The following is a 115,343-nucleotide window of genomic DNA, read 5'->3' as shown; positions in this document are numbered from 1 at the left end:
AGGGGCCGGCCACACAGGACCGGCTACAAGAAAAGAACGCGGGACTGTCGCTTCTCTACTGGGCGTCCGCGTCTCTACTTGGCGTCCGCGGGGTAGAGCAACTGGCAACGCAGGTTGCCACTTACCATCCAGCATTCACTGCCTTCCGGGCACTCTGCACCCGGGTCAATGACCTCCGCCCCCTCCGGGCAATGACTGGCTGATGCAGTGGCCGCCGTGCACCATTCGCCACCAATCAACTGGTAGCAGCCACCGCTTTCCAGCGCGCACTGGTCCGGTGCGGTGACCGGTACATCGCCAGTGAGGCACTCCCGTGGAAACGCCGGCACCAGGGCCAGCGGCAGGGTACTATCCGGAAAACCGGGGTAGACGGGGTGCCCACTCAGGTCGCCCCAATAGCCGTTAAAGCTGGTGCCGGCACAGCCGCAGAGAATTGCGCTGGCAGCCGACAATGCCAGTAGTTTATTTCGCATAGACAATGCACCGCTTGCCGCCGGCCACCTCGAAGCACTGGGCTGAGGACGGACAGATGGATCCCGGGGCCAATTCCTCGGCCTCTCCCGGACAGCCGTCGTAGTTGGTTTTCTGCTCCGCGTGCACGGGAGCCCGGGGCACCGGTGATGTATAGGGGTAAACGACCTCATCGCGGGGGTCCTGCATACCACAGGCGGACAACAGGCTCACCGCCATCAGGGCCGAACAAAAACCGAACGTCTTACGCATAGGAGTTGCCTTCTTGGTTGGACTGGTTTGGCCAGAGCGACCAGCTGACGAGATTCAATAAACTCGCATCACCGGAAAGAACCAGCAGGCAGAGCCCATCCCACCCATGTCCGCATCCACATCACAGTGACGACTGGCCGCGGGGGGAAGCTGGGAATTGGGCTGGAAGTTGCCGACTTCGACAAAGTCCGCCGAGGTAGCGTGCTCATCAGGGTCGAAAAAGAAGGGGTCGTATCCCTCTGGTGCTTCGGCGGGCAGAAAAATGCAGCCCTGTAATGCCAAAGCAGCGAATACCGGCACTGCGAACATCCCTATGCGCTTCATTTCCGAATACCTCTCACTTTCGAAGTGGCGCCACTGGTTCGTACTCCCTGAGTTTAGCTGGCGTGGGATTCGGCTCGCGCCATCGGGATCAGATCAGCGCGTAATTCAACGAGTAGGTGAAAAATGACGAAAACGTGCGGCCGGTGATGAGGTCGGCTGGAGTGAAAGGTAAGAGCTATGGGTAAGAGCTATGGGGAAAGAACTGAGGGATGAGAGGTAAGGGCTTAAGACGAGGGCGTCGGGTATTTCCCGGAACTGAGTCCGGGAAATACCGTGACGTGCGGGCAAGGCCCGCACCGATGGATCGCTACAGCAGCAGCTTGCGCACGTCACCCAGAACGCTGACCAGGTAGGTCAGGAAGCGGCCGGCATCACCACCATTGACGGCCCGGTGATCGTAGGACAGCGCCAGCGGCAGCATCTGCCTCGGCACGAACTCCTTGCCGTTCCATACCGGCTGCACGCTCAGCTTGGAAACACCGAGGATCCCCACTTCCGGCGCATTGACGATCGGCGTAAAGCCCCTCCCACCAATGGCCCCGAGGCTGGAGATAGTGAAACAGGCACCCTGCATATCGCGCGGCTTCAGCTTGCCATCGCGGGCTGCAACGGCCATCGCCGTCGCCTCTTCCGCCAGCTCGTACAGGCCCTTCTTGTCCACATCGCGGATCACCGGAACCATCAGGCCCTTGGGCGTATCCACGGCCATGCCGATATGCACATAGTCCTTACGCACGATGTGCTCGCCATCGTTGTGCAGTGAGACATTGAAGCTCGGCTCAGCGCGCAGCGCCGCCGCGGCGGCTTTCAGCAGGAAGGGCACCGGCGTGAGCTTCACACCGCGCTTTTCCGCCTCGGCCTTCATGGACTTTCGGAACTCTTCCAGCTCAGTGATATCCGCATCGTCGAACTGGGTCACATGCGGGACGTTGAGCCAGTTGCGCGCCATATTGGCAGCGGTGAGCTTGTGGATCTTGCTCATCGGCTCGGTGGTAACCGGGCCAAACTGGCTGAAGTCGATCTCCGGCATCTTGGCGATGCCCGTGGTGCCGACACCGACGGCGCCGCTCTCGGCCTTCTTCACCTGCTCCTTGACGTAAGCGTGCAGGTCGTCCTTGGTCACGCGGTTGCGCGGGCCGCTGGGCTTGACCTTGGTCAGGGTCACACCCAGTTCGCGCGCCAGCTTGCGCACTGCGGGGCCGGCGTAGACTTCCGCCGAAACCGTGAGATCGCGCTCCAGGGCGTGATCTTTCTGCGGTGCCGCCGGCGGCTCCTCAGAGGCGCTCGATACCGCTTCGGTGGATTCCGCTTTCTTGGCGGGCTGCTCGGCGGGCTTTTTCTCTGACTTCTTCTCCGGCTTCGACTCGGCCTTTTTGGCGCCGCCGGAAGTGGTTTTCAGCACGCCCAGCTTGTCGCCGGTGGAGACCTTGTCGCCTTCCTTCACATCGATGGACACGACGGTGCCAGCAAACGGCGCCGGTACATCCATGGAGGCCTTGTCGCCCTCGACCACGATCAGGGAGTCGCCTTCGGCCACTTCGTCGCCGGGCTGCACACTGACTTCGATCACGTCCACGGAGTCCGCACCGCCGAGGTCCGGTACCTTGACCGTCTCTTCCTTTTCTTCACCCTCAGCGGATTCCTCAGAGGCCGCCTCTTCTTTGGTAGCCTCCTCCTCTGCCGGGGAATCTTCTTTCTCCTCGGGCTCGGATGACCCCTCCTCTGCCGATGCATCGTCATCGCCGGCTTCGGTCTCGATCTCGGCGATCACGTCGCCCTCGGAGACCTGGTCACCTTCGGAAACGGAGATGCTCAGAATCTTGCCAGCCATGGGGGCCGGCACATCCATGGAGGCCTTGTCACCCTCCACCACAATCAGAGAATCCTCCGCGGCAACGGTATCGCCTACTGCCACGGTAATCTCGATGACATCTACCTGATCGGCCCCGCCGAGATCAGGCACTTTAATGACTTGTTTTGCCATGCTACTTGCCTTCTTCCTGTTCAGCGGGCCTTAGACCAGGCGCGGGTTCACTTTTTCCGGATCGATATTCAGCTGCTTGATGGCGTCCGCCACTTCAGTTGCCTCGATCACTCCCTGCTTGGCCAGGCCGGTCAGTGCAGCGATGACGACGTAGTTGCGGTTCACTTCGAAGAAGCGGCGCAGCTGCTCGCGGCTGTCACTGCGGCCAAAGCCGTCGGTACCCAGTGCAATGAGGTCGCCACTGATAAACTCGCGCAGCGGTTCCACGTAGGAGCGGATGTAGTCGGTGGAGATCACCACCGGCGTCTCGTTACCTTCGAACTGCTCACTGATCCAGGCTTTGCGCGGCTCCTCGGTGGGGTGGAGCATATTCCAGCGCGCCACGTCCTGGCCCTCGCGGGCCGCCTCGGTGGCGGAGGTCAGGTTCCACACATCGGAGGTCACACCAAACTGGTCGGCGAGGATATCCGCTGCTGCCAGCACTTCGCGCAGGATGGAACCAGCACCCACCAGCTGTACATGCTTCTTCGCCGCCTTGCCCTTGCCGGGCTTGCGGGAATTGGCGTCCAGCTTGTAGATACCGCGGATGATGCCTTCCTCGACGCCCTGCGGCATTTCCGGCTGCAGGTAGTTCTCGTTTTCGATGGTGACGTAGTAGAAGAGGTTCTTCTGCTCTTCGTACATCTCCTTCAAGCCCTCGCGCAGGATCACGGCCAGATCGTAACCGTAGGCCGGGTCGTAGCTCTTGCAGTTGGGGATGGTGGCAGACAGCACGTGGCTGTGGCCATCCTGGTGCTGCAGGCCCTCGCCGTTCAGCGTGGTGCGGCCGGCGGTGGCGCCGATCAGGAAGCCGCGCGCCTGCATATCGCCCGCTGCCCAGGCCAGGTCACCGATGCGCTGGAAGCCGAACATGGAGTAGTAGATGTAGAACGGCACCATGGCGACGCCGTGGTTGCTGTAGGCAGTGGCAAGGGCCATCCATGCGGACATGGCGCCGGCCTCGTTGATGCCCTCTTCCAGCACCTGCCCCTTTTTGTCTTCCTTGTAATACATGATCTGGCCGTGATCGACCGGAGTGTATTTCTGCCCCTGGGAGGAGTAGATCCCCAGCTGGCGGAACAGGCCTTCCATGCCGAAGGTGCGGGCCTCGTCGGGCACGATGGGGGCCACGTTCTTGCCCATCTTCTTGTCTTTCACCAGCACCGACAGCGCACGTACGAACGCCATGGTGGTGGAGATTTCGCGGTCGCCGGAACCTTTGGTCAGCGCGCTGAAGGCGTCCAACTCCGGGATTTCCAGCTTCGCCACCTCGGTGAGACGGGACGGTACCGGGCCGCCCAGGGCCTTGCGGCGCTCGGCCATGTACTTCATTTCCGGGCTGTCCGGAGACGGGCGGTAGTAGGGGACTTCCTCGATTTCCTTGTCGGTAATCGGGATGGCAAAGCGGTCGCGGAAGCGCTTCAGCGCCTCGGTGTCCATCTTCTTGACGTTGTGGGTGTCCATCGCCGCTTCGCCGGCAGCGCCCAGGCCGTAACCCTTGACGGTCTGCGCCAGGATGACGGTGGGCTTGCCCTTGCTCGCCATGGCCTCGGCGTAGGCCGCGTAGACCTTGTAGGGATCGTGGCCGCCGCGGTTCAGCTTCATGATCTCGTCGTCGGACATGTCCTTGACCATCTCGAGCAGCTCCGGGTACTTGCCGAAGAAGTGCTCGCGGGTATAGGCACCGCCGTTGGCCTTGAAGTTCTGCATCTCGCCATCGACCACTTCGTCCATGACTTTCTGCAGCAGGCCCTTGTCGTCCTTTTCCAGCAACGGATCCCACAGGCGGCCCCACAGGACCTTGATCACGTTCCAGCCGGCACCGCGGAACACGCCTTCCAGCTCCTGCACGATCTTGCCGTTGCCACGCACCGGGCCGTCCAGGCGCTGCAGGTTACAGTTGACCACGAAGACCAGGTTTTCGAGGTTCTCGCGGCCCGCCATGGAGATAGCGCCCAGGGTTTCCGGCTCGTCACACTCACCGTCACCCAGGAAAGCCCATACCTTGCGATCACCGCGCGGAGACAGGCCGCGGGCGGACAGGTAGCGCATGATGTGCGCCTGGTAGATCGCCTGGATCGGACCCAAGCCCATGGAAACGGTGGGGAACTGCCAGTAATCCGGCATCAGCCAGGGGTGCGGGTAAGAGGACAGGCCATTGCCATTTACTTCACGGCGGAAGTTGTCCAGCTGCTCTTCATCGAAGCGGCCTTCCAGATAGGAGCGGGCGTAGATGCCCGGCGCGCTGTGGCCCTGGAAGAAGATCAGGTCGCCCCGCTCCTCACCCTCGTTGCCACGGAAGAAATAGTTGAAGCCGACGTCGTACAGGGTGGCCGCGGAGGAAAAGCTCGCGATATGGCCGCCGAGGCTGTCGCTGTTGGAGTTTGCACGCACCACCATGGCCAGGGCATTCCAGCGGATCAGTGAGCGGATACGACGCTCCATGAACAGGTCGCCAGGCATACGTTTCTCGGCCTGCGGCGGAATCGTATTGCGGTAGGGCGTGGTGATGGCCGCAGGCAGCTCGACGCCGATGTTGGTGGCGCGATCAGTCAGCTGCTTGAGCAGGAACGCCGCACGCTCCTTGCCGCTGAAGCGAATCACCGCCTGCAGCGCGTCGAGCCATTCCTGCGTTTCCTGGTTGTCAGTTTCTTCGTGCATTAAATGCTCCTCGGCGATTTAGCGACGTCGAGTCGTTGATTTCAATTCTGTTTTTGGCTGTCAGGCAAAGTACAGCACGCGCAGCAGCTTGCTCCCATTTTTGGTATTTCCCGCCAATTTACCGCCTGGCCTGGCGTAAATGCGGCGGTTGCAGTGGCACACTGCCGCGGAGGCGATCGGGGGAGGAATTTGGCTATCTGCCGCCGGTAATTCTGCTGTTACTGCAAGTCCGGGCGAGGCGACGATCCACGCGGATCAGAGTGGACGCCCAGTCGCTCGGGGACCAAAGCGGGGGCGATTGTAGTATTACTACACGCCTTTTTCCAGATAGGACATTTAGTAACAATTAAAACCATTTTCGCCAACAAATATAGGCCAATCGCTACAAAAAACGGAGGATATTGCGGGAAAAGAGCGGAATCGAATTACATAATTGAGTCTGAAACTGGACTTTCAGTCACAGACTGACCACCGCCTCCGCCGGGAGAGATTGTCTCCGATTCCAGTTTGATCGGGCGGTTTGCGACTCGGCGGCACTCCGCAGAGGGCAGATCACCGACAGCACCGGGCCAACCTGAGCCGGCGCCATCCTGTCGCCCCACCCCGACGCAGACTGCAGGTGGTTTACCGGCTCCAGCCGCCATGCGCCCTCACGCCCACCGTCCACGCCCCCCGCAACACCAGCCAACGACCCGGCGCGAGCACCCATTGCCACGACCAGCACTGCCAGCGCCGCACCCAGCAGCCACCACCAGTTGCCCCGCTGGTGACTGCGGTAACGGCGCCGGTAGTACTCCTCGGTGGGCAGCAAGACGTACTCGCTTGGGATGCGCTGTCCGGAAAATAGGCCCCTGCTCATGATTGCCTCCAGTTTCGGTTTTTATTGGGGGCATTAAACCGGAGCAATCGGGCAGGACCCTGGTGCAATAAAGGCAGAGGCGCGTATGAATGTGGCGAAATATGGCAGGCCCTGCCAATCCCCAACGGTCACGCAACTAGACTGTATTGACACAGTTTTCAGCGAGGAGCTTCCATCGTGGATATCGAGCGCATCCTCTCGGGCAGAGTGGTCGTCAGCATGCTTGTCGCACTGCTCTTCGGGCTCGGTAGTCTCCACCTGCCTGCTCGGACCTGGCCCACCCCCGATCAGGCACGGGAGATTGGCAGGGACGCCTATATTTACGGTCTGCCGATCGTGATGAATTATGCGATCATGTACGAGTACGCCGTCGATCGCAATTCCGGCCAGTTCAAGGCTCCATTCAACACGCTGAAGAATGAATCGGATGTATACACCTACAAAGACACGACGGTAGTCACTCCGAATAGTGACACGCCTTACTCATTCATATCGATGGATCTGCGCGCCGAACCCATCGTGATTTCGGTACCTGCCATCGAGAAAAAACGCTATTACTCGATCCAGCTGGTGGATGGCAATACGTATAATTACGGCTACATCGGCAGTCGCACCACCGGCAACGGTGCCGGCAACTACCTGATTGCGGGGCCGGGCTGGAAGGGCGAGATGCCTGAGGGCATCGACAAGGTGTTCCGCTCATCCACCGACTTTTCTACCGCCATCTTCCGCACACAGCTGTTCGATCAGGGCGATATCGACAATGTGAAAAAAGTGCAGGCGGGCTACCGCGCCCAGCCGCTCTCATCCTTTCTCGGCAAACCTGCGCCGCCACCGGCAACAAAGATCGACTTCCCGGAGATCAATAAAAAGTTGATGGAGGAGAACTTCTTCGAATACCTCGACTTTGCCCTCCAGTTTGCACCGGCGGGACAGTATGAGAGCGAAATCCGTTCCAGGCTCGCACGCATCGGTATCGGCCCCGAAAAGAAATTCGACTTCAGTGACATGCCCCCGGCCCAGCGCAAGGCGGTAATGGAGGGCGTTAAGGCCGGCCAGGCCAGCATCGAGAGCGCGGTTGCCGATATCGGCAACTCCGTCAATGGCTGGTCCATCGGGGCCGCATTCGGTGACCAGGACTTTTACCGCGGCAATTGGCTGCTACGGGCGGCAGCGGCATCCGCAGGGATCTATGGCAATGACGCGGTTGAAGCCACTTACCCGATGACTCGAAGTGATGAGGGCGGCAAACCACTGGATGGCAGCAAACACAATTACACCCTCACCTTTCCCAAAGGCGCTCTTCCGCCAGTCAACGCCTTCTGGTCCGTAACCATGTATGACGGCGATACGCAGCTGCTGATCAAGAACCCGATCAATCGCTACCTGATCAATTCCGCCATGCTGCCGGATATGAAGAAAAATCCGGATGGCTCCCTGACCCTCTATATCCAGAAAGAATCCCCCGGAACCGAGCTGGAGTCCAATTGGCTGCCGGCACCAGACGGCCCCATCTACCTGGTTATGCGACTGTACTGGCCAAAGAAAGATCCACCCTCGGTACTGCCACCGGGTCAGGGCAGCTGGGAGCCGCCAGCAATAAAGGTGGCGAAATAACCCGGAGCGCCCCCCCTGAAAGCAGAAAGCCGGCGCTAGCGCCGGTCTTTTATCGAAGCCCTCAAACGATCAGGTCGTATTCCTGACCAAGCACATCGATTAACTCAGCCTTGGGGTTATCTGAGATCGCCAGCTTGTGGCCGAGGATCTTCTCGGCGATGGCGATATAGGTTTCGGACAGGTCCATCAGCATGGAAGCCGGCAGTTCGTTGTCGCGCGCCAGTGCGGCGCGCTCGTCCATGCGATCCTTGTTGAGGAGGATATCCGGGTCCGGGAAATGATTGAGCAGCGCCTGACGGAAACCTTCCTTGGATTTTTCCACCACTTCACCCCTGCGGTAGGCCTCACCATCCCAGATGCGGGATGAATCCGGGGTGCCCACCTCGTCCATATAGATGAGCTTTTCTTCACCGCTGGCGTCGGTGACGTAACCGAACTCGAACTTGGTGTCGACGAAGATCTGGTCCAGCCCGGCCAGCTCGCCGGAGATCAGATCAAAGCCCTCTTTCAGCAATTTTTCATAGAGGTCGATATCCTCCCGGCTGCGGAAATTGAAGGCCTCGAAGTGATTCTCGAGATCGGCGCGGGTGACATTGACATCATCCGCCTCCGGCACGCCGGGGATGCCCCTGAGAATGCCCTTGGTGGAGGGAGTGATCAGCAGTTCCGGCAGTTTCTGGTCCTTGCCCAGGCCGTCCGGCAACTGGATACCACAGAACTGCCGCTCACCCTTGCTGTAGGCCCGCCACATGGAGCCGGTGATGTACTGCCGGGCAATGGCCTCGACCATGACCGGACGCGCCTTCTGCACGATCCACACCAGCGGGTGGGGAATATCGAGTATGTGGCTGTCTGCCAGTCCACTCTCCCGAAACAGCCGAAACCAGTGGTTGGCAATCGCGTTCAGGGCGGCCCCCTTGCCCGGCACGCCCTGCAGGCCGCCCTCGCCCCGCCAGATGCAGTCGAAGGCGGAAATGCGGTCAGAAATCACCATCACGGCCAGGGGCGCATCCTCAGCAACCGGATAGCCTTTTTCCCGAATCAGGCGGCGGCTGTCCGCCTCGGTCAGCCAGTAAACAGAACGGACCTTGCCGCTGTGGATTGGCTTGTCAGTGCGGATCGGCAGATCGTTGTTAACGGCCAGTACTGTATCAGCAAGGCTCATGATGTATTCCTGTGCTATTCGGGGGTCATGCCACGCGGCCAGCGGGTCTGGACCGGGCATTGATAGGCGTGGCCGGTCATGGGAAGCGCGGGATTCTAGCAGAGCCCCGCGGGGCCAGACAGGGGCCTTTTCGGTAAGGATAGCCCCGGAGTTTCAGCGCCCCTGCTCCGCGTCGAGGGGCGATGCCTTGCCCTGCTCGATCGCCTCGCGGGCCTGCCACTCGGCCTGGTGCTCACTGGTGGGCCAGGCGTTCATGATCGCCTTGAGCAGGGTCGCCAGGGGAATGGCAAAGAACACGCCCCAGAAGCCCCAGATCCCGCCAAACACCAGCACCGCCATGATGATGGCGACCGGGTGCAGGTTCACGGCCTCGGAGAACAGCAGCGGCACCAGTACGTTGCCATCCAACAGCTGGATAAAGCCATAGGCAAGCATGAGGTAAAGAAACTCGCTGCTCCAGCCCCACTGGAACAGGCCAATCGCGGCCACGGGAATGGTGACCACAGCAGCGCCGATATAAGGGATCAGGACACTGAGGCCCACCGCCACGGCCAGCAGCAGGGCGTAATTGACGCCAAGGATCAGGAATACGGCGTAACTCACCGCTGCCACGATCCCGATCTCGATTACCTTGCCGCGCACATAGTTGGCAACCTGGTCGTTCATCTCGTGCCAGATCTGCCGCATCATGGGGCGGTGGTGGGGCAGGAAAGAGGTGCACCAGTTGATCAGTTTGTCGGTGTCCTTGAGGAAGAAGAACACCAGTATCGGCACCACCACCACATAAATCAGGAACGCCGCCAGAATGGGCAAGTTGGTCAGGGAGAAAGTCAGCAGGGTCTGGCCGACAGTGCCCAGCTCGTTGCCGATGGTGTTGAAGATCTCATCGATCTGGGCCGCCGAGATCAGTCGCGGGAATCGCTCAGGCAGCAACATCAGCAGCTGCTGGCCCTGCTCCACCATGTTGGGCAGCTCGGCGAACAACCGCACCAGCTGCCGCCAGATCAGCGGCAGCACCACCAACAGCAGTGCCACCGTGGTACCCACCAACACCAGGCAGGCGATGGACACCGCCAGCCAGTGAGGCAATTTCCAGGACACCAGCCGCTGCACCATCCCCTGCAGCAGAAAGGCGATGATCAGTGCTGCCAGCACCGGCGCCAGCACCTGGCCGAGCGTGGCCAGTACCACCAGCGCCACCAGCAACAGAATGGTCAGCAGCACCACCTCTTCCTGGCTGAAATATCGGTTGACCCAGTGTTTGACGATGTCGAGCATAACTTCCGCGTTTTCGTCTCTTATTTAATGGCCGGCTATCAGCCAGTAGCAATAATGGTCTTCGCGCTCTTCGGCCCGTAACAACCGCGTGCCGCTCAGGCGGGCAAAACTGTGGAAATCGTGCCAGGAGCCCGGGTCTGTGGCCAGCACCTCCACCAGGGTGCCCGCCGGCTGCTCCCGCAGGGCCCGACGCATCAGCAACAGCGGCTGCGGGCAGGGTAACTGACGCGCATCCACCGTAATCTCGACACGACTGGCGTCGGCTGTGGGCCTGGCGGGAACTGGCTCTGAATAACTGGTCATAAACGCTCCGGTGCGGCGGATTATAGCGCGAGAGCCCGGTGAAAATCGCTGTCGCCGTCGCAATCTCTCGCCCGCAGACGACCGGATCCGGGCCCCAGCGCGAAGCTCTCGAGAACCTTTGCCTGTCACACTGGTCAAAACCTCGACAGTCCCACGCGGTTGCGTATAGTGTTGTGGGATCAGCCCCAGAACCAATGACCGAGCAGTACACTTAATGCGCCACACCCACGAATCCCACCGCCGGCCAACCTTCCTGCATTCGCTTCGCAGAATGGTGCAATCGACCCTGGTTTCCGTGGGTCTTGGCCTGCTGGTCGGAACTGCACCACTCGTGGCCGTGGCCGACGACAACCAGATTCGCCTGCCCGAACTCGGTGATTCCAGCAGCGGCCTGGTATCCCGCGCCCGCGAGAAGGAACTGGGCCAGATGTGGCTGCGCATGTTCCGCAGCCAGGTGCGCACATCCAACGATGCCCTGCTGCAGCAATATGTCGAGAACACCCTCAAGGGGCTGGCAGAGCACGCGCCGCTGGAAGACAAGTCCCTCGATGTGGTGGTGGTCAAAAATGACACCATGAATGCCTTCGCGGTACCGGGGGGTGTGGTCGGCGTCCACACCGGCCTGTTCCTGTTTGCGGAGAATGAGGATCAGTTCGCCTCGGTGCTGGCGCACGAACTGGCGCACCTGAGCCAACGCCACTACGCCCGTACCCTTGAGGCCCAGCGCAACAGTGCCCTGCCCACCCTCGCGGGAATGCTCGGCGCCCTGGTCCTGGCCGCTACCGCCGGCGGTGATGCGGGCCTTGCCGCCATGACCGCCACCCAGGCCGCGGCGCTCGACAACCAGCTGCGCTTCTCCCGCCAGAATGAGCAGGAAGCAGACCGCGTCGGTATCGAAACCCTGGCCAAGGCGGGCAAAGACCCGGAGGCCGCCGGTGAGATGTTCGAGCAGATGCTGAAGGCCACCCGTTACTACCGGCGCCCGCCCGAGTTCCTGCTGACCCATCCGGTGACCGAAAAGCGAATCGCAGACGCAAAACTCCGGGCCAACCGCATGCCCGACGTGCAGCCTTCAGAGAGCCGCGAGTATCACCTGATGCGGGCCCGCATCCGCGTGGCCGCCGAACCCACTCCGCAGCAGGCCGTAAAGCGCTTTCAGGCGGAGCTTCGCGGAATCAATGACAACGAGGACGCCGCCCGCTACGGCCTGGCCCTCGCCCAGGTGGCAGCCGGCAAACCGGATTCCGCCCTCGACACCCTGCAACCTCTGCTCGACCGGGAACCCGACAAGGCAGCCTTTGTGCTGGCCCGCGCGGACATAGACCTGGCGCGGGAGGACTACAGCACCGCCACCCGCCGACTGGACGCAGCACTCAAGCGCAATCCCGGTGATCATGCGCTGACCATGGGCCTCGCCAACGCCCACTTCAAGGCCGGCAACTACCTGGCCGCGGAGCGCATTCTCGAGAAGCACAGCCGCGTGCGTCGCAAGGATCCGGCGGTCTGGTACCTGCTGGCGGAAACCCACGGCCTCGCCGGTGACATCGTCGGCGTGCATGAGGCCCGGGCCGAGTACTACATCCTCAACGGGGTCTTCGACAAAGCAGCCCAGCACCTGAGGCACGGTGTGCGCCTGGCCGCCAACGACTACCAGACACACGCCATCCTGCAGCAGCGCCTGCGCGACGTGCTCAAGATGCAGCAGGACGCCAAGGATCTGTAAACGGTGCCTCCACCCCTGAACGACAATGGCCGGCATTAATGCCGGCCATTGTCGCTATAAGCGGTCAGTTTGCTGCCGCTGTCAGTCCAGCGGCTTGCGGAAGTCGAGCATCCGCTGCAGGGGCTTCATCGCCCGCTTGCCCAGCTCCGGATCCACCAGGATCTCGTTGTCCCCGCGCTCCAGCACCCCGCACAGGTTCTCCAGCGAGTTCATCGCCATCCACGGGCAGTTGGCACAGCTGCGGCAGGTGGCTCCCGCACCAGCGGTGGGAGCGATGATCAGCTCCTTGTCGGGGCACTGCTGCTGCATCTTGTAGAAAATGCCCTGGTCCGTGGCGACAATAAACCGCTTCTCCGGGCGGGTCTTGGCGGCATTGATGATCTGGGAGGTGGAGCCCACCACATCGGCCAGCTCCACCACTGCCGCCGGAGACTCGGGATGCACCAGCACCACGGCATCCGGATAGAGAGCCTTCAAGTCTGCGACCCCCTTGGCCTTGAATTCCTCGTGCACGATACAGGAGCCGTTCCACAGCAGCACATCGGCGCCGGTTTCCCGCTGCACGTAGCTGCCAAGATGCTTGTCCGGCGCCCACAGAATCTTCTCGCCCCTCGCATCCAGGTAATCGACCACATCCAGCGCGATGCTGGAGGTCACTACCCAGTCGGCGCGGGCCTTTACGGCGGCGGAAGTATTGGCGTAAACGACGACCGTGCGCTCCGGGTGGGCATCGCAGAAAGCGGAAAATTCCTCCGGCGGACAGCCCAGGTCCAGGGAACAGGTGGCCTCGAGGGTCGGCATCAGCACCCGCTTGTTGGGGGTCAGGATCTTGGCGGTTTCCCCCATGAACTTGACCCCGGCAACGATCAGCGTGTCGGCGGGATGTTCAGCGCCAAAGCGGGCCATTTCCAGGGAGTCGGACACGCAGCCCCCCGTTTCCTCGGCCAGCGCCTGGATCAGCGGGTCCGTGTAGTAATGAGCCACCAGAACCGCGTTCTGCTCCACCAGCAGCTGTTTGATGCGATCGCGCCAGTGCTGTAGCTCCTCTTCGCTGTACTGGTGAGCACCGGGCTCCGCCAGGTGTGACTGCACCAGCGAGCGTGGATCGGGGGATTCAGCGGAGATCAGCTTCTGACTCATAGCTACCTGTGAACAGCAGAAAAACGCGCATTATAGCGCGGAAGCGACCGGGGACTTTCCAGCCGCCATTCACCATTCTAGTGTGGCGGCACCCCGTCCAGGGAGCGAGTCCCGGGACGGAATCTGGGGCCAAATACCAGCCAAAAAAAAGGGCCGCTTTCGGCGGCCCTCTCGGAAGATGGTGGGTCGTGCTGGATTCGAACCAGCGACCAATTGGTTAAAAGCCAACTGCTCTACCAACTGAGCTAACGACCCGAAAGCGGTGCGTATGTTACTGATCTGTCACAGAAACACAATTGCTTGTGCCCGACAGCCCGTCCGGTTTCACCGGTAGGAGCAACAAAAAGGGCCACCTGATGGCGGCCCCTCGAGAATATGGTGGGTCGTGCTGGATTCGAACCAGCGACCAATTGGTTAAAAGCCAACTGCTCTACCAACTGAGCTAACGACCCTTAAATCTCTCAGCGGGCGGTGCCTCGCCGTGAGGAGCTGCGTATCTTACGGATCTATTTCCGAAAAACAATACCTGCGCGCAAAAAATCCTTGAGATTTGAAGGGCTTACACAAAGCCCTCACCCATTAGCATAGACCGTCGGGTCCGCCAGTCCCGCCTCGGCGAAGCCAGCGGCCCGCAGCCGGCAGCTGTCGCAACGACCGCAAGCTGCACCAGCGTCGTCGGCCTGGTAGCAGGACACAGTTAAACTGTAGTCCACTCCCAGCTCGGTTCCCCGGCGAACTATGTCAGCCTTGCTCATCTGCATCAGTGGTGCGCGAACATGCAACCGCTGCCCCTCTACCCCGGCCCGGGTGGCGAGGTTTGCCATGCGCTCGAAGGCCTCGATGTACTCCGGACGACAATCCGGGTAACCGGAATAGTCGACCGCATTGACGCCGACAAAGATGTCCTGCGCCCCGAGCACCTCCGCCCAGCCCAGCGCAATGGAGAGAAACACAGTATTGCGGGCGGGGACGTAGGTGACTGGAATACCGCCGGGCGCGTCCTCGGGCACTGCGATACTGTCATCGGTCAGGGCAGAACCACCGATGGCACGCAGATCCAGGCAGACCACCTTGTGCTCCACGGCACCTCCCGCGGTCGCCACCCGCTGTGCGGCCGCCAGCTCGGAGCGGTGCCGCTGGCCGTAGTCGAAGCCCAGCGCATAACACTCGTAACCCTGGTCTCGGGCCATGGCCAGGACAGTGGCAGAGTCCAGGCCCCCGGAGAGCAGTACCACGGCCTTCTTCGCTGTCATGAGATATCCCCTGTCTTCAGTGCACTGAGGCTGTTGTCACACGCCCGGAACGTCGCCCCACAAAAGCTTGTGCATCTGCAGCTGCATCCGCACCGGCAGCCCGTCTTCAAGAATCCATTCCGCCAGCTGGCGCCCCTCCAGCTGCTCATAGCTGGGGGAGAAAAGTACTTCACCGACGCGTTCGGTGAGATTGTACTGATCGACGGTGAAGCGGGCCCACTCGTAATCAGCCCGGTCGCAGATGACAAACTTCACCTGATCGCGATCGGTCAGCAGGGCGATATTCTCCAGGCGGTTGCGGTGCTGCTCGCCGGAGGCCGGGGTCTTCAGATCCACCACCCGGGAGACCCGGGGATCCACGGCCTCTACCGGCATTGCGCCACTGGTTTCCAGCGACACCCGGTAACCCGCGTCGCAGAGCGCCGTGAGCAGCGGCAGGCAGTTGGGCTGGGCCAGGGGCTCCCCGCCGGTGACACAGACATAGCGGGCCGGGTAACTGCGGACCTTGTCGAGGATGGCCGCCAGGGTCATGCGCTCGCCGCCATAGAAAGCGTATTCGGAATCGCAGTAAGTACAGCGCAGCGGGCAGCCCGTCAGGCGCACGAATACGGTAGGCAGGCCGGAGTCGCGGGCCTCCCCCTGCAGGGAGTAGAAAATCTCGCTGATGCGGAGGGACTCCGCGGTCAAATCAGTCATGCTCACCACAAATAAAAACGCCCGGGCGGCCAAACCGTCCGGGCGCGGGATCATAGAGCTTTCGTGCTCAAAAAACCAGCGGTGACGCCGGGCTAGAAGTTCTCCGCGAGATACTTCTTGGCCAGGCCCGCAGCACGGGCATCACTGGCGGCAACCTGCTGCAGCAGCTCGCGGGCGCGGTCGTCTTCGCCCAGCTGGTGATACACGGTGCCGAGCTTGTAGCGGCCGTCCCATACTTTGGTGGAGTTGGGGTAACCATCCAGCAAGGCGGCAAACCACTGGCGGGCCTCCTCGAGGTTGCCCTGCACCAGTGCGATTTCACCCAGCCAGTAATTGGCGTTGGGGGCGTACTGGCCGTTGGGGAAATCATTCAGCAGGCGCTTGAACTCCCTGCTGGCCCCATCGTAGTCACCACCCTTGGCGAGCTCGAAACTGGCATCGTAGCGCTCGCGCTCATCGGCGCTGGCCGCTGGAGCCGAGGGTGCCGGGGTAGGTGCAGCGGAGCCGGCATCAGCGCCCCCGGTGTTCCCGCCCTCTGGCGGTACTTCGCGAGGCTGCTCACCACTGAGGCGGGCGATGCGACGGTCCAGATCCATGTAATCGTCGGTGCGCTGCTGCTTGAGGCGTTTCACCTCGTGGCGCAATTCCTCGACGGCTCCACGCAGCTCCAGTACCTCCTGCTGCAATACCTGCATCTGGTAGTAGGCATCGGCCTGGGCGTTGCCCTGCTGGCGAGACGGCTGCGAGCCGGCACGGGCGAGCTGGTTCTCAGCCAGGGAGGACTCCGAGTAGGGAGGCTGCGGATAGGCGGGCGCCGACTGTGCACTGGTCTGGCCGGTATTGCCACCGGACAGGTCCACGATCGGCGCCTGCGAGAATACGGGCGATGCCGCAGCCATCATGGCTGCGGCGATCGCGACTTTTCCTGGGGATAAAGCCATTGGCAAAGTGCGATTACTTAACGATGACTACGCGACGGTTCTGAGCGCGGGCGCTCTCGTTGGAGCCAGGCACAGCCGGACGCTCCTCACCGTAGCTGATCACTTCCAGGGTAGCAGCGTCTACGCCCTGCAGTACCAGGAAGTCGCGAACGGCGTTGGCACGACGCTCACCCAGGGCCAGGTTGTACTCGCGAGTACCCAGCTCGTCAGCGTGGCCTTCCAGACGAACGCTGGTGCCGGTGCCGCGCAGACGGTCAGCGTGCTGGATCAGCAGCTCACGGGTGTCACCGCGCAGCAGGGACTTGTCAAAGTCGAAGTAAACGACGTTGTCCAGGGGAACAGCAGTTTCCTGAGCCGGGGCTTCAACTACCGGCTGCTGGGTCTGCTCGACCATCTGCTGCTGGGCAGTGTCGTCGGTGTCGGTGCTGGAACAACCAGCCAGAACTACCATCGCGCAAGCCAGGCCGAGGCCGGTTTTTACTGATTTAAACATAAGCAACTCCGCTTTTAGTGTTATCGAGAATCCTGAAAGGTTCTTTTGTATGGCTCTTAGACTACATTACCCGCTATCCACCACAGGGCAGTGGGACGGGCACCCAAATCAATCAAAATAGGGTGACCAGGCCGGTTCACGGACATCGCCCACCTGGGATGGAAGGTTGTACTTCACCCCGGCATCCAGCGACACCGCTGCCAGTATGCCCTGGTCCCCCCGCTTGGTGGCGTACATCAGCATCGCACCGTTAGGTGCAATACTGGGGGATTCGTCCAGAGACGTCTCCGTAAGGAGGCGCATCTGACCGGTCCTGATATCCATCGTAGCAATGGTGAATACCCCCCGGCTACGGTGCACCATGACCAGCGTCTTCCCGTCGGGCGACACACGCGACCTCGCGTTGTAGTCGCCGTCGAAGGTTAAGCGGTCTACTTGACCGGTGGCAAGGGTCAATTGGTAAATTTGTGGCTTGCCTCCCCTATCGGAAGTGAAAACCAGTGATTTACCGTCCGGCATCCAGTTCGGTTCCGTGTCGATCGCGAAATGCCGGGTCATCCTTGTGAAGCGACCCGTACTGAGATCCAGCACGTAGATCTCCGGGTTGCCGTCCTTCGAGAGCACCATCGCCATTTTGGTTCCATCCGGGGACCAGGTTGGCGAACTGTTGATGCCCTTGAAGTTGGTCAACTGCTGGCGGGCACCGGTGCGCAGGTTCTCGCGGAAGATGGCCGGGCGGCCGGTCTCGAAGGAGACGTAAGCCACTTCCTGCCCATCCGGCGACCAGTTCGGGGACATCACCGGCTGGTCGAAGCGCCGGATGGCCCGCGACCGGGCACCGTCGATATCCGCCCGCATCAACTCGTAGACCGGCCGACCGCCCCGGTTGACCTCGCGTACGTAGACCATCTCGGTATCGAAGGCACCGCGAATACCGGTGATCGCCTCGAAGATCTCGTCCGCCGCCCGGTGGGCAATGTCCCGCAACTGCTGCGCACCACCGCTCACCTGCTTGGTGAACATTTTGCTCTGGCCAAAGATATTGGTCAGGTCAAAGGTCAGCAGGTAGCCGTTGGCCTGCGGCTCGATGCGCCCGGTGACCACATACTCGGTACCGAGGATGCGCCAGTCCCTGAACACCACCTCGTCCGGGGCCTTGGGGAAAGACAGCATGTCTTCCTTGGGCACCGGCGCGAACAGGCCGCTGCGGCGCAGGTCTGCAGAGATGATGTCAGAGACATCCTCCTGCAGGATACCGCTGCCAGACCAGCTGAACGGCGATACCGCGATAGGGGTCGGGTCCGGGTTGCCCCGGGTGATCTCCACCACCATCTGCGCCTGGGCCGACAGGGCCAGCAAGCAGTTGACGGCTATCAGAGACAACAGGATCTTCAGTTTGTTCATCATTGGCGCAGGCCTTCAACTCTGAATATCAATTGTGTATTGCGTACTTCGCGCTCGAACACCACCGGCTCTTCGCGGGCCAGCTCCGCTACCTCGGGAAACACCTCCACCTTGCGCACGGCGTTCAGCACCGAACGGTCCAGTGCGGCGTTGCCGCTGCTCTTGGTAATGTTTGCGGCCACCACCCGACCAGTCGGCACGAAGCTGATCCGGACCTCGGTGACCATGCCGTTGCGGGCACTGGGAGGCTGGCTCCAGGCCTGCTCGATGCGCTGCTGGATGGCCTGGGCCACCGACATCACCGCCTGGGTACTCTCCCGGGCATCGAGCAGTTCTTCCTCGTCCTCAAGCGCCTCCTCAAAGGCGCTCTGGCGCTCTTTCTCCAGCTGCTGTTCCTTGCGCTCCCGTTCTTTGCGTTCTTTTTCCTGGCGGGCCTTTTCCTCGGCCGCCTTGCGCTTGCGCTCGGCCTCAGCCTGCTTGCGTTTCTCGGCTTCCTGCTTTTTCTTACGCTCCAGCGCCGCGCGGCGCTCCTGCTCAGCCTTGGCCTCGCGCTGGCGCTGCAGCTCCTGCTGCTGGCGCTGCTTGATCAGGTCGACCTTGGGCGGAGCCTTCTTTTTCTTGACCGTCGCATCCATGGTCACCAGCTTCGCCTGCACGAAATTGGGCAACATCTTGCGCGGCGGCTCCTGGGTGGCCTCCCAGCCGAATGCCAGCACACCGATCAGCAGCGCATGCAATACGACGCTGATGATGACCGGCAATGCATAGGAACTGGCGTTATTCATAGTGGGTTGGTGCCATCCCTACTGCTGCGGCGGCTCGGTGACGAGGCCGACACTCGGTGCGCCGGCCTGCTGCAACTGGGTCATGGCACCCACGATCAGGCCGTATTTGGCGTCGGTGTCACCCCACACCAGTACCGGTGTCTTGGGCTTCTGGCGCAGAACCTTGGCCACCGTCTCGCGGATCTCTGCCATCGGCTTGGCCACCTGCTCATCTTCACCCAGGTTCAGGTAATAGGTGCCGTCGGCGCGGACCGACACGATCAGCGGCTCGTCGTCCGTATCCTCCATCGGCGAGGAAGGGGCATCCGGCAGGTCGACTTTGACCCCCTGCATCAGCAGTGGTGCCGTCACCATGAACACGATCAGCAGCACCAGCATCACGTCGATGTAAGGGACAACATTGATCTCGGAGACCAGTTTGCGCTTGCCGCCCTTGCGAAAAACACTCATGACAATCGTCCGGTGGTGTTAGCTGGAGTGCACTTTGCGGTGCAGGATGGAGGAGAACTCCTCGGCGAATGTCTCGTAGCTGGACAGCAGCGTCTCCGCCTTGGCCGAATAGCGGTTGTAGGCCATCACCGCCGGAATCGCCGCAAACAGGCCCATGGCGGTAGCCACCAGGGCCTCACTGATACCCGGTGCTACTGTCGCGATGGTGGCCTGGTGCATGGTGGCCAGGCTGCGGAAGGAGTTCATGATGCCCCACACGGTGCCGAACAGGCCGATATAGGGGCTCACGGAGCCGACACTGGCCAGGAACGGCAGGTTCATCTCTACCTTCTCCTGTTCCCTGGACATCGCCACACGCATGGCGCGCTCAGTGCCCTCCATGACGGCCTCGGGGCTGCTGCGGCCCTGCTGGCGCAGGCGGGTGAACTCGGTGAAGCCGGCACGGAACAGGGACTCGACCCCGTCCACCTTGCCCTTCTCGGCGCGGGCATTGCCCTCGCGGAACAGCTGATTGAGGTCGGCACCGGACCAGAAACGCCGCTCGAAGCTGTTGAGGGCACGCTTGGCCCTGGACAGGTAGAGGCCACGCTGAATGATCATGACCCAGGAGATGACCGAGGCCAGGAGCAGGATCAGCATCACCAGCTGCACCAGCAGACTGGCGTTCTGGATCAGCCCCCACAGGGAAAGTTGTTCACCGGCGTTCATTGTTGGATTGCTGCCTTTAATGCTGAATAGATTGAGTCTGGTAGCGCACAGGGTTTGCGGCTGTCATCCGCCACGCAGGCGACTTTGACCACACCCTGACAGATAATTTCACTGCCACGGAAAATTTTTTGTTCGAAGGTCACCGCGGCACGGCCAAGTTTGCCAATCGCTGCCGTGGCTCTCAAGCTGTCGTCCAGCAGCGCCGAGCGCCGGTACTGGATTTCCGCGGAGTGCACCACCAGCAGCAGGCCCTGCTGCGGCATGGCGGGCTTATCATAGCCGAGCGAGCGGACCAATTCTGTGCGCGCGCGCTCCATATACTTCAAATAATTGACGTAGTAGACGATTCCCCCGGCGTCCGTGTCCTCGATATAGACCCGGATGGGGATGCTGAAAGGCTCTGTCACCCCGGTTCCTTATTGTTGTCAGGCTGGCTTGTTGTCTGCTGAGGCGCCCGCCGGGCGCCAACTCACTTGTCCGGCTGCGGCATACCGAAGTGCTCGTAGGCCAGTGCCGTGACCACCCGGCCCCGCGGCGTGCGGGCCAGGTAGCCCTGCTGGATCAGGTAGGGCTCGAGCACATCCTCGATGGTATCCCGCTCCTCACTGATCGCCGCCGCCAGGCTGTCGATGCCTACCGGCCCGCCGCCAAACTTCTCGATCATCGCCAGCAGCATGCGCCGGTCCAGCTGGTCGAAGCCACGGCCGTCCACGTTGAGCATATTGAGGGCCGCATCGGCGGTGGCGGCATCCACGCTGCCGTTGCCCTTCACTTCAGCAAAATCCCGCACCCGGCGCAGCAGGCGGTTGGCGATCCGCGGTGTACCGCGGGCGCGGCGCGCCACCTCGCGGGCACCACCCTCGTCCATCTCCACCCCCATCAGGCCGGCGGAGCGACGCACGATACTGGTCAGGTCCTCGACACTGTAGAACTCCAGCCGCTGCACGATACCGAATCGATCCCGCAGGGGTGAGGTGAGCAGGCCGGCGCGGGTCGTCGCCCCCACCAGGGTGAAGGGCGGCAGGTCCAGCTTGATCGAGCGCGCAGCGGGACCCTCGCCGATCATGATATCCAGCTGATAATCCTCCATCGCCGGGTACAGCACTTCCTCCACGTGGGGACTGAGCCGGTGGATCTCATCGATGAACAACACGTCGCCGGGCTCAAGGTTCGTCATCAGCGCCGCGAGGTCACCGGCCTTCTCCAGCACCGGGCCAGAGGTGGTCTTGATGGCCACCCCCATTTCCGCGGCGATGATGTTGGCCAGAGTGGTCTTGCCCAGGCCGGGCGGGCCGAACACCAGCGTATGGTCCAGGGCCTCGTCCCGCAGCCTGGCAGCCTGGATGAAGATCTCCATCTGCTCCCGCACCACCGGCTGCCCAACGTAATCGGCCAGGGTCTTGGGGCGCACGGCGCGGTCGTATTGCTCTTCCTGCCCGCTGGGGCCGATGGGCTCCGGGGCAATCAGGCGGTCGGCTTCTATCACTGCTGGGCTCTCCCGCGGGGCTTACTGGTAAAGGCATCAAGCCGGTTCATGCGGGCACCATGCCCTTCAGCGCCAGGCGAATCAGGGTCGCGCTGTCGGCATCCGGCTGCTCCTTGCTGGCGCGGGCCACCATCTTGCTGGCCTCGGTAGGTTTGTAGCCCAGGGCGGCGAGCGCGCTCTCCGCCTCACCCACATGGTCCACCTTCGGCGCACCAGCTGCCATCAGCGGGATATCGTTGGCATCCCCCAGGTCCGGGGCCAGCTTGTCGCGCAGCTCGATGATGAGCCGCTCGGCAGTCTTTTTGCCCACCCCGGGCACCTTGACCAGCGCCCCCACATTGTCTTCCGCCACACAGCGGGAAAGCGCCTTGCCATCGAGGCCTGAAAGGATGGCCAGCGCCATCTTGGGGCCGACACCGTTGACCTTGATCAGCGTGCGGAACAGCTGGCGATCGGACTCGCGCAGAAAACCGAACAGCTGTTGCGCCGTCTCTGATACTGAGAGGTGGGTATACAGCTGTACCTCCTGGCCCAGCGGCGGCAGCTCGAACACCGTGGTCATGGGCGCGAGCACTTCGTAGCCCACCCCGTGGACATCCACCAGCAGCTGCGGCGGCTGGATTGCGGCGAGGCTGCCGCGGAGTCTTCCGATCATTGGATTCTGTTCCCCCCTCAGGAAATCGTCAGGCGCCCGCGGCGAAAGCGGCTGCGCCCGCTGCCGGCGGTCTGTATCAGGGTCTGCATGGTATGCATGTGACAAAGGGCCACGGCGAGGGCATCGGCGGCGTCCTCCTGCGGTGCCGCCGGCAGACGCAGCAGCGTCTTGACCATATGCTGCACCTGCAGCTTGTCCGCGGCACCATTGCCCACCACCGCCTGTTTGACCTTGCGTGCCTCATATTCCGCCACCGGCAGACCGGCGTGGGTGCCGGCCACGATTGCCGCCCCCCGCGCCTGCCCCAGCTTGAGCGCCGAGCCGGCACTCTTGGACATGAATACGTTCTCTACCGCCATATGCTCCGGCCGGTACTGGCTGGCAATCTGGCTGACGGCATCAAAGATCAGCTTGAGACGCTCGGGAAGGGGATCATCCGGGATCCGCACCACGCCGCTGGCCACATAAACCGCCCCGCCCCGCTGAATATCGATCAATCCATAACCGGTTTTTCTCGAGCCGGGGTCGATACCCAGTATCCGGGTCAAGGGCTGCTCCCTGTATGTTTATATAGTGGCGGAAAGTGTCCCAAGGCGGGCGGGAGGCGTCAAGGGACGGCGCGTGCCGCCCCGGCGGGCATTACTGCTCTTTCTTGGTGACGTACAGCACCAGGCTGTGGCCGGTGAGCTCGTAGCCGTGCTCCTCGGCGATCTGGTGCTGCAGCTTTTCGATCTGCTCGTTGTGGAACTCGATGACCTCACCGGTCTCGGTGCAGACCATGTGATCGTGGTGCTCGCCGCGATCGAGCTCGAACACGGAATGGCCTCCATCGAAGTTGTGACGGATCACCAGACCGGCACTCTCGAACTGGGTCAGTACGCGGTAGACAGTGGCGAGGCCGACATCCTCCCCGGCTTCCAGCAGCATTTTATAGACATCTTCTGCACTCAGGTGCTGCTCGCTGGCGTTCTCCAGCAATTGCAGAATCTTTACTCGCGGCAGGGTTACCTTGAGGCCCGCCTTGCGCAGCTCCTGGTTTTCATTTGGCATGGATAGGATTCCCAACTGAATTCTCGTTGCTCTTTTCGTGACTTTGCCGCACCGGTGACGACCTTCCGGCAACCCGGGGAAGCCTCCGCCATCTCTGTCAGCGCGCCTGCTCTTCGGTTATTATCCACGCCCAGTGGACACAGCGGAACCCCGGCCGGCCGCCGACGGGATCCGGAACCGGAACTTTCGCCCCCCGGCCCGCTCTCAGAAACCGGCACCCCGGACCGGCGCAAGACAGCCGCTGCAAGACAAAAGATAACGGAGCACTGAATGCCCTCTTTCGCAAAATTTCTCGCCATCGCCGCTCTCGGCGCCCTGCTCAGCGCCTGCAGCCTGTTTGAGTTCCCCGGCGTGCACCGTATCGAGGTGCAACAGGGCAACATCGTCACCCAGGAGATGGTGGACCAGCTGAAGCCGGGCATGACCCGCCGCCAGGTGCGTTTCGTGCTGGGTACGCCCCTGGTCGAGGACACCTTCAAGCCCAATCGCTGGGATTACGTCAACCGCGTGCGCGATCCGGACGGCGAGGTCACCCAGAAGCGCTTCAGCGTCTACTTCAACGGCGACATCCTGATCGCCACCAGCGGCGACTGGCAGCCGGCCGGCTGGCCCTGATTCGCGCCGCTCAGCTCTCGCCCTGCTGCGCCTGCCGGCGCGCCTTCTCCGCCCGCTGCTTGCGCGCCTCCTTCGGGTCGGCAATCAGCGGCCGGTAGACTTCCACCCGGTCACCCGGCTGCAGGATATACTGGTCGGCGGGCGCCAGCCCCTTGGTGCCCAGTGACTGGCCGAAGATCCCCAACCTGGCAGTCTCCGGATTCACTTCTTCGTACTCTTCGGGAATCCCGGAGCGGATCAACGCCTCTTTTGCCGTAGTACCCGGCTTCACCAGCAACCTGATCAGCCTCTGCTCATGGGGCAGCGCGTAGACCACCTCTACCGCGATTGTCTTGATATCCGTCATGCCGGTTTCCCGTAGATTGCATCCGCCCGTGCACTCATGGCCCCCACCATCTGGTTGGCCAGCTCACTGAACAACTTTCCTGCGGCCGCCGCCATCAGCGGGTTGCGGATGGAAAAAGAGAGTGAGAACTGGACCTTGCAGGCCTCCTCACCAAGGGGTTTGAATTCCCAGCGTCCGGAAAAGTCTGAGAAAGGGCCATCGACCAGCTCCAGCTCCATGGAAGACGGCCGCTGCAGCCGGTTGCGGGTGACAAAACTCTGGCGGATACCCGCGCGGGAGAGGTCCAGCCGCGCCTCCAGCGTCTGTTCATCGCTATAAAGTACTTCTGCACCGCGACAGCCCGGCAGGAACTGCGGGTATTGCGCCACGTCGTTCACCAGGTCAAACATCCTTTCTGCGCTGTGCATCACCAGCGCGCTGCGCTCAATCTGCGTCATGTTTTCTACTTATCCCAACCTCAGCCCCAGATCCGGACCGGCAACTGCGGCCCGCGGGCAATTTTGCCAGCCGCCGCTACTCAAGCAAGGCAATTCCTGCAACAATCGCTGCTTTGATACTGCTCGGTCGCGCCCAACCAGAGGTATGCGCGGCGCCCGGACCAGGCACACACAAGAATAACAGGCAAGCGAGAGTACTATGTCCGCAGCGAGAGAACACTTTGGATCGCGGCTCGGTTTTATCCTGGCCGCGGCTGGATCGGCCGTGGGAATCGGCAACCTGGTAGCCTTCCCCGTCGCCGCCACCAAAAGCGGCGGCGGCGCCTTCCTGCTGATCTACGCCCTGTTCGTCATCTTTATCTGCCTGCCGGTGATGATGGCGGAACTCGCCCTGGGCCGCCGCACCGACAAGGATCCGGTGGGCGCCTACCGCGAGCTCTCCGGTGGCTCGAAGCTATGGCAGATCCCCGGCTGGCTCGCCCTGATCACCCCGTTCATGATCGCCGTCTTCTATCTGGTGGTGACGGTATGGGTGCTTGGCTACCTGGTTTCGACCCTTACGGGTAATCTGGACGCACTGGCCACCGAGGCCTATTTCGGCCAGTTCATCAACTCCCCCACCGTGTTCGCCTACCTGGTGGTACTGATGCTGATCATCAACGGCATCCTGGCGCTGGGGGTCAAGGACGGTATCGAGCGCGCGGCCAAAACCCTGATGCCGATGCTGTTCGTGATGCTGATCGCGCTGGTGATCTTTGTCCTGACCCAGGAAAACGCCATGCTGGGTGTGCAGTACTACCTGATCCCGGACTTCAGCAAGCTGACCCCGGAAGTACTGAGCAAGGCCATGGCCCAGGCTTTCTTCTCCCTGTCGCTGGGCATGGGCATCCTGATCACCTACGGCTCCTATATGAAAGCCCACCAGTCGGTGCCCAGCTCCGCCAAGGTGGTGGCACTGACCGATACCCTGGTTGCCTTCACCGCGGGCCTGCTGATCCTGCCGACCATCTTCCACTTCAACCCGCAAATCGATCCGACTGAACTGAGCGACAGCTCCGCGGGCATGATTTTCCTGTTCCTGCCGAAGATCTTCCTCGCCATGCAGGACAACATCGGCTACTTCGGTGCCAGTGCCTTCGCGGCGGTGTTCTTCTTCCTGGTCCTGGTCGCAGCCATCACCTCACTGGTCTCGATCATCGAGGTACCGGTGGCGACCCTGCGCGACGAGCGCGGCATGGACCGGCGCAAGGCGATCTACACCATTGGCGCCATCCAGATCGTGCTGGCCATCTTCTGCGCGGTGTCTTTCGGCATGGTGCAGTGGTTCACAGAGTTCGTCACCCTGGCCGGGGCCAACAAGTCGTTCTTCGACCTGGTGGAGATCATCTTCTATGACACCATCCTGCCGCTGAACGGCCTGCTGGTGTGCCTGTTCGTGATCTACCGCTGGAAGAAATCCAACTTCGACAAGGAGCTGCAGGATGGCGATGCCAGCTTTGCAGGCTCCTTCTCCCAGCGCTACGTCAACTTTTCCCTGGGGACCTTCATCCCGGTCATCCTTGCGCTGATCTTCATCAACACAGTGGCCCTCAAGTTCTTCGGAATCAGCTTCTTCTGAATCCGCCCGCGGCCGGACGGCCCCTCGCTGTAACGGCCGGGGGGCCTCTGTTATGATCCCGCAGCTCGATCCACCGTAAAGATGTACCTATGGCCAAGAAGAAAAAGGCACCGTCTTCCAACACCATCGCCCTGAACAAGAAGGCCCGGCACGACTACTTCATCGAGGAGAAGTTCGAGGCCGGGCTTGAGCTGTTGGGATGGGAAGTGAAGAGCTGCCGCGAGGGCAAGGCGCAGCTCACGGACAGCTATGTCCTGATGAAAGACGGCCAGGCCTGGCTGCTGGGTGCCCGCATCGAGCCACTCCCCAGTGCCTCGACCCACTTCGTCACCGAGCCCGACCGCACCCGGCGCCTGTTGCTGCACAAGAAAGAGCTGGCCAGGCTCAAGGCCTCGGTGGACCAGAAGGGCTACGCACTGGTCGCCACCGCCCTCTACTGGAAAAAACACCTGATCAAGTGCGAGATTGCCCTGGCCAAGGGCAAGGCCAAGCACGACAAGCGCGAGACCGAGAAACAACGCGACTGGAACCGTGAGAAGCAGCGCCTGATGCGCACCGACCACCGCTGATCCGGCCCCGCCCGCCACAGAAGAATAATTACAGGATTGACCATGAGTGCACCAAGAGGACAGTTCAGTTCCAATATCGGCTTTCTGATGGCTGCGGCGGGCTCCGCCGTCGGCCTGGGCAATATCTGGGGATTCCCCACCAAGGCGGCCCAGAACGGGGGTGCCGCCTTTGTAGTGGTCTACCTCATCCTCGCCTTCCTGCTGGCCTACCCGGCACTGATGGCGGAACTCACCATCGGCCGCCACGCCCGCCGCAACATGGTTCAGGCACTGCGGGGCATCTCTGTCGGACCACTAAGCCGCCTCTTCGGCAACCTGACCGGCTTCGGCGGCATCGTGGTGGCCTCCCTGATCCTGAGCTTCTACTCCATCGTCGCCGGCTGGATGGTGGCGCACCTGGCAGAACCTTTTGCCCGCCTGTTTGGCGCCGATGATGTGGCAAGCTGGCTGACCACAGGCAGTATCGGCCGCAACCTGCTCTTTGCCGCCATCTTCAGCAGCATGACCATGGTGATCATCGCCAGCGGGGTCGAGAAAGGCATTGAGCGCTGGTCCACCCTGCTGATGCCGGCCCTGATCATCCTGTTACTGCTGCTGATCATCTACGTCCTGACCCAGCCGGGCGCCATGGCAGGCCTGGAGGCCTACCTGATCCCGGATTTCAGCCACTTTTCATGGGAGCTGGTCATTTCCGCCATGGGCCAGGCCTTCTTCTCCCTGTCCCTGGGCGTGGGCACCATGCTCATTTACGGCTCCTACCTCAGCAAACAGGAGAGCCTGCCACGCCTGGGTGCTCTGGTGACCCTGATCGACGTGGGCATCGCCTTCACCGCCGGCCTGCTGATCCTGCCGGCAATGTATGTAGCGCAGGAAGCAGGCACCCAGATCTTTGCGGCCAGCGGCGAGCTGATCGCCGGTCCCGACCTGATCCTGCAGGTACTGCCGGCACTGTTCGACACCATGGGCACTGCGGGCCTCTTTGTGGCCACTGCCTTCTTTGCCCTGATGACCATTGCGTCAGTGACTTCCTCCATCTCCATGCTGGAAGTGCCGGTCGCCTTTTCGATCGAGAACCTAAAACTCGGGCGCAAGCGGGCGACCCTGCTGGTAGGGCTGGTCATCTTTGCGATCAGCAGCCTGATCATCTTCAACTTCGACGCCCTCTTCGTGCTTGTCATCACCATCAGCACCGAGTACGGCCAGCCCCTGCTCGGAGTAGCCCTATGTATCTTCGCTGGCTGGATCTGGCGCAGGGATGAGGTACTGATGGAGCTGAAAAAGGGTCACGAAAACATCGGCAGCACCCTGTTCTGGAAGGTCTGGCCGTGGTACGTGCGCATTGTCTGCCCGGTATTGATCCTGGCTGCCTTTGCCCAGTCTGTTGGCCTGTTCAGCCGCATACTGGACATCTTTGCCTGATCCATGCCCCGGGCCCCGTCCTGCGGGGCCTTGCGGGGATATGGTTGCGGAACTAATTCGGGTATACTCGCCTCTAAACCTTGTAAGGTTTCCTATCGGGGATGACTTGGATTCGACGCCGGTAACGAAACCATGGGTGCATGCCGTGATGGTAGCGAATCACGTAAATCCAAAGCTGCATTTTATTAGTTGCCAACGACGACAACTACGGTGCCCAACTGGCTGCGTAAGCGGCCCGTGAAGCACTACTAAGGGTTCGCCCTTAGCAGCCTTCAGCAAGGTTCCAGTACCGCGCTGCTGGCTGTCATACAGAACTGGATCGCCGTGAACCGCGCCTGTCGGGGATCGGTTAAAACTTTCACAGGCTCGCCAATTACGTCCTGCCCATCGGGCTGTATGCGGCTAAATCAATTGATGGAACTAAGCATGTAGAGCCTCTGGCAGAGTGCTGACGGACGCGGGTTCGACTCCCGCCATCTCCACCAATTTTGACATAAGTGGTTGATTTTAAAGAGATTTTTAATCTCTAACTCGACTGATTCCGACAAGTGGTACACGCGCTGGTACACAAAGTTCCAGAAACCGCTTGACAGGAATCCGCCGAGTGTATAAGGTCAGCCGCTATATTTTTAAGCGACAGCCCAGCGGTACGCTGTACTTTCGCTATCGAGTACCTAAGCCCCTTAGGGACCTGACCGGAAGGTCGGAGATCAAGGTCAGCTTGGGAATGCCCCACGGCCAAAATATAAAGACCATAAAACGTGTGGGCATAGTAGCGGCTCTGCTGCTACAAAGGCATATACACCATACAATCCAAATGACCTCCAATGGTGTCACTCTTTCTTATGGAGACTTTTCTCTAGCTGTAAACTCGCTTGAAGAAAATCCAGAGTCTCAGTTTCATATCAACAACATTATCGATGCATTCCACCGACTGATCGCCCCCTTACGCGCCCAGTCAGAAGCTGCGTCAGAGCCCATATCACCGGCAGCGCCCACAAGCGCAAGCCTCGACCAGCCGTTTTCACTTGCGCCCGACACTACTCGCCACAAGATCAGTGATCTCGTGGACAAATATGTCGAACGCAAGAAGGAAAGCTGGTCAGACAGCACTCGCCTCAACTATCAAGGCGACTTCAAGACTTTTCTCGAAGTGCTCGCCCTGCACTCTGGCAGCATCCGCTACCTTGACCAGCTGAATGATGACATAGCTGAGTTTGTACTCGTCAAGCTACAGGAATGCCCGAAAAACAGGAATAAGAGCAGCAAGTTTCGCGATCTCAATCTAGGCCAGGCGATCGAGGCGGCGCTGGAAAAGGAGAGGATGTCTCCCTCCAACGTCAACAAGATCCTGGGGCGCATCACCCAAATGTTTGACTATGCCATCAAGGCCAACTGGTTCGGCATTACCAACAACTACTTTAGTGTCCACCGCATCGACGCAAAGAGCGTGGAAAAAGCCAAAAAGAAGAGAAGCAACCTAGCCACTGATGATCTAAAGGCGCTATTCAGCTCCGAGCAGTATCAGAATGCATCCTTTAAGCACAGCTATCAGTACTGGGTTCCCCTACTGCTGCTCTACACAGGAGCACGTGTTCAGGAGATCTGCCAACTTCACTGCCACGACGTGAAGCAAGTTAATGGCATCTGGGTCCTGGACATTAATGAAGACTCAGCAACGAAGAAAACAAAGACTCTTACATCTGTTCGACAGATCCCCATTCACCAGGAACTTTTGGACTTAGGCTTTTTGGAGTTCGTCGACTCTGTTCGTCACAAGCGACGCGGCGGCAAACAGTTGTTTGTCGATCTCACCTATACAGCCCAGCATGGCTTTGCCCGCAAATACCAGCGATGGTCGTTGGGAGAAGGTAGCAGGCCTGGGTTCTTCCAACAGGCTGGCATGAAAAGAGACACCCTCGACCGCAAGGATAACCATGCCTTTCGTCATACACTGACGAGCGCGCTACAGGAAGTGGGCATACCGACGGAACTACGCTCCGCAATTACTGGCCACAAGATGGCAAGTGGCAGTGAGAACACAACCTATTCACACAGCCAAATGCTTCAGCTCAAGCAAGAGGCGCTGCATAAAATCTCATTCAGGGATATCACTGGCAATGTAAAACCATTTAAACACTAAGCACTACGCCCAGACTCGCCCGCAGCTACCAGAGCTTGACCAAAAGGTCAAACTTTGGTAGCATTTTTGGATCGCCGATTTAACTGGCAACTTGCGGGCGATTCAAAAATTCAGCTAAAGCGCTAATGGAAGCCGCAGCTTTCAGGCGTGATGTTGCCTTGATTTTCCTCAGATCAAGGAGCCATCTATGTATCTCGCGAATCAATCACTCTTCTTGCCTCAGCACACCCACGTCCGCAACAAAGCCCCCAGCTTGGCTGCCCGCGAACCGGAAAAACCTCGATTCAACAGCGCGCACTCTCTTTTTGCCCCCTAAGTAATCCACCGAGCAGCCCTAGAGTCTGCCGATATCACTTTGTAGCCGCGATCCTCAAGCGCTCGCGCCACATGGCAAACATCGAAGAGCAATGATGCCATTGCTTCCTTCGGATTTTCATACTTAGTGTCCGACTATTGAGCCTGACAATGGGAAAAAGCCTATGGATCTACCAATTTCTTTTTCAAAACCAATCACTGACTTCGACGTAAAGAAACTGCATCAACTCAACTGGGAGTGGATTTGTTGGCTTAGAACTCTCCGCCAAAAACTTGAAAACGGGGAATCACTAAACGACGGCATACTGATGGAGTCAGCCATCGAGTATTTTTCTAAATTCCAAAGAAAAGATGGCTTCATCAACCTCTCGGATAGCTATGCAATGCCTAGCGACGCCCGCGTCGACTTCATCTACATTCCGACAGTTGTAGCTTGCTCTATCGTTAATCTTCTCGGATCCACTAACCGTCAACCTCAGGCTGAGAGATTTCTTAAGAAGACTTTGCCCGCTACGGCAGGCCGTAACTTTCGTGGCTCCGGGTATGATGGTAGTAAATATATGGCTTTTTTTATCGAACTTTTCGCGTGGGGAAATCTGCTACCTACTCTCATCAATAGTGAACTGACGAACCTCAGTTTTCATAAGACGTTATTCAATTGCTATAGAGATTTTACTCAAGAGGTCCTGAACCCCAAGGAAAAGCGCTCCTGGGGCGACATCAACACTACCTGGGCATCCCATTGCCTCCAACTGATGAACAGTGAATGTAATAACTGGCCCCTGCTCCAATCATCACCAATATGGCCAGAATTTGCGCGATTGTTTGAATATCGTGATCTGGTTACCACAATGAATTCAGGGCAAGAAAATGAGTGATCACTTTGTCGCGGTTTATGGCTCCCTGAAGAAAGGGTTCTATAACCACCCTATTCTGGCAGGCAGTGACTATATAGGGACCTACAAGACGGAAAACCGATACACCATGGTTGATCTAACCTACTTCCCTGGCGTTGTTGAGAGGGGAGCTACATGCATCCACGTGGAAGTATATAGCGCCGCGAAGACAACCATGACGGAGCTGGACATTCTTGAGGGACACCCGACATTTTTTTGTCGAAAGCTTCGCTGGATTGAGGGCTTTGGAAATGCTTGGCTCTATCTGCTCCCAGAAAAACAACTGGTTGACGCCAACAACCTTACCAAAGTAATCGCTTCTGGGTATTGGGAGGCACCTCTTTAGCTCTCTGGTTCTTTAAACGATCGCACACGTATTACTTCCAAGGCAGGAACTCAATGAAGATTAAGACTGAAGAAGAATATATTCGAGCTACCGGATCCCTCTTGTCCCTGTGCAAACAAGAGAGAACAACGGAAGAGGAGACTCAATATATCGAACTTTGGCACTCAATTTCAGAATACGAAGACAACACATTTAATATGTCAGCACTGACTGACATCATCAAAGAAAGACATCTATATGGTCCCCTTCCCGGGGACGAAGACTATCCAGATCCCCCAAGCCTTAAAGAATGGGAATGGAATCTATGTCGACTAGAAGACCGGGCTCACTATATAGCATCACTCAATAGTGATGTTGACTAACAACACAACCGCCGAAGTGCCGATTTTCGTTGATCTTTTTCAGCCTCTTTATGCTAAGTGAAGCTACCTAAATATGATTATTCATATCCCTCACTCATCGACGTTTATTCCGCCTAGGGAAAGAGATTCATTACTGCTTGATCAAGCCGACCTGGAGCATGAACTTTTACGCTTAACAGACTGGTATACAGATGAGCTTTTCGACATTCCTGGGGCTTACTCTGTGTGCTATCCAGTGAGCCGTATCATTACAGACCCTGAGCGATTTGAGGACGATAGCGACGAAACTGCAGCGCAATATGGATTTGGCGCCATCTACACCAAAACGACTGGTGGGGCTAACTTACGTGACCACGCAGACGAAAGCCGGCACGATTTATTAGAAAGATACTATCGGCCGCACCATCGCAAGCTCAGCGAGGCTGTCACCAGAGAACTAAAAAAGGCTGGTGTGGCACTGATAATCGATGCTCACAGCTATCCCCAGGATCCGTTACCCTTCGAACCGCCACGGTACCACAACAACCGAGTTGATGTGTGCATCGGGACCGATAGCTTCCATACGCCAAGGAAGCTCTCTGAAGCTCTTTTGGAATCCTTCAGAGCAAAAGGCTATAGAGCCAGTATCAACGTGCCATTTTCAGGCTCTATTGTTCCCGAGCAATACTACAACAAGAACCCTAAGGTTAAGTCTGTAATGATTGAAATCAATCGGGATCTATATCTCTTAAAAGATTCCTCTGAAAAAAACAGCCATTTTAATCAATTGAAAGAAGACGTTTCCGAAATCTTGAGGGCAATCGTTTAAGGAAAATGGAATGGACAAGATCAATGTAAGAGAGTTCTACATATAGAATTCACAATACAATTTCCGATAATTTAACTATTTATTTATCAATTATTGTTTACGCTCTCTCGATCACCAAAGTTGGTGAGTTCAGATAAGATTTTCCCAAGGTCCTCCGCTGCCTCGTCTGAACACTTCTTAAAGTTGAACTCCTCCTCAGTCCCATAGAGCAAATTTTGATCTATGGTAAGCTCCTTCTGTTCATCGCAATAGTCTGCCACTTCAAGTGCAACAATTGCTGAAGCCATTGCGGCTGTCCCTGCCAACGGAACAACGCTCAGTGCTCCGGCGCCCAACCGCTTAGGTGCCCGTTTCAGCATTTTTTTTGTCGTGCGAGCCTTTTTATCATTATGTCGCTTTTTCATCTTATCAAGTAGCAGCTGCGAGGCTTGAAGCTTTTGAAGCTGTGACGCAGATACGACTGCCAAGTTAAATAGGCCCAATATTGAATTGATAGTCAGAGACACGACAAGTGAAACAATAGATAAAAAGGCCAAGAGTGATAAAATTACTTTTTTTATTGAAATCAAGGAACCTGCTCCCACCGTTTAATCTAAACCCATTGTATGTATCACAGATAATAGAGACATAACCGATCAGAGCTCTCCGGCGTACAATAAATGTCCTAGCTAAATTCGTTCAGTTGGATTGACTTCATATCGTGAAATTTCATTGATCCAAGTCGATCTTATGGGAGAGTTCCTCCGCCAAAACGCGAGCTTCATCAAGTTCCTCACCAGATAAGCGTCCCAATATAATTTTTTTTCCCTCATTGGCATCCTCATAACCAGCTTCCGCGCTCAAAGTAAGCCAGGCGTAAGCAATGACATTGCTCTTATCTACACCCTTACCGGTAGCATAATTTAAGCCCAGCGCATATTGAGCTTCCATTACACCTCCCTCGGCCGCACGCTTATACCAGACCATTGCTTGCGTTATGTCCCTCTTTATACCCTCGCCATGCTCGAGGGATACCGCCAAGTTATATTGTGCATCGAAATGCCCTTGATCAGCAGCAAGCTGATACCAGCTTACAGCTTTCTCAGCATCCCTTTTTACACCTTTGCCTAAATCATAGTTAACACCCAAATTGTACTGCGCACCCGGGTGCCCCTGATGGCCTGCAAGCAAGTACCATTTCAGCGCTTCGGCATAATTTTTATCAACACCTTCTCCCTCATCGTAAATGAAACCGAGAGCATACTGTGCATTAGCATCTCCGCTTTGAGCAGCCTTTCGATACCATTTACTAGCTTCGGCACGATCCTGAGCTATGCCTTTCCCAGTGAAATAGCATTCCGCTAAATTATATTGCGCTTCAGGATGGCCTTGTTTCGCTGCTAAAAGAAACCAATTCGCCGCCTTTTCAGCATTCTTCGGAACGCCAAGTCCGTCATAGTATAGTGCGCCAAGATTATTTTGGGCGTTGGCATAACCCTGACCCGCAGATAGCTGGTACCAACTAAAGGCTTCCTCTTCATCTTTCTCTACTCCCTGGCCGTAGTCATAACTTAATGCCAAGTTATATTGTGCTAAAGCATCGCCTTGGTTTGCTGCAAGTCGATACCATTTCACAGCCTCGCTATGATTTTTCGGCACCCCTTCACCAACATCATAACTAATGCCTAGATTGTATTGGGCACTAACATGGCCTTGATCTGCAGCTAAAAGGTACCACTTTACTGCCTCCGCGGGATCTCTTTCGACTCCCTCGCCATTGGCATAGATGATTCCCAAACTGAATTGAGCTTCACGACTACCATTTTCCGCTGCTAATCGGTACCACGCCAAGGATTCATCTATATCTTTGTATGTACCAAGCCCTTCGCCGTACATAACTCCAAGGGCATATTGAGATTCTACCTCTCCTTTTAACGCGGCACGCCTATGCCAGTAAAAAGCAGCGCCATAATCTTTCTCAACACCTAATCCCTGAGAATAAATGACACCGAGATTAAAATAAGCATCTACATCTCCCTTCAGAGCTAATTCTCTCCACTCAGAGAGAGAGATCTCTGAGGCGGCGGCCACTTCAGTATTGCCACTCGCTATCTCCGCCGAAGCTACGCCCTGTGATAATAGAGCTGGCAATATTATCACGGACAAAAAACTGTTAATTTTATTTATAAAATTCATCCCCACATTTCGTCCCTTTTTTTTATTTTTCATTAAAGTCACCTTTTATGGAACTTATTACAATAATGAGAACACTTTCCGCTCAGCCTGAATGGCTACCTGACCTTTGAGGCGCTCCATCTGCGGATTCTGGGTAATGATTTCGGGGTAGGATGCGTTGATGGGGGCACTGGCACTCGCCATGCCACTAATGCCCCACGATCCCACATTGCCGACTCTCGGCACATACTCTGTGACGATCTCGAAGGGTATTTCCACCCTGCTCACACAGTCTTCCAAGGAGGACCGCCAGAAGGTGAAAGGGAAACGCGTCTTGCCCAGGAGAATCCAGACCGTCTGTATGGCGGGGGTCCCCGGGCTTAACAGGATATGCCGCTCAGTGGCTAATTTTTGAGCCAGTCTCGAAAGAACCGCCTCGGCGGCTTGGTGGATCTCCCCGAAGTTCACGGGTGAGGAGAGGCTACAGTTGGTGGCCGTTGCGGCAGCAAGGCTTCTCACTACCAGCCATTCCAGGTAGGGGACCACATCGAGCTGCGGATAGTTATGTAGTAGCTCCACACGGTCAAAGCACTGGCTCGCCAGTGTCTGCGCTACAGGCTCAAGCTGCTGCCAACCTTGCTGCACTGCCGCCAGGTCTTTACCCCCAAACCAGCTGACTAAAACTTGTTCAACTGCCAACTCGCTCCCCCATCCCAGGCGATTCCGATCCTCAGATCGTGGTGCCTTTTTTATTTTTTATCAGCCAAATAACTTTGTGATCTTAATCACATTAGGCTCTGGATTGAACCGGTTTGTGCCCTATTGTAATTGGATATAACTAGTCCGGCCCTAGTAATACACCAAATTCGAGTTTTCCGGCGCCTCCCCAGGAAACTGCCCAATTGGACTGACAGACAAAAGGGGATACCCCCTGGGGAAAATTCTGGGGAAAAATTTTTAGAGAATGGGTTTCTGGGAAGCGAAAAACTGCCGCAGGCTTAACTGCCGTAAATCGCATAGGGGTCGATCCCCCTATATGCCACCCTACCCCCCTTTAGGGGTACCGAAGATATGTAGTTTCGGTACCTGTCCCGGGGTGGTCTGAAACCCGCATGGAATGGTCGGATAAGTAAGTGAATTCTGGTGGTATTTCGGTACCCCTGTGATTTCCATACCAGAAACCCTGCCAACAGGTGACGGGACGAAGCTGCGGCGCTAACAGGCGAAGTTCTGGGTTAAATCCGAGGCAGGGTTACCCTTCGTTTCACTCTGGGGGTAACTGGCGTTTTGGGTAGATAATGACCAAAATTTGACTAAAGGGTTTATTGATCAAATCAGTATGAAACTACTGGTGCAATCCTGACGCCCGCCCCTCTTCTAGCCTCCTGAAAAGCTCTTCACGGCTGTTTATGCCCTAGAGGGGCGGGTGATGTGTCACTATACAAAGCGTTTGAGAGAGCTCCTGCGGGCCGTGTAGCAATAGTTTAGATATTACCTACTCGATGGATTGCAGTATCTGGACCCTTTCGATCAAAAACGATCAAAAATAGCCAGGATTTGCATAGAATATTTGGCTTGGAATCAGGCTATCTTTCGCTGACATCGTGTTGTATTAAGTGAACTAAACTACCTTTTCGGAACTGCATATCCTCAGCCTAATTGAGGCTAGATGAAATAACTCAGGACACAAAGATCAGAGCCTGCCGATGGAACCTCCAAAGGCGATGTCACCCTCTCCAATGATACCTATTGAGTTTTGTGCAGCATCAAAGCTTATTGACCAATTTTCAAATAACTTCGTTATGTACTTAGCAAGCGCACAATCGCCTTTATCGTAATACTCCTGGACAGAAAATCCTTTATGGATATCCGTAACTGTCTTTGAGCTGAACTGGCTTACAGGATATTTTGACAGACGAAAGCGCACGAGATCTTCAAATTGCTGTCTGCTTTGTACTAGTCCGTGCGGGTCTGCAATAATTGCGTGAAAGTGCACTGTCCCATTGGACTGCAGCTCCTTGGAAACGATACCCGTCAAAAACTGCTTTTTCTTGTAGAATCTGCGTTTTAGGCGACCCATCACCTCCCATAACAGTCGCTTTAGCGTTACTTCTGCTTGACGCTCAGTGGTTCCTTCCCGGAAGGTCAGTGTAAGATGAATCTTGTTTGGCTGCATCTTGATGAAATCAATGATTCCTTGTCGATATTCTTGTTTCATGAATTCCCATAGTGATTCTTTTAGATATAACTTCCCCAACAAGACTTAACTTGATTCCGCCTGAAATATCCTCGATTGCATGCTGATTCCGGAAAATCACGTTCACAGTCGTTGCGGGCTATTACATCTATTTATACGGGAGATAGCCCTCGTCTAGGAAAAACCCTCCAAACTGGGACACTTCGCAATAAATCGGTACTAGAGTTCTGAATTTCGCAATTAAAATGGCATATTGGGCACAAAACTGGGTATCTATGCTGCTCCGATCACTTTTACCCTTGTTCATTTACACGATGGCGGGAGGCGAACTGTTTTTATAACCGTATAGTTTTTAAGAATAATTCAGAATTGAAGTCACTGAGTCTGCCCCCCAAAGATTGTCAATGCGGGCAAAACCCCTCCGAGGGGTTGAGGTCTTGTGACTCCCTACTGATGAGCTGGAAAGGTGTCCAGGATGATGGGCACTGGTAGGATGAATCGCGGGGAACTGGTGCTGGTAGCGGCCACGCCAGTCATTTTCCAATCATCGCCTACTTGCCGAGCAGAGCGTAGTTCTTTTTCCGATACATGTCCTGCTTCATCATTTTCTTTTGCTCCCAATCAGAGCCGAACTTCTCGTATACATCGTTTACTCTATTTGCGCAGATCTGCCCCAGTATGAAATCTACAGAGGGACCACTGGTCAGGTTCCAAATAACGGCCACTTTGGGCTTGAAATCATTCACGTATCCATCGTGGTAGGCGTTGACGTAACCAATGAACTCTCGCCCAGCTCCAAAACCTAACATGAATAGGCGCCCCGCTTCCCCATCATCAGGCGCGAGCAAGGCGCATTCAAAGGCGCTCAAAGTCAGATAGCAATTTCGTATCTGTTTTTCTCGGATTCAGCGAAGGCGTGTTCGCTTAGGTAAAGAGAAAGCACGATGAAAAGCTTCGTTGCAAAGCTCCTAGAGGCTCGGTCTCTCATCTAGTAGTTGATGCGATCAGGTCTCCCTTTTGCCCTAAGTTTGCGCCTTTTCCCGGTTTTAGAAAACTATTACTAACCGATATTTAAACAGCGCCCCTCGCGGTACGAGCTGACCGCGAATAAAACACGTGCACTGCTTGTCAGAAAACCTCGGTGCTATTTGGTTAGGTTAGCTATTTTGGGGAATTCTCACTCAAACTCATCTCTCTCGGTGACTATGGTTGCAATGGCAGCAGACAAGGTGGCAATGCTTCCTATCGTCATTTGAATCGAATGCCCTACAGAACGATCTTGATTTAGCCACTCAAAAAGCAGACCAATTACTATAAGTACCCCGAGAGCAGTAACCATTACAGAGGCGGTAATAAGTTTTCCTCTAGGGGCAAGATGTAGTGTTATGAGTGCATACAGCCATCCGAACGCAGCCGATGAAATCACAGGGAGTATATATAAATAATACCAACCATCTTCTTGAAAGCCGCCCTGCATCTTTAATCCAAACCATTGCATCAATGTAAGAAGGAATGCACCAATGGTAGCGCCGATAAATGCAGCAAACGGCAGCAATGGCCATATCCACCAACGGGATGAACTAGGCTGAACCTTATGGTAGTAATCCATGAGCGAGTCCTCCATTTTCCTCTGAGTGCACAACTTTCCTCACATAGTGACTGCTCATAAGCTTTCGCATGTAAACAACCGGGCGTCGGAGCCCCTCGGCCTGGTAGACGTTTGCGCGAACCATCACTATTGCCATCCCTTCCTAGGTATTATCGACTCTCGCAGAAAAAAGTCCATTAACCCAATTCCAAAAGAATATATATGGAAGGAAAATAAAACTCCATAGCTTCTTCGCGAACCCAGCTATGATCGCGATAAGACCAGCGCTAGCAGACTTTACGCCTTTAGAGCTGCTCCCCGCTTTCTAGCCCGCCCAGCTTCTGGCAATGATCATCAACAATGAGGGAGATTGACATCAAGAATCGATTCACCCAAGAGCGGATCACCTGGATCCTGCAGGAGGCAAAGGCCAGCAGCCCGCTCAAAGAGCTCTGCCGCAAGTACAGCACGTCGGATGCCCCCATCTATACTGGTGCAAGAAGTATGGCGGTATATAGGTTGCGGAACCGTGCCGCCTCAAGGCACTTGAAGAAGAAAATGCCCGTCTGAAGAAGATGTTGAACGAGTCCATGCTTGATCATGAGGCTCCAAGGCTGCCCTCAACTGAAAGAACTAGCCGTCGGGGACAAGCCTGAGGCCGTGCATACCATGCAGTCGGAGACGACCATCTCGGAGCGCAAAGCCTGTTCACTGGTCTTGTTATCCCGCGCAGCGATACGATATCAGTGTCAGAATGTCCCTTAAGCAGAGCTGGCCGCGCCCATCAAGGCAATCACTCTGGAGTGAATCCGCTTCGGCTACCGCGGGGTGCATCAGATGCTTCGGTAAGAGAGGCTAAAGGTTAACCACATGAAGGTCTACCGGCTGTACGTCGAGGCCGGGCTCGCAGCGCGCGATAGCTCAAACGTAAGAGCGTTATGGTCGAACCTCAGACCCTTGAGCTTCCAGAAGCTCCTGATAAAGTCTGGTCAATCAACTTCGTAATGGATGCCGAAGCCAACGGCGGACGTATCAAATGCCTAAATATTGTCGAAGACTTCGCCAATTAGTGCGACGACATCCCCGGGGCAGCGCATCTCTGGGCATCAGGTGGCGCGCACGCTGGAAGCTATAGCTGCATTCCGGGGCTACCCAAAGCCGATCAGGACCGACTAGGGGGGCGGAGTTCACCGTATTGGCCTGGATTAGCAGGACTATGAGAATGGAGTAAAACTGAAAATAATTCAGCTTTGACCGCGGAATCAGAACGGCTGCATCGAGAGCTACAACGACAAATTCCGCGATGAACGCCTAAATGAGCACTGGATCAGCGTCTTGTTGCATGCGCGGGAGATCATCAGCGCATGGAGGCAGGATTACAACGAGCTGCGGCCACACTCATCACTTGGTTACAAGACTCCGGCTGAGTTTGCTGCCGCGCTGAGGCAGGATAAAAAAGAATCAACCACCACGGACATTACTAAGTCGCGGTTGGATTGAAGATTGGGGGCAGGTCAGTGCAACCTTGTGCTCAACAAAGCTAAACGGAAGAATCTTTTGGGTTTTAGATTTAGCAAAAGTATAAAAATCGGCCAAGGCATTCGAATTAATATTGGAAAGCGAGGAAGTAGCATTTCATTTGGGCGACCAGGTGCGACAATAAATGTCACAAAAAAAGGAACGCGAACAACTGTAGGAATACCTGGAGCAGGGGTTTCTCAAAGTAAATACAGTAAGCACCGATCTAGCGAAGAACATCAGCAATCAAGCGGGGGGAGGGGAGCTTTACTAATATCGCTGATAGCAATAGGACTTATATTAATATTTGTTTTCTGATATCAAACCAGTAAGCATGATAAACTTTTATTATTTGAACTATTTATGATTTAAGAAGCAACTAGTCTCAAAAATTAAATAAAATACGAATAAAACCCCACACATATTTTTTACTCCTATAATTACTTGAAGGGCGACAGAGAGATAACTGAATAAGATCCCATTATGTCTACTGCGCCCCAAGCAAAAATTAAATATAACTGCGAACAAACGTTGAAAGAGTTTCCTTTAATCCTCGATCCGGTGTCGACTCACCGATTGAGTGGAACTTCCATTCACTTCCCTTTTTATATAATTTACCCATTACCATAGAAACCTTACCTGCGAACGTCGAGTCATTAGCTAAGTCGAATGTCGCGAAAACACTTTCTACGGAAGTCGGCGTACCCTCATAAATACGAATACTCGCGAACGGAATATCCTTAAAATCATGCCCCCGGAAACTGTTTAGCACAAATGCTATACAGGAAGCGGCTGGGTTTATCTTTGTTAAATCAACAGTAATAATTTCATTATCGAGTCCATCATCACCGTCCATATCTCCGGTCAAATCATCACCGCTATGCTGAACAGCGCGACATTTAGACTTTAGCTGCCCAAAGTAGATCGCATCAAGAAGGTTGCCACTGCCATCAAAAATACCGACAGAAGCATCTAGATCTACCGCCTCTTTCTTGACTCCACCGAAAAAACCTTTTTTAGTAATGGCACCCCAATTCACACCAACGCATACGTGTGTCAAAGCAGTTCCATTCTTTTCCAGCGAAATTCGCTGTCCTTTTTGCAGAGAAATAGCCATTGTGAAGCTCCTTTTTTGTTGTTACTCAACCAATCTTTCGCGAGAGCGATCGAAACACATAAAAATATTCAGTCAACAGTTAAAATTAGAAGACACCCAAGCACTTAAACATGACTCACTAATGCCAATGTGCGCCTCGCCCAAGTACGATGACACGTTCTCTCCATCATTTGGCCATTCATTAAGAACACGGCGCTAGCATCATTTGCAGAAATTGCCCTAGCTTGCTCCATGTGAATCTTTGCATACTGCGTATATAACTCTTCGATAACCTGTAACTGACACGGATGAATTGCTGTTTTAGCAAACATTCCGTAGCTAATATCACGTGCGACTTCATCTGCCAGGGTGGCACGATCATCGATAAAGTCAAACACTGGCGCAGAAATTTCATATCCCACTGGCCTAAATGTTAACAACAGCTGATCAATAATAGAACGTAAAGGCGTATCGTATGCACTTATTCCAGGCAAACGTTTAAGTCCCATTAGGTTAAGCAGATCATTCCCACCAATTCGTAAACAAATTATCCTAGATTTAATTTGATTTAAAATGTCACGAATTTTAGGTAAAACGAGAGGATCAAGAATCTGCTCTGTTTCAAGAGTGGGCATTAGTGAAAATCGCTTTTTGGCCTTGTGCAAAACACTCAAATAATTTGGTAACGAGTGTAGGTCACACTTGGGAAGAACAAAACCGTTAACCTTTTCTATCCCGGGCATTAACAGAATTTTTTCCAGAACTACGGAATTTCTTGGCCTGATAAAACGAAGGAATTCTTTATTTGGTTTAAATAAATACAAGGCATTGGCAAGATTCTCAAGAGCTATACCCAACTCTTGCGGATTTACAGAGTCTTCGGTGCAGTACACCATGCTACGCGCTCCCAACCCACGCTGGAAAATACGCTCAAGGTTTGGGTGTGTGCATGGTGTATATAAAGTCGCCCCCAATGAAAAATAATCAGCCGTCATTTTCCAGCCGCCTCCACCACAACATCTTTGATGAGTGCACAGGCTCCAAAAGGCATCTCAGGCATCTCAAGGTAAGGTATTTTCTTTTCATCACACAGTCGTATGAGATGCTTTATATCTCCGGAAAGCCTATTTTTTACAAGCAACAGATCAGGTATACGACGAAGTAATACACGTGTCGCTTCTGCGATACCTGGCTTTATCCGATTTTCATCGGAAACTTGATAGCGTGATTTGAGAGCATTGAGAAATGACTGTGTCATCCTCCGGCGCTCTCTGTTTGAAACAAAAGATTGAGCATTATATTTGATAGGTCTAAAGCAATCGCTGATCTCATCAACAAACCAAAGCGATAGATCCGCCTTCCTGAGGTGGTCATACCTTACACAACCATGAAAGTCATCATCTCTTATTTGCTCATTTAAAATTGATCTTGACACCAATCCCGAAATGGTTGAGTTCATCAACGCACTAGGTATCGTGTAATCAGTACTGCCTGCAGAAAAATCAGCACAGCCTCCGATATCAGATATTACAAAAAGCTCACTTGGCACACAGGTGCCGCGACTTTCATTGTAGTTTTTTATGCTCTTACGCAACTCCGATGCGATAACACCTTTTGCCGTCCACCCATCAATGAATACGATAGAATTAGTTTTATGTCCCTGTTTCAGTATGAAATCTAAAGCATTTTCATCAATGCCACGATCGCGCACAATACTAATACTGTAATGCGTGCTTTTCTTTTTATAATGATGCATTAATGCTCTTTTTAACAACACTCCAATGGGAGTGCCTGCTCGAGCAAGTGAAACTAAGCAGACGGCATCACTGACACGTTGATCTATGATTGAGGCAAGTAGTGTAACCTCATCTGCAAGCCGCTGCTTATACTGTTGAGTCAACTCAAAAAATAGACTGGTATATTCTGAGCTAGGTATATTTTCCTTATGTATTATCTCTGAATAATGTAATTTTCCGCGTTGAATCAAAGTCTCTTTATCTTCTACAGTATGATATTCTGTTTTTATAGGCTTCAGTAAGAAAAGGCAGTCTTCCGCGGGGTAGCTACCGAGAATAGGTTTCTTATTTGACGTACTCAAAGGAATCCCCTATCAATTTGGCTTCCGATTGGGAACATTCCGAAATGAGTTTCTCGTAAAAAAGGGAAATCAGTAATGCTATCACCCAATCCAATAACGAGATCATTAGCACTAAGCTTCAATTCATTAATTACAAATCGTACTGCACACTCTTTAGATGCATAAGGAGCTAACAATGCTAAATTGTTGCCATTAGAATGCACCCGAAATCCACTTGGTAAAGCCGTTGCTATTTCATTTTTTAAAATCATCAGCAAACTTTCAGCATGGTCATAATTGTCAGCTTTGATGCTTACGTATGCGACAATTCCATGCTCAGAGATCACGCGAGAACGCAAACGCAACGATAAACTTGTAATGAGTGATTGAACTTTAGTAAGTGCGCTTTTTAATTTTCGACCCCAATCCTCCAAATCGTAGTTATCAAGGAGATAATCACGCCAAGGTTCATAAAGCCGACCACCACAATCAGAGACGATCGCTCCATGAGATAAAATACGCAACCCTGAAAACAAATCCGGATTCAGGACATGGCGATCAAATGCAGCCTGATTTCTTCCTGTTACTGGAATTATCGAAGCCCCTTGACTAGAAAACAAACTTATTAGAGCTGATTGTTGTGATGTTAAAAATGATTGGGGAACCCCTTTCTTGTCTAGCGCAGCCGGTGCCGTGCGAAGTCCAGGGGGTAGTTTTTTTTGTGTTTGGAACAGCGTATCGTCAAGATCAGTAAACACGTAAATTTTGCTTGTGCCTACCATTCAAACAACTCTCAATGACGCTGGATATTGCCTAGCCAACTGATGCATAGGTCGCATTCGCTCATCCTCTAGCAAAACGACAACCTCCCTTGCGGGATCATCGGCTAAATTGTATATGAAATGTTTTACCGGCCGCTCATCAATCGAAAAGCTTAATTTAGACTTAATCGCCTGACCTTCACGAATGGGTGATCGTGTGGTCGATTGGAAAAGAACATCCAAACCTTTGGCCTCTGCACGCTCTGCTGCAAGAAACGGCAAATAAAGGTGCTCTCCATCTCCGACCACAGTAAGTGAATTTCGTACATTTAGGTCTGGCACAGATCCTTGGTATGGCATTAGAAGCCCAAAGCGACCAACGTTGGTCAGAGCTTGAGTTTCGGCAAGAGCACGATCAACGATCGGAGGTAGCTCCGCCGAAAACTCTGGATTCGGTATAAATGAAAAATCCCCTTCAACCAATGATATGAACCTAGTCGAAACAGGAAAATTTTTTAAAACCCTAGTAGCATCTTCGGATAGCCAGCTAACTAGAGATACAATAACGATCTCTCTAACATACGGCAGATTGGATAGCAATTTCTTTGCGAGCTGCTTAATTGTTCGCCCTGTAGATATCTCATCATCTACAAGTATCAGCCTTTTAGCTTGCCTTATACCCTCTAAATGCTCAGGTGACGGCTCATATAACAGTTGATCCACAGCATGGCTATGAATCTCATCTAACTCCAACCAGAGTGGCTTATTCAGCTTATTGCGGGTAGTATGCTGATAATAAACAGGTGGCTTCTGCCGCCTACTTAGGCTATCTGCAATTCCCGCACCTAACCCTGTAGCAGTCTCAGCCATCCCGACTACATATGTATCGTCTCCAGGCTCTATATACTCAGCGAACTCGTCATATATAGCTCTCATCTTGCTGGGTCTGACGGGAATATGCTTACCAAGTATTTTCGAAACAAAAAGAAACCCACGCTTAGGGTTTTCTCGGCAAGCAAAATCAAGTATTTCTGATATTGGATGCTTGGCTCTGCGCACGTTTAAAATCAACTGTCCAGCATCAATACTGATACACTCTGAATGCATATTTTTATTTTTCTAGATTATCTAGTGTATAAGTGAAAAACTAATTTTTTAAAAGAGCTCGCAAGATCCACCTGCAAGCTCTTTGGCTGTAAGCTTTAGCCTATGTTGACGCCATACTCCTGGGCCATCGGAGCCAAACCTCCAGCAAACCCCTGGCCAACCGCCTTAAACTTCCACTCTCCACTATGGCGATAGAGTTCACCAAAAATCATCGCCGTCTCAATACTATAGTCTTCGGTCAAATCGTAGCGGGCAACCTCTACATTTGTTTCATCGTTGACAATGCGAATGAATGCGTTTGCAACCTGTCCAAAATTTTGACGATTTGCCTCCGCGTTATGAATTGTAACAGTGACGGCAATTTTCTGAATAGCAGCAGGCACGGCAGACAGGTCAATCTTGATTGCTTCATCATCACCATCTCCATCCCCGGTTCTGTTATCACCCTGGTGAACAACTGAACCGCATTGCGATGTTAGCTGGTTATAGAAAATGAAATCATGGTCACCGCGAACCTTACCGTTATCAGCTAGCAGAAAAACAGAGGCGTCAAGGTCAAAATCCGTACCGTCTGTTACACGCTCATCCCAGCCCAAACCAACAAGAATTTTTTTGATTCCAGGATTAGTCTTTTCCAGACTAACATTCCCACCTTTTGACAAAGAAACGGCCATAACATTTTCTCCATTTTTCTCATCAATAAGCGAAACAATTCGCCAAAATTGCACAGGCAATTAAGTTAATACATTATCTACTGATAAAGTATGACATTTTCTCAGCTTACGTACTTTACCTTCAGTGACAATAAATGCCTTTTCTGCCATTAGTAACATCGGAAGATCTGGTGGCAAATTTCCGTATGCAAGCTCAAGGTCGACTAAACCATTCTGCTTGCGAACAGCTTTATTAATATTAATGACTTTCTCCTCATGGGAGCACTCTAAGCCTAAGTCGCCGTTATACAGCCCATCCACTTCTGGTAAATTCGTCCCGATCAGACAGTGATATGGCCAACCCAAACTATCAATGATACCTCGTACAAACGGGGCTGGTGATGCAGTGACAATCCATACTTCACCATTTCCAGCAGCATGCTTTTGCAATGCGTCCACGACTTCCGAAATTGGTGTGTAACTGTGAGCCTGCTTCTGACCAAGCTCATACAATTGACACTCACTAATCCCTATGAGATACCGCTTGTAAAGATGCTCTTTGATCGCCTGTCTCACACCAGCGCTCCAGCATTTCTTAGTAAAAAATGCTGGGACCGCGTGTGGCCATATGAGACGATGCCCTGATACAGACTTAAACAAAGAGCCAAGAGAGTTTTCCCGGATCAGAGTTTGATCAAAATCAAACAATGCCACTCTCACAGTCATGCAGCCCCTTCAGCCTCAACGCTATCTTTGCTCTTTTCAGGCCATATGATCGACGCAATCACACCAGCAAAAATAAGCCCCAGCACAACCCAAAGGCTATGCATGTGATGGATGTGGAAGGTCTCAATTCCAAAGTTCTTCTCAATTGCGCTTGCGCCAAGTTTTCCTGCAATAAATACCAACACTAGAGCAACAGCTTTTTCCAGATGACACAGATACTTGGCTGCGACAGCGAGCATAAAGTACAAATTTCTAAGACCCAGGATTGCAAAAATCACAGCAGAGTAGACCAAAAGAGGCTCTTGAGTTACTGCGATAATAGCTGGCACGCTATCGAAGCTGAAAACAATGTCACTGATCTCGATACAAATCAGACACAAAAACGCAGGTGTGGCATAGATAGCACCCCTACGAGCAATGCTTAGAGACTTATCTTCATTCGCAAGGCGCTCGACTTCCCGATGGCTAACAAAGAACTTGTTACCGCTTAATCGTGGCAACACAGGAAATATTTTTTTGGTAAAACGCACACTCCAGTGATTACTGTAATCTTCTTGCTCGTCGTCATCATCTGATCCTTTGAGCATTGCATAAGCAGTCCAAAGCACGATCACTGCAAAAATCAGCTCAACCCACGGGGCTATACCAAATAGGGAAGTTCCGGCTCCAACAAAAATTGCACGGAAGAGAAGCGCACCTATGATTCCGTAGTAAAGAATTCTGTGCTGCAAGATCCCCTTAATTCCAAAACTAGCAAAAATTGCTACAAACACCATCATGTTATCGATGCTGAGAGCTTTCTCCAAGGCATAACCTGCCAGGAAAAGGCTCGCGTATTCTGCACCAAAGCTAACTTTCAAATAGAAATAAAATCCAACAGCAAGCAAGATCCAAAAAGCTGACCAACCAGCAGCATCAGCAAAGGTTACTTCGGTCTTATTTCTGTGCATGAACAAGTCAAGAGCTACAGAAATAGTTACCACCGCCAGGAGTATGGCGATAGTTTCAAGCGGAAAGCCAAATGACCCCATTAAAATCACCCCTCAAGTTACAAAAACGCCTGAAATAGCGCTCTCTCGTTTTTATTTTTTCAGAAAGTTGAGGTCTATTGTCAGAAAACTATTTCTGGCCTCATCACCAGTAGCAGAATTTAGTAGGAGGTTAGATTGCGCGACCGCATGCAAATGCTGACAAACCTGACAAACCTGCTAATAGCGACTCTCTGGTACTTTATAACTTCTCTTGCTCCACTACGGGAGTGACTTGATTCAACAATTAGTAGCGACACGAGTCAAGAATTTTGCTTACCCCTCACAGCGGCACAGCACATACAAATACAAATAGCCCTGTAAAAACGTGCCAGTTTAAAAATCGATCGCTTTACAGTCAGATCCAATCGAACCTGGTCATTAAATGACAACCGATGCCTTATCTGTGCGTTAGCTCTAGTAGTTGTGCAGTCCCGATGTTCGTCCTACACTCCCGAGTTATCAATTGGTTTGCGAACAAGATCAAATTTCATCCTACTTATAAAAATTACAAGGACTACGTCATGAGACGCCTACCTGTATATCTTCTGCTGGACACATCCGGATCAATGGCCGGTGAGCCTCTCACTTCAATGGTTAACGGTGTCCAAACTTTACTCTCCAGCTTACGTCAGGACCCACACGCGCTCGAGACGGCAGCACTCTCTGTCATTGAGTTCGGCAGCGAAGCAACTCAAAGCGTACCTCTCACTGAACTAATCACGTTTCAATTACCAGAAATGCAGGCGAGGGGCACAACCGCAATGGGTGCCGCACTAGCTCTGCTCAATGATCGTGTTAATTCTGAAGTTATTAAGACAACGCCTGAACGAAGGGGTGATTGGCGGCCACTAGTCTTCTTGTTAACGGATGGTATCCCGACCGATGATTTGCAAGCGGGCATCAACGCTCTCGATAAATCTAAACTCGGGATTTTCGTTGCTTGCGCTGCCGGGCCTCATGCGGATACCACCCAGTTAAAGAAGATTACTGAGTCCGTTGTACAACTGGACACGCTGGATAGCAGTGGGATAGCAGCATTTTTCAAGTGGGTCTCTGACTCAGTGAGTACCAGCTCGGCGAAAATTGACCTATCCAAAAAAGACGTTACAGATCTAGGGGAGCTTCCACCACCTCCCGAGGAAGTCCAGATTGCTTTTTAGTAGCTGACTCTAAAAATCCGCACACATAACTGCAATCATTTTTAACGGAGCTCGCTATGGCTCGACGCTTACCAGTCTATTTACTCATTGATTCTAGTGGCTCCATGGCAGGTGAGCCAATTCACGCGGTAAATGTTGGCTTAAGTTCTCTTGTTGCTGGATTACGGCAAGACCCTTACGCTCTAGAGTCAGTTCATATTTCGATAATTACATTTTCTAATACTATCGAGGAATTGTTTCCGCTGACGCCTTTAGAGAGCGTTCAAATACCTGAACTTGAGCTACCACGAAGTGGGGCTACTCACCTCGGAGAAGCACTAGAGACCCTCTGCATGAAGGTGGAGGAGAATGTGCAGAAGTCAACTCCAACGACGAAAGGTGACTTCCGCCCGATGGCATTCATTTTGACTGATGGCAAACCGTCTGATTTGCAACTGTTTGATGAAATGGCTGCAAGAGTTAAGCAAATGAGTTTTGCATCAATAATAGGGTGTGCCGCAGGTCCAAAAGCAAAATCTGAGTACCTTCGCCAACTTACGAGTACCGTTGTCACGCTAGACACTATGGATTCATCAGGTTTTAGCGCTTTCTTTAAGTGGGTGTCGGATAGCATCACTGCAGGTAGCCAATCTGCAGGCGTAGAATTAAGTGCAGATAACGGCACTTTGCCGCCTCCACCCGCAGAAATTCAGCTTGCCATTTAAAACGAGGTTATTATGCGCCGACTCCCAGTTTATTTTGTGCTAGACGTTTCAGAATCCATGGTTGGCAGTCCGCTACGCCAACTTGAGAGCGGGATGGAACAAATCGTTCGCTCTTTACGTACCGATCCTCATGCTCTCGAAACCGTTTATCTATCGGTTATTGCATTTGCTGGAAAGGCTGATCTTATAGCGCCGTTAATAGACGTGGTTAGCTTTTATCCGCCGCGCTTGCCACTAGGCAGTGGCACGGCTCTTGGACACGCGCTTGATTGCTTGATGGATTGCATTGACCGAGATGTTATTAAAACCACCAATGAAAAACGGGGTGACTGGAAGCCTGTCGTATTTCTGCTTACAGACGGCAAACCGACGGATGACACAGCATCAGCTATTTCTCGCTGGCAAAATAGCTTTTCTGAAAAAGCACAGTTAGTAGCAATTACACTTGGTGATCAGTCTGATACTTCATTGCTCGGAAAATTAACCGAGCATGTATTGCAGTTTGATGGCTCTGACAACAAGCAATTCAAAGAGTTTATCGATTGGGTCAGCAACTCTGTCACGGCCACAAGTCACGCGGTAGAAGCTAATACAGGCAGCGTATCACTAGCCAAAAAACCGGCGGGTTTAACTCTAGTGAAAAATGTCCCACAACACTCTTCTAGTGTTATCGATGAGTCAGTTGTCGTTCTAACCGGTCGCTGTCAAAAGAGTGAGCGACCCTACTTGATAAAATACAACCGAAGCAAGGATAACCACTTCGCTAACAGACAGTTTGAACTGGAAGGAGCATTTGGAGTAGAAGAAAATTACTTCGTTTGGTCAGCGGAAGGGACTACCGATCAACAAATTGGAACAGAGAACTTGGAAGGTTTCCCTCCATGTCCTCACTGTGGAAACCACACAGCGTTCGCGATGTGTGGGTGTGGTAAGCTACTATGCACGAATGGACCTGGCTTATTTCAATGCCCATGGTGCAGAAAGAATGGAGAGTTCAGCGTTGAAGGTGGCTCCAGTGACTTTGACGTGACACGAGGGCGAGGTTAATGTCTGAAAATGTTTTAACTGCAGAAGAATTGAGCCAACTACTTGAGATAAGTGGAGTAGATATATCCAAGACACGAATTTCTCATATAGCGAACGACACTAAAATTCGCGAACAGTATCGCATGTTGCTCCAACGCATACGAGAGCTCTGTAAGAACGCTGATGCAAGAGAAATAGAAGATATTAGCGAGAAAAATGTCAACCCCGATCATGTAGCTGAATCAACCTCAGCAAAAACTAATGACGCTCTCAGTACATCTTCTATAAAAGATAATGACAAGCTGCCATCTGTCAATGAAGGATCCTCGTCTTTGTCTGCTGAATCGGCAGCTATTTCTCAAACTAAATCCATAAATTCAGTCGATGAGAATGATGAGCTTTCTGCTAGGACCCAAAGTAAGTCAGAATGCCTAGAATCAACAAATGAAGCTATTCAAGAAGAAAATAATGATGATAGCGATAGTGGTAAAAATTCACTTCCACCATATGATAAATGTGGTCAAGGCAGTTTCGGGAATAACCCAGATTCTGAACTGAAACCCTTTGAGCCGTTTAATTCAACTGATTTAGATAGGCAAGAAGTAGCAAAGACGGATCCGATTAATCGTCCTGACCCTACAGCATCAATAACGCAAAACATTGTTACATTTACAAAACAAACTAATTTAAAAGAGACAAAGTCAAGCCTGAGGCAAAAGCGCACCGAGAGAATCCAGCTACCAAATGGGATGGTTGGTCGTGAGTACCAACACTCCATTTCTCTGCCGGGGGTAAGTATTCAGGAATGCCATATCCCTAAAGATTTGTCGCTAAAAATCAATGAAAGTGGTGACGAGGTTTTTGGCACACCTACTACTGCGGGCGAATTCGAATTGCGATTCCAGGGAATAGCCACTAATGATGAACAGGAAAACTCAAAAGCGACGGTTTTTTTGATCGCCCGTTTCACGGTAGTCCCTGACCCTCGAACACTATGGCAAAATATTCCCTCTGATCCAACTGCACTATTCCATAAGCCTGACGACAGCTCCGATTGTATCGACCATGATGGCATTCGGCTTCTAACTGCCTCAAAAAGAGGGCGCAGCCATGCACATAAAGGCACTCACCGAGACGACGAAGCGCGAATCAAGTGGTTAGAAGAAAGCGGCTGGCATATTTTAGCTGTCGCAGACGGTGCCGGTAGCTGTCAATACTCTCGGCGAGGATCTGAGATAGCACTAAATATAGCTATAGAACATCTAAGTGAAGCACTGAATGGCGAAGCAGGTACAGCTCTTGTCGATGCTTGCTTGGCTCAAGACAATTACACCAGTGCATTCACTTTCAATGGTGCCACGCTACAAGCGGTGCACGAAACACTGATTAAGGCTGGTTGGAAGGCAGTGTTAGCCATCGATAGTGAGGCGGAAACTCATAAACTGTCAGCGAAGGACTTTTCAACCACTTTTCTGGTTTTAATCCATAAGGAGACAGAGAGGGGGCACCTTGTCATCGGGTTTTCAATCGGTGATGGTGCTCTTGTCGCTTACGATGTTAATAACGGTGTTAAATTGCTTTGCACTCCGGATAGCGGTGAGTTTGCAGGGCAAACCCGGTTTCTGGAAGCTTCTCTATTTCAAAGTAATGACATTTATAAAAGAATAAAAATTGATCTAATATCAGATTTCACTTGCTTAATGGCTCTAACAGACGGCATTACAGATGCAAAATTTTCTACCGAATCTGAGCTCAGTCAAAAGGCTCCTTGGGATGCATTATGGTCAGAAATTTCTCCACAATTAATAGGACCTAAAGAGCAAGCCAAAGAAAAAATGACTGATTGGCTGAACTTTTTTATAGCTGGAAATCACGACGATCGCTCTGTGGCGCTTCTGACCGGAGTTATTAACAATGACTAACGTCATTCGAGTTCAAACTTTAGATGGAAAAACTATAGAGTTTGTAGACGAAATTGTTGGCTCTGGGGCAATGAAAGATGTCTATTTCACACCCTGTAAAACTAAAGTGGTCGCCTTCTACAGAGAACCTCAGGATGCTGCGTCACGGGATAGGCTAGAGATGATAACGGGGGCATATAAGGATCGTATTTTTGATGCCCCAGGTGGTAACTATTGGCGAGAACAGTTTTGCTGGCCGGAGCATATGATCGAGCACGAAGGGAAATTAGGCATGGTTATGCCTATATACCCTGAGCATTTTTTCTTTGAATACGGCAGTATCAATAATGACATGCTGGGTATTAAAGGAAAAGAAAAGCAAGGTAAGTGGTTCGCATCATCGAATAACAGAGAGCGTTTTTTGGATGCAAGGGAGAAAGGTAACTGGCTTAATTACCTACAGATATGTCTAAAGATTGCACGATCTGTACGACGTATGCACGCCGCGGGGCTTGCTCACTCGGATCTCAGTTACAAAAATGTCTTGGTTGCTCCGACCAAGGCACAGACCTGCATCATAGATATTGATGGGCTTGTAGTACCAGGAAAATACCCTCCTGATGTTGTTGGTACTCCCGACTTCATTGCACCTGAATGCGTGGCAACGGGCCACCTTGATAAGCATGACCCGAATAGGAAACTGCCCAGCATCTATACAGACCGCCATGCATTGTCGGTACTCATATACCATTACTTATTATTACGGCACCCTCTACGTGGAGATAAAGTACACGCGTTGGATCCCAATGAAGATGAGACGCTTGCTATGGGTGAAAATGCGCTGTTCATAGAACACCCTTCCGATACGAGCAACCGTATCAAGTTAGATAACGTACGAGAAAGCGAGTTACCGTGGAAGGATACCGATAAGCTACCTTACACGATAACTGGTCCATACTTAAGTCCGTTATTTGAGCGCGCATTTATCAACGGACTGCACAAACCCAACGATCGTCCCACTGCAGATGAATGGGAAACAGCTTTAGTTAAAACATTAGATTTGGTCCAGCCATGCGTCAATTCTGCATGCACACAAGCATGGTATATATTTGACAATACAAAAAGTCCCTCATGTCCTTTTTGCACCCAAAAATATGAAGGTGCATTGCCAGTGCTTAACCTCTACTCAAGTCGTGACGGAGCGAACTTCAAACCAGACAATCATCGATTAATGGTCTACCGAGACCAGTCCCTATTTCCATTCCACATAAATCGACAGTTAGTACCCAATGAGCGACTCGATGACAAGTTTCGGAAAAGAGTGGGTTATTTCATAAAGCATCATGGGCGTTGGATTCTAGTTAATGAAAACATGCCAGATCTCTCTGACGTTAAGAGCAAAACTCCCATTCCACCAGGCGCACATATAGAGCTAATAGATGGTTTACAATTGCTCTGTAGCAAAGACGTTGGGGGACGACTATTTGTTGTTCAAATGGTCAACAATTAGCCGCTTAGCTTACTCGACGGTTCTGATTATTAGGGCAATTTAAATCTTGCCCAAATTGGCAGACATCTCTCTGGCTCCAAAAGTGGGCTTAAGAGAGGGTCTCTATTGGACCGCATCATTATCCCTTAATAATTGAGCAAGATGCCAAATTTGTGCGCCGCTGGTCAACATTCAGCCACAATGGGCAAAGTTCGCTCAAATACTATCTGAGCTAGCGTTGTGGGGGGCTGTTCTGACTGGTCAAACGTCAACTGCTCCTAAAGCTTTTTTCGACTAGCTCTCCCCTTCAAATCAAGAGGCGCTGATTAAGTGTACTATCGAATTGCTTAATATCCTGCAGCGGAATTGAACCCGCACCCATGGCAACGACCGAACTGGTATAGACAGGGGAACCTGGCTCACAAGCTGATTAGTCGATTCCAAAAGACTAAAGATGCTCTGGTTGGTACACTTCTGGTACATTTTTGGTACACGCCGTATACCACCTGTAGGCATCAGTCGATAGAAATCGAACCATAACTTATTGTTTTTAAAGGGGTTTTGACGGGAATATTCGTTGGTAGCGACTCCCGCCATCTCCACCAAATCAAAAAGGCCCGTTGCCGCAAGGTAACGGGCCTTTTTAATTTGATGAAGCTGTCGGAAGGGGAACGCAACAGCGTAGGGTTCGATCAGCGCGCAAAGCGCGCTAAGACAGCCGCAGGCTGCCCCGAAGGGGTGAGGAGCGCAACGACGAATCACTCCCGCCATCACAACGTCCATTCCAACGTCAAAATTTTACTCTGACCCCAATATTCATGTTTCTGACTCAAAAGTAAATCTCGAGTTAGCGCAAGCCCTGCCGAAACCCGTAAAGCGTATCCGCCAGCAATCCCATTGGTGTCTCTATCGCCTCGACAATTTTCTCAGGACTTCCATAGAGGCGAACAGCCTGGTCTTGTGGCGCAATCTCCAGCAAGAAGGCACCCCCTTCTGAGTGGCCTGCGATATTCAATGTCATATTGTCCTGAAAGCGGACTTTATCAGCATATCCCGGGCGTATGCGAAAACCGACATCGTTCAGGGCCTGCAAGATCTTGTCTTGATGAATAATCTGGTCCGCTAAGATACGCGTAGCGTCACTGGTGGCCCTTTCGTCCAGAATCAGTTGAATGCCGCCGACATAGCTATACTCCTCCTCATCTTCTGCGGCACTTGCATTGGCTTTATTTTTGCCGCTATCCCCTGCGGGCACTTTATCCGCATCATAGTGAATAGAGACGATAGTAACCCCATGCTTTACTGCCGCCTCCAATACCCGGTCATACTGTTTGTAGGCCGCATCAAAGGTGTCTTTGTCCTGTATGTCTTTGCCCGCGATCATATCTTCGACATTCAGGATGTACGTATTGAGGCCACGGCCCAACAGCTTGCTATTCAGGCTGTCCAGGGTTGGGTCAATGAACAGGCGCTCTTCACCATTGGCTCCGCCGGTTGATAGATTGAGGTGACCCGGCAAGGTGTGATCAGACACCAATAGCACATCGATCCGCTCCATCAACTTCACAACCGGGCGAATATCAGCGGTGGCAACCCGGGAATTGCCCGTGCAGGCCTGCAGCAGCGATAGGGCCAATATTGCGAATATTGATGGCTTTAGACCAATTAACTGCATAGTGATACCTGCACCAGCCCTATTTTCGATAAAAAAGAGAGACCAAGTTACGGAATATCCATTCAAACAATAGTGACCTTCTATCGCCCGGACCGATGTATCGCTCCTACCCCAGGCCCTGAACCTCGCATGGGTCGATGGCGGCCCGGCAGACATCGACTCATGCATCCCTCTTTCCAGACCGGGGGAAAGCAGCCCAGCAACTTTTCTCGCTATATATCCCGGTCGGAGACTTGTCTCACCGTCTCTACCCTGAGCACTTCGCGGCATTGAAGGAAAGGTGTGGACGTATATTCCCCTGGCTTAGACATTCCTGAATAATATCCATGTCACAACTCAACCAAGTGAATCATGACAACAACGAACAAATCTTCACCCGTAAAGCGCCTGCTCCTCTGGATTTACCCCGCAACCATTGCCGTAATGGCGCTGGCACTATGGCAATATCCGAGGTGGTTCGACGCGGAGTTGCCAGACTATGGAAGGGCTGAGCGGGAAACGGTGGCAAGGGAATTCCGCGCTGCCTGGGTAGCTACGGTTGCCAATATCGACTGGCCCAGCAAGCCCGGGCTCCCCGTAGAGCAACAGCAGCAGGAGGCCATCGCCTTGCTGGATAAGGTTGCGGCGGCAAACATGAATGCGGTGATTTTCCAGGTCCGCCCACAGGCAGATGCCCTGTATAGAAGCGAGCTGGAGCCATGGTCGTACTATCTTTCCGGCGAGCAGGGCAAGGCGCCAGAGCCCTTTTATGACCCTCTCGCTTTCTGGATAGAGCAGGCCCACCAGCGAGGTCTGGAACTGCACGCCTGGGTAAATCCATACCGCGCACACCACACTCAGGGTGGCCCGGTATCCAAGCACTCCATCGTCAAGAAAAAGCCGGGGTTGGTTGCAAAGTTGGCCAACGGCATGTACTGGATGGAGCCAACCCAAGAAGACACAATCACCCATTCATTGGCGGTAATAACGGATATTGTTCAGCGCTACGATATCGATGGCATTCACTATGATGACTATTTCTATCCTTATCCCTCATACAATCAGGGCGCACCTTTTCCGGACAGTGGAAGTTATCAGGAGTATCAACAGCAGGGGGGGCAGCTCAGCCTGTCCGACTGGCGGCGGGAGGCTGTTAACCGATTTGTCAAAGAGATCTACAGCGAAGTAAAGCGGATCAAGCCCCACGTAAAGGTTGGCATCAGCCCCATTGGCATATGGCGCCCCAAACACCCGGAGACGATCGCCGGGTTTGACCAGCATGAGGAGCTCTATGCCGATGCCCGGCTCTGGCTGAATGAAGGCTGGCTCGATTACTTTACGCCGCAGCTTTACTGGAATATCAACCGAATTGAACAGAGTTTTCCTATGCTGCTGGCCTGGTGGCAGGGTGAAAATCACCAGCAGCGTCACCTCTGGCCAGGTTTAAGCAGCAATCAGGTAGCAACGCGCCAGGGCACCGACGAAATCATAAACCAGATTCTGTTTACCCGTGCACTGTTACAGGAGCAAACCGGGCAGGTTTTCTGGAACGTCAAAACCGTGAGTGAAAACCCCGAGTTTGCGCAATTATTGAAAGATACCGTGTTTTACCATCAGGCACTCGTGCCTGCATCTCCCTGGCTGGACAGTACGCGCCCGCTGGCACCCAGTGTGCGCTATCAGTCAACCGTCGACGGGCTGACAATTCACTGGCAGCCCAGCGGTGATGAAGCTGCATCCCGATGGTTGCTTCACTATCTGGAGAACGGGAAATGGCGCTATAAAATCTTGACCGGGGACGTCCTCAGCCATAAGTTCAAACAGCAGGAAGAAATTACTACCGTTGCCGTGGTAGCGGTGGACCGAAATGGATTGGAGAGTGAGCGTATCGATCATCCGGTCACACGGCCCTAGGTGAATCAGGGTCGTATTGGGATAGTTTAAGTTTGCGGAGGCGGTGGTTACACCATTCACGCGAGGATTACTGACTAGCAGAACGAAGGGTTGACCTCGATTAGCGGGGTGATTGGGGCGGATGACCCGTTAAGGCTTTGGTGAAACCGCCCCGGTTACCGCCCTTCAGGCCGCGGATAAGCAGTGCACAGCCTGATATAGATTTTGGCGCCTTCTCCTAGCGGAAACTGCACTTTATATGTAATACCGGATGTAACTCCATCCACGATATCACACCTTTAGCGCCCGCCACCAAAATGGACACATAATGCTCATCGACGAGGTTTGTAACGCGCTGGCAAGAAAGGCAAAGGAGCCTTGATATCTATCAATGAGCAGGGAAAGCCTTTTACTCCGGTCATCCAATAATAAAAAGGCGCGCTACCTCAGGTAACAGACCTTTTCAATTTGTCGAGCTGACGCAAGTGGAATGCAATGCGAGGGCTCGATCAGCGAGCCACGCGAACTGAGACAGCCGCCGACTGCCCCGAGGGGTTAGGAGCGCACCGGATATTCACTTCCGCCATCCGCTATATCGAGATTGCAATTACTGAAGAAACAGACATTAGCGCAAAGAACAGCACGACAACACCCCCGAAAACTCTCTTGTAGTTGCAGGAATAATTGCGCAGTTAAGGAGCCTCTGAAGATAGAAACCCAGCGCTGAAGTGGACTCCAGATACTCATTTGTCGCTGGTAAAGAACAACCGATCAATAGTGAGGTAAAGGAGATGGCGCCTCGGTAACGCGTCTATAATTTGCGCATCGAAGACTGCCTGAATACTGAAATGTTCTTTATCTCGCCAACAGGGATCAACAGGCCATGCGCATCCTTTACCCCACGCTGTTAATCTTCACACTACTGACCGCTTGTGGAGCCGATCAAAACAGCAAAACCGAACATGATGCCAATGATACTTCGGACTCGGTGGCAACAGATGATACCGATGCCACTAATCAGCCCCCTGCCTCTGACGCCTCTAACGCAATAAAGGATAGTGCGACCTCCGAGCCTCCCGTAAAGACCAACCCCAACCGCGACGTATATTTCGGCAACCTGCATGTGCATACCCGCTGGTCTTTTGATGCCTATATCAATGAGGCCTGGGTGGATCCCGACGCAGCCTACCGCTGGGCGAAAGGTGAAGAAATCCCGGGAGGTGACATCGGCAGACCCATGAAGATAGGCACGCCCCTAGACTGGTATATTGTGTCAGATCACGCGGAGTACCTCGGCGTACTCCCGCTGATGGAGGACCCGACCAGTCCGATCAGCAAGCATCCTCTGGCTAGCGATATTACCGGCGACGACCCGAAAAAATCTTTCGACGCCTACGGCAAAATCAGTGATGGCATGTATGCCAACCCTCCGCAAGTAGACCCGATTCTGGGTGACAAAAAGCTCGCCAGAACACTCTGGTCTGAGGTGGTGAAGATTGCCGACAACCATTACGAGCCGGGCAAGTTCACCACCATGGCGGGTTATGAATGGACCTCGGCACCTGACTGGAGAAACATTCACCGGGTCGTTATCTTCCGGGATAGTGCCAAGGTGCCAGATGCACCATTCTCTGCGCTCGACTCCAGCACGCCGGAGGACCTTTGGCGCTGGATGGATCAGCAGCGGGATGCTGGTAACGATCTGTTGGCGGTCCCCCACAACGGTAACGCCAGTGACGGCATCATGTTCCCGGTAGACCAATCCTTTGGCGGCAGCAACCTGGATAAGGAGTACGCAGCAGCCCGTATGCGTAACGAGCCTGTTTATGAGCTCACACAGATAAAGGGCACGTCGGAAACACACCCGGCTCTCTTTCCCAATGATGAATTTGGTGGATTCGAGCTCTGGGACTACACACTGGCACCCACGGCGACCCCTCCCGAACACAAGAAAGGCGGCTACGCACGGGAAGCCCTGATTCGCGGACTCAAGCTGCAAAGCCAGGGCAATGGCAACCCGTTCAAGTTCGGCTTTATCGGCGATTCCGACACTCACAACGGCGCATCAGCGATCGAGGAAGACAACTACACCGGCAAGTTCGGCTTTGAAATCGACCCCAAACACCGCCTGGAAGGTCCCCCGGGAGTCGACGCAGCCGGCGCGAAGCAGGTAAGGAGTTTCAGTTCCGGGGGGGTGGCCGCGGTATGGGCGGAAGCGAATACGCGTGATGGCATCTTCGAGGCAATCAAGCGCAAAGAGACGTATGCCACTTCCGGCCCGCGCCTGAAAGTGCGCTTCTTCGGTGGCTATGACCTGGACGGCATTTCTCTTGGCTCGCAGGACGGACTTACCCAGGCCTACAAAAATGCGGTACCCATGGGGGGCGACCTGCGTCCTACAACGGGCAAAGCGCCGACCTTTGTGGTGCATGCAATGAAGGAAACCGACGGCGCCAACCTCGACCGCATCCAGATCATCAAAGGCTGGGTGGACGGCAATGGCGAGCAGCAATCCAGGATATATAACGTCGCCCTATCCGGAGACCGCAAGGCTGGCGCAGATGGCACAATCCCGCCGGTAGGCAATACTGTCAATGAAAAGGATGCGACCTACACCAACAGTATTGGTGAGAGCCAACTCATGGTCACCTGGACTGATCCCGACTTCGACGCCTCCCAGCCAGCGGTATATTACGCCCGGGTATTGCAAATCCCCACGCCACGCTGGTCTACCTACGATGCGGCAAGAACGGGCCTGAAGCGGCCGGAAGACCTGCCGGTAAGTATTCAGGAGCGCGCCTGGACATCGCCGATCTGGTATACGCCCTAAAGCTGAAGGACTCATTCCAGGACTGCAAGCAAATTCCGTCGTCTTGGAAGGAGGGTAATTGGCAGGTTTCACCAGAAGGGCGTCGAGCTAATAGCCATACGGGCCGTAGCGGAGTTTTCGATCGCGCCATCCCAACAAATAAAGCGCACGGTTCGGATGGCACACCCGAGGGCCGCGTACAGAACCTGATCTAAAAGCGCCATCCCTCCCCCGCCATCGCAACCCCTCAATACAGCGTTCCATATAGAGCCAGTGTTCCTGTCCGGCTGGCCCCCGATACAGGCATCGCAGAAATACATTGACTTGCCTGACGCAGCCCCCTACAGTGCACCTAGCTAGAAAGCCTCTTGTTTGAATCCTCAGTTTCGTCGCACCAGTCCCTCTTCGTCCTGTAGCTTCTAAATCCAGTCTTTTTTGCTACTCACGCCTCAACAAGGCTGATCTCTATTTGCATACAGGAAATTACCATGTCCAACACGACTACCGGCACTGTGAAGTGGTTTGACGAATCCAAAGGCTTTGGCTTTATCGAACAGAAATCCGGCCCTGATGTGTTCGCACATTTCAGCGCCATTGTAAGCTCAGGGTTCAAAACCCTGACCGAAGGCCAGACCGTTGAGTTCTCAGTAACCCAGGGCCCTAAAGGCCCGCAGGCTGAAAACATCGTTTGCGCCTGATCGAGCACCTTTGCAACAGCAGCGGACCAGACACCGGTCCGCTTCGGAGTGGCCTTTAAGGCCACTCCGGTTGACCCAGCCCCTCGAGGGCACTCAACCAGAACCACGGGCAGTTAGACTGGCCACAGATTGAATGCCCACCTGATATACCCAAGACGCCGTTGAGCGTTTTCCGCCTGCATACCTTGCCGAGTAACACCTGATCTGTCCTGACACATCATCCCAGTTCTTACCCAGTGCAATCTTATTGGCGGTTTCTCCAAGAGAAATTTATGAGCAAAACCCCAATTGCTGCATTTGACCCCCAAGACGCAAAAAAATACAGCAACCCCATTCCCGCACGGGAATTCATCATGAGCCTGCTCGATAAGGGCGAAAGAAACCTGAACCGGGAGCGACTGGCCAAGGTCCTGAAACTCTCCAGCGATGAACAGAAAGAAGCCCTGCGTCGCCGCTTGCGTGCCATGGAGCGCGATGGCCAGATCCAGTTTGATCGCCGCCGGGGATACTGCCTGGTCAAGCCCGAAGACCTCGTCTGTGGCCGTGTGATCGGCCACCCTGAGGGGTTTGGCTTTCTCACCAGTGATGAATCAAACGAAGACCTCTTTCTTTCCGACAATGAAATGCTGACTGTCTTTGACGGTGACCAGGTTCAGGCCCGCGTCAGCGGCGTCGACCGCCGGGGCCGGAAGACCGGGTTAATCGTCAATGTTCTGCAGCGCAACACGACCCATCTCGTCGGCCGCCTGCAGTCTGAAGATGGTGATTACTTTCTCCTGCCCGAAAACAGTCGCATCCCCCACGAGATCGACTTGGATCCCGACCACCTGATGGGCGCGAAACCCGGGCAGTATATTGTTGTTGAAGTGATCGAATACCCCGACCGTCAGTACAATGCATTCGGGCGCGTGACCGAGCTGCTGGGGGATGCCATGGGCCCCGGTATGGAGATCGATGTCGCCATTCGAAGCCACGGTATTCCCCATAGCTGGCCTGAGGCTGCAACCCGGTCAGCAAACCTTCTGGGCAGTGAGGTGCCGGAAGCAGACAAACAGCATCGTGCTGACTTGAGAGGCCTGCCATTTGTCACCATCGACGGTGAAGATGCCAGGGACTTCGATGATGCCGTCTACTGCGAGAAAACAGCATCAGGCCAGTGGCGTCTGTTCGTGGCAATCGCGGACGTCTCCCATTACGTCGCGCCGCAAACTGCACTCGACAGGGAAGCCCAAAACCGTGCCACGTCCGTTTACTTTCCCGGGCGCGTCGTTCCTATGCTGCCGGAGTCACTCTCTAATGGCCTTTGCTCGCTGAATCCTCGCGTTGACCGGTTGGTGATGGCATGCGAAATGACCATCAACAAGGCTGGCCACATGACGGAATACAGCTTTTCAGAAGGTGTTATCCATTCTCACGCCAGGCTTACTTATAACCAGGTAAACGCCTTCATAACGTCACCAGATTCAACGCTTGGACGCCAGACTGCCAGCCAACTCAATGAAGTTGCCCCGCACATCCACGCGCTGCACCAGTTGTATTCGGTATTAAAAAAGGCCCGGACCAAACGCGGGGCTATGGATTTTGAAAAGCCGGAAGTGCAATTCGAGTTTACCGAGGATCGGAAGATTGACCGAATAATCCCGGTCATTCGAAACGATGCACACAAAATGATCGAGGAATTCATGCTGAGCGCCAACGTGGCGACTGCAGACTTTCTACAAAAACAGAAAATGCCGGCACTTTACCGGGTACATGAGGGCCCACGGGATAAAAAACTGACTTCCCTTCGTGCGTTCCTCGGCGAGAAAGGCCTCAAACTGTCCGGCGGAGATAAGCCTTCGCCTGCGGATTATGATCGACTACTGAATAGCATCAAAGGCCGCACCGATGCCCAGACCATCCGCACCATGATGCTGCGCTCACTCAGCCAGGCAGAATACAGCGCAAATAATCAGGGCCATTTTGGTCTGGCCTACTCCGCGTACGCACACTTTACGTCGCCGATTCGACGGTATCCGGATTTGTTGGTACATCGGGCTATTCGGTCCGTGATTCGCCAGAAACAATCCCATAACCCGATCCACCGGGCACTTAAGTTCATACTGGGTACCGGCAAGGCACCAGTGCGTCGCTTTTCAGATTCTGCTGCACTCCCCCTGAACAAAGTCTACCCATACGAAAAGGTGGAAATGCAGGCCCTCGCGGATCACTGCTCAAATGCCTCACGCCGCGCCGACAAGGCAAGCTGGGATGTGGAGGCCTGGCTTAAGTGCGAGTATATGCAGGACTTTGTCGGTGAGACCTTCCACGGACTGGTAAGCAGTGTCACGGGATTCGGCCTGTTCATCGAACTCAATGACCTTCAGGTTGAAGGCCTCGTGCATATATCTGCGCTGAAAAAGGACTATTACCACTTTGATGCCTCCACGCAACGTCTCATCGGAGAGCGTGACAACAGCAGTTTTGCCATCGGCGACAGCATCAAAGTACGTATCTCGCGCGTTGATATGGAACGTAGAAAAATTGAGCTGACCCTGGCCGATTAGGTTGTGCATTCCCCAATCTAACGACAAAACACTTGGTACGGGCAGCCTTCAATGTTGATGTTGAGCGGCGCAACTGCTGTTCACGCTGGTGCTACTCGCCCTGAGCGCCGTGCAGCACAGACTCCGGGAGTGGCACGATTTCAGGGGGAACCCAGGCAGGACAACACAGCCAAGCCCACACTTATTCGTCCAACCCACCTGCTCGCAGATATGCCTGCCAGTGCTCATCCATCACCAGTCGACGAACCCTAGCACTGGTCAATCGCTGGATGGGTTTGCCATCGGTACTGGACCGGCCTGTGACGCGGATTTCCCGCTCCGGGTATACAGACAGTTCTACTGGAAACTCAAAGTCCAGGTGGATATGCTCGTACTCCAGCAGCTTGCTCCCAACTCGGATACACACCGTATCCCGCTGGTAAGACCAGCCGAGAGTCTGCAGGTGATGCTCCAGGACTTCGATGTTATCGGTAAACACATGCAGATCGATATCGCTTCCCTCCCGTATCCGGCCAGTACTCACTGAGCCAATGAGACGTGGAGAGAACGGCTCCAGCTGCTGCATCACCTCAAGGGCGCACATCCGCATTCGAAACAACTGTTCTTGATGAGTGCGTGGGTCCTGCAGTTGGCCCAGGGCATGCACTGCTTCTGAAATCTCCCCGTTCGAAGGGAGGTACTTGGGATTGTACTTATACTGCTTGCCAATAATGCGGCGCGCAGCGATGCGCTTGGCATCAAAGTACTGTTTAACCCCCTCGTTTACCATCAATCGGGCTGCCTCCTGAGTAATCAGGTGGCGAAAACGTTCCTCCTTTTTCATAGAATTGGGCGGCTTCAGGCCGCGATCAGAGAGTGGTAAGGCTTCAGAAGGTGCAGGGCCTGCTCGGCTGACATCGTCAGCGCATTGGGATCCCGCCCCAGTACGTCAAACCGCCTGAGCTGCCGAAGCAACGGCAGACGCGGATCGTGTGCGAACCTGTGGCGGGTGCGGCGAGGCGCGGTCATCAAGTCCAGGTGGTGTTGCACTAGCCAGACAACATCATCACTCAACACCCCCTTCAACATCTCGGCGCCAATATACTCATGGCCACGACTTTCAACAGCCTTACCGACGTCGTGAACTAAAGCGGATACCCAGAGAATGGGGTCGGGAGAGTGGATTCTGGCGATTTCAAACGCCTGCAGGGAGTGGAAAAGGGCATCCCCCTCGGGATGATACTTTGGGTTCTGCTGTACACCATCCAGGTCGTGGAGCAGGGAAAGAAGATAGTCGTACAAGGTGAAACCAGTCAACGCTGGCTGTCTGTTCCCGAACGTTACTTTGAACCGCCAGAGCGATCCAACGCTGAAAAGTCTAGCCCCCATCACCCCCGCTTACAAGCTGTCCCTCGTCCGCACCTTTGGCACCCGGAGCATGAAATACGCGCAGGGCAAATAGACATGACTTCAGCCAATCAAACGGATTAAAAAGGGCATACAGGCCTGATCATTGCACTGAAAGGAGCCCTCTCCGTACGAAAGTGAATGTTTCCTGATGATGTCACCGCGGCTCTCTAGCCCGGCTGACTTTACCCGGTGTCTATGCTTACAGCATTACGGCGGTGTCAGTTCTGGACCGGGCTATGTGAAGCCTCCCAGAACCAGGGTTAAAGGAAATTTTCATATGTCTTCGCGGGTAATGCTGATCACCGGCGCTTCCAGTGGTATCGGCCGTGCCACCGCGCTCCGGGCAGCGGAGTATGGCTTCCGGCTGGTACTGACTGCCCGGCGCCAGGAAGCCCTTGATCGCCTCGCAGGAGAGATCGGCGGCGATTCTGCCATTGCAGTCCCTGCTGATGTCACCGATTTTGCCCAGCAGCAAACGGTGGTCGAGGCTGCGCTGGAGCATTTCGGCGGGCTGGATGTGGTATTCGCCAATGCCGGGACCGGCCTCGATCAACCTGGTACGGAAAACGGGGATCCGGATGAATGGCGGCAGATGCTCGACGTCAATGTGATGGGACTGCTGTATACCGCCAAACTGACACTGCCCCACCTGCGTAGCTCCAAAGGGCACTTCATCATGACCGGCTCCCAGGCGGGGCGAGTCGCGCTGAAGGGGTCCATTTACGGTGCATCCAAATGGTTCGTGCGTGGCTTCGCCACCAACCTCGCCGAGGAAATGTCGGAGTGGGATGGCCGCTGCACCGTCATCTCTCCGGGGATGGTCAACACAGAGTTTTTCGACGAACCCAAACCGGACAAGCTGGATCCCGTTGACGTCGCCGATGCGGTATTATTCGCGGCCAATGCGGCACCTCGAAGCAACGTCCGGGAAATATTCCTGACACCCACTTACTGATCCTCCCAACGGCCAGGGTCACCGGACTGGGAGCGGGCACTTGGCCGCCATTGGCACAATGCTCGCCCGAGCGCGACATCAACCTGCGGTTTCCTCCACGTGCGCCAGTATTGCCCTCCTCTCGAGCCCTACCTGACCGTGATCCACAGCGACGAATCCCTGCTGGTACTCGACAAGCCCAGCGGCTTGCTCTCGGTACCGGGCCGGGCACCGGAGCATCATGACAGTCTGGCCATCCGCGCCCAGGAACAGTACCCCGGGGCCATGACCGTCCATCGGCTGGATATGGATACCTCCGGGCTGGTGATCATGGCCCGCAATCCCATCGCCCACCGGCAACTCAGCCGGCTGTTCCAGGAGCGCCAGGTTGAGAAGGTCTATTACGCAAAAGTGTGGGGTGAACTGATGGAACCAGCAGGTGAGATCGACCTGCCGCTGATTTGCGACTGGCCCAACCGACCACGCCAGAAAGTCGATTTCGAGGTGGGCAAACCGTCGCTTACCCACTGGGAGCGTATTTCTGTGGCTGATGGATACAGCCTGATTCGGTTGATGCCGGTCACTGGCCGCTCACACCAGCTGCGGGTCCACCTGCAGGCCATCGGTCACCCGATCCTGGGTGACCCTTTCTATGCCCATCCGCAGGCCCTGAGGGCGGCACCGCGGCTGCTGTTGCATGCAGCGGAACTGCGCTTGCCTCATCCGGGGACCGGAGAAGCACTGCAGTTTGCCAGCGCCCCCGATAAAAACCTGTTCGCGGTAGACCGCACAGAATAGCCAGCCCAGCCTCAGTCACTCTGCAACGCATCGATCGGATTCAATTTCGATGCCTTGATAGCGGGGTAGACACCGAATACCAGCCCGATCAGAGCGCAAACGGAGAATGACAGCAGGATGGCCTGTAGCGACCAGGACACCGCCCAGCCTGCGTAGAGGGCGATGGCCTCGGACAGCATTACGCCGAACAGGATCCCCAGAAAGCCGCCCAGGATAGCGATAGTGAAGCTCTCGACCAGATACTGGGTGCGGATATCCCGCTGGGTGGCGCCGATGGCGCGCAACAGGCCGATCTCGCGGGTGCGTTCCAGTACCGTGGCCAGCATGATGTTCATGATGCCGATGCCGCCGACCAGCAGCGAGATACCAGCGACACAGGACATAACGATATTGAAGATGGTCTGCGTCTCCATCTTCTGCGCCATCAGTGCCGCCGGCACCACCATGGTGAAATCCTTCACGTTGTTATGACGTCGGTTGAGCAGGTGGGTGATCGCGCGGGCGGCTTCGTTGGCATCAGTGCCGTCGACCAGCTGGAACTTGAGCTCACTCACCTCCGCTGCGAGCAGCTCGTGCGGGAAGCGTTGCATGGCGGTAGCAAAGGGAATGAAAATCTGGTCCTGCTCTGCGCCAAGGCGCACGCCTTCGAATTCCGCTCCTTCCACAAAGGGTGAGTCGAGCACACCTACGACCGTGAACCACAGGTGGTTGATCTTGATCCTCCCACCGATCGCCGGCTGCGCCGGGAACAGCTGGCTCGCCACGGACTCCCCCAGAACCGCCACCTGGGCCAGAAGCAACTCGTCCTCATCGAGAATCAGGCGGCCGGCTGCAAGCTGGAAGGGCGACATACGGAAGTAGGCCGGACTGACACCGGTAGCCGCTGCCTCACTCTTGCCATAGCGGCTGAACACGCCGTAGGTCTCCAGCGATTTCTGCGCGGCAAACGCATCGACGAAGTCCAGCGTCGCCAGCGTGGCCTCGCCATCCCGCAGGCTCAGACCGGCCGATTGCTTGCGCTGCTCGAATAGCTCATCCCGCTCCAACCGTGGACTCTGCACGATCAGGTTGTTGAGTCCCATGGTCTCGATCATGCGCAGGGCTTCCTGCTCGGCCCCCTTGCCGATATTCAGCATAGCGATCACCGCACCGACGCCGAAAATCATACCGAGCAGGGTGAGCAGTGTGCGGAGCTTGTGTTGTGACAGCTCGGCCAATGCCTCGCGGAAACTGTGCAGCAGGGCCGGGGCCCGACCCGCTGCGGAATCCACCAGGGCCTGTTCATCAAGTGGTGCGTTCTCTGCCGTCGCCGCAACCAAATCACTCATTGCTCACCTCGGCACTCTGTCTTTGGCTGGAGGAAACCTCGTACACGGCAACCCGTTCACCCGGCTCCAGTCCGCCGGTGATTTCTATATGGGTAGGAGTCGCAGCGCCGATGGTTACCGCTCGGCGGTGAAACGCGCCATTCCGGTAGACATGGACAAAGGCGCCAGCGCTATCCTGGAACACACTCTGTGCTGGTACTTCTATGCGTCGCTCTGCGGCGGCAACCCGGATCGCCGCGCGGACACCACGACCGAGCTTGAAGCGCTCCGGGTGCTGTGAGTCCAGCGACGCGACCACTTCATAATACTTCTGCGGATTGCCCCGCTCGATCGAGGCGGGCGCCGCACTGATGGAAGTCACTTTACCGTCAAACCGATAGTCCGGCTCGGTCTCGAACCACAGTGTCACAGGCTGCCCCTCCGCCAGGCCCACCGCCTCACGATCCAGAACATGCAGCCGCGCCTGCATCACGCTCACGTCGGGCAGGTCTCCCACCTTACGGCCTGGCCAGATGCGTTTTCCCACCTGGGCTTTTTCCCCGCGCCAGTCCGCGTCATAGGTGATCAGGCCATCGTGGGGGGCAATGATCTCCAACTCGGAAAGCCCCTCTTCAAGACGCTCGATCTTGGCACTGTGTTTTTCCCGCTGTACCGACAGCACTTCCGTCTCGCTTCCGGCACTGCTTGCGAAACGGTCATTTTTCCAGTCGAGGAATTCCAATTTGGACTCCAGGAACTGGGTGTCCAATTGGTCGTCAAGGATTTCCAGCCGGGACTTGATGCGATCGTCGTCAACGTTAAAGCGCTCGGCGAAGGCTTTTTCCGTACCCACCTGGTCCATATCCAGCAGGATACCAATCTGTTCGGTGCTCAGTGCGCCTTTCTTCTGCCGCAGATCCTCCTCCGTCAGCGCCAGGTCACCGGCAGCCCACTGCCGTTGCTCGCGCATCAACTGGGCATCGAAACGTACGATGACATCGCCTTTTTTGACCTCCGAATATTCCGGAGCCATCCATGCAATCACCTTTGTGGGGCCTGTCGCCGGCGCCTGAATCGCCGTCGCCTCCCTAGCTTCCAGTTCTCCCTCCGCTGGTACCAGCGCCCGCCGTTCGCTGTAACTGACCTGGTGCAGCAGCGGCTCCGACACCTCATCGGCACAGCCGGCCAACAGCAGGGTGACCAGAAAGCCGGGTAGCCAAGAGTTGTTCACTGGCCACCTCCCGCGCTCACTGCCACCGGTTCTGCCCTCACTGCCATCACGTCGATGGAGGCCGTCACGCCCGGTTTGAGCCCCGCCTCTACCCCGGCCTCCAGACCGATCAACAGGTCGATCACCCGCCGTCGGTCACCCCGGGCACGATCACGCACCACACTGCCGAGCTCGATGATGGTCCCGCGCATGGTTCGGGCCTCGGCGCTGTCGATGGTGACATCGACTTCCGCCCCGACAAAAAGGTGCGGCTTGTCCACCTCATCGGCCTGGGCACGCACCTGCATCTGTGAAAGGTCGGAAATCTGCAGCACCGGCTGGCCAAAGCGCACCGTCTCTCCTTCCGAGGGCTTTTCCCCCTGCCAGTTGGGCAGGTACTGTACGAGCCCGGCAATGGGGGCCCGCACCTGCAACTTGTCCACTTCCACCTGCAGAGCTGCGGTTTCCGCTTCCAGCTGTTCCACTTTGCGTTCGGCAAGGGAGATATTGAGTTTGCGGGTGCGCTGGTGCAGCTCCTCCAGTTCCCGTGCCAGCTGCAGATCGTTGCTGGCAATTTCAAAATCGATCGCTGCTTTCTGGCGCTCGTTTCTCGACATGGAGTGATCGAGGATTTCCGCCCGGCGCCGGGCTTTTTCGTATTCGGCTCGTTTCTCCTCCACGGCGAGACGATCATCGGCAGCGACCTGCTCTTCCTTGAGCATGGTGTTGGCCAATTCGCTGCGGGCCTGCTCCAGCTCGGCTTTCTTTTCGATCAGACGCTCCCGCACCGGCTTGTCCTCGAAGGCGACGACCACATCGCCCTCTTCGACATGGGTATTTTCGGCCACCAGTTGCTGGATGCTGTACCGCCACATGCGGGAAATGGCTGGCGGTGCCACCATCACCGAACGGGCAGACTCCAGTTCACCGGTAATCGGCGGCAGGGCAGTATCCCCTGCCGGGGCTTTGCGATGCTCTGGCGCGTCAGAACAGGCCGCCAGTAGCTGGCATAACAGCGCTCCAACAAGGGCCTTGATCGGTTTCATGAATCCGCCTCCGGAAACTCGATGCGCGCTCCCATACCGGGCAGGATCTTGAATTCCGGCGCTTCCGCCAGAGAAAACACCAGGCGGTAATAGAGACCATTACCCCATTCCTTGCGCTTTTGTGGTTGAGACGAGACGTCGGTGAGTGTTGCCGGGAAGGTGCTGTGCAGCCGGGAGTCGAAAGTCAGCATCGCCGACTGCCCTGCGCGGACGCGGTCGATATCGATCTCATGCAGCCACGCCTCGACATAGAGATCACTCATGGAGGGGATTTCGGCGATCTCCCATGAGGGCTGCGCGGTCATGCCCACGAATACCCGCTCGCCGGTCCACGGGTGCTTGCCATACAGTACCGGCCCCGCCCGCTCGGCACGCAGGGTCATCGCGGCAAGGCTGTCCCGCTTCAGCTCAAGCTTGTTCAGGGAGCGGTCGATATTGATCTGTTGCTTGCGGATGGCGACATCGCGGGCGAGTTTCGCCTGGGCCAGTTCCTTGCGCGCCTTCTCGACGTTGGCCCGCGCTTCGCTCTCGGCGACCTGGAACGACTCGTACTCAAAATCACTGAGGAACTGACGTGGGACGGCGGCATCGATACCGGCCTTTTTCAGCAGCAGCTGCTCGCGCTTCAGTGCAAATTCCTTCTCCAGCACGGTCTGCGCATGCTGGTTCTTCTCCTGCTGCAGTTTCTCCCGGGCCGTATTCAGGGCCACGGTTTCCGAGTCGATATCCCCCTGGATGGAAGCGCCATCAAATACCACCACGATCTCACCGGGCTGTGCCACCTGCCCTTCCGGCATCAGCCACTGCACCTCTACTTGCCAGTCGTCGGTCATCGGGGCATAGAAGACCTGGCTCTCCCTGGCCCGCAACTCGCCACTCAGTAACAGTGGGCTGCTGGCTTCATCTGCCAAAGCGCACACGGCCAACAGTAAAAGAACCAGCGGAATCAGGCGTGACATACCGAGTCCTCCACCACCCTGCCATCGCTCATGCGGATAATCCGCTGGGCATGGGCGGCGATTTCCGGCTCGTGGGTGACCATCACGATGGTCTGGCCCTCGCCGTGCAGCTGCTTGAGCAATGCCAGGATTTCCTCCGATGTCTTGCTGTCGAGATTGCCGGTGGGTTCATCGGCAAAGATGACCTTGGGCCGGTTGATCAGGGCCCGGGCAATGGCGACTCGCTGACGCTGGCCACCGGACATTTCATAGGGGCGGTGGGTGAGGCGGTGGCCGAGGCCGACTCTTTCCAGCATTGCCGCGGCCCGTTCGCGGGCGCTGCTTTCGTCCACAGCCGAATAGCGCAGCGGCAGCATGACATTCTGCTGTGCGGTCAGGCGCGGCAACAGGTGGAAGGTCTGGAAGATAAAGCCGATGTGGCGGTTGCGGATGGCGGACAGGGTATCGTCATCGAAGCTGCCCACCTCGCGACCATCGAGCCAGTACTGCCCGGCGGTCTGCTGGTCCAGGCAGCCGAGAATGTTCATCAGGGTCGACTTGCCGGAACCGGACGAGCCCATGATGGCGACAAATTCGTTCTTTGAGATTTGCAGGGAAACGTCAGCGAGCGCCACGACCCTGGCATCGCCATGGCCATATTCCCTGCACAGTTTTTTTATGGTGATCACGTCCTGTCCCGGTGCACTTCCCCGCCCACCGGACTCCCTTTCCAAAAAGTGGTTATCGGCAGGTTAATCATCCCTGTCCGGTCTGGCAAGTTGCGCTGTTCCATCAACCTCAGGGACAGACATGGAGCAGCGGCTGCCTGTGCCGGGCATTTGGACTATTTTCCACTGAGGGGGCGGACGGTCACGCCACCGTGGCAAACCTCTACGCCGGCCTACAAACATTCCTGTCGGCGCCGGGTTGGTCCGGTTGCTGTGTAATCGACGTATAGAATCCGGATGCACGGCACCGCGCCCCGGGGCCGGAATCAGCAACTCGGCATTTCCGGGCAATGGGGCAGAAATCATGGTAGCTCACGACAACAGGCAAGCCGATGCGGCACACAGGTCCATGCTGGCCCTGATTGTGCCCGTGGTGCCTGCCGTTATCGCCGCCCTGCTCCTCTGGCAGCTGCCGCGAGTGATGGCCGGTGAGGTGCTGGCCTTCGGCTGGCACTGGGTACCCAGTCTCGGCATCTCCGCGCGCTTCTTCCTCGATGGCCTGAACATGCTGTTTGCCCTGCTGATCAGTGGCGTCGGCGCGTTCGTGGCGATTTATGCAGGAGCCTACCTGTCCGGCCACCCCCACCTGCGTCGTTTCTACTTTTACCTGTTGCTGTTCATGGTCGGCATGCTCGGGCTGGTGCTGGCGGCAGACCTGATTACCCTGTTCGTTTTCTGGGAGCTGACCACCATCGCCAGCTACCTGCTGATCGGCTTCGATCACAGCAATGCCAAGGCGCGCCGCTCGGCGTTGCAGGCACTGCTGATCACGGCAATCGGCGGGCTCTGTCTGCTAGCAGGGCTGATCCTGCTCGGCATTACAGCGGGCAGTTTTGATTTGCTGGAGATCCTCGAACTCGGCGACGAATTGCGCGCCAGTGCGCTGTACCTGCCAATCCTCGTGCTGGTGCTGCTGGGCGCTTTTACCAAGTCGGCACAATTACCATTTCATTTCTGGCTGCCCAATGCCATGGCAGCCCCGACTCCGGTCAGCGCCTACCTGCACTCCGCCACCATGGTGAAAGCGGGTATCTACCTGCTGGCCCGCCTGCACCCGGTGCTCGCCTACACGCCGGCCTGGCAATGGACACTGACGCTGGTGGGGGCCGCCACGCTGGTGGTGGCCGCCGTACTGGCCCTGCGCCAGACCGACCTGAAACTGACCCTGGCCTACACCACCCTGGTCGCCCTCGGCACGCTGACCATGTTCCTCGGCGACGATGATTCGGTGCCCATCGCCGCGGCAGTGACCTTCATCCTGGTGCACTCGTTTTACAAAGCGTCGCTGTTCATGGTGGTAGGCATCATCGACCACCAAACCGGCACCCGCGAACTGGGCAGTCTCGGCGGGTTGCGGCGGGCAATGCCTGTTACCTTTGTGGCTGCAGCCGCCGCGGCGCTGTCCATGGCCGGGTTTCCGCCATTTCTCGGCTTTATCGGCAAGGAACTCAAATACGAGGGTGCACTGGCGATTGCCTCGGAACCATTGCTGGTGGCGGGGGCGGCCGTGTTTGCCAATGCGTTGATGGTCGCGGTGGCCGCAATCCTGGTGTTCAAACCGTTCTTTGGCCCTCGGCAGCCAGCCGGTACCAATATCAGTGAAGCTCCCCTGGCCCTGTGGCTCGGGCCACTGGTACTGGCGGCACTGGGGCTGGTATGCGGTATTGCCACCCCGCTCGTTGCGGAAAGCCTGATACAACCGGCGGTAACGGCGATCCTGGGCCGGCCCGAAGTCGTGAAGATGAAGCTCTGGCACGGGCTCAACCTTCCCCTGCTGCTGAGCGTCGTTACCTTCACACTTGGAGTCGTGGTCTACCTGCTGCAGCGGCCCATTCGAGCGGCGCTACAGGAGTTGCTCCAGTGGCTGCCCCTGAGTGGCGATCGCCTGTGGGATCACTTCATCGACGGCATCAAACACCTGGCGGCCTGGCAGACACGCCTCCTGCAGCACGGGGTGATGCGGCGCTACCTCTCGATCATCTTTGCCACCGTTGCGGCGGCCCTCGGCTACGTGCTGCTGCGCAATGGCGATATCGCGGTCGACCTTGAATGGCCCCAGCTCACGGTCAAGGAGTGGGCGGCGCTGGCACTTACCTTGGCCGGCGCCATGATGGCCGGTGCAGCCCGCGCCCCCCTGGCGGCCATCTGTGCCCTCGGCGCGCTGGGTGTGGGTCTCGCGCTGATCTACCTGTTTTTCGGTGCCCCGGATGTGGCCATCACCCAGCTGCTGGTGGAAACCCTGTTCCTGGTCCTGATCGCCACCACCCTGCATCGGCTGCCGGTATTTTCCGGCGTGCATACGCCGCGTTTCCGTCCGCTGGATGCCTTGCTCGCCATCACCGTGGGTGCCGGCGTCACCCTGTCGATTCTCGCCGTCATGCAGACACCATTTGACGCCACCACGAGCACTTTCTTCGAGACCGCCGCGGTTCCCGAGGCGTACGGCCGCAATATCGTCAATGTGATTCTGGTGGACTTCCGTGCACTGGATACGTTTGGCGAGATTCTGGTGGTATTCACCGCCGCCATTGCCGCGGCGACCCTGATCGGCCACCGGTTGCAGAGGAAGAAACATTGAACTCGGTCATTCTGCAGACTGCCACCCGGGCGCTGGTGGCCCTGATTCTCTTGTTCTCTGTCTACATGCTGTTGCGGGGCCATAACTATCCCGGCGGCGGATTCATTGGCGGCCTGATCGCGGCTGCCGGTTTCACCCTCTTCGCCATGGCCTGGGGTACCGCAGCCGCGCGCCGTGCCCTGCGCATCGAGCCCGGCCGGCTCGCCGCCCTGGGGGTTCTACTGGCCGGCCTCGCCGGGGCAGTGGCCGCACTGCTGGGCGAGGCGCCATTCACCGGGCAGTGGCTTTTTCTCGGCGGTGCGGAGGGCGACAAGGGCCTGCCGGTGAGCACCATCCTGATATTCGATATCGGCGTTTACCTGTCGGTGGTGGGCGCCGTACTGGCCCTGGTATTTGCCCTGGAGGAGGACGCCTGACATGGAAACCGCGCTTGCACTGCTGGTGGGAATTCTCACCGCCACCGGGGTCTACCTGATGCTGGCACGCAATCTGTTGCGCTACCTGTTCGGTCTGATCCTGCTGAGCAACGCCGCCAACCTGGCCATCTTCACGGCGGGGCGGCTCACACGTGCCTCCCCGCCACTGGTGCCAGCGGGGCTGGAGGCACCGGCAGTTGCAGTCGCCAACCCGCTGCCACAGGCGCTGATTCTGACTGCCATCGTGATCGGCTTCGGCCTGCTGGCCTTCACCCTGGCATTGATCGTGCGGGCCTATCGCCGACTGGGCACCCTCGACGCCGACGACATGCGCGTCGCCGAGCCGAGGAAAAAGCCTGAACAGGAGAACAGACACCCTTGAGCTGGCTGCTGGCACTGCCGTTCCTGTTGCCCATCCTGGCGGCCCTGCTGACTTTTCTCGGCCGGGGCAGGCCGCGGCTGGCCCGGGGACTGTCGCTGGGCAGCTGCGGGCTCCTGCTGCTGGTAAGCCTGGCCATTCTCGCGCTGGTGCAGGCAAACGGCGTGGTGGCCGCACAGATGGGAGGCTGGCCGGCGCCGTTTGGAATCACCCTGGTGGCAGACCGGCTGAGTGCGGTGATGCTGGTGGTGGCAGCGGTGGTCGGCCTGACGGTGGCACTGTTCGCCCTGTCCGATATCGATACCCACCACGAACAGCTGGGCTTTTACAGTTATTACCAGCTGCTGCTGGCCGGCGTGTGTGGCAGCTTTGTCACCGGTGACCTGTTCAACCTCTACGTCTGGTTCGAGGTGATGCTGATTGCCTCGTTCGCCCTGCTGGTCCTGGGCGGCGAGCGCATCCAGCTGGATGGCGGCATCAAGTATGTGGCCATGAACCTAGTCTCCACCCTGCTGATGCTGACCGCCATCGCCCTGCTCTACGGCCTGACCGGCACGCTCAACCTGGCACAGCTGCACCTGGCCGTGACGGAAGTCGACAACCCGCTGGCAGAAAACCTGCTGGCAGTGCTGTTCATCTGTGCTTTCGGCATCAAGGCAGCAATTTTTCCGCTGTTTTTCTGGCTGCCGGCGTCCTACCACGCGCCGCCGGTGGCGGTGACGGCGGTCTTTGCCGGGCTGCTCACCAAGGTGGGCGTCTACGCCCTGATCCGCACATTCACGCTGATATTCCCGGCCGGCGACAACCTCGCCCACGAAATCCTGCTGGCCACGGCCCTGCTGACCATGCTCACCGGTGTGCTGGGCGCGGCGGCCCATTATGAGTTCCGCAAGATCCTGGCCTTCCATATCGTCAGCCAGATCGGTTTCCTGGTACTGGGGCTCGCCCTCTACAGCCCGCTGGCGCTGACCGGGGCGGTGTTCTACATGGTGCACAACATCGTCGCCAAGACGAACCTGTTCCTCATCAGCGGCACGGCACAGCGGCTCACCGGCAGCTTTGAACTGGCGCAGATCGGCGGCCTCTACCGGGTCAGCCCGCTGCTGGCGGCGCTGTTCTTCATCGCCGCGTTCAGCCTGGCCGGCTTCCCGCCGCTGTCCGGCTTCTGGGCCAAGTTCCTGCTGGTCAAGGCGAGCCTGGACCAGGCGGCCTACTGGGTGGCGGCGGTGGCACTGGTCACCGGGGCGCTGACCCTGTTCTCCATGAGCAAGATCTGGGCGGAGGCGTTCTGGAAAGATCACCCCCGCGACGACTGTGCCAGCCTGGCGACCCTGACGGCGGGGGATCGCCTGCAGCGACTGCTGCCGGTCATTGCCCTGGCCCTGATTACACTGGTTCTCGGCCTGGCGCCGGAACCATTCATCGAGTTTTCCCTGGCGGCGGCGGGCCAGCTGCTGGATCCGGGGGACTATCTCCGCGCGGTGCTGGCACCGCCGGCAGACTGACCCGAGACAAGGAGGCCGACGGTGCGCCTGTTTCTGCTCAATATCCTGCTGGCCATCAGCTGGTCGGCCCTGACGGGCATTGCCACGCTGCTGAATTTTCTCGCCGGCTTCGTGATCGGCTATCTGGCGCTAGCTGTCTCCCACCCGCTGCTGGGGGATCGGGAATATTTTCGGCGGGTACCGCGGGTGCTGCGGCTGCTGCTGTTTTTTCTCAAGGAATTGGTGCTGTCGAGCCTGCAGGCGGTCTATGAGGTGCTGTCGCCAACCCTGCACAGCCGGCCGCGTATCGTGCGGGTGCCACTGGAGATACGTGATGACAACCAGATCCTGGTGCTGGCCAACCTGATTTCCCTGACCCCGGGCACGCTGGTTTTGGAGGTGTCGCCGGACCGGGACGCCCTCTACGTACACACCATGTTCGTGGACGACCCCGACGTCTTCCGCCGGGAGATCCGCGAGGGCTTTGAACGGCAGGTGATGGAGGCTATGTCCTGATGCTGATCAACCTCAATGACAGCACGACGCCATTGATGGCCTTCGCCATCGAGGGCGCCTCCTGGCTCTTGTTACTGGCACTGGCGCTGTGTTTCCTGCGTATCGCCCGCGGACCGACGCTGGCGGACCGGGTAGTGGCGCTGGACGTGCTGAATATTCTCGCCGTGGCCTACTGTGCCCTGCTGGCCGTCGCGTCCGGTCGCGCCGTCTACCTGGACGCCGCCATTGCCCTGGCGCTGGTGGCTTTTCTTGTCACCGTGGCGTTTGCCCGCTTTATCGAACGCAGCCACGCGCCGGGGACCGCCCGCAGGGAGGGACAGTCCGATGCCAATCAGTGAAATCGTGATTGCCGTGCTGCTGCTGGGTGGCAGCTTCTTCGGCTTCACCGCCGCGCTGGGGCTGATCCGCATGCCGGATACCTACACCCGCATGAGCACCTCGGGCAAGGCGGCCACGCTGTGTTGCGGGCTGCTGCTGGCGGCGGTGGCGCTGCTGTTTCGCGATGCACAGGTCACCGCCCGCGCCGTGGCCGCCATCCTGTTCCTGCTGCTGACCGTACCGGTGGGAGCACATATGATCGCCCGCGCCGCCTACCGGGTGAAAAACCCCATGTGGGAAGGCACCGAGATCGACCGTGACCTGAACAACGGTGTAAACGGAAAAAGCGCGGATACCGAGCGCAACGGGTGAGCGTGCACCAGACAAAGGGCGCCGGCGGGAAATTCCTCAGGGATTGCAGATCTGGCAGCGCCCGGGATCGGCAAACTGCTCCTCGACCGGATAGCACTCCTCCGCCCCGCAGTGCGCGCAGACCGCCCGCCTCTGCCTGAGGCAGCCGGTGGCGAAGCCGCAGCCACCGCAGGGCAGGCCGAAGTCCAGTTGATCCGGCCAGAAGTCCGGCGCCGCACAGCCGGGGCACCGGCTCAGCAGGCGCTCACGCAGGTTCTCGGCCGCCTTGCGGATGGCAACCTGCCGCTCCGGGCACACCATGGCGCGCAGATCCGGCTGGATGCGCAGTGGCCACGGGAAAGGATCGCCCTCGCCGGGCGCGCAGCCGGTTTTCTGCTCGAACAACCGCGAAGCGGACTGCAGCAGAGCCTCCGCTCCCAGCAGGCCCTTGTCCAGGTACCCGTCGGTTTGTAGCAGCCAGCCCTGGCGGGGATCCCGGGCCTGCAAACCGGCGCGCAGGCTGTCGGCGTCTGTCGCCTCCCACTCCCGGGTTTCAAACGGGCCCTCGGCGCTGGCCACGATTTCCAGGCCACTCTCCAGATCCACCAGCACCAGCAGCTCCTGGTCCCAGCCCACCAGCCCCGGCAGGGGACCCCCACCAAAACTGCCTTCGCTGCCGAGGCCGATGCTGGCGCCGGTCAGCTCACAGGCCAGGCGCGCCTTGTGCCGGGCGCAGTCGACGGGGCTGAGCGTGCGCTCAATTTCACCGGAAAAGGTGCCGAGGGTATCGGTATCGAAGGCGTCGGTGTGACGCAGGGTGAGGAGGCCATCCCCGGCGAGGACGGGGCCGATCACGGACTCTTTGCCGTGTTGCGTGAGCAGCACCGCGAAGTCCGCGGACAGCCGCTTGGGTTTGTGGTGTGACATTGGTTCTGCCCGCCTGACCGGATCAGCTCAGCATAGCGCCCGCGGAGAAAGCAGCCCTCGCGGCCAGGGGATTCAATCGCAGCGCCTCACGTGGGATTAACAATCACAGAGACGCTGCGGCCGCTATCAGGCAGGGCGCCGGGTTTCGCCGTAGAGCTCCGCCAGCATGGCATCGATACGTTTGGCCAGGGCCTCCTGGCTGTCGTCCAGCAGGATCACGTGGCCCATCTTGCGCCCGGGGCGCAGGCTCTTGCCGTACAGCCACACGCCCTCGTTGGGCAGGCTCGGCTCCCGGTCCACGCCCAGCATATTGATCATGACTGCAGCGCGCTCGGCAGTGGTATCGCCCAGCGGCATGCCGAGGATCGCACGGATATGGTTTTCGAACTGGCTGGTTTCCGCACCGGCCAGGGTCCAGTGACCGCTGTTGTGCACCCGTGGCGCCAGTTCGTTGATCAGCAGGCCGTCCTCGCTGACGAAACACTCCATCGCCAGCACGCCGACGTAGTCCCACGCGTTCAGTAGCGTCGACAGGTATTCCTCTGCGGTGCGCTGCAGCTGTTCGTCCACGTGGGGTGCCGGTGCGGTGGAGACCAGCAGCGTGCCGCGGTAGTGGTCGTTCTCTGCCAGCGGGTAGGTCACCACTTTGCCATCGGCGGTACGGGCACCGATCAGGGACACCTCGCGGGAGAAGTTCACGCCCTGCTCGACCACGTACTCCTGTTCGTCCTCCTGCGCGACGACTTCGTCGCGGATCGCCGCCAGCGACTCGTCGCTGTCCACCCGCCACTGGTTCTTGCCGTCATAGCCGTTTTCGCAGCTCTTGATGAAAGCGGGGTAACCCAGCTTTTTCACCGCGACACAGATCTCGTCGTAGTCGTTGGCCGGCAGGAACGGGGAAACCGGCAGGCCGGCCGCGGTGATGGCGGTTTTCTCGCGCAGGCGGTGCTGTGTCTTCTCGAAGGCGTCCGGGCGTGGGTAGACCGGACAGAACTGTTCCAGCGCCCGCAGCAGTTCCACGGAGACCTGCTCGCGCTCGGCAGTGATCACTTCCGGGCTGCCCATGGCACGGTAGAGCGCCTCGGCATCGGCGCCATCGCGGGCGTGCACGATGGTGCCCAGGCCCTCGACACAGCCGGTATTCTCGTCGCCCTCGGCGAGGAAGCTGAATTCGACCCCCAGCGTGCGTCCCTCCTGGGCCATCATCTGTGCCAGCTGGCCGCAACCAACGATTCCAACGCGCCTGTCTGTCATCTCTGCATTACCTCAACTGTTACCCGACTTCTCCGCACTTTGGCCGATGTCACTCGACCTCGAACGGAACCTGTGCACTCTGGCGCTCGCGCCAGGCGATCAGGCGCTGCTGAAGCTCCTCGTCGGACAGCGACAGCATCTGTGCCGCCATCAGGCCGGCGTTGAAGGCGCCGGAGGCACCCACGGCCTGGGTGGCAACTGCCACGCCCTTGGGCATCTGTACGATGGACAGCAGGCTGTCCATACCGGTCATGAACTTGCTCTCCACCGGCACACCGATGACCGGCAGGGGAGTCATGGCGGCAATCATGCCCGGCAGGTGGGCGGAACCACCGGCACCGGCGATGATCACCTTGGTGCCGTTCTCGTGGGCCTTGGTGGCAAACTCCACCAGCCGCTGCGGAGTGCGGTGGGCAGAGACTACTGCGGTGGCAAACGGCACTTCCAGCTCGCTGAGCGGCTGGGTCGCCTTCTGCATGGTCGGCCAGTCAGATTGCGATCCCATCACGATAGTGACTTTTTCGAAGGGAATCTGTTTCACTTAGGGTTAACTCCAGTGTTGCGCGGGCGCCAGCGAAGCGGTCATCGCCACCAGCTTAATAAGAGGGGAAAGCCACCGCCGGAATCACGGCGATACGGGCCTTTGCGGTCCGCTCTGGCGCCTTCACCAAAGCGGCTCTGGCGGCCACCCCGAATTAAAGGCGGTGAAGGATACCAAAACTCAGCGAGAAAGCACGCGGTACGGGGCTTTCCGGGCAATCCACCCCCTTTCGGAGGCCGCTTTCCGTCCCCACTGGCCACCCTACTCAGGGTAAGGCCGGCAAAGCGCGACCACCACGGCGCCTGTGGTCGACTTTCACTCCTGCCCGGCCCGCCCTCCGCACGCGCGATTGTCCGACACCCGGCGCCCACGCTGCTACTGTTGTCCCCTGACCTCTGATGTACTTCGAGGGGAAACTCGGCCCTGCTGCAACAAACTCGGCCCTGCTGCAACAAGGGAAGGATGAGATGATCCCGGGACCGGGGCTAGCCAGGCGAGTGGGTAACCAATCGGGTAGCGATCCCCAATGAAATATGACAAGCGAATATGGGGCTGGGCATTTTACGACTGGGCCAATTCTGCCTTTGCCACGGTTGTGCTGGCCGGCTTTTTCCCGCTGCTGTTCCAGGACTACTGGAGCGCTGACTCAACGGCCGAGGCCGCCAACCTGCGCCTGGGCTGGGCCAATGCCGCCGCTTCACTGGTCATCGCCCTGTCAGCGCCATTCCTCGGTGCCATCGCCGATCGCTCAGGCGCACGCAAACGGCTGCTGTTGCTGTTTGCCCTCGGCGGCATGCTGGCCACTGGTCTACTGGCGGGCGTACCACAGGGCAGCTGGTTCGCTGCGGCCCTGCTGTTTGTCTGCGGCACGGTCGGTTTTCTCGGCGCCAATCTTCTTTACGACGCGCTGCTGGTCCATGTAGCCCCGACGGAACGCTGGCACGCGGTCTCCGGTCTCGGCTTCGGCCTCGGCTATCTCGGGGGTGGATTGCTGTATCTGGGCTGTGTGGTGGCCGCACTGAAACCGGAGATGTTCGGCTTTGCCAACGGCACCGAGGCGGCCCTGGCCGCTTTTGCCATCACTGCCCTGTGGTGGGCAGCCTTTTCGCTGCCACTGTTGTTGCTGGTTCCAGAGCCCGCCCCCGTCGGCTCCACTGTGCCCGGCAGCCTGTGGCGGCAGAGCGGCGGCCAGGTACTGGCAACCCTGCGCACCCTGCCCCGCCATCGATATTTGTTGATGTTCCTGATCGCCTACTGGCTGTATATCGACGGGGTCGGAACGGTCATTCGAATGGCGGTTGCCTATGGCCGCGCGCTGGAGTTCGAGCGCTCGCACCTGATCCTGGCTTTACTGCTGGTGCAGTTTATCGGCTTTCCCGCCGCCATTGTCTTCGGTCACCTCGGCAACCGCATTGGCCCGCAGCGGGGTATCTATATCGGGCTTGTCGTCTACACGGTCGTGTGTGTCTGGGGTTTCTTTATTCAAGCGCCCTGGGAGTTTTTTGCCATTGCCGTCCTGATCGGGCTGGTGCAGGGCGGCGTGCAGGCATTGAGCCGCTCCTGTTATGCACGGTTGATTCCCGCCGCGGAGAGCGGTCAGTTCTTCGGTTTTTACAATCTGATGGGCAAGTTTGCCGCGCTGATCGGCCCGCCGCTGTTCGGACTCTTCGGCACCTGGTTCGGCGATGTACGCTTCTCCATGCTGTCGCTTATCATCCTGTTTGCGGCCGGCGGAATTCTGCTTTCGCGAATTCCCGCTTCGGCCTTCAAGTGATGACTACCGGCCGGGCCTGAGTAACTGCCGCTACTGTTTCCCCTGCAAAGGCTCGACCATAGGGACGCAATGGCCGCGCAGGTGCAGTGTGCGATACCGATTGAAGGAATGGGGTCTATGGGCCCCCGGGGAGAGGGGCCCGGTCAACGGAATTACCCGGCCTCGCTCACTCCGCCACCGGCAACGGCGGCTGGCTTTGCTGGCGAGGGAATTACACGACGGCCGTAGGCGGCAAGCAGGAAACCGACCGGGAACATCAGCACGCCGTAGATGGCCGAGGATACTGACATCTCGCTGGAATGCAGCAATGTCAGGGTAACTGTCATTCCCACGGTCCCGTTTTTGATGCCCAGCTCCGTAGCAACCGCGAGAGCTTGCGGCCGTGATAGTCCACACGCACGGCTTGTAAGCAAGCCCAGCGCGACACCGAGCAAATTAAGCAGGATGGCAGATGGGCCGGCCAGGGCCATCAACTCCAGGAAACGATCGCGGATGTCGTAAATCAGGGCTACTACCAGCGCCGCCAGCACCAAGCCGCCAAAGATACTGACGGCACTTTCGGCACGACTGGCGAAGTGTGGCAGCCGGGCGCGAATGATCATGCCGATTACCAGTGGTAGCAGCACAATGGCTGAAAGCACCACAACCGTGCGGCCAAACGGCAAAGCGATCTCCCGCTCGGCGCCCATAAAAAGCTGCAGGGCAAAATTGGTGAACACCGGCAGGGTCATTACCGTAATGAGGCTGGCAGACACCGTCAGCACGATGGACAGGGCCACATTGCCGCGTGCCAACAGTGTGAAAAGGTTGGAAGTGGCGCCACCAGGGCAGGCGGCGATGATGACGAGACCAACGGCGATTGCCGGCGGCAGGCCGAGCAACCAGCAGAGCGCGAAAGCAACCCCTGGCATGACCAGAATCTGAGCGATAGTGCCCAGAACAAGTCCGGCGGGTTTCACTGTAACCTGATGAAAGTCCCTGACCGTCAGCGTCATGCCGATACCGATCATGATGATGAACAGGGAGATCGGCAGACCGATCGAGATCAATGGACCTGATTCCACGGGAGGCTCCTCTCATTATCTCGTTATTCTTTTGTTTGCGTCTGGCAACGCTCTGGCAAACCCTAGCACAGCCCCGAATGCCGCGCCGCCTTTTTGCTGCGGTCGTGAGCGGGCTACTGGCACGGGCTGCGACACCGTAATTCCATGACTGATTACTCCCCCATTGTCGAACCGGACCACTGGGCAAACCTGCTCTGGTCACTGGGCGCACCACATATCGTGCGCGACTGTGGTCTGCCGCTATTGCCGCCGGAGCGGCAGGCCGAACTGCGGGACTTTTTCGCTGCGCCGGCAGAGCGGGCACGCCTGCAGCCGGCACTGGAGGAATTCCTCGCCGGACAGGGTACGCCGCGGCTGGGCATTTACTTCGAACACCTGTGGGCCTTTGCCTTCCAGCACCATCCCCACTACCAGTTGCTGGCCCGCAATCTGCCCCTGCGCGAGAACGGGCGCACCCTCGGCGAGCTGGACTTTCTGGTGCACTATCTTCCCGACCAGTGCAGCGAACACTGGGAACTGGCGGTGAAGTTTTATCTGCAGGTGGACCACACACACTGGGTCGGCCCGGGATTGCGGGACCGGCTGGATACCAAACTCGCGCGGATGCGCGACCACCAGCTGCCCATCGCGGAAACACCGCTCGCCCGCGCCATCCTCGGCCGGCGGTCGATCGAGGTATCCCGGCAGTGGGCCGTCGTGCCCGGCCGCCTGTTTCGACCAGTACAGGCACCCCCACCGCTGACTGCAGAGATCAATCCGGCACTCTGCGACTTCTGGTGGATCACAACTGATGAATTCACCCGCCACTTCCCCAATAGCGACTGGCGCTGGGCACCACTGCCCAAGCAGGCCTGGCTGGACGATGCCGGTTATCGTCTGACCGGGGGCGTCGACAGCGCACAGCTGGCCGCAATACTGCAGACAGGGCCCGGCAGCCGGCCGTGGTGTGTCGCGGCGCGTTTCCGGGGCCGGGAGGTGAGCCGGGGCTTTATCGTGGCCGGGGACTGGCACGAGCGGGCGGTCAGGAGCCTCGAAACACGGGACTGAAGCACCCGTCATCCACCCCGATCCGCGCCGGCAGGTAACCATCTCCTACACTTTTCGGTTCAAACTGATTGACAGGCAACGTCGGATATTTACAATTTTCAGAAATTTCTGAAATTTCAAAAGAAAATGGAACTAACCGGTCAGACCAGGGCCTTCGTGCTGCATTTCGGTGAGATGGGCAGCCGCTGGGGATTCAACCGCACCGTTGGCCAGATGCTGGCGCTGCTGACGGTGCACCATGAACCCTTGAACGCGGAGCAGCTGGCCGAGGCACTGCACGTGAGCCGTGGCAACGTCAGCATGGGGCTGAAAGAGCTGCAGGCCTGGCGGCTGGTGGAGCTGCGCCACAAGCCCGGTGATCGCAAGGATTACTTCACTGCCGCCGGCTCCATCTGGGAGATGGCCCGTACGGTGTTCGAGGAGCGGCGCAAGCGGGAGCTGGACCCGACCCTGTCTCTGCTGCGCCAGCTGCTCCTCAATGAACCGGAAAACGAGCGGGAGGCGGAGGCACAGGAAAAGATGCGCGAGGTCTATGACCTGCTGGAATTGCTCGACCAGTTCGCCAATACCCTCAGCCGCCTGGACGAAGGCGACCTGCTCAGACTGATGAAACTGGGCTCCGGCATCACCCGTCTGCTCGAGCTCCGCGACAAGGTGAAGGGAGGTACCGCCAGCAAGACCGATCGCTAAGGATTGGGGCGCCCAAGACCAGTCCACCAAGGGAGAGCCATTTACCAATCACAGAGGTTCCCATGCTCGATACCCTGATGCTGTCGAGAATCCAGTTCGCAGCCAATAGCAGTTTCCACATCCTCTTCCCCACCATCACCATTGCGCTGGGCTGGATCCTGTTCTATTTCAAACTGCGCCACGACCAGACTGACAACCCGGTATGGATGCGGGCCTACCGTTTCTGGGTCAAGGTGTTTGCACTCACATTTGCCCTCGGGGTGGTCAGCGGTATCACCATGTCTTTCCAGTTTGGCACCAACTGGCCGGGCTATATGGAGACCGTGGGCAATATCGCCGGACCACTGCTGGGGTACGAGGTGCTCACCGCATTTTTCCTCGAAGCCACTTTTCTGGGCATCATGCTGTTCGGTATCAACCGGGTACCGAGCAAAGTCCACACTTTCTCCGCCTTCATTGTCGCCGTCGGCACCACCCTCTCCGCTTTCTGGATCCTGTCGCTGAACTCCTGGATGCATACCCCCACCGGCTTCGAGATGCGCGACGGCGTCGCCCATGCCACCAGCTGGCTGGAAGTAATTTTCAATCCCTCTTTCCCCTACCGCTTCACCCACATGCTGATCGCCTCCGGGCTGACCGCCGCCTTCTTTGTCGCCGGCCTGTCTGCCTACCGGATCCTGAAGGGCGACCACAAGCAGGCACCCCGGCTGACGCTGAAAACCGGCCTGGTGATTGCGGCGGTGCTGGCGCCGATCCAGGCCTATGTGGGCGACCTGCACGGGCTCAACACCCTGGAACATCAGCCGCAGAAAATCGCGGCCATGGAGGGCGTCTGGGAAACCGAACGCGGCGCCCCGCTGCTGCTGTTTGCCATCCCTTATGAGGAGCAGCGCACCAACCATTTCGAGATTGCCATCCCCAAACTCGCGAGCCTGATCCTGACCCACGATGCCGATGGCGAGATCGTCGGCCTCAATGACTTCGACGGCGATCATCCACCGGTCAGGCCGATCTTCTTCGGCTTCCGCCTGATGGTGGGTATGGGTCTGCTGATGATCGCCGTGGCCTGGACCGGCTGCTACTTCCTGCGCCGTCGGGGTGAGCTGCCGGAGTGGATGCTGAAAGTCGTGGTGGGTATGACCTTCTCCGGCTGGGTCGCCACCCTGGCGGGCTGGTACGTCACCGAGATCGGCCGGCAGCCCTGGCTGGTAACAGGAGTGCTGTCCACCGCCGATGCGGTGACGCCACTGGCAGCAGGGAACGTCGGATTCTCCCTCGCCCTGTACCTGAGTATCTATGTCATCCTGATGTGGGCCTACGTCCACACCCTCCGGGTCATGGCCCGTAAAGCCGTCGAGGTGGAGGAGTTTGAAACCACGACACCGCAGAAGGAAGGCACCATCACCAACCTGCCCGGTGCGGCAGAGGAGGGCGCGGCATGACACCGGAGACCATGACCTTCAATGATTGGCTGCCGGTGATCTTCATCGGCATCATGGGCCTGGCAGTCCTGATTTACGCGGTACTGGATGGTTACGACCTGGGCGTCGGCATCCTGCTGCCGATGCAGGACGAGGATGAACTCCAGCGCGACACCATGATCGCCTCCATCGGCCCCTTCTGGGATGCCAATGAGACCTGGCTGGTACTGGCCATCGGGATTCTGCTCATCGCTTTCCCTGCAGCCCTGAGCCAGATCATGCTGAGCCTGTATATTCCCGTGGCCATCATGCTGATCGGGCTGATCCTGCGCGGAGTTGCCTTCGACTTCCGCGCCAAGGCGGCCGTGGACCACAAGCTCACCTGGGACCGCGTATTCAAGGGAGGATCACTGCTGACCACCCTCTCCCAGGGCTACATGCTCGGCCAGTATGTAATGGGATTCGAGAGCGGCTGGCAGGCACAGATGTTTTCCCTGCTCAGCGCCCTGGGGGTTACCGCGGCCTACAGCTATATCGGCGCCGCCTGGCTGGTGATGAAGACAGAGTCCGACCTGCAGAAACGGGCCGTGCAGTGGACCCGGAAGGCGGGACGGGCGACCCTGCTCGGGGTGCTGGCAGTCTCACTGATCAACCCGCTGGTGAACCCGGGTGTTTTCGATCGCTGGTTTACCTATCCGCTGGTGATGTTCGTGCTGCTGATCCCGACCCTAACCTTCGCCGGCTTCGTGGTAAACGATCGCCTGCTGAAACGCCTGCCGAAGGAAAATGACCGGCACTGCCGGGTGCCCTTCTTCCTGACCGTAGGTATCTTCCTGCTGTGTTTCTCCGGCCTGGCTTTCAGCTTCTTCCCGGACATCATTCCCGGCGAGCTGGATATCTGGGCAGCGGCCAGTGCACCGGAATCCCTGAAATTCATCCTGGTCGGGGCGGTGATCGTGGTGCCGCTGATCCTCGCCTATACCGCCTTTTCCTACTACGTGTTCTGGGGCAAGGCAACGGAACTGAAGTATCACTGAGTGCACCGGCAGGTGCACAAGACCGAAACAGAAAAAGGGGGCATAGCCCCCTTTAACCCTCCTTGCTGCTCAGCAAACCCTGATCACTCGGAACTCAACCAGCTATCCTCACCAAGCTCCCTGATCACATCCGTTAGGTTCTTACACTTCCCGGAACCCTCACCCTCGCAGACAGAAATCTGACCTGAACTCAGACCTGTTACCACAGGATCGGTAGCACCTCTCCGCAGGAGTCTCGGCGGCTGTGCGGTGTGCATGTCGTCCAGAGTTTTCATGAAGGCCACCAGTGCGGCCTCTTCCTCCGGCGACATATTCAGATCCCCCGCCAGAATCCCGGGCGTCTTGAAGGCAGGAAACTCCGGTGCCGGCCAGCAGTCGTTGGCCAGGGCAACAGCCTCAGTAATGACAGTTCCGGCGGGCAGGATATCTTCACACACGTCTTTGACGTCTCTTGTGTTGTAGAAATGCACCACCGACTCCAGGCTCTTGAAAAAACCGTTATGCATATAGGCTTTTACGAAGTCCTCGCTGGGCTTTTTGAACACGTTGCGGAGAGTCTGCGAGCGCGTAAATCCCGGCCGATGCAACCCCGTAGTCTCTATCAGGCCCAGGTCGCCCGGGTCCCCGCTCGCGGCGATGAGCTCCGGATTGGGAGGCACACCAATGTTGTGGTAGGCCTGATCCGAATATGTCTGTAACAGCTCCGATCCATCGTCATTGGCAGGGTCATCGCTATGGCAGAAAGCACAGTTCGTGACCGCAAGATTCCTGGGATTAGGCGTCGTAATACCGGCAAAATTCACGTTATAGAAGAGATCATGACCAAGATTCTCTTCATCGGTGAACAGTACCAAGGGAAACTTTCCGTACTGTTTCTCCGGATTGGTTTTCTGCAAATCGCGGACCATCTTGCAGACTTGCGGGTCTTTGTAGTCCCTGAATTCATTATCGATACAGGCAAGCTCCGCCCGCAGCGCAAAATCCCGTTTCGAGGTAAATGAGTTGATGTCCCTGGAGTGCTGATAAGCACCGACAGCCAGCATCGACCGTTTGAAGGTGATATCGAGATGACGTTCTTCGCCTGTGGCAATAGCCGTGCTGCAGTTCGGTTCAACCCCCCAGGCCAGCTCATAAAGCCATGCATAGTTGGAACGGGCCACGGCCAGACAGACCTGGTCCCGCGGCATATTCTGCTCCACCACGTTGGGAATCGGATTCATTGCCTGGTCGGAGATCGCGCTGATGTAGCGGGCGTAGCGAAGGGCACGGGGGCTGGTAATATCGTGGAAAATTTCCTCGCCGATGTGCGGTGTTGATTGAATGCCAGCGGCGAACTCGCCCTCTATGAAAGGCCGTCCCAGTGCCCGCCCATCCCAGAAGTTGCCACCGCAATAGCGCTCGACTCCCGGAGGTGCGCTGGGCCCGCCCCGGTTACAGGGTAAAAAAGGGTCATTGAAGCTGGCGTAGGCATTGGTCTGTGGCTTTCTCCTGCCGACAAAACTGAAACCGGCACTGGTAACACCGACCTGACCCTGGTTGACCAGGGAATCGCCATGGGTTCCCCCGGCCGAGGGTTCATGACAGGTCACGCACCCCATCTCTCCTGAACTGGAGAGACTCGTGTCAAAAAATACATGTTTGCCCAACAGCTTGAGCGCGTGATCCCGCCCATCCTGCGCCAGGGCGCTCTGGCCAAATAAGGCCAGGGAAATGATTCCACCGAAAACCCAACCTCTGGAAAGGCGCTGTGGCCCTCCATCCCCATGAGAGCTCACCACGCTGTACCTCCTGTACATTCTGTTACCTCTTCGCGCGACTTCACAGCCATCGTTCCCCAGGAAACCGCGGCGAAATTACCCTAATGAAAACCCAAAGCAGCAATTCAACAGGGGCCCGGCTTACCTGCCGCAGATCCCGTCGCCATTGCAGGAACAAGGTTAGAACCTGTTCACATATTGACCGTGAATGTTCCGCCAATAATTTCCCCTGAAAAAAAAGGGTTAAACGCTGCGGCAATTCACCATGACAACTGCCCGAATATCCAAAATGTTTCGAATTCATACTGGTAAATATCATGTTTTTTTGATGCAGCTCACGCCGCAGGTGTTCACCGGTTGCGGGTATGGTCACAGTGCCAGATAATTCTCGCGTCACCAAAAGACAAAATAAGGCCGACCCATCGCAGGTCAGGCTCAGGTGATAACAACAAGGTTGAAAGTGCCACGGCCCGGCCACCAAGTGATCGGGCCAAACGAGAGAGTTGCCGAGCGTTGACAGACCCAAGCCCACCCTTGCCCCGAAGGCGATATACCACACTGCCCAGAAAGCCCCAGCGAAAGAACGGCCGCGAGAAATTCGAAACTCTGCTCGATACCCTCGACGGATTGCTGCAGTTTCGCGAAACCAGTGAGATCAGCCTGTCAGATCTGAGTGAAGCAGCCGGCGTACCTGCCGCGTCGGTGTATCATTTTTTCCCCAACCGCGAGGCGTTGTTTGCCGCATTGATGCAGCGTCACCTGGACACCATGGCAGACTTCCATCCGCTGCCGGCAGCCGCCGATCCGAGCTGGCAGAAGCGCGTGGAAGCTTTTCTCGATCTGTGGCAGGAACGGCTCTGTGGCAGTGAGTCGGTGATGAAGCTGCGCTTCGGACCCGCCCCCGGCTGGGCCGTGCGGGAACTGCTGCTCGAGGACCGGCGACGCCTGGGGCTGCTGTTGCTTGACCGGCTCGATACCGACTTCGAATTGCCGGCCACTTCACGCTGGGACGAGCACTTCCAGGTGGCAATGACCATTGCCGAGGGCGTCTGGTCGGGTGCCTACGGCCGTTTCGGACGGGTCGACGACCTCAGTATCCGGGAAGCCAGGCGGGCGGTTATCGCCTACCTGGAGTGCTTTTTCGGGGAGCTGCTGCCGCTGCGTATCCGCGCGGAGGAAGAGGCATTGCTGGACTGAACAGCAAGAGGCGAAAGTCACCGGCCCCTTCACAGGTGGCCGGTTTTCACATAAATCAGTGCACCCTCGCCCCGGGTAAATGGCGTGTGCTCACTGAGGTGGGGGCTGCGGATCCAGCTGCCCTGGGGATACTCGCCGTGCTCGTCGAGGAAGGTTCCCTCGAGCACCAGGATCTCCTCGCCGCCCAGGTGCATGTGCTGCTGGAACTGCGTGTAGGGCGCCCAGCGCACCAACGCCACCCGCTCCCCCTCCAGTTCGTGCAGGCCCAGCACCGAGAGCCCCGGCACCAGGCCCGGCTGCCACGGTGCCGAGCGCGTATCGATCACCGTGCGCACCTTTTCCTTTTCACTGTGCTGGTGCAGTTTGACGAAGATGGTACAGCCCTCCGGGCCGACCCTCGGACTGTGGCTGGAACCGATGGGATTACGGATATAGGTACCTACTGGATAGGTCCCATATTCGTCCCCGAACGCCCCCTCGAGCACCAGGATCTCCTCACCACCGCCGTGGGTATGCTCGGGGAAGGTGCTGTTGGGCGCATAGCGCACAAGCGAAGTCGCCCGCGCCACCTCGTCACCGATACGGTCGAGCATCATTCGCTCGACGCCGGCTACTGGTGACGGGCGCCACTCATAATCGGCCGGGCAAACCACCACCCGGCGTTCGAAATCGGCGTTCAGATTCATCCTACCACTCCCCTTCCCGCTCCTTTGACTATAGTGATGCACGTCCCGACCACCCCGTGCAATAGCTGTGAGAGGCGGGACACCGAGAGGCGCAGCTCGTAAGCCAGTGCTTACTGGCACTACTGCCGGCTGGATCACAGGGCACACAGGACAAGCTATAAAAAACAACTCCGTTAAGCCCGATAGTTATTTTTGCCATCCAGCAGTACAGGTACAACCACAGGCAACACTCACCTGCGTGCGCCAAATTCAACACTGCGGCTACACTGTCATTGTGGCCGTTCAAAAATTTTACAGGAGCTTGCCATGCCAATTCCTTCCCACTCCCTTGAGAATGACTTCCCCGAATACTCCGACACCATCCAGCGCCTCAACCGGGAAGACATGAAGTTCAAGACGGAGAGCGAAACCTACCACAAACTGGACAAACAGATTCGCGGGCTGGAAGAGCGCGGTGTGGCCACCGATGACAATCACTTTAACTCCCTGAAGATCCAGCGAGCGCACCTGAAAGATCGCCTCTATCACCGGATTTCCAATAGTCACCAGCCGCCGCTGCACTGACTGCGCGAGCTGGACAGTTCTGGCGCCCTCCCGCAGACTGCTGAAATTCACACTGACCGCGGCAGGGCGCCATGAAACTTTACCTCACCCACTCCTCTCCCTATGCGCGCACCGCCCGTATCGTGCTGCGCGAACATGGCCTGCTGCCCCGGGTACAGGAGAAGGAGTCGCACCCGTTCACCAATGACAGTGCATTTCTCACCGCCAACCCGCTGGGGAAAGTGCCCTGCCTGGTCACTGATGATGGCCAGGCCGTCATGGATAGCGAAGTCATCTGCGCCTACCTGGACCGGGAGCTGGGGAATGGGGGACTGACGGCACCACTGCATCAGAGCTGGCAACTGCAGACGCTCTACTCGGTCTGCTCGGGCCTGATCGATACGCTGGTGTTGCTACGCATTGAGAAGAGCCGCGAGCACGACGGGCTGCGCTCGGAGTTCTGGTGGCAGCGCTACCAGGATGCTACCCGCCGCACGCTTGACTATCTGGAGCAGCACATCGATATCCTGCCCGGAGAGTTGTCCATCGCCCAGATCAATCTCGCTGCTGCCCTCGGCTACCTGGACTTCCGGCACCCCGAGATCGACTGGCGCAGCAGCCATGGGAAACTGGCGGAAGTTACCGAACGCCTGGAGCAGCGTCCGGCCTTCCGCGATACGGTTCTGCGCGACTGACCCGGCCCGAATAACTGCGCCGGCATATTCCGCTGTTCCGATGCGGTGATCGGTTAGCCCGGTACCGCAACTACCTGCCTCGCCAGACGCCGCTTCTTTCGCGCATGGCGGCGCTTCTCGCGGCGCCTGTACCAGAGGGTAATCCCGGTAACCGAGAGAATCAGAGGACTGAGCCCCAGCACACACCACAGCACCCGGCTCCAGACACCGGCAAAGTCACCGAAGTGCAGGCGTCGGTAACTGTCGACTACCCTGGCCCCCAACGTCGCTTCGCGGATGTCGTAACTCAGCAGGTGTTCCCCGCTCTGGGCACCGTAAGTGACATTACTCGCGTATTGGCTGAGTAACGGGTTGTCCGCATGTACATCTCCCCAGAAAATGAGATTGGCCCCTGGCTCCCAGGGAAAGGAGATATAGGTGGTCTCGAAGTTGTCGATTTGTCGGCTGGCATCCTCCATCAATCCCTGCAGGGAGAGGTCATCGTTATAAAGGCGACCCGCCATTTTGTAATGTTCTGCTCCTGCGGCATGCTCTTCCATTTCATGGGCAAAATGGGTGATATTCCACCAGGCTCCGGTAAAACCCAGGATCAGCAGTACCGGGGCGCCCAGGGTCCCGACCAGTTTGTGCAGGTCAGAGAAATAGACCATCAGCCGCGCGTTCCAGCGCAAGGTAAAGAAGTTCTTCCAGAACTTGCGGTAGAGAATCAATCCTGAAATGCCCAGCAGGCACAACAGAATCGAGAACACGCTCGAGACCAGCATGCCCCAGTCCCCAAGCAGCAGGGTGTAATGCAGGTCCAGTAGCCAGTCCGTCAGGTGATGAGTCAGGCCCATGGGCGGCCGCAGCGGCTCACCGGTGTACTGGTTGATCAGGGCGTAGGTCCACTCGTCCGTCCCATGCTCCATGGTGTAGACCAGATCGGCACGCGCCTTATCCTGGAACAGCGCCCAGCCCACGATTTCATAGCTGGGGAAACTGCTGTTCACCGACGCCGCCAGCGTGTCGAGACTCAGACGTGCCCGATCACCGGAATCTACCCTCACTTTGTCTTCAATCAGCAGAGCATCGATCTCATGCTTGAACACCAGAATGCTGCCGGTAACACAGATCACCAGCAGAGGTACGAACGCTACCAGAGCCATCCAGCTGTGCAGCCGGAACAGGGTTTTATTCATGCTTCTTCAGTCCCGCCAAACAAAAAAGGGAGCGGCGGACATGCCGCCACTCCGATGCTGATTCAACAAACGCTGTAAACGGTTTGCATCAGTATCGCCAGTTGACGGAGGCGCTGAAGTTACGGGGCGCACCGTAGAAGGCCTGATCCCAGTAGAGACTGTTGATGTATTTCTCATCGGTCAGGTTCGCCACATTCAGGGCAAGGCTGAGATTGTCGTTTACCGCATAGCTGGCGAAGGCACTGACATTGGCGTAGCTCTGCTGACGAACGGTAACGCCGTAAGCCGTAATGCGCTCAATGTCATCCTGCCAGTTCACACCGGCACCCACTTTCAGCCGTGGCATTGTGGGCACCTGGTAATTGGCGTAGGCACGCAACACCCGCTTGGGGATAAAGTTACGGGCCTCATTGCCGTCACTGTCCTCGATTTCCAGTTCTGTATAACCCAGGCTCGCCTGAAGGCCCTCACTCAACTGGCCCACGAGCTCGACTTCATAGCCCTGGCTCTCGTAGTCGCGCCCCTCGTAGATGGTTACGCCGAGGTCGGCGTCAAAATAGGCAGATTCCGATACATTCAGGTGACCGGCACGGAACACAGCGGCCGAGGCCACCAGCTTGCCATCCAGCAGTGATGCCTTGATCCCGAGCTCGTCGTTTGATCCCTCGGCCGGTTTCAGGCGCTTCAGGTCCGCACCGATATCCCGGTTGGGCATAAAGGTTTCGGTATGGCTGGCGTAGGCAGAAACAGCATCAGAGATGGTGTACACGAGACCAGCATAAGGGAGCACTTCTCCGCTGGCGCGGGCACCGTGATCCTCTCCGTAGCTCTCGCCATCACTCTTCCAGTCCGTGACTCTGGCACCCGCAATCACTGACAGACTGTCGGCGAGCCTGAGGCGGGTGGCTGCATAGAGAGATTGCTGGCGATCAGTCCAGTCGCTTCCGCTGAGCCCATCGGTAAATACCGGACGCGCCGGTGTTACGCCGTCCCACTGGGTGAAATCACCGATTGCGGGAAACCCATTGGTGTAGTCGTAGAGGGAATAGTCTTCAACGGAGCCCTCTGCCCAGTTGTAGCCGATCACCACATCGTGATCCCGGCCGACAAACTGAAAGCTACCGAAGAGGCGCAGGTCTAGCAGGTCCCGGCTCTCCTCCAGCCCATACTCGCTGGCGTAGCCGATCAGGCCAATGTCAGTTTCAGAGTCGGGCAGACTGTACTGGTAGAAGAGCTCGCTATCGCCCTCCACCTCGGAGTGGGTGTAGTAAGCCTTCACTTCCCAGCCGTTGGCAAACCCATGCACCAGCTCTGCGAAGGCGGTGGTGTCGGTATTATTCCAGTAAGACCATTCTGCAGAAGTGCTGGCAGAAACGTCGTAATCGGTCTGCGTCCCGTCGGTATAGTGCATCGGCAGAGCACCCCATAGCGGGCTATCTGCATTGCTCTCCTGGTAGCTGATACCGGCCGTGGCTGTGGTTGATGTGCCCAGTGACCAGTCCACCACACCGTAGGCAACATTTTTCTGCATGCCATAACGGTCGAGGTAGGACTCCCGATCTTCACCGGCGACCACGAAGCGCCCGCGTATATTGTCGGCCAGACTGCCGGAAACATCGGCATCGAGTCGTTTCCTGTCCCACGAGCCGGTGGTCGCCCCCAGCTGCAGATTGAAATCATCGGTGGGGCGCTTGCGCACCAGGTTGATGGTGGCGGAGGGGTTACCGGCCCCGGCCATCAGACCGCCAGCACCGCGCACAATCTCGATTCGATCGAAAATGGCAGTGTCGATCTCACCATTACTGTTGCCATAAGTAGCGGGAACGCCGACCCCATCCAGCTGAAAGTTGGTGACGTCGAAACCGCGGGCGGTGTAGTAGGTGCGGTCGGTTTCCACACTTTCCACCATGATGCCCGGCGAGGTTTCCAGCGCCTCGTTCAGGCTGTCGATCTCAAAGTCGTCCATCAGCGCGCGACTGATCTGGGAAACCGACTGCGGTGTTTCAAGGACGCTGAGCCCCAGCCCGGTGGCCGTATCCATGTCGTCCGCCAGGTAACTGGCCCCCTGTTCTCCCGTCACCTCGACGGTCTCAAGTCGCTCTTCGGTTTCAGCAGCGATTGCAGTGTTCGCCGCGCACAGTGCGGTCGCCAGTACCGCTCGAGAGAGAGTGATTCGCTTATTCATTGTCAGATTCCATCTGATTGCCCCAAGGAAGTGACGGCGATTCTAGATCCCTCACAATCTAAATGCAACTCATTATCATTTAGATTAATACAGCGAGCTTGCGACACAAAAAACCGGGCAAAAGCCCGGTTGAGGCTGCCGACAAAGTCCCCCTGCGGGAATTTAAGGCAGAGTGATAGGACCCGCATTTCGAAACCGTCGGGTACAGGACGCACCCGACGGAGCAACACGGACGTACCTGTGCGTTTTCGAAATGCGGGTCCTGGCGCTCTGTCGCCACTGAGCCGGTTTTGAGCAAAAGGTGGGGTTTACCAGCACACTGAACCGGGCAAATGCCCGGTTCTAAGAATCCCGGAAGTCGAGCTGCATACCGCTCTCCCTCCGGAACCCGATGCGCCACTGGCCGCGACAGCAGATCAGGGAAATGCTCAGCAGCCCGTAAATGCACTATCCCATAGCCCGAGTCCGGGGACGAAAAAACCGGACAGACTTCCCGAACCATTCGTTCGATTTCTTCCAGCAAACCCTCACAATAATTGCGATTTATTGGGCGCCGCGAAGTTTCTAAGATCGTCGTCAGCTTACAGACACAGGACTCTGCAGATGGATTACATCCGTCGGGCCGACCAGCGCGGCCGTGCCAATTTCGGCTGGCTCGACAGCCGACACACCTTTTCTTTTGGCAGCTATTTCGATCCGCGACATATGGGTTTCTCCGTGCTGCGGGTCATCAATGACGACCGGGTGCGCGGCGGTGCCGGCTTCCCGGCACACGGTCACCGGGATATGGAGATCATCTCCTACATACTCGAGGGTGCCATCGAACACCGCGACAGCGCCGGCAACCGCTATGTGGTGCCCGCAGGCGAGGTACAGCGCATGAGCGCCGGGCGCGGTATCCAGCACTCGGAGTACAACGCCTCACGGACAGCGCCGCTGCGTTTCCTGCAGATATGGATCGAACCCAATGTCACCGGCATCACTCCCGGTTATGAGCAGGCCAGTATCGAGCAGTGCGGGCCGTTGACCCCCCTGGCTACTCCCGACGGACGTGAGGGGTCCCTCACGCTGCACCAGGATGCGAGCCTCTCGCGCCTGCGATTGGCAGCGGGTGAATCCTTCACCCTTGTCCCCCATGGTCGCGCCGGTTACCTGCACCTGATCGACGGCAGCGCGCAGATGGGTGGTGAGACCTTCAGCGAGGGAGACGGTATCGGTTTCCTGAAGACCCGCGAGCAGCCTATCGTCGCAGGGAGCCATGGCGTCGAGGCACTCTGGTTCGACCTGCCCAGACATGGTTGAAGGCGCCTTAACCGTGCAAGATCTGATCGGGTCGCCACTGTTCTGGCTACTGGCCATCGCCGGTGTGGTGCTGACGGGAATATCGAAGTCGGGCTTTGCCGGCGGAGCCGGTGTTGTGGCCGTGCCGCTACTCGCGCTGATCGTCCCGGTACCGACGGCCGTGTTCCTGATGCTGCCGCTCTTGCTGGTGATGGATGTGCGCACGATCCAGTACTATCGCCGCCATGCCAGCTGGCAGGAGCTGCGTTCGATCCTGCCCGCCGCCGTCTTCGGTATCGCCGCCGGCGGGCTGTTGCTAGGGACCCTGTCCGACACCCTGATGAAACTGTTGCTTGGGCTCGTTTCGATCGTGTTTGCACTCTGGCAACGGCTGGCGCCCTGGCTCGGCGGTATGCGGGGTGCGGGATGGCTGTGGGGCGGCCTCAGCGGTCTTTCCAGCACACTGCTGCACGCCGGCGGCCCTCCGGTCAATATTTACCTGATCGCGCGCCAGCTGCCCAAACTCACCTGGCTGGCCACGGCGGGGATCTTCTTCGGCGCCATGAATGCCATCAAAGTGGTGCCTTATTGGCTCAGCGCCCAGTGGCCCCTGTGGCTGCTCTGGTTGTCTCTGGCACTGGTGCCCGTCGCCCTGCTCGGCACCTGGCTGGGCAAGGCCATCCAGGGACACATTGTCGACCGTCAATTCATGCTCTGCTGCCGCTTCCTGCTGCTGGCTTCCGGCCTGTTGCTGCTGGTGCAGGCCCTCGCGCAGGATTAAAGCTTGCAAGGGGCCACGACCACTCACGGCAGACTGGACCTGACGGCTGCAGGCTCCAGCAACGCTGAAACATTGCGGACTTATTCAGGGATTCCCTACAGTTAACGGAAGGAAGACGGAGGCCTTATGTCCAAATTGCCGCTGCGTATCGATCTCGTTTCCGACGTGGTCTGCCCCTGGTGTGTCATCGGCTACCTGCGCCTGCAACGCGCCCTGTCCGATTTCGGCGATCGGTTCGAAGTCATCGTGCACTGGCACCCCTTCGAGCTGAACCCTCAGATGCCGCCAGAGGGCCAGAACCTGCGCGAACACCTGGCGGAGAAATACGGCACCACACCGCAGCAGAGTATCGAGGCGCGCCAGCGTTTGACCGACCTGGGGGCGGACCTCGGTTTCACCTTCGATTACAGTGACGACATGCGCATGTACAACACGTTCGATGCGCACCAGCTGTTGCACTGGTCGCATCCCTATGAGAAGCAGACCGAACTGAGCCTGCGGTTGTTCGCGGACTTTTTCGCCAGGCGCAAGGACGTATCGGATCGCACCGTGCTGGCCGATGCCGCCGCCGCGGTCGGCCTCGACCGGGAGGAGGCACTACAGGTTCTCAACGATCAGGCGTACGCGCAGGAAGTGCGGGCACAGGAGCAGCAGATCATGGCACAGGGGGTGCAGGGCGTACCGCTGTTTATTTTCAATCGCGAGTATGGGATAAGTGGTGCCCAGGAGGTGGACACCTTCAAGCAGCAACTGCAGCAGATCCTCGACGAGCAGGATGCAGGCTGATGTCATCAACCAAATTCTTGACCGGAGAGATCAATGCGCGTGCCAGAAAATAAGGGAGTAGCCGCGGCCTGTGTCGTCCTGATGACGGCACTGATGGGCTGTGAAGCGAAAGATCCGGCCCGACAGGAGGCAGAGCAGGCGCAACAACCGGCCGATATTTTCCTCGCCAATATTGCCGCACTCTGTGGCAAGGCTTTTTCTGGTCGCATTACCGCCAACGAGCCTCAGACCGGCCAGCCGGATGCCTTCGAGGGCAAGACTCTGGTGATGCACGTGCGCGGTTGCGACCAGCCGCAAAAAGAACTGCGCATTCCCTTCCACGTCGGTGACGATCACTCCCGCACCTGGGTTCTGACCCGCACCGATACCGGCCTGCGCCTCAAGCACGATCATCGGCACGAAGACGGCAGCGAGGATGCCGTGACCCAATATGGCGGCGATACGGCCTCTGCGGGGAGCAGCACACGGCAGGAATTCCCGGTGGACGCGGACTCCATTGCCACGTTCAAGCGAGAGGGCCTGGATGCCTCTGTAGAAAATACCTGGGCCATGGAGATACACCCCGGAAGCATGTTCGCCTACGAGCTGACGCGGCCCAGCGGGCGCCACTTTCGCGTGGAGTTTGACCTGGAGGAGGAAGCTGATCTGCCCCCAGCACCCTGGGGCAGTGAATAGGAAAGGCGGTGGTTGGCGTCAATCCCGTTTGGGCAATTCATCATCGATATCGATGATGCGCTGCCCGTAATAAAAATGACTCTTTGAGGCCAGCTCATCTGGTATTGCGCCCCGGTTCTGCCGGCGCACCAGTAATTGCGACACGATACGCCAGTCCATGGCATTGCTGTTGAACACCGTCTCGCCACAATTTTTACAGAAGAAGCGCTTCATCTTCTTTTCAGGGTGCTGGAAGACGGCGATCTGGTCTTCGCCTTTCGTCACCTTCAGCTTCTCCGCCTCCCAGGCATCCACCGAGTGGTAGGGCACCTTGAGGAAACTGCGGCAGTCATCGCAGTGACAGAAACCTCGGACTTTTGGTGCACCCTGGCACTCGAAGCCCACCGCCCCGCAGTCGCAGGAGAACTGATAAAGCGCCGTCATATCCAGCTCCAGTTTTTCTCGATTCAGTCTTGTACTGCAGCTTAGCAGTGACCTGAAAGCACCATGGTTTTGTTAGCCTCAACCATCAGGGCTTCAACAGGTAATCAGCGTGAAAGCGCAGGTGCTGCTCGATAAAGGTGGCGATGAAGTAATAGCTGTGATCATAGCCGGCGTGATGCTGGACCTTGAGTGGGTAAGTGGCGGCCTCGGCAGCGGTTTCCAGCGCATTGGGTTTCAACTGCTGCTCGAGGAACTCGTCGTTTTCCCCCTGGGAAATCAGGATCGGCTGCCGCTCGGTGGCGCGGCTCAGCAGTACCGTCGCATCGTACTCCTCCCAAGTCTGGCGGTCGGCGCCCAGGTAGGCGCTGAAGGCTTTCTCACCCCACGGACAGCTGATGGGATTACAGATAGGACTGAAGGCGGAGATCGAGGTGTAGCGTTCCGGGTTGCGCAGGCCGATCACCAGTGCACCATGACCGCCCATCGAGTGGCCGGCAATAGCGCGGCGATCGGTTAGCGGCAGCTCGGCTTCCACAAGGGCCGGCAGTTCATCGACGATGTAATCGTACATCTGATAGTGCGGCTTCCACGGCTGCTGGGTGGCGTTCAGGTAAAAGCCGGCGCCCTGCCCCAGATCGTAGTCGTCGTCATCGGCCACGTCGTCCCCCCGCGGACTGGTATCGGGAATCACCAGGGCAATCCCCAACTCCGACGCCATGCGCTGCGCGCCCGCCTTCTGACTGAAATTCTCATCGGTACAGGTAAGCCCGGACAACCAATAGAGCACCGGGAACCGCTGCGCCTTGTTTTCCGCCTGCGAGGGCAGGAACACGAAAAAGCGCATACTGCAGTCGAGGGATTTCGATGTGTGCTCAAAACGCTGCTGGCGGCCGTCGAAGGCCTTGGTTTCACTGATCAGTTTCATGGCTTGTTGTTATGTCCTTCTGGTGCTCGATGTTCAGTGCTGGTCAAAATGGATAACACTGCGGATACTGCGGCCCTGGTGCATCAGTTCGAACGCGTCGTTGATGTCTTCGAGCGGCATGGTGTGGGTAATGAAATCATTCAGGGAAAATTCACCGGCCAGGTAGCGTTCGACAAAGCCCGGCAACTCGGAGCGGCCCTTGACGCCACCGAATGCGGTCCCCCGCCATACCCGGCCTGTCACCAGCTGGAACGGGCGGGTACAGATTTCCTGACCAGCACCGGCCACACCGATGATTACCGATTCCCCCCAGCCTTTGTGGCAGCATTCCAGAGCTGCGCGCATCACTTTCACATTGCCGATGCACTCAAAGGAGTAATCCACTCCACCGTCGGTCATCTCGACGATCACTTCCTGGATCGGGCGATCGTGATCCTGTGGATTGACACACTCGGTGGCGCCGAGCTTTTTTGCCAACTCGAATTTACCGGGGTTCACATCAATACCGATGATCCGCTTGGCTCCCGCCTTGGCCGCGCCGATGACTGCCGACAGGCCGATACCGCCGAGGCCGAAAATGGCTACGGTGGACTCCTCCTCCACCTTGGCAGTGTTGGTCACTGCCCCCATGCCGGTGGTAACACCGCAGCCGAGCAGGCACACCTCCTTCAGCGGTGCCTTTGAATTGACCTTGGCCACGGAGATTTCCGGCAGCACCGTGTATTCGGAAAAGGTGGAAGTGCCCATGTAGTGATAGATGGGCTTGCCGTCGATGGAAAAGCGCGTGGTACCGTCGGGCATCAGCCCCTTGCCCTGGGTCTCACGGATCTTCTGGCACAGGTTGGTCTTGCCGGACTTACAGAATTTGCACTCGCCGCACTCGGGCGTGTACAGGGGAATTACGTGGTCGCCCACCTGTACGCTGGTCACCCCCTCACCCACGGATTCGACAATACCGCCACCCTCATGGCCGAGGATGGCGGGGAAGATCCCCTCGGGGTCCTCCCCGGACAGGGTGAATGCATCGGTATGGCAGACACCGGAGGCGATCAGCTTGACCCGTACTTCACCCTTCTTCGGCGGTGCCACTTCCACCTCTTCGATGGACAGGGGCTTGCCGGCTTCCCAGGCCACTGCGGCCTTGCACTTGATCGGGGTGATGGTCATCGCGGTCCTCGCTTGCAGTGTGATCCTTCGGGACTCCGGCACCCGGGAGGGGCTGGAGTCACCATTGTCAGTCACCATGATACGCGGGTTCACTGGGTGGAGATGGGGATTGGCGCGCAAAGCGACATCAAATTACCCGGTGACAGCACGGGCGGGCGAGCGGTGCCTCAGCTATCCCGCTGCTGCTTGCGCCACTGGAGTGGAGACACGCCATGCACGGCACGGAACGCCTTGGAAAAGGCACTGATGTCGGTATAACCGAGCGTGGCGGACAACAGGTTGATGTCGATACTGGAGGCGCGCAGGTGCCAGCGGGCAGTTTCCATACGCGCGTCCTGTAGCAGTTGCTTGAAGGAAGTTCGCTCCTCCGCCAGACGACGCTGCAGGGTGCGGGCCGGCATTTCCAGCAGTCCCGCCACCTGGGCCAGGGTATGACGCTGGGCGCCCAGAGTCTGCAGGATCAGGGCCTTGACCTGGGCGGCGACGCTGTGCCGGTATTTTTCCAGCAGCTGGCGAGTGAACTCCTCAAAGTAAAGCCGCAGGCTGGTACTCGGCGCGCAGAGAGTGCGCTCCAGCAGGCCGGCTTCAAACACCAGTGCATCGCATTCGCGGCCAAAGTGCACTTCCGCATTGAAGAACTCCCGGTAGCGCTCCGGGGATGAGAGTGCCTGCTGGCGGAAATGCACTTCCCGCGGGTGAATATCCTGGCCGGCCAGGTCCTGCACCAGCCGGTAACAGGCACCGACAGAGAGCTCCCGGTACTGGATCGCCGCCACCGGCTCCACGAAGTGATCATAGCGCTGTGCCAGCAGGGCATCCCCCTGTACGTGGATACGCCAGAACTCCGCCTGGTTGTGCAGGGCCATATAGCGCTGGGAACTCTCCAGCGCGGTGCGCAGGGTCACCTCCCCCATCAGCAGCTGCCCCAGCACCCCCAGGATCCGGACCCCCTGCATATCCGCCAGGCGTAGGCCGAAGTCTGCACAACGCAACTGGTCGGCGCAGAGATCGAGCAGCGCGGACAGCGTGGCAATGGGGATCAGCAGGTCCGGGCGGCGCATGCAGTCAGCGGGTAAACCCACCTCCCCCAGCAACTCCGCCGGATCCCCGCCCAGTCGCGGCACCAGAAGGTTGAACCCCGCCAGGGCGCCACTGCGGATTTCGTAGATCGGTTTCACCACCGCTCCCTCTGCACCGGAAAGCGCGCCCCCATCGCTGCGTGCTCAACCCGACTTCTTGACGAATTTGGTCAGGATCACGATACGCTGGCCGTTGACCCGGCCTTCGATGTGTTCCGGGTTATCCGTCAGGCTGATCCCGCGCACAGCCGTGCCGCGCTTGGCTACCAGGCTGGTACCCTTCACATCCAGGTCCTTGATCACCGTCACCGTATCGCCGGCCTCGAGCACGGCGCCGTTACAGTCCCGGTGCACGACCCGTTCTTCACTGGACGCCAGCGGCGCCGCCTCCGCCCATTCCCGCAGGTCATCGTCCAGGTAGAGCATATCGAGCAGATCCTGTGCCCAGGTCTCAGCGGAAAGCCGTTTCAGCAGCCGCCAGGCGGCAACCTGCACGGCCGGCACCGGACTCCACATGCTGTCCGACAGACAGCGCCAGTGATTGCTGTCCAGCGCCTCGCCGCCGGAGAGCTGCAGGCTGCAGGTCGGGCATAGCAGCAGGTCGGCATTGGTCCGTCCCTCTGAACCGGGCAGCGTGTAAGTGTCCAGACCGCTCTCGGCGCTGCACAGTTCGCAGCGGCCGCCGCTGCGCTCCAGTAATTCCCGATCCATGCTCATTCGCCTTGCTCCCGGGTGACTGCCACCCTGCCTGTAAACCGCGCCATCAAGCCATCCCCGGGCCCGGTCCAAAAACCGCGCATTATGCGCCTGCCCAACGGGCCTGCCCAACGGGCCTGCCAATGCGACCCCACGCGCCACACCCGCCCTGGCGGCTATACTGCCCGTGGCGTTCTTCGCCAGACCCTACCCATCAGCGAGACCGCATGGAAGCATTCCCGCGCCGCCAAAAGGTGCCACGCCCACTGTTGCTGTTACCAGTATTGACCCTGTTGCTGTGCGGCTGCCTGGGACCGGCATACTTTCCTGAACCGCCAACGCGAACAGAGAGCCTGCACCAGCTGGGCCCGCCGGACTCGGCGCTGGCGCGAGTGGTAGATGGGCTCACCGCTGCCCACCCGGGGCAGACCGGCGTCTACCCGGTGACCACAGCACAGGACGCCCTTGCCGTGCGCCTGGCAGCCATCCGTGCAGCGCAGCGCTCGATCGACATCCAGTATTTCATATTCCGCCGCGATGAGAGCGGCCGCCTGCTGACCCACGAACTGATCGATGCCGCCGATCGCGGTGTGCGGGTCCGCTTCCTTCTCGATGACTTTACCACCGGCGACAGCGTCACCCTGCTGGCCGCCCTCGACCAGCACCCCGGTATCGAGGTGCGGCTGTTCAACCCCTTTCCGAAGCGCAGCACCCGGGCAATCGAACTGCTGGCAGATTTCTGCCAGTTGCAGCGGCGTATGCACAACAAGGCATTCACCGTGGATGGGCGGGTGACGTTTATCGGTGGGCGCAACCTCGGGGACAAATATTTCGGCATCGACAACCAGATGGTTTTTCACGACCTGGACATCATCACCATCGGCGCCGCGCTGCCACCCATCAACCGCCAGTTCGATCTCTACTGGAACAGCGGTTACAGCTTCCCCCTGCAGGCCGTGGTGTCCGGCAGCCTCTACCGCAACCATCGCGCGGCGCTGTATTCAGATCTGCAGGCATCGTCGCACCGGTTGCTCTCCAGTGATTATGGGCAGAGACTGCAGCAGTCACCGGTGGTAGACGCACTGAGCCGCGATGATCACCTCTGGTACTGGGGCGAGGCGGAGGTTCTGGTCGACCCGCCGCAAAAAGTGGCCGCCCCCGCCGGCGGGCGCGCCCTCTATGCCAGCGACCAGCTGATGCAGGCCATTACCGGTGCACAGCGGCGACTGATCATCATCTCGCCCTATGTGCTGCCCGGCCCCTATTATTTCGAAGCTCTGCTCGCCGCAGCAGCGCGCGGGGTGGAGATTCACCTGCTGACCAATTCACTGGCCTCCACTGACCTGGTACTGGTGCATGGACCCTATCGCAAATACCGCGAGCCGATGCTCCGTGCGGGCATCCATCTTTATGAGATGTCAGGCAGCCTGGATTTCGACAACAACCACTGGCATGAGGACTCCCGCTCGCTGCTGCACGCCAAATTGTTCGCTGTCGACGACCGGCTTATCTATGCCGGTTCCTTCAATTTTGACCAGCGCTCCCTTTACCTGAATACGGAGCTCGGGTTATTGATCGACGTACCGGGCCTCGCGGGCAAGGTCACGAAAAATTTCACCGCCAATATCCGCCAAAACGCCTATACGCTGGCTCTTCGCGATGGGATTCTCCTGTGGCAGGGGCCAGACGGTGTCACCCATGAGCGTGATCCCGGAGCCAGTGCCCTGCAGAGAGTGGGCTCGAAATTGAGCAGTTGGCTACCGATCGAACATCTGCTGTAGAACCCAGTCAGTGACCGCTGCCCACAAAAAAGCACCGGGCCGATACCCTCGGCGCGGTGCCCTTCATTCATGGTTTCAGTGGTGCGCGGAAACGGCCGACGCAAATTCACCGGACAGGTCGTGATTCAATGAGTGGGAGATATCCCCCATACTCAGGATGCCGACCATCCGCTTGTCGGTGTTCATAACCGGCATACGCCGGAGCTGTTGCTGTTCCATCTTGCTCAGGGCGGCTTCCATGTCATCGTCTTCCCACACCCACTCAATACCTTCGGTCATCACATCGCGGGCGCACATCGAAGACAGGTCGCTGTCCTCAGCCACCCCGCGTATGGTGATGTCACGATCGGTGACCATGCCGATCAGGCGATCGTCCTCGCCCACCGGCACCGAGCCGATGTCTTCATCCCGCAGTATCTGCGCAACCTCCGTCAGGGGCGTATCCGGGCTGACCCAGGTGCACCCCTGGTGCATTGCTTCCCCTACTCTCATGGCGGACCTCCTCTGACAATCACTGGTGCCTTGAAGGCACTCTAAGGTGGAGGGAGCACGCCCGCGACTGCACCCTGTTTCTCAGTGAATTTCGATGCGCTGCGTCCGCGGCTGGGTGACTTCCCGCTTCGGGGCCTTCAGGGTCAGCACCCCGTCCTTGAAGCTCGCGTCGATGTCGCTCTCGCTGACATCCGCACCCAGGTTGAAGCTGCGCATGTATTTCCCGTAACGGCGTTCCTGCCGGATCACGCGGCCCTCTTTCTCCTCTTTCTCTTCCCGGTGTACCTCGGCCTCCAGCGTCAGCACCCCGTCTTCCAGGGTCACGTTGATATCATCCCTCTCCACGCCCGGAAGTTCAGCGCTGATTTCGTAGCTGTCCTTTGTCTCCCGCACGTCGATTCTCGGTGAGAAAAACCCCTCTTTGGACTCACTGCCCAGGCGCGAGGGGGAGAGCATCTGCTCAAACATGTTGTCGAGATCGAAAAGTGATCCCCTCGGTATCAGGCTCATGGTGGTTACCTCGCTCTTGCTTCTCCTGCCGGTATTTCGCAGGTGCTGTCCAGTGAGCCAATGGCGCACCGGACTTTTATTCATCCCTGATTCTAATGCGCCATACCAGCAATCGAAGCGCCAATCCTTTCCATAGGGATGTCTGTTTCATAACAGGCAGTTTTTTAAAAGCGCGGCCAGCCGGGTGAGCGCCCCCCGGGTATTGGAATCCTGACCATCAGACTGGAAAACGTCATCCTGTCTCAGGAGCGTGAGCACAGTTCTCCGGTGAGAGTCCCGCGATCGCACTAGAATGAATCTGTAACATTGAGGAGGTTTCACCATGGCCAAAGCCTGGGTTTTAGTCGCCAATCACACCGATGCGCGCATGTTCGAGGCTGAACACCGCGCCAGCGCGCTCAAGGAACTGGAAGTACTGCACTATCCGGAAGGGCGCATGAAAGGACGGGATCTGCTCGCCGACGCCCCGGGGCGCGTTTTCGACCGTTACGGCCACGCCTCCCGCTCCATGGGCAACATGAGTGACCTGAGACGCGACGGCGGGGAAAAATTTGCGCGGGAAATCGCCCACGCGCTGGAACGTGCCCACGAAGAGGGTAAGTACGAGAATTTGTACATCGTCGCCGAACCGCAAATGGTAGGGCCCTTGCGCCATGCCCTTTCGCCGACCACCCGTGCCGCGATCGTGGGGGAAACCGGCAAGAACATGATCCACAACAACCCCGATGAGATCCGCAAGCAATTACCGGATTTCCTCTGAGTTTCGATCTCGAGTCCATTCAGCTCCTCCGATACCGGCCGCATTGCGGCCGGTTTCCGTTTCCCACCGACAACGACAAATTCCCCACACCACTCAGCTCTTGGGCACATCGGGCTTATCCGATACCATTGGGTCACATTCAGGCTAGGGAACAGGCAATGCTGCGACTCTTCGAAATCAACCGGGGGACACTCCGCGAGCAGACCATCGAAGAGACCATGAGCAGGCAACAGCTGTCCGAGGCGGTGTGGATCGACCTCCAGGAGCCCGAGGAGGATGAGCGGGATCTGTTGGAGCAGTTGCTGCGCACGGAGCTGCCAGAGTCCGAGGATGTGGATGAGATCGAGGCCTCGGCCCGCTACTTCATCGATTCTGCCGGCGTGCACATTCACTCGCTGTTTCTGTCCCAGAGTGAGGGCCGCCATGACACCACTACGGTGGCGTTCATTCTCCAGCCCCAGCGCCTGATCACGGTTCGCGACACCGAGCTGGCCGATTTCCGCCTGTTGCGCATGCGCGCCCGCCGCCAGCAAGTGGATGCCCATAGCGCGCAGGAGCTGACTGTACTGGTGTTTGAGCAGAAGGTGGAGAACCTGGCCGACGCCCTGGAAGACATTCACGTGAAGCTGAGCGAGGTGAGCTACCTGGTGCTGGAAGATGAATCCGCCGAACTGGAGGACGCCATCGACTATCTGGCCAAGCTCGAGGACAGCACCGGTAAAGTACAGCTCTGTCTGATGGACACCCGGCGTTCGATCACCTTCCTGCAACGCCATATCCATATCGATGGGGAACTGCAGGAGAGTTTCCGCGACATTACCCGCGATATCGACACCCTGATGGCCCACACCGGGTTCGTGTTCAACAAGATCAACTTCCTGATGGACTCCACCCAGGGCTTTATCAACATCGAGCAGAACCAGATCATCAAGATTTTCTCCATCGCCGCGGTAGTCTTCCTGCCACCGACCATGGTGGCCAGCATCTATGGCATGAATTTCGACTTCATGCCGGAGCTGAAATGGATCGGCGGCTACCCCTTCGCCCTGTTCCTGATGCTACTGTCAGGTATCGCACCCTACGCCTACTTCAAGAAGAAAGGCTGGCTCTGAGTCCACCCCGCCACGCGGCAGCCTTCCGCGAACTGCTAATATGGAGAGACGCAGACAGATAAATTCTCGCCGCCGGTTTCGCCGCAGTGGAGCGCTTGCATGGGCACTGCCGTCAACAAACCCTTTCATCTCAGACAATGGCTCAGTGTGCAGCAGGCCGTGAATCACCTGAGTGCCGTGGCGGAAGAGCCATTCACCAGCGCGGATCTGGCGGACCTCGCCGAGGAACATCAGCTCAACCTCTACTGGTACCGGCCCGGCCAGCAGGTGGCCTACCTGGATCGGCCGGCGGTGCTGGAACTGAGCACGCCATTGCGCCTGTGCGCAGAGAACCCCAGTGACTGGAAAGCGATCAGCGGTATCCTGCGTCAGCGCCCGGCCCTGCCCGCCTATGAGCAGGACACACCGCTGCTGGAGGATGAAGACGGCAATCGCCTGCGCATCACATTCGACCACCGCCGGCGCCCTGAGCCGTTCAGCGGCCGCTGGTACCCGAGCCTGGCCGAGCTGGTGGTCAGGCGCAGCGAAATCGAGCAACTGGAACCGAGCCTGTTCTCGTCATCCAGCGGTGAAGAACACGCCCTGGAGCGGCAGCAACTCCTCAATGTTATCTGGGAGCTGGAAAAGCTGGCCCTGGATGGCGAGCACCACTCCACCGACTGGCTGGCGGAACAGATCGCCCGGCGTTCCGGTAACCTGGACCGACAGGCCCTCGAACGAATCCTGATCGCCGCCGAGCGCGAGGGTACCCGCGGCACTCCCCACTGACGTTCACCAATCGCCCCCTGGCAAGGCCGCACGTTAAACGGACCTGCAGCCTGGCAAGCTGCGAAATTATCGACAGGTTCATTCGGCTTTTTTCGCTGTTACCGGATCGAAGAATTTTTATAATCAACGCCTCTCCGGCAACCCTGCCGGGTCCAGAACGCATAAGTTTTAAACGGAATTGAACCGTGGCAGCAAAGAACAGCGAATCCGCTTACGGCTGGGTGGCCATTGTGTTCCACTGGTTGATGGCGCCAGTGGTGATCGGCCTGTTTGCCCTCGGCTGGTGGATGCGACAGCTCTCCTATTACGACCCCTGGTACCGGCAGGGCCCCGAGATCCACAAGGCCATCGGCATACTGCTGTTGATCGCCCTGCTGGTGCGACTGGCCTGGAAATTCTTGAATGTCTCCCCCGCAGCCGTCCCCGGCACTCCGCGCTGGCAAACAGTGGCGGCCCGGTTCGCCCACGGCGGCATCTACCTGCTGCTGCTCGCCATCATGACCTCCGGCTATCTGATCTCCACTGCCGACGGCCGCGCCATCTCTGTGTTCGACCTGTTCAGCGTGCCGGCCACCCTGCAGGGGCTGCCCAACCAGGAAGATATCGCCGGCGAGATTCATGAAATCCTTGCCTGGACACTGATGGGCCTGGTCGCCCTGCATGCCCTGGCGGCGATGAAACACCACTTTATCGATCGCGACGCCACCTTGCTGCGCATGCTGGGCAAGCCTGGTAATCCAGACGGGTCACGCGATAGTAAACACCAACCGACCGAAAATCTGAGCACCTCAAAATAAAGGAGCACTGTCCATGAAGAAACTGGCTATTTTCCTCTTTGCCTCACTGCTGGGCGCCACCGCCCAGGCAGCCGAGTACGTGATTGACACCGAAGGCGCCCACGCCTTCATCCAGTTCCGCATCAAGCACCTGGGCTACAGCTGGCTGTATGGCCGTTTCGATGATTTCAACGGCACTTTCCAGTACGACGAGAGCAAGCCGGAGGCTTCGTCCATCAATGTAAACATCGATGTAAACAGCCTCGACAGTAACCACGCCGAGCGCGACAAGCACCTGCGGGGAGAGGACTTCCTGTTCGTCGAAAAATACCCCACCGCCACTTTCAAGAGCACCAGCTACAAGCCTCTGGGCAACGGCAAGGGCAAACTGACCGGTGACCTGACCCTGCGCGGCGTGACCAAGCCGATTACCATCGACGTCAGCCACGTCGGCGGCGGCAAGGATCCCTGGGGCGGCTACCGTCAGGGCTTCACCGGTTCCACCGAGTTCAAGCTGAAGGACTTCGGCATCGACTACGACCTAGGCCCGGCTTCACAGAGCGTGGAGATGATCCTGGACGTGGAAGGTATTCGTAAGTAATACCTTTCTCACATCCCCTACAGGATGGAAAAGCCCGGCAATTGCCGGGCTTTTTTGTTTTCGCATGTCTCGTAAAAAGGTAGTGCAAACGCAGGATATGGTATGTGCAGTAATGGACAGGGAGTTTTGTTGTATACCCGAATTCCGGCAGCCAATGCCAGTTTTGGTAAGGGCTCCGATCTTACTGAGAGGCGGAAAAGCACCGGGCGCGAGCATCTCGAAACGCTGTAAATACATCCCTGTACGCTCCGTCGGCGACGTCCCTGTCGCCGACGGTTCGAGATGCTCGCGCCCGGCACTTTCCCTTAAGATCTGGCCTGGTCCCCTTGCAGAGCAAACTAGATGGATATGGTCTGCGGAGGAATGAAGCCAGGGGTTAAGGTGGAGTGTCAGGGCGGTCTTTCAGAAACTGTCGGCGCCAGGGAGGGCGCCGACAGAGCTACAGGGACGTACTCGTGCGGTTTCGGAAAGACCGCCCTGATACTCCGCCGCCACAGGTCCAGCCCGGCCCCGAACGCAGTCTGGCACTGAACCATCTTTAGAGGATGTGTCGGAAACCAGCTTACGCGCTCGCGCGACTCGGCTCCGGTACGCCCACCGCAAAGCGCGCCACCCCATACACGGCCAGCCCCGCCAGAATGCCCGGCATCCCCTCGTAGATATGACTGTGCCAGCCCAGCCAGCGCCAGGTCAGCGCAGTGGCGAGGCCGACCAGGCTCATGGTGATGTAAACCGCCTGCGATGGACGCGCACCCAGTGCCAGTACGATCAGGACCGGCGCGAAAGCGGAGGCCAGCGACGACCACGACATCACCACCAGGCTGAATACACTCTGCTGGTTCAGCAATGCCCAACCCACAGCACCGACGGTGATGGCCACCGTTGTCAGTTTCAGCACCCAGGTCTTTTCCGTGCGCTGGGGATGGATATCGTGAGTGATAGCCGCGGAACAGCTCAGCACCAGGGAATCCGCCGTGGACATGGTGGCCGCAAACACACCGGCCAGGATCAGCCCCACCATCACCGGCGGCAACAGGTCCATTGCCATCATTGGCAGCGCCAGCTCCGCGTCGAAGCTGCCCGCATCGCTGAGCAGGATGCGCGCCAGCATCCCCACGCCGGTGGCCATGGCATAGAAGGCCGTGAACCAGAGGTAATACCACAAACGTGCATGGATCATGCGGTGCTCGGACTCCAGCGCCATAAACCGCACCATGACATGGGGCTGGCCAATCACAGACAGACCGGCAAACAGCCAGCCCACAGCAAACAGCACACCACCGGCGAGACCCGGCAGCAGCATATTGTCCGGGTACCAGTTGAGGAAGCCATCCACCTCACCCATCGACTGGATGGCAGCACCCACGCCACCGACGGACTGGGTGGCAACATACAGCAGCGTGCCCATGGCCACGATCATTACGATGGACTGGGCCGCATCGGTCCAGATTGATGCGCGGATGCCCCCCGCCAGGCAGTAGGCTGCCACGATCACGCCGCCGATGACCGCGCCGCTCCAGATGGGCAGATCCAGCAGCACATACAGCGCCTTACTGCCCGCCACCAGCTGGGCACTGGCGTAGGCCAGCAGGAACATCAGCGAGAGGAGGCCGGCCAGGCGCTGCCAATAGACAAACCGTGATCCGGTCCAACAGCTGATCACGCCCGCATAACTGGATTCGCCGGTCTTGTGGGTGGCGCGGCACAGTGACTTGTGCACCCACAGCGAGCCCAGGAAGTCACCGAGAATCCAGCCCACCATCAGCCACACCGAAGCCAGTCCGGTGGCGTAGGTGTAACCGATCACGCCGATAAACATATAGCCGCTGTTGTTGGTAGCAACGGCAGAGAGTCCGACCAGGAACGGCGAGACATCCCGGCTGGCCAGGTAGTAATCCTGTTTGGTGCCGCGACTTTTCAGATAGGAACTGACACCGATGGCGGCGAACATGGCGAGGAAAAACAGAAAACTGGCGAGCACGGGTCTCTCCTATTTGTCGTTATTGTGTATTGGCCGGGCTCCCACTTCAGGAAGCCTGAGGCTGTTCAGCATTTTCACTGGAACTCTCTTCCATCCCGGTCGGCCCGATGCCCATCAGGCGCGCAAAGGGCGGATACTCATGCAAAGCATCGAGGGCCTCGTCCTCCATCGCCTCGTCCCGGTAGGCCGCTGAAATATCCAGCGCCTTGGACAGATACTCCACGGCCTCTTCCCAGTGCTCCTGGCTCGCATGGGCGCAGGCCAACTGGTAATAGGCGTTGCCGTTTTCGGGGTCGACTTCCAGCGCCCGCTGACACAGGTGGATGGCCCACTGGGGCTCGCCCAGTTCCAGTACGGCGTCGGCTTTGTAGGTCAGTGCCTCGCCGTCGTGGGCGCGCAGGGTCAGGATCTGGTCGTAGATCGCAATCTTGCCCGCTGCCGTGTGTTCACGACCGGCGCGCAGCCACAGTGACTGGATCTCCTTGGTCAGCTCGATCTCATCGCGGTTGTGCTCGATGTGACGCGTCTTCTCGCTCAGCTGCTCCTCGATGCCGCGCAGGCGCTCCTCGTACTGGCTCACCAGCTTGGTGATTTCCTCATTGGCGAGGCCATGTACTTTCTCCTTGATGTCCCGGATCGAAGTCCAGCCCACCAGCACCAGCAGGGAGCTGACGCCAGCGATCAGGTAGAAAAAGTAGGTGACGGTATCGGTGGCATAACTGATGGCCTTGTCGGCCACGTTGATCTGGCGATCCACGAACTGTTCGGTGAGATTCACCCGCTGCGCGGCCATGTCCGAGCGCAGCTGTTTAAGCTCGTCCAGCACATAGCGTTCGACGAACGGGTTATAGAGCGGCTCGTTCAGGCTCTCGACGCGCTCCTCTGCTGCCTGCTGTTGCGCGTTCGCCTTTGCTTCCTGCTGCTCCGTCTGTGGCTGGGCAGAAACGGACAGTGGCAGCCAGGAGGCTGCCACTGCGAACATCATAACTGCAATCAGGCTGCGCATATCGCTTCGCCATGATCGTAGACTTCCACCAGTGCGTGGTGAAGGCTCTTCACAGCCTCTTCGTAGTCGTTTTCGTTCACTACGAATTGCATATCCACCTGGCGCATCGACTGGTGCACCGCCAGTACACTGATACCGGAACGGGCCAGTGCGGCCACTGCACGGGACAGCATACCCGGCACCTTCATGTCACTGCCAATGGCGGAGACGACGGCAACCTTGCGCACCTGGATATCACAATCCGGGTACTCCTCGCAGATGGCAGCGCGGATGCGCTTTACCGTCTTCAGGTTGCAGGCCAGGAAGTGGGTAATGGTATTGGCATTGATGTCCTTGGTGACGACGCTGCCCTTGAAACGACGGATGATGTCGTTGATGGTGCGGTCGTAAGTGGTCATCAGGCCCATCATGTCCTGGTCGAAACACTCCACCGCATAGATGTTCTTGCGGCCGGCGATGATCTCGACACAGGGGGTTTCACTGACATAGTCGCCAGTCACCAGGGTACCGGCGTGCTCCGGCTCGAAGGTGTTCATCACTCGCAGCGGGATTTCCTGCTGGCGCAGGCCCTTGGCTGCACGGGGGTGGATCGCCTCCATACCCAGGTTGGCCAGCTGATCGGCAACGTCGTAGTTGGTACGACCGATGGGCACGGCTTCCGCTTCGCCCACCAGGCGCGGGTCGGCGCTGCTCAGGTGGTATTCCTTGTGAATGATCGCTTCGCGGGCACCGGTGACCACCGCAATACGGCTGAAGGTCATCTCGCTGTAACCGCGTGCGAAGGTGCCCATCAGGCCCTCGCGGGTGTGGGCGTAGCCGGTAGCAATCGGCAGCTCTTTGGCCAGGTCGATATCCTTGAAGGCGCGCTCGATGCGCTCGTCCAGGGTCAGGTGCTCACCGTCGCGCCATCCGGTCAGGTCGACGAAACGGGCATTGATGCCTTCCTGCTGGCGCAG

113 protein-coding genes, 2 tRNA genes, 1 other RNA gene and 1 pseudogene (1 of these 117 only partly in view) are annotated in these 115,343 nt (G+C 57.0%); 50 read left to right on the top strand and 67 right to left on the bottom strand.

Features of this window, described 5'->3' with window-relative positions:
* Positions 1-74: 74 nt before the first annotated feature.
* From LVD12_RS08065 to LVD12_RS08040, 6 genes are all read right to left on the bottom strand, one after another.
* Positions 75-473, bottom strand: coding sequence for a hypothetical protein (locus tag LVD12_RS08065; protein WP_237067193.1), 399 nt, complete (start codon positions 471-473; stop codon positions 75-77).
* A complete protein-coding gene (locus LVD12_RS08060) occupies positions 463-723 on the bottom strand; it encodes a hypothetical protein (RefSeq protein ID WP_237067192.1) in 261 nt (86 codons plus the stop codon). The genes LVD12_RS08065 and LVD12_RS08060 overlap by 11 nt, the downstream gene beginning before the upstream one ends.
* A 54-nt stretch (positions 724-777) precedes the next feature.
* The gene (locus LVD12_RS08055; protein ID WP_237067191.1) at positions 778-1,047 is read right to left on the bottom strand and encodes a hypothetical protein; all 270 of its coding nucleotides are present in this window, start codon (positions 1,045-1,047) and stop codon (positions 778-780) included.
* 307 nt (positions 1,048-1,354) lie between these two features.
* Positions 1,355-3,031 carry a dihydrolipoyllysine-residue acetyltransferase gene (gene aceF, locus LVD12_RS08050; protein WP_237067190.1) on the bottom strand — a complete coding sequence of 559 codons (1,677 nt, stop codon included), beginning with the start codon at positions 3,029-3,031 and terminating at the stop codon, positions 1,355-1,357.
* A gap of 30 nt (positions 3,032-3,061) precedes the next feature.
* Positions 3,062-5,731, bottom strand: coding sequence for a pyruvate dehydrogenase (acetyl-transferring), homodimeric type (aceE, locus tag LVD12_RS08045; RefSeq protein WP_237067189.1), 2,670 nt, complete (start codon positions 5,729-5,731; stop codon positions 3,062-3,064).
* 457 nt (positions 5,732-6,188) lie between these two features.
* A complete protein-coding gene (locus LVD12_RS08040; RefSeq protein ID WP_237067188.1) occupies positions 6,189-6,590 on the bottom strand; it encodes a hypothetical protein in 402 nt (133 codons plus the stop codon).
* A 177-nt stretch (positions 6,591-6,767) separates the two neighbouring features.
* On the opposite strand from LVD12_RS08040, the gene LVD12_RS08035 reads away from it, so the two are divergent.
* Positions 6,768-8,207 (top strand): DUF1254 domain-containing protein, encoded by a 1,440-nt coding sequence (locus tag LVD12_RS08035; protein WP_237067187.1) that lies wholly within the window; start codon positions 6,768-6,770, stop codon positions 8,205-8,207.
* Between the two features lie 61 nt (positions 8,208-8,268).
* Here LVD12_RS08035 and LVD12_RS08030 read toward each other — a convergent pair whose 3' ends face one another.
* From LVD12_RS08030 to LVD12_RS08020, 3 genes are all read right to left on the bottom strand, one after another.
* A complete protein-coding gene (locus LVD12_RS08030) occupies positions 8,269-9,372 on the bottom strand; it encodes a phosphoribosylaminoimidazolesuccinocarboxamide synthase (protein ID WP_237067186.1) in 1,104 nt (367 codons plus the stop codon).
* A 153-nt stretch (positions 9,373-9,525) separates the two neighbouring features.
* Positions 9,526-10,650 carry an AI-2E family transporter gene (locus tag LVD12_RS08025; RefSeq protein WP_237067185.1) on the bottom strand — a complete coding sequence of 375 codons (1,125 nt, stop codon included), beginning with the start codon at positions 10,648-10,650 and terminating at the stop codon, positions 9,526-9,528.
* Between the two features lie 24 nt (positions 10,651-10,674).
* Positions 10,675-10,953 (bottom strand): sulfurtransferase TusA family protein, encoded by a 279-nt coding sequence (locus tag LVD12_RS08020; protein WP_237067184.1) that lies wholly within the window; start codon positions 10,951-10,953, stop codon positions 10,675-10,677.
* Between the two features lie 214 nt (positions 10,954-11,167).
* Here LVD12_RS08020 and LVD12_RS08015 point away from each other — a divergent pair, with 214 nt between their 5' ends.
* Complete coding sequence (locus tag LVD12_RS08015) at positions 11,168-12,676, top strand: M48 family metalloprotease (protein ID WP_237067183.1); 1,509 nt, start codon at positions 11,168-11,170, stop codon at positions 12,674-12,676.
* 81 nt (positions 12,677-12,757) lie between these two features.
* Here LVD12_RS08015 and nadA read toward each other — a convergent pair whose 3' ends face one another.
* The 16 genes from nadA to fur all read right to left on the bottom strand — a co-directional run bounded on the left by nadA (position 12,758) and on the right by fur (position 23,737).
* A complete protein-coding gene (nadA, locus tag LVD12_RS08010; protein WP_237067182.1) occupies positions 12,758-13,816 on the bottom strand; it encodes a quinolinate synthase NadA in 1,059 nt (352 codons plus the stop codon).
* A gap of 179 nt (positions 13,817-13,995) precedes the next feature.
* A tRNA-Lys gene (locus LVD12_RS08005) sits at positions 13,996-14,071 on the bottom strand.
* Positions 14,072-14,192: 121 nt separating this feature from the next.
* Positions 14,193-14,268 (bottom strand) — tRNA-Lys (locus LVD12_RS08000).
* A 120-nt stretch (positions 14,269-14,388) separates the two neighbouring features.
* Positions 14,389-15,069 (bottom strand): 7-cyano-7-deazaguanine synthase QueC, encoded by a 681-nt coding sequence (gene queC, locus LVD12_RS07995; RefSeq protein WP_237067181.1) that lies wholly within the window; start codon positions 15,067-15,069, stop codon positions 14,389-14,391.
* A gap of 36 nt (positions 15,070-15,105) precedes the next feature.
* The gene (queE, locus tag LVD12_RS07990) at positions 15,106-15,765 is read right to left on the bottom strand and encodes a 7-carboxy-7-deazaguanine synthase QueE (RefSeq protein WP_237067180.1); all 660 of its coding nucleotides are present in this window, start codon (positions 15,763-15,765) and stop codon (positions 15,106-15,108) included.
* A gap of 92 nt (positions 15,766-15,857) precedes the next feature.
* Complete coding sequence (locus LVD12_RS07985; RefSeq protein WP_237067179.1) at positions 15,858-16,706, bottom strand: tetratricopeptide repeat protein; 849 nt, start codon at positions 16,704-16,706, stop codon at positions 15,858-15,860.
* A 13-nt stretch (positions 16,707-16,719) separates the two neighbouring features.
* Positions 16,720-17,199 (bottom strand): OmpA family protein, encoded by a 480-nt coding sequence (locus tag LVD12_RS07980; protein ID WP_237067178.1) that lies wholly within the window; start codon positions 17,197-17,199, stop codon positions 16,720-16,722.
* Positions 17,200-17,307: 108 nt separating this feature from the next.
* Entirely contained in the window at positions 17,308-18,603 is a 1,296-nt protein-coding gene (tolB, locus tag LVD12_RS07975; protein ID WP_439651342.1) for a Tol-Pal system beta propeller repeat protein TolB, read from the bottom strand.
* Positions 18,603-19,388 (bottom strand): cell envelope integrity protein TolA, encoded by a 786-nt coding sequence (tolA, locus tag LVD12_RS07970; RefSeq protein ID WP_237067176.1) that lies wholly within the window; start codon positions 19,386-19,388, stop codon positions 18,603-18,605. The genes tolB and tolA overlap by 1 nt, the downstream gene beginning before the upstream one ends.
* Before the next feature lie 18 nt (positions 19,389-19,406).
* A complete protein-coding gene (gene tolR / locus LVD12_RS07965) occupies positions 19,407-19,838 on the bottom strand; it encodes a protein TolR (RefSeq protein ID WP_237067175.1) in 432 nt (143 codons plus the stop codon).
* Positions 19,839-19,856: 18 nt separating this feature from the next.
* Positions 19,857-20,546 (bottom strand): protein TolQ, encoded by a 690-nt coding sequence (gene tolQ / locus LVD12_RS07960; RefSeq protein ID WP_237067174.1) that lies wholly within the window; start codon positions 20,544-20,546, stop codon positions 19,857-19,859.
* A complete protein-coding gene (locus tag LVD12_RS07955; protein WP_369413373.1) occupies positions 20,543-20,953 on the bottom strand; it encodes a YbgC/FadM family acyl-CoA thioesterase in 411 nt (136 codons plus the stop codon). Before LVD12_RS07955 ends, tolQ begins: the two co-directional genes overlap by 4 nt.
* Before the next feature lie 62 nt (positions 20,954-21,015).
* Positions 21,016-22,032, bottom strand: a complete 1,017-nt coding sequence (gene ruvB, locus LVD12_RS07950; protein WP_237067173.1) for a Holliday junction branch migration DNA helicase RuvB — start codon at positions 22,030-22,032, stop codon at positions 21,016-21,018.
* Positions 22,033-22,078: 46 nt separating this feature from the next.
* Entirely contained in the window at positions 22,079-22,687 is a 609-nt protein-coding gene (gene ruvA / locus LVD12_RS07945) for a Holliday junction branch migration protein RuvA (protein ID WP_237067172.1), read from the bottom strand.
* A gap of 17 nt (positions 22,688-22,704) precedes the next feature.
* Positions 22,705-23,235 (bottom strand): crossover junction endodeoxyribonuclease RuvC, encoded by a 531-nt coding sequence (ruvC, locus tag LVD12_RS07940; protein WP_237067171.1) that lies wholly within the window; start codon positions 23,233-23,235, stop codon positions 22,705-22,707.
* 91 nt (positions 23,236-23,326) lie between these two features.
* Positions 23,327-23,737 carry a ferric iron uptake transcriptional regulator gene (fur, locus tag LVD12_RS07935; protein ID WP_237067170.1) on the bottom strand — a complete coding sequence of 137 codons (411 nt, stop codon included), beginning with the start codon at positions 23,735-23,737 and terminating at the stop codon, positions 23,327-23,329.
* Between the two features lie 270 nt (positions 23,738-24,007).
* Here fur and LVD12_RS07930 point away from each other — a divergent pair, with 270 nt between their 5' ends.
* The gene (locus LVD12_RS07930; protein ID WP_237067169.1) at positions 24,008-24,352 is read left to right on the top strand and encodes an outer membrane protein assembly factor BamE; all 345 of its coding nucleotides are present in this window, start codon (positions 24,008-24,010) and stop codon (positions 24,350-24,352) included.
* Between the two features lie 10 nt (positions 24,353-24,362).
* On the opposite strand, the gene LVD12_RS07925 is transcribed toward LVD12_RS07930, so the two are convergent.
* Positions 24,363-24,698: an RnfH family protein gene (locus tag LVD12_RS07925; protein WP_237067168.1), complete on the bottom strand. Its 336-nt coding sequence runs from the start codon at positions 24,696-24,698 to the stop codon at positions 24,363-24,365.
* Positions 24,695-25,135, bottom strand: a complete 441-nt coding sequence (locus LVD12_RS07920; RefSeq protein ID WP_237067167.1) for a type II toxin-antitoxin system RatA family toxin — start codon at positions 25,133-25,135, stop codon at positions 24,695-24,697. The genes LVD12_RS07925 and LVD12_RS07920 overlap by 4 nt, the downstream gene beginning before the upstream one ends.
* 199 nt (positions 25,136-25,334) lie before the next feature.
* Between LVD12_RS07920 and LVD12_RS07915 the strand changes: the two genes are divergently transcribed.
* The 9 genes from LVD12_RS07915 to LVD12_RS07875 all read left to right on the top strand — a co-directional run bounded on the left by LVD12_RS07915 (position 25,335) and on the right by LVD12_RS07875 (position 33,611).
* A complete protein-coding gene (locus tag LVD12_RS07915; RefSeq protein ID WP_237067166.1) occupies positions 25,335-26,753 on the top strand; it encodes a sodium-dependent transporter in 1,419 nt (472 codons plus the stop codon).
* Between the two features lie 89 nt (positions 26,754-26,842).
* Positions 26,843-27,322 carry an SsrA-binding protein SmpB gene (gene smpB / locus LVD12_RS07910; protein ID WP_237067165.1) on the top strand — a complete coding sequence of 160 codons (480 nt, stop codon included), beginning with the start codon at positions 26,843-26,845 and terminating at the stop codon, positions 27,320-27,322.
* 42 nt (positions 27,323-27,364) lie between these two features.
* Positions 27,365-28,741, top strand: coding sequence for a sodium-dependent transporter (locus LVD12_RS07905; RefSeq protein WP_237067164.1), 1,377 nt, complete (start codon positions 27,365-27,367; stop codon positions 28,739-28,741).
* 97 nt (positions 28,742-28,838) lie between these two features.
* Positions 28,839-29,226, top strand: a transfer-messenger RNA (tmRNA) gene (gene ssrA, locus LVD12_RS07900).
* 119 nt (positions 29,227-29,345) lie between these two features.
* Complete coding sequence (locus LVD12_RS16260) at positions 29,346-30,884, top strand: tyrosine-type recombinase/integrase (RefSeq protein ID WP_237067163.1); 1,539 nt, start codon at positions 29,346-29,348, stop codon at positions 30,882-30,884.
* Between the two features lie 479 nt (positions 30,885-31,363).
* Positions 31,364-32,077: a hypothetical protein gene (locus LVD12_RS07890; RefSeq protein ID WP_237067162.1), complete on the top strand. Its 714-nt coding sequence runs from the start codon at positions 31,364-31,366 to the stop codon at positions 32,075-32,077.
* Positions 32,070-32,441 (top strand): gamma-glutamylcyclotransferase family protein, encoded by a 372-nt coding sequence (locus LVD12_RS07885; RefSeq protein ID WP_237067161.1) that lies wholly within the window; start codon positions 32,070-32,072, stop codon positions 32,439-32,441. The genes LVD12_RS07890 and LVD12_RS07885 overlap by 8 nt, the downstream gene beginning before the upstream one ends.
* Before the next feature lie 53 nt (positions 32,442-32,494).
* Entirely contained in the window at positions 32,495-32,803 is a 309-nt protein-coding gene (locus tag LVD12_RS07880; protein ID WP_237067160.1) for a hypothetical protein, read from the top strand.
* Between the two features lie 73 nt (positions 32,804-32,876).
* Positions 32,877-33,611, top strand: coding sequence for an N-formylglutamate amidohydrolase (locus LVD12_RS07875; RefSeq protein WP_237067159.1), 735 nt, complete (start codon positions 32,877-32,879; stop codon positions 33,609-33,611).
* Between the two features lie 86 nt (positions 33,612-33,697).
* Here the strand turns inward: LVD12_RS07875 and LVD12_RS07870 are convergent, their stop codons facing one another.
* The 6 genes from LVD12_RS07870 to LVD12_RS07845 form a co-directional block, all read right to left on the bottom strand.
* Positions 33,698-34,180: a hypothetical protein gene (locus LVD12_RS07870; RefSeq protein ID WP_237067158.1), complete on the bottom strand. Its 483-nt coding sequence runs from the start codon at positions 34,178-34,180 to the stop codon at positions 33,698-33,700.
* 139 nt (positions 34,181-34,319) lie between these two features.
* On the bottom strand, positions 34,320-35,819 hold the full coding sequence (locus LVD12_RS07865; protein WP_237067157.1) for a tetratricopeptide repeat protein: 1,500 nt from the start codon (positions 35,817-35,819) through the stop codon (positions 34,320-34,322).
* A gap of 24 nt (positions 35,820-35,843) precedes the next feature.
* Positions 35,844-36,464, bottom strand: a complete 621-nt coding sequence (locus LVD12_RS07860; RefSeq protein ID WP_237067156.1) for a hypothetical protein — start codon at positions 36,462-36,464, stop codon at positions 35,844-35,846.
* A gap of 994 nt (positions 36,465-37,458) precedes the next feature.
* Positions 37,459-37,983 (bottom strand): rolling circle replication-associated protein, encoded by a 525-nt coding sequence (locus LVD12_RS07855; RefSeq protein ID WP_237067155.1) that lies wholly within the window; start codon positions 37,981-37,983, stop codon positions 37,459-37,461.
* A 530-nt stretch (positions 37,984-38,513) separates the two neighbouring features.
* A complete protein-coding gene (locus LVD12_RS07850; RefSeq protein WP_237067154.1) occupies positions 38,514-38,831 on the bottom strand; it encodes a hypothetical protein in 318 nt (105 codons plus the stop codon).
* Positions 38,832-39,139: 308 nt separating this feature from the next.
* The gene (locus tag LVD12_RS07845; protein ID WP_237067153.1) at positions 39,140-39,571 is read right to left on the bottom strand and encodes a hypothetical protein; all 432 of its coding nucleotides are present in this window, start codon (positions 39,569-39,571) and stop codon (positions 39,140-39,142) included.
* A gap of 354 nt (positions 39,572-39,925) precedes the next feature.
* Here LVD12_RS07845 and LVD12_RS07840 point away from each other — a divergent pair.
* Together LVD12_RS07840 and LVD12_RS16255 are read left to right on the top strand one after the other, a co-directional pair.
* Positions 39,926-41,050, top strand: a pseudogene (locus LVD12_RS07840) (IS3 family transposase).
* Positions 41,051-41,077: 27 nt separating this feature from the next.
* Positions 41,078-41,386: a DUF4236 domain-containing protein gene (locus LVD12_RS16255; RefSeq protein WP_369413372.1), complete on the top strand. Its 309-nt coding sequence runs from the start codon at positions 41,078-41,080 to the stop codon at positions 41,384-41,386.
* Positions 41,387-41,576: 190 nt separating this feature from the next.
* On the opposite strand, the gene LVD12_RS07835 is transcribed toward LVD12_RS16255, so the two are convergent.
* From LVD12_RS07835 to LVD12_RS07800, 8 genes are all read right to left on the bottom strand, one after another.
* On the bottom strand, positions 41,577-42,185 hold the full coding sequence (locus tag LVD12_RS07835; RefSeq protein WP_237067152.1) for a TerD family protein: 609 nt from the start codon (positions 42,183-42,185) through the stop codon (positions 41,577-41,579).
* A gap of 104 nt (positions 42,186-42,289) precedes the next feature.
* Complete coding sequence (locus LVD12_RS07830; RefSeq protein ID WP_237067151.1) at positions 42,290-43,159, bottom strand: HpcH/HpaI aldolase/citrate lyase family protein; 870 nt, start codon at positions 43,157-43,159, stop codon at positions 42,290-42,292.
* Complete coding sequence (locus LVD12_RS07825; RefSeq protein ID WP_237067150.1) at positions 43,156-44,262, bottom strand: cysteine protease StiP family protein; 1,107 nt, start codon at positions 44,260-44,262, stop codon at positions 43,156-43,158. Before LVD12_RS07825 ends, LVD12_RS07830 begins: the two co-directional genes overlap by 4 nt.
* Positions 44,259-44,999 (bottom strand): HAD family hydrolase, encoded by a 741-nt coding sequence (locus LVD12_RS07820; RefSeq protein ID WP_237067149.1) that lies wholly within the window; start codon positions 44,997-44,999, stop codon positions 44,259-44,261. The genes LVD12_RS07825 and LVD12_RS07820 overlap by 4 nt, the downstream gene beginning before the upstream one ends.
* Positions 45,000-45,023: 24 nt before the next feature.
* The gene (locus tag LVD12_RS07815; RefSeq protein ID WP_237067148.1) at positions 45,024-46,109 is read right to left on the bottom strand and encodes a phosphoribosyltransferase domain-containing protein; all 1,086 of its coding nucleotides are present in this window, start codon (positions 46,107-46,109) and stop codon (positions 45,024-45,026) included.
* A gap of 95 nt (positions 46,110-46,204) precedes the next feature.
* Positions 46,205-46,837 carry a TerD family protein gene (locus LVD12_RS07810; protein ID WP_439651336.1) on the bottom strand — a complete coding sequence of 211 codons (633 nt, stop codon included), beginning with the start codon at positions 46,835-46,837 and terminating at the stop codon, positions 46,205-46,207.
* Positions 46,838-46,843: 6 nt separating this feature from the next.
* Positions 46,844-47,470 carry an HAD family hydrolase gene (locus LVD12_RS07805; RefSeq protein ID WP_237067147.1) on the bottom strand — a complete coding sequence of 209 codons (627 nt, stop codon included), beginning with the start codon at positions 47,468-47,470 and terminating at the stop codon, positions 46,844-46,846.
* 14 nt (positions 47,471-47,484) lie between these two features.
* Positions 47,485-48,519, bottom strand: coding sequence for a TerC/Alx family metal homeostasis membrane protein (locus tag LVD12_RS07800; RefSeq protein WP_237067146.1), 1,035 nt, complete (start codon positions 48,517-48,519; stop codon positions 47,485-47,487).
* Positions 48,520-49,040: 521 nt separating this feature from the next.
* Here LVD12_RS07800 and LVD12_RS07795 point away from each other — a divergent pair.
* From LVD12_RS07795 to LVD12_RS07775, 5 genes are read left to right on the top strand one after another with little or no spacing between them, the layout of a single operon-like run.
* Positions 49,041-49,679, top strand: a complete 639-nt coding sequence (locus LVD12_RS07795) for a vWA domain-containing protein (protein WP_237067145.1) — start codon at positions 49,041-49,043, stop codon at positions 49,677-49,679.
* A 56-nt stretch (positions 49,680-49,735) separates the two neighbouring features.
* A complete protein-coding gene (locus tag LVD12_RS07790) occupies positions 49,736-50,383 on the top strand; it encodes a vWA domain-containing protein (RefSeq protein WP_237067144.1) in 648 nt (215 codons plus the stop codon).
* A 12-nt stretch (positions 50,384-50,395) separates the two neighbouring features.
* Positions 50,396-51,430, top strand: a complete 1,035-nt coding sequence (locus LVD12_RS07785; protein WP_255771669.1) for a TerY-C metal binding domain-containing protein — start codon at positions 50,396-50,398, stop codon at positions 51,428-51,430.
* Entirely contained in the window at positions 51,430-53,331 is a 1,902-nt protein-coding gene (locus LVD12_RS07780; protein ID WP_237067143.1) for a PP2C family serine/threonine-protein phosphatase, read from the top strand. The genes LVD12_RS07785 and LVD12_RS07780 overlap by 1 nt, the downstream gene beginning before the upstream one ends.
* Positions 53,324-54,820, top strand: a complete 1,497-nt coding sequence (locus tag LVD12_RS07775; RefSeq protein ID WP_237067142.1) for a helix-hairpin-helix domain-containing protein — start codon at positions 53,324-53,326, stop codon at positions 54,818-54,820. The genes LVD12_RS07780 and LVD12_RS07775 overlap by 8 nt, the downstream gene beginning before the upstream one ends.
* An 826-nt stretch (positions 54,821-55,646) precedes the next feature.
* Here the strand turns inward: LVD12_RS07775 and LVD12_RS07770 are convergent.
* Positions 55,647-56,474 carry a hypothetical protein gene (locus LVD12_RS07770; protein WP_237067141.1) on the bottom strand — a complete coding sequence of 276 codons (828 nt, stop codon included), beginning with the start codon at positions 56,472-56,474 and terminating at the stop codon, positions 55,647-55,649.
* A 351-nt stretch (positions 56,475-56,825) separates the two neighbouring features.
* Between LVD12_RS07770 and LVD12_RS07765 the strand changes: the two genes are divergently transcribed.
* The 4 genes from LVD12_RS07765 (at position 56,826) to rnr (ending at position 64,399) form a co-directional block, all read left to right on the top strand.
* Entirely contained in the window at positions 56,826-58,367 is a 1,542-nt protein-coding gene (locus tag LVD12_RS07765) for a glycoside hydrolase family 10-like protein (protein ID WP_237067140.1), read from the top strand.
* Positions 58,368-59,334: 967 nt separating this feature from the next.
* Entirely contained in the window at positions 59,335-61,176 is a 1,842-nt protein-coding gene (locus LVD12_RS07760) for a DUF3604 domain-containing protein (RefSeq protein WP_237067139.1), read from the top strand.
* Positions 61,177-61,643: 467 nt separating this feature from the next.
* Positions 61,644-61,853, top strand: coding sequence for a cold-shock protein (locus LVD12_RS07755; RefSeq protein ID WP_237067138.1), 210 nt, complete (start codon positions 61,644-61,646; stop codon positions 61,851-61,853).
* A 272-nt stretch (positions 61,854-62,125) separates the two neighbouring features.
* Positions 62,126-64,399: a ribonuclease R gene (gene rnr, locus LVD12_RS07750; RefSeq protein WP_237067137.1), complete on the top strand. Its 2,274-nt coding sequence runs from the start codon at positions 62,126-62,128 to the stop codon at positions 64,397-64,399.
* 181 nt (positions 64,400-64,580) lie between these two features.
* Here rnr and LVD12_RS07745 read toward each other — a convergent pair whose 3' ends face one another.
* Both LVD12_RS07745 and LVD12_RS07740 read right to left on the bottom strand, forming a co-directional pair.
* Positions 64,581-65,222, bottom strand: a complete 642-nt coding sequence (locus tag LVD12_RS07745) for a nucleotidyltransferase domain-containing protein (RefSeq protein ID WP_237067136.1) — start codon at positions 65,220-65,222, stop codon at positions 64,581-64,583.
* A gap of 14 nt (positions 65,223-65,236) precedes the next feature.
* Complete coding sequence (locus tag LVD12_RS07740; protein WP_237067135.1) at positions 65,237-65,680, bottom strand: HD domain-containing protein; 444 nt, start codon at positions 65,678-65,680, stop codon at positions 65,237-65,239.
* Positions 65,681-66,065: 385 nt separating this feature from the next.
* Here LVD12_RS07740 and LVD12_RS07735 point away from each other — a divergent pair, with 385 nt between their 5' ends.
* Both LVD12_RS07735 and LVD12_RS07730 read left to right on the top strand, forming a co-directional pair.
* Positions 66,066-66,743 carry an SDR family oxidoreductase gene (locus LVD12_RS07735; protein ID WP_237067134.1) on the top strand — a complete coding sequence of 226 codons (678 nt, stop codon included), beginning with the start codon at positions 66,066-66,068 and terminating at the stop codon, positions 66,741-66,743.
* Between the two features lie 99 nt (positions 66,744-66,842).
* The gene (locus LVD12_RS07730) at positions 66,843-67,520 is read left to right on the top strand and encodes a pseudouridine synthase (protein ID WP_237067133.1); all 678 of its coding nucleotides are present in this window, start codon (positions 66,843-66,845) and stop codon (positions 67,518-67,520) included.
* Positions 67,521-67,531: 11 nt separating this feature from the next.
* Here LVD12_RS07730 and LVD12_RS07725 read toward each other — a convergent pair whose 3' ends face one another.
* The 5 genes from LVD12_RS07725 to LVD12_RS07705 are packed head-to-tail and all read right to left on the bottom strand — an operon-like array spanning position 67,532 to position 72,710.
* Positions 67,532-68,848 carry an ABC transporter permease gene (locus tag LVD12_RS07725; RefSeq protein ID WP_237067132.1) on the bottom strand — a complete coding sequence of 439 codons (1,317 nt, stop codon included), beginning with the start codon at positions 68,846-68,848 and terminating at the stop codon, positions 67,532-67,534.
* Complete coding sequence (locus LVD12_RS07720) at positions 68,841-70,058, bottom strand: efflux RND transporter periplasmic adaptor subunit (RefSeq protein ID WP_237067131.1); 1,218 nt, start codon at positions 70,056-70,058, stop codon at positions 68,841-68,843. The genes LVD12_RS07725 and LVD12_RS07720 overlap by 8 nt, the downstream gene beginning before the upstream one ends.
* Positions 70,055-71,083, bottom strand: coding sequence for an HlyD family secretion protein (locus LVD12_RS07715; protein ID WP_237067130.1), 1,029 nt, complete (start codon positions 71,081-71,083; stop codon positions 70,055-70,057). The genes LVD12_RS07720 and LVD12_RS07715 overlap by 4 nt, the downstream gene beginning before the upstream one ends.
* A complete protein-coding gene (locus LVD12_RS07710) occupies positions 71,080-72,042 on the bottom strand; it encodes an HlyD family secretion protein (protein ID WP_237067129.1) in 963 nt (320 codons plus the stop codon). The genes LVD12_RS07715 and LVD12_RS07710 overlap by 4 nt, the downstream gene beginning before the upstream one ends.
* Positions 72,030-72,710 carry an ABC transporter ATP-binding protein gene (locus tag LVD12_RS07705; RefSeq protein ID WP_237067128.1) on the bottom strand — a complete coding sequence of 227 codons (681 nt, stop codon included), beginning with the start codon at positions 72,708-72,710 and terminating at the stop codon, positions 72,030-72,032. Before LVD12_RS07705 ends, LVD12_RS07710 begins: the two co-directional genes overlap by 13 nt.
* Before the next feature lie 388 nt (positions 72,711-73,098).
* Between LVD12_RS07705 and LVD12_RS07700 the strand changes: the two genes are divergently transcribed.
* Genes LVD12_RS07700 through mnhG form a run of 7 tightly spaced genes read left to right on the top strand, consistent with a single transcriptional unit; the run spans position 73,099 to position 78,812 of the window.
* Positions 73,099-75,327 (top strand): putative monovalent cation/H+ antiporter subunit A, encoded by a 2,229-nt coding sequence (locus LVD12_RS07700; protein ID WP_237067127.1) that lies wholly within the window; start codon positions 73,099-73,101, stop codon positions 75,325-75,327.
* Positions 75,324-75,743: a Na+/H+ antiporter subunit B gene (locus tag LVD12_RS07695; RefSeq protein ID WP_237067126.1), complete on the top strand. Its 420-nt coding sequence runs from the start codon at positions 75,324-75,326 to the stop codon at positions 75,741-75,743. The genes LVD12_RS07700 and LVD12_RS07695 overlap by 4 nt, the downstream gene beginning before the upstream one ends.
* Position 75,744: 1 nt before the next feature.
* Positions 75,745-76,125 carry a Na+/H+ antiporter subunit C gene (locus LVD12_RS07690; protein WP_237067125.1) on the top strand — a complete coding sequence of 127 codons (381 nt, stop codon included), beginning with the start codon at positions 75,745-75,747 and terminating at the stop codon, positions 76,123-76,125.
* Complete coding sequence (locus LVD12_RS07685) at positions 76,122-77,627, top strand: Na+/H+ antiporter subunit D (RefSeq protein WP_237067124.1); 1,506 nt, start codon at positions 76,122-76,124, stop codon at positions 77,625-77,627. Before LVD12_RS07690 ends, LVD12_RS07685 begins: the two co-directional genes overlap by 4 nt.
* A 21-nt stretch (positions 77,628-77,648) precedes the next feature.
* Positions 77,649-78,122, top strand: a complete 474-nt coding sequence (locus tag LVD12_RS07680; protein WP_237067123.1) for a Na+/H+ antiporter subunit E — start codon at positions 77,649-77,651, stop codon at positions 78,120-78,122.
* Positions 78,122-78,460 carry a cation:proton antiporter gene (locus LVD12_RS07675; RefSeq protein WP_237067122.1) on the top strand — a complete coding sequence of 113 codons (339 nt, stop codon included), beginning with the start codon at positions 78,122-78,124 and terminating at the stop codon, positions 78,458-78,460. The genes LVD12_RS07680 and LVD12_RS07675 overlap by 1 nt, the downstream gene beginning before the upstream one ends.
* Positions 78,447-78,812: a monovalent cation/H(+) antiporter subunit G gene (gene mnhG, locus LVD12_RS07670; RefSeq protein ID WP_237067121.1), complete on the top strand. Its 366-nt coding sequence runs from the start codon at positions 78,447-78,449 to the stop codon at positions 78,810-78,812. The genes LVD12_RS07675 and mnhG overlap by 14 nt, the downstream gene beginning before the upstream one ends.
* Before the next feature lie 36 nt (positions 78,813-78,848).
* Here the strand turns inward: mnhG and LVD12_RS07665 are convergent, their stop codons facing one another.
* The 3 genes from LVD12_RS07665 to purE form a co-directional block, all read right to left on the bottom strand.
* Positions 78,849-79,718, bottom strand: coding sequence for a DUF6671 family protein (locus LVD12_RS07665; RefSeq protein WP_237067120.1), 870 nt, complete (start codon positions 79,716-79,718; stop codon positions 78,849-78,851).
* A 126-nt stretch (positions 79,719-79,844) separates the two neighbouring features.
* Complete coding sequence (locus LVD12_RS07660) at positions 79,845-80,972, bottom strand: 5-(carboxyamino)imidazole ribonucleotide synthase (RefSeq protein WP_237067119.1); 1,128 nt, start codon at positions 80,970-80,972, stop codon at positions 79,845-79,847.
* 49 nt (positions 80,973-81,021) lie between these two features.
* On the bottom strand, positions 81,022-81,513 hold the full coding sequence (gene purE / locus LVD12_RS07655) for a 5-(carboxyamino)imidazole ribonucleotide mutase (protein ID WP_237067118.1): 492 nt from the start codon (positions 81,511-81,513) through the stop codon (positions 81,022-81,024).
* Between the two features lie 526 nt (positions 81,514-82,039).
* On the opposite strand from purE, the gene LVD12_RS07650 reads away from it, so the two are divergent.
* Positions 82,040-83,287 (top strand): MFS transporter, encoded by a 1,248-nt coding sequence (locus tag LVD12_RS07650; RefSeq protein WP_237067117.1) that lies wholly within the window; start codon positions 82,040-82,042, stop codon positions 83,285-83,287.
* A gap of 152 nt (positions 83,288-83,439) precedes the next feature.
* Here LVD12_RS07650 and LVD12_RS07645 read toward each other — a convergent pair whose 3' ends face one another.
* Positions 83,440-84,351: a bile acid:sodium symporter family protein gene (locus LVD12_RS07645; protein ID WP_237067116.1), complete on the bottom strand. Its 912-nt coding sequence runs from the start codon at positions 84,349-84,351 to the stop codon at positions 83,440-83,442.
* A gap of 144 nt (positions 84,352-84,495) precedes the next feature.
* On the opposite strand from LVD12_RS07645, the gene LVD12_RS07640 reads away from it, so the two are divergent.
* The 4 genes from LVD12_RS07640 (at position 84,496) to LVD12_RS07625 (ending at position 88,546) form a co-directional block, all read left to right on the top strand.
* A complete protein-coding gene (locus tag LVD12_RS07640) occupies positions 84,496-85,398 on the top strand; it encodes a DUF1853 family protein (protein WP_237067115.1) in 903 nt (300 codons plus the stop codon).
* Between the two features lie 126 nt (positions 85,399-85,524).
* A complete protein-coding gene (locus LVD12_RS07635) occupies positions 85,525-86,088 on the top strand; it encodes a GbsR/MarR family transcriptional regulator (protein WP_237067114.1) in 564 nt (187 codons plus the stop codon).
* A 62-nt stretch (positions 86,089-86,150) separates the two neighbouring features.
* Positions 86,151-87,530, top strand: coding sequence for a cytochrome ubiquinol oxidase subunit I (locus LVD12_RS07630; protein WP_237067113.1), 1,380 nt, complete (start codon positions 86,151-86,153; stop codon positions 87,528-87,530).
* A complete protein-coding gene (locus LVD12_RS07625; RefSeq protein ID WP_237067112.1) occupies positions 87,527-88,546 on the top strand; it encodes a cytochrome d ubiquinol oxidase subunit II in 1,020 nt (339 codons plus the stop codon). Before LVD12_RS07630 ends, LVD12_RS07625 begins: the two co-directional genes overlap by 4 nt.
* Positions 88,547-88,629: 83 nt before the next feature.
* Here the strand turns inward: LVD12_RS07625 and LVD12_RS07620 are convergent, their stop codons facing one another.
* Positions 88,630-90,342, bottom strand: a complete 1,713-nt coding sequence (locus tag LVD12_RS07620; protein ID WP_255771664.1) for a cytochrome-c peroxidase — start codon at positions 90,340-90,342, stop codon at positions 88,630-88,632.
* A gap of 495 nt (positions 90,343-90,837) precedes the next feature.
* Here LVD12_RS07620 and LVD12_RS07615 point away from each other — a divergent pair, with 495 nt between their 5' ends.
* Positions 90,838-91,500 carry a TetR/AcrR family transcriptional regulator gene (locus LVD12_RS07615; RefSeq protein WP_237067108.1) on the top strand — a complete coding sequence of 221 codons (663 nt, stop codon included), beginning with the start codon at positions 90,838-90,840 and terminating at the stop codon, positions 91,498-91,500.
* A gap of 29 nt (positions 91,501-91,529) precedes the next feature.
* Here the strand turns inward: LVD12_RS07615 and LVD12_RS07610 are convergent, their stop codons facing one another.
* Positions 91,530-92,186 carry a cupin domain-containing protein gene (locus tag LVD12_RS07610; protein WP_237067106.1) on the bottom strand — a complete coding sequence of 219 codons (657 nt, stop codon included), beginning with the start codon at positions 92,184-92,186 and terminating at the stop codon, positions 91,530-91,532.
* A gap of 306 nt (positions 92,187-92,492) precedes the next feature.
* Here LVD12_RS07610 and LVD12_RS07605 point away from each other — a divergent pair, with 306 nt between their 5' ends.
* Both LVD12_RS07605 and LVD12_RS07600 read left to right on the top strand, forming a co-directional pair.
* Positions 92,493-92,750 carry an HP1242/YdcH family protein gene (locus tag LVD12_RS07605; protein WP_237067104.1) on the top strand — a complete coding sequence of 86 codons (258 nt, stop codon included), beginning with the start codon at positions 92,493-92,495 and terminating at the stop codon, positions 92,748-92,750.
* A 71-nt stretch (positions 92,751-92,821) separates the two neighbouring features.
* Positions 92,822-93,424 carry a glutathione S-transferase family protein gene (locus LVD12_RS07600; protein ID WP_237067102.1) on the top strand — a complete coding sequence of 201 codons (603 nt, stop codon included), beginning with the start codon at positions 92,822-92,824 and terminating at the stop codon, positions 93,422-93,424.
* Between the two features lie 53 nt (positions 93,425-93,477).
* On the opposite strand, the gene LVD12_RS07595 is transcribed toward LVD12_RS07600, so the two are convergent.
* Positions 93,478-94,602, bottom strand: a complete 1,125-nt coding sequence (locus LVD12_RS07595) for a PepSY-associated TM helix domain-containing protein (RefSeq protein WP_237067100.1) — start codon at positions 94,600-94,602, stop codon at positions 93,478-93,480.
* 88 nt (positions 94,603-94,690) lie between these two features.
* A complete protein-coding gene (locus LVD12_RS07590) occupies positions 94,691-96,787 on the bottom strand; it encodes a TonB-dependent siderophore receptor (RefSeq protein WP_237067098.1) in 2,097 nt (698 codons plus the stop codon).
* Positions 96,788-97,390: 603 nt separating this feature from the next.
* Here LVD12_RS07590 and LVD12_RS07585 point away from each other — a divergent pair.
* The 4 genes from LVD12_RS07585 to LVD12_RS07570 all read left to right on the top strand — a co-directional run bounded on the left by LVD12_RS07585 (position 97,391) and on the right by LVD12_RS07570 (position 100,310).
* Positions 97,391-98,089, top strand: a complete 699-nt coding sequence (locus LVD12_RS07585; protein WP_237067096.1) for a pirin family protein — start codon at positions 97,391-97,393, stop codon at positions 98,087-98,089.
* Between the two features lie 13 nt (positions 98,090-98,102).
* Positions 98,103-98,849 carry a sulfite exporter TauE/SafE family protein gene (locus LVD12_RS07580; protein WP_237067094.1) on the top strand — a complete coding sequence of 249 codons (747 nt, stop codon included), beginning with the start codon at positions 98,103-98,105 and terminating at the stop codon, positions 98,847-98,849.
* Between the two features lie 126 nt (positions 98,850-98,975).
* On the top strand, positions 98,976-99,635 hold the full coding sequence (locus tag LVD12_RS07575; protein ID WP_237067092.1) for a DsbA family oxidoreductase: 660 nt from the start codon (positions 98,976-98,978) through the stop codon (positions 99,633-99,635).
* A gap of 33 nt (positions 99,636-99,668) precedes the next feature.
* Positions 99,669-100,310: a hypothetical protein gene (locus LVD12_RS07570; RefSeq protein ID WP_237067089.1), complete on the top strand. Its 642-nt coding sequence runs from the start codon at positions 99,669-99,671 to the stop codon at positions 100,308-100,310.
* Between the two features lie 18 nt (positions 100,311-100,328).
* Here LVD12_RS07570 and LVD12_RS07565 read toward each other — a convergent pair whose 3' ends face one another.
* From LVD12_RS07565 to LVD12_RS07545, 5 genes are all read right to left on the bottom strand, one after another.
* Positions 100,329-100,733 carry a GFA family protein gene (locus tag LVD12_RS07565; protein WP_237067087.1) on the bottom strand — a complete coding sequence of 135 codons (405 nt, stop codon included), beginning with the start codon at positions 100,731-100,733 and terminating at the stop codon, positions 100,329-100,331.
* An 85-nt stretch (positions 100,734-100,818) separates the two neighbouring features.
* Complete coding sequence (gene fghA / locus LVD12_RS07560; protein WP_237067085.1) at positions 100,819-101,658, bottom strand: S-formylglutathione hydrolase; 840 nt, start codon at positions 101,656-101,658, stop codon at positions 100,819-100,821.
* Positions 101,659-101,691: 33 nt separating this feature from the next.
* Positions 101,692-102,825, bottom strand: a complete 1,134-nt coding sequence (locus LVD12_RS07555; protein WP_237067479.1) for an S-(hydroxymethyl)glutathione dehydrogenase/class III alcohol dehydrogenase — start codon at positions 102,823-102,825, stop codon at positions 101,692-101,694.
* A 167-nt stretch (positions 102,826-102,992) separates the two neighbouring features.
* Positions 102,993-104,003 carry an AraC family transcriptional regulator gene (locus LVD12_RS07550; RefSeq protein WP_237067082.1) on the bottom strand — a complete coding sequence of 337 codons (1,011 nt, stop codon included), beginning with the start codon at positions 104,001-104,003 and terminating at the stop codon, positions 102,993-102,995.
* 45 nt (positions 104,004-104,048) lie between these two features.
* On the bottom strand, positions 104,049-104,621 hold the full coding sequence (locus tag LVD12_RS07545) for a PhnA domain-containing protein (protein WP_237067080.1): 573 nt from the start codon (positions 104,619-104,621) through the stop codon (positions 104,049-104,051).
* A gap of 206 nt (positions 104,622-104,827) precedes the next feature.
* Here LVD12_RS07545 and LVD12_RS07540 point away from each other — a divergent pair, with 206 nt between their 5' ends.
* Positions 104,828-106,381, top strand: a complete 1,554-nt coding sequence (locus LVD12_RS07540) for a phospholipase D-like domain-containing protein (protein ID WP_237067078.1) — start codon at positions 104,828-104,830, stop codon at positions 106,379-106,381.
* A gap of 75 nt (positions 106,382-106,456) precedes the next feature.
* On the opposite strand, the gene LVD12_RS07535 is transcribed toward LVD12_RS07540, so the two are convergent.
* Together LVD12_RS07535 and LVD12_RS07530 are read right to left on the bottom strand one after the other, a co-directional pair.
* Positions 106,457-106,873 (bottom strand): CBS domain-containing protein, encoded by a 417-nt coding sequence (locus tag LVD12_RS07535; protein WP_237067076.1) that lies wholly within the window; start codon positions 106,871-106,873, stop codon positions 106,457-106,459.
* A gap of 81 nt (positions 106,874-106,954) precedes the next feature.
* Positions 106,955-107,383 carry an Hsp20/alpha crystallin family protein gene (locus LVD12_RS07530; RefSeq protein WP_237067074.1) on the bottom strand — a complete coding sequence of 143 codons (429 nt, stop codon included), beginning with the start codon at positions 107,381-107,383 and terminating at the stop codon, positions 106,955-106,957.
* 322 nt (positions 107,384-107,705) lie between these two features.
* Here LVD12_RS07530 and LVD12_RS07525 point away from each other — a divergent pair, with 322 nt between their 5' ends.
* The 5 genes from LVD12_RS07525 to LVD12_RS07505 all read left to right on the top strand — a co-directional run bounded on the left by LVD12_RS07525 (position 107,706) and on the right by LVD12_RS07505 (position 111,400).
* Complete coding sequence (locus LVD12_RS07525) at positions 107,706-108,143, top strand: host attachment protein (RefSeq protein WP_237067072.1); 438 nt, start codon at positions 107,706-107,708, stop codon at positions 108,141-108,143.
* Between the two features lie 158 nt (positions 108,144-108,301).
* Complete coding sequence (corA, locus tag LVD12_RS07520; protein WP_237067070.1) at positions 108,302-109,255, top strand: magnesium/cobalt transporter CorA; 954 nt, start codon at positions 108,302-108,304, stop codon at positions 109,253-109,255.
* Positions 109,256-109,354: 99 nt separating this feature from the next.
* Positions 109,355-110,023, top strand: a complete 669-nt coding sequence (locus LVD12_RS07515) for a hypothetical protein (protein ID WP_237067069.1) — start codon at positions 109,355-109,357, stop codon at positions 110,021-110,023.
* A 185-nt stretch (positions 110,024-110,208) separates the two neighbouring features.
* A complete protein-coding gene (locus LVD12_RS07510) occupies positions 110,209-110,820 on the top strand; it encodes a cytochrome b (protein ID WP_237067067.1) in 612 nt (203 codons plus the stop codon).
* A 13-nt stretch (positions 110,821-110,833) separates the two neighbouring features.
* Positions 110,834-111,400: a YceI family protein gene (locus LVD12_RS07505; RefSeq protein ID WP_237067065.1), complete on the top strand. Its 567-nt coding sequence runs from the start codon at positions 110,834-110,836 to the stop codon at positions 111,398-111,400.
* Positions 111,401-111,962: 562 nt separating this feature from the next.
* Here the strand turns inward: LVD12_RS07505 and LVD12_RS07500 are convergent.
* The 3 genes in view from LVD12_RS07500 to LVD12_RS07490 are tightly spaced (at most 46 nt apart) and all read right to left on the bottom strand, a layout consistent with a single transcriptional unit that may run on beyond the window.
* Positions 111,963-113,381 (bottom strand): sodium/proline symporter, encoded by a 1,419-nt coding sequence (locus LVD12_RS07500; RefSeq protein ID WP_237067063.1) that lies wholly within the window; start codon positions 113,379-113,381, stop codon positions 111,963-111,965.
* Positions 113,382-113,427: 46 nt separating this feature from the next.
* On the bottom strand, positions 113,428-114,387 hold the full coding sequence (locus tag LVD12_RS07495; RefSeq protein WP_237067061.1) for a tetratricopeptide repeat protein: 960 nt from the start codon (positions 114,385-114,387) through the stop codon (positions 113,428-113,430).
* A protein-coding gene (locus tag LVD12_RS07490; protein ID WP_237067060.1) for an aspartate kinase crosses the window boundary here: on the bottom strand, positions 114,375-115,343 show its 3' portion. Its footprint extends 480 nt past the window's final position; the window shows 969 of its 1,449 coding nt (coding positions 481-1,449); its start codon lies beyond the right edge, outside the window; it ends in the stop codon at positions 114,375-114,377. The genes LVD12_RS07495 and LVD12_RS07490 overlap by 13 nt, the downstream gene beginning before the upstream one ends.

The organism is Microbulbifer guangxiensis, assembly GCF_021729075.1.
GTDB lineage: Bacteria > Pseudomonadota > Gammaproteobacteria > Pseudomonadales > Cellvibrionaceae > Microbulbifer > Microbulbifer guangxiensis.
This window is presented reverse-complemented; position numbering and strand designations above follow the sequence as displayed.

Bases quoted from the DNA above. Each gene is read 5' to 3' on its own strand.
- LVD12_RS08065 (WP_237067193.1), bottom strand. From the start codon at position 473: ATGCGAAATAAACTACTGGCATTGTCGGCTGCCAGCGCAATTCTCTGC.
- LVD12_RS08060 (WP_237067192.1), bottom strand. From the start codon at position 723: ATGCGTAAGACGTTCGGTTTTTGTTCGGCCCTGATGGCGGTGAGCCTG.
- LVD12_RS08055 (WP_237067191.1), bottom strand. From the start codon at position 1,047: ATGAAGCGCATAGGGATGTTCGCAGTGCCGGTATTCGCTGCTTTGGCA.
- aceF (WP_237067190.1), bottom strand. From the start codon at position 3,031: ATGGCAAAACAAGTCATTAAAGTGCCTGATCTCGGCGGGGCCGATCAG.
- aceE (WP_237067189.1), bottom strand. From the start codon at position 5,731: ATGCACGAAGAAACTGACAACCAGGAAACGCAGGAATGGCTCGACGCG.
- LVD12_RS08040 (WP_237067188.1), bottom strand. From the start codon at position 6,590: ATGAGCAGGGGCCTATTTTCCGGACAGCGCATCCCAAGCGAGTACGTC.
- LVD12_RS08030 (WP_237067186.1), bottom strand. From the start codon at position 9,372: ATGAGCCTTGCTGATACAGTACTGGCCGTTAACAACGATCTGCCGATC.
- LVD12_RS08025 (WP_237067185.1), bottom strand. From the start codon at position 10,650: ATGCTCGACATCGTCAAACACTGGGTCAACCGATATTTCAGCCAGGAA.
- LVD12_RS08020 (WP_237067184.1), bottom strand. From the start codon at position 10,953: ATGACCAGTTATTCAGAGCCAGTTCCCGCCAGGCCCACAGCCGACGCC.
- LVD12_RS08015 (WP_237067183.1), top strand. From the start codon at position 11,168: ATGCGCCACACCCACGAATCCCACCGCCGGCCAACCTTCCTGCATTCG.
- nadA (WP_237067182.1), bottom strand. From the start codon at position 13,816: ATGAGTCAGAAGCTGATCTCCGCTGAATCCCCCGATCCACGCTCGCTG.
- queC (WP_237067181.1), bottom strand. From the start codon at position 15,069: ATGACAGCGAAGAAGGCCGTGGTACTGCTCTCCGGGGGCCTGGACTCT.
- queE (WP_237067180.1), bottom strand. From the start codon at position 15,765: ATGACTGATTTGACCGCGGAGTCCCTCCGCATCAGCGAGATTTTCTAC.
- LVD12_RS07985 (WP_237067179.1), bottom strand. From the start codon at position 16,706: ATGGCTTTATCCCCAGGAAAAGTCGCGATCGCCGCAGCCATGATGGCT.
- LVD12_RS07980 (WP_237067178.1), bottom strand. From the start codon at position 17,199: ATGTTTAAATCAGTAAAAACCGGCCTCGGCCTGGCTTGCGCGATGGTA.
- tolB (WP_439651342.1), bottom strand. From the start codon at position 18,603: ATGAACAAACTGAAGATCCTGTTGTCTCTGATAGCCGTCAACTGCTTG.
- tolA (WP_237067176.1), bottom strand. From the start codon at position 19,388: ATGAATAACGCCAGTTCCTATGCATTGCCGGTCATCATCAGCGTCGTA.
- tolR (WP_237067175.1), bottom strand. From the start codon at position 19,838: ATGAGTGTTTTTCGCAAGGGCGGCAAGCGCAAACTGGTCTCCGAGATC.
- tolQ (WP_237067174.1), bottom strand. From the start codon at position 20,546: ATGAACGCCGGTGAACAACTTTCCCTGTGGGGGCTGATCCAGAACGCC.
- ruvA (WP_237067172.1), bottom strand. From the start codon at position 22,687: ATGATCGGAAGACTCCGCGGCAGCCTCGCCGCAATCCAGCCGCCGCAG.
- fur (WP_237067170.1), bottom strand. From the start codon at position 23,737: ATGCCAAATGAAAACCAGGAGCTGCGCAAGGCGGGCCTCAAGGTAACC.
- LVD12_RS07930 (WP_237067169.1), top strand. From the start codon at position 24,008: ATGCCCTCTTTCGCAAAATTTCTCGCCATCGCCGCTCTCGGCGCCCTG.
- LVD12_RS07925 (WP_237067168.1), bottom strand. From the start codon at position 24,698: ATGACGGATATCAAGACAATCGCGGTAGAGGTGGTCTACGCGCTGCCC.
- LVD12_RS07920 (WP_237067167.1), bottom strand. From the start codon at position 25,135: ATGACGCAGATTGAGCGCAGCGCGCTGGTGATGCACAGCGCAGAAAGG.
- LVD12_RS07915 (WP_237067166.1), top strand. From the start codon at position 25,335: ATGTCCGCAGCGAGAGAACACTTTGGATCGCGGCTCGGTTTTATCCTG.
- smpB (WP_237067165.1), top strand. From the start codon at position 26,843: ATGGCCAAGAAGAAAAAGGCACCGTCTTCCAACACCATCGCCCTGAAC.
- LVD12_RS07905 (WP_237067164.1), top strand. From the start codon at position 27,365: ATGAGTGCACCAAGAGGACAGTTCAGTTCCAATATCGGCTTTCTGATG.
- LVD12_RS07890 (WP_237067162.1), top strand. From the start codon at position 31,364: ATGGATCTACCAATTTCTTTTTCAAAACCAATCACTGACTTCGACGTA.
- LVD12_RS07885 (WP_237067161.1), top strand. From the start codon at position 32,070: ATGAGTGATCACTTTGTCGCGGTTTATGGCTCCCTGAAGAAAGGGTTC.
- LVD12_RS07880 (WP_237067160.1), top strand. From the start codon at position 32,495: ATGAAGATTAAGACTGAAGAAGAATATATTCGAGCTACCGGATCCCTC.
- LVD12_RS07875 (WP_237067159.1), top strand. From the start codon at position 32,877: ATGATTATTCATATCCCTCACTCATCGACGTTTATTCCGCCTAGGGAA.
- LVD12_RS07865 (WP_237067157.1), bottom strand. From the start codon at position 35,819: ATGAAAAATAAAAAAAAGGGACGAAATGTGGGGATGAATTTTATAAAT.
- LVD12_RS07855 (WP_237067155.1), bottom strand. From the start codon at position 37,983: ATGAAACAAGAATATCGACAAGGAATCATTGATTTCATCAAGATGCAG.
- LVD12_RS07845 (WP_237067153.1), bottom strand. From the start codon at position 39,571: ATGGATTACTACCATAAGGTTCAGCCTAGTTCATCCCGTTGGTGGATA.
- LVD12_RS07835 (WP_237067152.1), bottom strand. From the start codon at position 42,185: ATGGCTATTTCTCTGCAAAAAGGACAGCGAATTTCGCTGGAAAAGAAT.
- LVD12_RS07830 (WP_237067151.1), bottom strand. From the start codon at position 43,159: ATGACGGCTGATTATTTTTCATTGGGGGCGACTTTATATACACCATGC.
- LVD12_RS07815 (WP_237067148.1), bottom strand. From the start codon at position 46,109: ATGCATTCAGAGTGTATCAGTATTGATGCTGGACAGTTGATTTTAAAC.
- LVD12_RS07800 (WP_237067146.1), bottom strand. From the start codon at position 48,519: ATGGGGTCATTTGGCTTTCCGCTTGAAACTATCGCCATACTCCTGGCG.
- LVD12_RS07795 (WP_237067145.1), top strand. From the start codon at position 49,041: ATGAGACGCCTACCTGTATATCTTCTGCTGGACACATCCGGATCAATG.
- LVD12_RS07790 (WP_237067144.1), top strand. From the start codon at position 49,736: ATGGCTCGACGCTTACCAGTCTATTTACTCATTGATTCTAGTGGCTCC.
- LVD12_RS07785 (WP_255771669.1), top strand. From the start codon at position 50,396: ATGCGCCGACTCCCAGTTTATTTTGTGCTAGACGTTTCAGAATCCATG.
- LVD12_RS07780 (WP_237067143.1), top strand. From the start codon at position 51,430: ATGTCTGAAAATGTTTTAACTGCAGAAGAATTGAGCCAACTACTTGAG.
- LVD12_RS07775 (WP_237067142.1), top strand. From the start codon at position 53,324: ATGACTAACGTCATTCGAGTTCAAACTTTAGATGGAAAAACTATAGAG.
- LVD12_RS07770 (WP_237067141.1), bottom strand. From the start codon at position 56,474: ATGCAGTTAATTGGTCTAAAGCCATCAATATTCGCAATATTGGCCCTA.
- LVD12_RS07765 (WP_237067140.1), top strand. From the start codon at position 56,826: ATGACAACAACGAACAAATCTTCACCCGTAAAGCGCCTGCTCCTCTGG.
- LVD12_RS07755 (WP_237067138.1), top strand. From the start codon at position 61,644: ATGTCCAACACGACTACCGGCACTGTGAAGTGGTTTGACGAATCCAAA.
- rnr (WP_237067137.1), top strand. From the start codon at position 62,126: ATGAGCAAAACCCCAATTGCTGCATTTGACCCCCAAGACGCAAAAAAA.
- LVD12_RS07745 (WP_237067136.1), bottom strand. From the start codon at position 65,222: ATGAAAAAGGAGGAACGTTTTCGCCACCTGATTACTCAGGAGGCAGCC.
- LVD12_RS07735 (WP_237067134.1), top strand. From the start codon at position 66,066: ATGTCTTCGCGGGTAATGCTGATCACCGGCGCTTCCAGTGGTATCGGC.
- LVD12_RS07725 (WP_237067132.1), bottom strand. From the start codon at position 68,848: ATGAGTGATTTGGTTGCGGCGACGGCAGAGAACGCACCACTTGATGAA.
- LVD12_RS07715 (WP_237067130.1), bottom strand. From the start codon at position 71,083: ATGAAACCGATCAAGGCCCTTGTTGGAGCGCTGTTATGCCAGCTACTG.
- LVD12_RS07710 (WP_237067129.1), bottom strand. From the start codon at position 72,042: ATGTCACGCCTGATTCCGCTGGTTCTTTTACTGTTGGCCGTGTGCGCT.
- LVD12_RS07700 (WP_237067127.1), top strand. From the start codon at position 73,099: ATGCTGGCCCTGATTGTGCCCGTGGTGCCTGCCGTTATCGCCGCCCTG.
- LVD12_RS07690 (WP_237067125.1), top strand. From the start codon at position 75,745: ATGGAAACCGCGCTTGCACTGCTGGTGGGAATTCTCACCGCCACCGGG.
- LVD12_RS07675 (WP_237067122.1), top strand. From the start codon at position 78,122: ATGCTGATCAACCTCAATGACAGCACGACGCCATTGATGGCCTTCGCC.
- mnhG (WP_237067121.1), top strand. From the start codon at position 78,447: ATGCCAATCAGTGAAATCGTGATTGCCGTGCTGCTGCTGGGTGGCAGC.
- LVD12_RS07665 (WP_237067120.1), bottom strand. From the start codon at position 79,718: ATGTCACACCACAAACCCAAGCGGCTGTCCGCGGACTTCGCGGTGCTG.
- LVD12_RS07660 (WP_237067119.1), bottom strand. From the start codon at position 80,972: ATGACAGACAGGCGCGTTGGAATCGTTGGTTGCGGCCAGCTGGCACAG.
- LVD12_RS07650 (WP_237067117.1), top strand. From the start codon at position 82,040: ATGAAATATGACAAGCGAATATGGGGCTGGGCATTTTACGACTGGGCC.
- LVD12_RS07640 (WP_237067115.1), top strand. From the start codon at position 84,496: ATGACTGATTACTCCCCCATTGTCGAACCGGACCACTGGGCAAACCTG.
- LVD12_RS07635 (WP_237067114.1), top strand. From the start codon at position 85,525: ATGGAACTAACCGGTCAGACCAGGGCCTTCGTGCTGCATTTCGGTGAG.
- LVD12_RS07630 (WP_237067113.1), top strand. From the start codon at position 86,151: ATGCTCGATACCCTGATGCTGTCGAGAATCCAGTTCGCAGCCAATAGC.
- LVD12_RS07625 (WP_237067112.1), top strand. From the start codon at position 87,527: ATGACACCGGAGACCATGACCTTCAATGATTGGCTGCCGGTGATCTTC.
- LVD12_RS07620 (WP_255771664.1), bottom strand. From the start codon at position 90,342: ATGTACAGGAGGTACAGCGTGGTGAGCTCTCATGGGGATGGAGGGCCA.
- LVD12_RS07610 (WP_237067106.1), bottom strand. From the start codon at position 92,186: ATGAATCTGAACGCCGATTTCGAACGCCGGGTGGTGGTTTGCCCGGCC.
- LVD12_RS07605 (WP_237067104.1), top strand. From the start codon at position 92,493: ATGCCAATTCCTTCCCACTCCCTTGAGAATGACTTCCCCGAATACTCC.
- LVD12_RS07600 (WP_237067102.1), top strand. From the start codon at position 92,822: ATGAAACTTTACCTCACCCACTCCTCTCCCTATGCGCGCACCGCCCGT.
- LVD12_RS07595 (WP_237067100.1), bottom strand. From the start codon at position 94,602: ATGAATAAAACCCTGTTCCGGCTGCACAGCTGGATGGCTCTGGTAGCG.
- LVD12_RS07590 (WP_237067098.1), bottom strand. From the start codon at position 96,787: ATGAATAAGCGAATCACTCTCTCTCGAGCGGTACTGGCGACCGCACTG.
- LVD12_RS07585 (WP_237067096.1), top strand. From the start codon at position 97,391: ATGGATTACATCCGTCGGGCCGACCAGCGCGGCCGTGCCAATTTCGGC.
- LVD12_RS07575 (WP_237067092.1), top strand. From the start codon at position 98,976: ATGTCCAAATTGCCGCTGCGTATCGATCTCGTTTCCGACGTGGTCTGC.
- LVD12_RS07570 (WP_237067089.1), top strand. From the start codon at position 99,669: ATGCGCGTGCCAGAAAATAAGGGAGTAGCCGCGGCCTGTGTCGTCCTG.
- LVD12_RS07565 (WP_237067087.1), bottom strand. From the start codon at position 100,733: ATGACGGCGCTTTATCAGTTCTCCTGCGACTGCGGGGCGGTGGGCTTC.
- fghA (WP_237067085.1), bottom strand. From the start codon at position 101,658: ATGAAACTGATCAGTGAAACCAAGGCCTTCGACGGCCGCCAGCAGCGT.
- LVD12_RS07555 (WP_237067479.1), bottom strand. From the start codon at position 102,825: ATGACCATCACCCCGATCAAGTGCAAGGCCGCAGTGGCCTGGGAAGCC.
- LVD12_RS07545 (WP_237067080.1), bottom strand. From the start codon at position 104,621: ATGAGCATGGATCGGGAATTACTGGAGCGCAGCGGCGGCCGCTGCGAA.
- LVD12_RS07540 (WP_237067078.1), top strand. From the start codon at position 104,828: ATGGAAGCATTCCCGCGCCGCCAAAAGGTGCCACGCCCACTGTTGCTG.
- LVD12_RS07535 (WP_237067076.1), bottom strand. From the start codon at position 106,873: ATGAGAGTAGGGGAAGCAATGCACCAGGGGTGCACCTGGGTCAGCCCG.
- LVD12_RS07530 (WP_237067074.1), bottom strand. From the start codon at position 107,383: ATGAGCCTGATACCGAGGGGATCACTTTTCGATCTCGACAACATGTTT.
- LVD12_RS07525 (WP_237067072.1), top strand. From the start codon at position 107,706: ATGGCCAAAGCCTGGGTTTTAGTCGCCAATCACACCGATGCGCGCATG.
- corA (WP_237067070.1), top strand. From the start codon at position 108,302: ATGCTGCGACTCTTCGAAATCAACCGGGGGACACTCCGCGAGCAGACC.
- LVD12_RS07515 (WP_237067069.1), top strand. From the start codon at position 109,355: ATGGGCACTGCCGTCAACAAACCCTTTCATCTCAGACAATGGCTCAGT.
- LVD12_RS07505 (WP_237067065.1), top strand. From the start codon at position 110,834: ATGAAGAAACTGGCTATTTTCCTCTTTGCCTCACTGCTGGGCGCCACC.
- LVD12_RS07495 (WP_237067061.1), bottom strand. From the start codon at position 114,387: ATGCGCAGCCTGATTGCAGTTATGATGTTCGCAGTGGCAGCCTCCTGG.